Origin of the sequence: Roseateles amylovorans, from assembly GCF_025398155.2 — a bacterium.
GTDB lineage: Bacteria > Pseudomonadota > Gammaproteobacteria > Burkholderiales > Burkholderiaceae_C > Roseateles > Roseateles amylovorans.
Genome location: NZ_CP104562.2, coordinates 5,747,270 through 5,862,612, shown reverse-complemented (window position 1 = coordinate 5,862,612; position 115,343 = coordinate 5,747,270). Strand labels below are relative to the sequence as shown.

Here is a 115,343-nt window from a genome sequence, read left to right as displayed (position 1 = left end):
GCTGCCCAGGCTCAGGTTGATGACCTTGGCCGCATTGGTGTTGAGCGGGAGACCCGGTACGTACAGGCCCGCAGCCCAGCGCATGCCGGCTTCGATGTCCGACTGCCAGCCGCCGCACTTGCCCAGCACCCGAACTGGCAGGACCTTGGCGCCATAGGCCAGGCCGGCCATGCCCAGGCCGTTGTTGGTGGAGGCGGCGATCAGGCCCGCCACGCGGGTGCCGTGCCAGGAGCTGCTGGCGATGTCTGCGCTGGTGCAGGAGGTGCCCAGCGAGCCGCTGTTGATGTCGGCCTGATCGACCCAGTCGCCGGGATCGCTCGGGTCGCTGTCGGCGCCCGTGCCGTCATTGGCGGTTGCGGTGGCGGAGGAACCTGGGCTGGTGAGGCCGATCAGGTCGTACCCCGGCAAGAACTGGCCGGCCAGGTCCGGATGGTCCAGCCGGGCGCCGGTGTCCAGCACCGCGACCACGACGCCGGTGCCGGTCGAGATGTCCCAGGCCAGCGGCGCATTGACCGGGGAAATCAGGGTGCTGTCGGGCGCCTTGAGGTACCACTGACCGGCATCCACACCGCCGCCGGTCGCCGTGGTGTACAGCGGGTCATTCGGCACGGCGTAGTGACGCCACCAGCGGTCGACTTCCACCGATTCCACTTCGCTGTCCGCCGCCAGCCGTTGGGCCAGTTGCTTGGAGCTCAGACCGCGGGCGGTGAAGACGTGAGTGCGGGTGTCCAGGCTCAGTCGCGCGGTCAAGCCGGCGTTGTGCCGCAGGCCCAGCACGGTGGCGCGGGTCTGGGCGACATCGCGGGCCTCATAGATCGTGGCGCGCGCGGCCAGGGGCTTGGCCTTCACCGAGCCGGCCTCTGTCTTGAATCGAACGATCACTCGGGCGTAGTCCGCCTGGTTGTCGGGACTGGCGACGGGGGTCGCCGCCAGCGCCGAGCCGGTGAGGGCCAGGGCAGACACGGAAAGCAGCAAACGGAGAGACATCAGAGCGGCTCCAGGGAACGCGTGGGTCTGCTCAGTTTAGGTCGGTCGATTGACAAAAATTGCTACGGATTTGACACAACTGGCGAAGGCGCGAAAAAAAGCCCCGCTCTGGCGGGGCTTTGGAGATCCGTATCTGTGCAATTTGTCACATTTGACATTTCGCGAGCCTGCCGCCGTGCGATCCCGTCGACACGGCGGCGGGTCGCCACCGTGCATCGCACCGGCGGCGCGCGCCTTACTGCGCGACGACCTTGACCATCTCCAGCACCTTGTTGGAGTAGCCCCACTCGTTGTCATACCAGGACACCAGCTTGACGAAGGTGCCGTCCAGGGCGATGCCGGCGTCGGCGTCGAAGATCGAGGTGCGCGGGTCGCCGCGGAAGTCGGTGGCCACCACCTTCTCCTCGGTGTAGCCCAGCACGCCCTTCAGGGCGCCTTCGCTCTGGGCCTTCATTTCGGCGCAGATGTCCTTGTAGCTGGCTTCATTGTTCAGCTCGACCGTCAGGTCGACCACCGACACGTCGGAGGTCGGCACGCGGAAGGACATGCCGGTGAGCTTCTTGTTGAGCTCGGGGATCACCACGCCGACCGCCTTGGCTGCGCCGGTGCTGCTGGGGATGATGTTCTCCAGGATGCCGCGGCCACCGCGCCAGTCCTTGTTGGACGGGCCGTCCACCGTCTTCTGGGTGGCGGTGGTGGCATGCACCGTGGTCATCAAACCGCGCTTGATGCCCCACTTGTCGTTGAGCACCTTGGCCAGCGGGGCCAGGCAGTTGGTCGTGCAACTGGCGTTGGAGATGATGGCCTGGCCGGCGTAGGTCTTGTGGTTGACGCCGTAGACGAACATCGGGGTGTCGTCCTTGGACGGGGCCGACATGATCACCTTCTTGGCGCCCGCGGCCAGATGCTTCTCGCCGGTTTCCTTGGTCAGGAACAGGCCGGTGGCTTCCACCACGATGTCGGCGCCGACTTCGTTCCACTTCAGCTCGGCCGGGTCCTTGACCTGGGTCAGGCGGATGCGCTGGCCGTTGACGATCAGGGTGTTGCCGTCCACCGCCACTTCGCCGTCGAAGCGGCCATGCACGCTGTCATGCTTGAGCATGTAGGCCAGGTAGTCGGGTTCCAGCAGGTCGTTGATGCCGACGATCTGGATGTCCTTGAAGTTCGCGACGGCGGCGCGGAACACCATGCGGCCGATGCGACCGAAACCGTTGATGCCGATCTTGATGGTCATGAGGAAGTCTCCTGGAGTGAAGTGAAAAGAGAGTGGCCTGCGATCGCCGTCGGCGCTGGACCCGGCGCGTCAGCCCGGCGCGGACGCCGCGCTGAGCGCGGCGGGCGGCGAGGCGTCGGCGGGATCCAGCGTCATCGAGCCGCAGGGCACGGTGATCTGCAGGGTCGAACTGAACAGGTCGTTGGCCTGGCGCTCGGTGAGGTCGAGCTTGCGCTCGCGCAGCCAGCGCAGGAAGGCGATGCGATTGGGGTCGACCGGCCGGCCGGCGCTGACCTCGCTGGGCAACGCGGCACCGTAATAGCGGTAGTTGACCTTGAACGGGCAGTGCATGGTGTCGAAGTCGAAATCCGCCTTCAGCGTCTCCGGCTTTTCGGTCATGCGAAGGAATTCGACCAGCGTGAAGCTGTCCTGCTTGAGCGCATAACGGGCCTTGCCGTGAGGCCGCATGGTGAGCACCTGCTGCACCACCTGGGCCGGCTCACCCGCCTTGCGGCACGGCATCCGATAGCCCCGCACCCAGGTCAGCATCTGGTCCTGCACCAACGCATCGGCGTTGCTGTAGAGCACCTTGAGCTCGGGCGGCTGGTTGCCGTCGCCGGCGAAGGTCATGGCCAGCACGACGTGCTGCGGCTCGTTGCCGAGCCCGAACGCGCGCACCGTCAGGTCTTCGGCGGGACGTACCGGGCACAGCCGTTGGCGGGCAGCGGTGGCGGCCATCGGCTCGGGCAGCGGTTCGGCGCTCGAGTTGTTGAAGCGGAACTCCTGGACCGCTTCGACCGCACCGTCCTCCGGCGTCAGGCAGGGCAGCCGATAGCCGGCGACGTAATGCCGAACGATGTCTTGCATGTTCTCGCGCGCGGTGTTGGCCAGCACTTCCACCGTCGGTGGGGCATCGGGCTTGTCGAAGCGCAGCTTGAGTCGCATCAACCCCCCGGTGCGGTCGTAGCGACTTCGCTGGGGATAGGACGGGGCCCGCTCGGGCCGTTGCAGGCAGCTCAGCGATTGCGCGGGGGACGCGGGCGTGATGTCGGTCGGTGCGGCCGTCTGCGCCTGCGCGGTGCCGGCGGCCAGCCAGAGCGTGGCCCAGGCCGCCAGTGCTTTCAGCGCCGTCAGCGCGTACTGGGCCGACTTCGCCTTCCCCTTCGGCTTCCCTGCCGTCGTTGCCCATCGGGCGGGTAGGCTGCGTGCACTGGCTCGGTGGCCGCCACGGCGGGGCGATGTGGAGAGAGGCGCCACTCCCGGGGCATGTCGCTGGAGATCGAAGTTCATCGTGGTCTTGATGGACGTTGGGACCTGGACGGAGGGAGGTGTGGCGTTGGAGGTGTTGAGGACGGTGACGGCCTGGACGCCGTCGAAACCGCTGATTTGAACAGATCGTGGCCAGCGATTCCGGTTACGGCCTGGCACATTCATGGGGGGCGATCCAAGGCCGGCGTGCGCCATGAAAAAGGGGTGCACGAGGCACCCCTTTGGCTTGGCGTGGATCAGCCCTTCAGTCGGGCGTGGCCGATGGCCACTTTCACCGTGTCGGCGACGTTCTCCGGGGTGAAGCCGAAGTACTTGAACAGCACGTTGGCCGGCGCCGATTCGCCGTAGGTGTCCAGACCGACGACGGCCGACACGCCGTACTTCCACCAGTAGTCGGTGACGCCGGCTTCCACGGCCACGCGCGGCAGGCCTTCCGGCAGCACGCTCTTCTTGTACTTGGCGTCCTGGCGGTCGAACACGCTGGTGCTGGGCATGGAGACCACGCGGACCGCGATGCCGGCCACGGCCAGTTGCTGCTGGGCCTGGATCGCCAGCTGGACTTCGGAGCCGGTGGCGATGATCACGGCCTGGGCCTTCTTCTTCAGGCCGATGTCGGCCGGCTCGCTCAGCACATAGCCGCCCTTGGTGATGTCGTCGACGGCGGCGCCGGTCTTGACGCCGTAGGCCAGGTTCTGGCGGCTCAGGGCCAGCACGCTGGGGCGCGAGGCATTGGCGATGGCCATGGTCCAGGCGACCGCGGTCTCGGCGGTGTCGGCCGGACGCCAGACATCCAGGCCCGGGATCAGGCGCAGGCTGGAGACATGTTCCACCGACTGGTGGGTCGGGCCGTCCTCGCCCAGGCCGATCGAGTCATGGGTGAAGACATGGATCACCCGCAGCTTCATCAGCGCGGCCATGCGGATCGCATTGCGGCTGTAGTCGCTGAAGGTCAGGAAGGTGCCGCCGTAGGGAATGAAGCCGCCGTGCAGCGCCACGCCGTTCATGATCGCGGCCATGCCGAACTCACGCACACCGTAGTTGATGTGGCGACCGCCGTTGGAGCTGCCGTCGGCTTCCAGGCGGAAGGCGGCGGTGCTCTTGGTGTTGGTCAGGTTGGAGCCGGTCAGGTCGGCCGATCCACCCAGCAGCTCGGGCAGCGCGGCGGTGAAGGCTTCCAAGGCGATCTGGCTGGCCTTGCGGGTGGCCACGGTCTCGGCCTTGTCGTGCGCACCGATGACGGCCTGGGCCGCGACGTCGGCGAAGTTGGGCGGCAGCACGCCGGCGATGCGGCGCGAGAACTCGGCGGCCTGCTCGGGGAAGGCGGTGGCGTAGGCGTCGAACTGGTCGTCCCAGGCGGCTTCGACGGTGGTGCCGGCGGCCTTGGCATCCCAGTCGGCATAGACCTCGGCGGGCAGCACGAAGGGCTCGTGCGACCAGCCCAGCGCCTCGCGGGTCAGCTTGATTTCTTCGGCGCCCAGCGGTTCGCCGTGGGCCTTGGAGGTGTTGGCCCGGTTCGGGCTGCCCTTGCCGATGTGGGTCTTGGCGATGACGATGCTGGGCTTGTCCTTGCTCGTCTTGGCCAGCGCGATGGCGGCATCCACGGCGTCGACGTCATGGCCGTCCACCGGGCCGACCACGTTCCAGCCGTAGGCCTCGAAACGCTTGGCGGTGTCGTCGGCGAACCAGGGGGCGACCTGGCCGTCGATGGAGATGCCGTTGTCGTCGTAGATCGCGATCAGCTTGTTCAGCTTCCAGGCGCCGGCCAGGGAGCAGGCTTCATGGCTGATGCCTTCCATCAGGCAGCCGTCACCCATGAACACATAGGTGTGGTGATCGACGATGGTGTGGCCGTCGCGGTTGAATTCCTTGGCGAGCTGCTTTTCAGCCAGCGCCAGGCCGACGGCGTTGGTGATGCCCTGGCCCAGCGGGCCGGTGGTGGTTTCGACGCCGGGGGTGATGCCCACTTCCGGGTGGCCCGGGGTCTTGCTGTGCAGCTGGCGGAAGGCCTTGAGCTGCTCGATCGGCAGGTCATAGCCGGTCAGGTGCAGCAGCGCGTAGATCAGCATGGAGCCGTGGCCATTGGACAGCACGAAGCGGTCGCGGTCGGCCCAGTGCGGATTGGCCGGGTTGTGGCGCAGATGACGCTTCCACAGCGCCACGGCGATTTCCGCCATGCCCATCGGGGCGCCCGGATGGCCCGAATTGGCTTGCTGGACGGCGTCCATGGCCAGGGCACGGATGGCGTTGGCCATCTGGGTGGTATTTGGGGTGACGGCGGCAGCGCGGGTCTCGGCCATGTTGGTTCCGGGCAGGAGTTGTTGGGGCAAACCCCAAATTGTAGGCCCTCCCCCTGAATGCAGGTGTCGGCCCCCCAGCCGCCGCCTCGATGAGTTGGCGGGACAGGCCTCTACACTTCGCCAGAATTTTTCGGGATGACGATGCGAGCGATGATCCTCGCGGCCGGGCGCGGCGAGCGCATGCGGCCGCTGACCGACCACACCCCCAAGCCCTTGCTGAAGGTGCGCGGCAAGCCCTTGATCGAATGGCACATCGAGGCCTTCGCTGCCGCCGGCATTCACGACATCGTGATCAACACGGCCTGGCTGGCGGAGCAGTTCGAAGCCACACTGGGCGATGGCGCGCGCTTCGGTGTGCGGCTGCACTACAGCCATGAGGGCCAGCGCTACGGCCAGGCCCTGGAGACCGGCGGCGGCATCGCGACGGCGCTCGACCTGCTCTGCGCAGACGGCGACGACTGCTTCTGGGCGGTCTCCGCAGACATCTTCATCCCCGACTTCTGCTTCGACGCCTCGATCGCGGCGACCTTCGCGGCCAGTCCGCAGTTGGCGCATCTGTGGTTCGTACCGCCGCAACCTCGGCATCCGGTCGGCGACTTCGGAATCGATCCGCAAGGGTTCGCCACGCTGGACGGCGAGCTGCAGGTCTACAGCAACATCGGGCTGTACCGCCGCGCCTTCTTCGACGGTGTGCCAGCCGGACAGCATCAGCGCATCCGCCTGAGCCTGGACCGCGCGATCCGGGCGCGGGCCGTCACGGCTGAGCTGTATGAAGGGGCTTGGGCGAATGTGGGGTCGCCGGAGCAGTTGGGTTTGCTCAATCACACTTCGTGATGCCGTGCGCGCGCATATGCTTTCGCAGGCGCAGCGCGTGTCACACCCAATTACTTCATCCGCCCCTGTGATTTATACCCAACTCAATTCCGCGAAGGCGTTGATCTGGCGCATCACCCACCGAGATAACGTGGATTGGATTCTTGGCCACGGCATCCATTGCGCGAGCAGCAAGGTCCGGCATGCGGAGTGGGTGAGCATCGGCAACCAGGAGCTTCCCGCCCCAACTGGTACTTCTGATGATCTCCTATACCCAAGGCAACCTGCTGGAGTCTGGCGCTGAGGCGCTGGTCAACACGGTCAATACCGTCGGCGTGATGGGCAAGGGCATCGCCTTGATGTTCAAGGAACGGTTCGCCCGAAACTATCAGCTGTATTCAGAAGCTTGCAAATCGCAAGAGGTCGAGGTGGGTCGGATGTTCGTGACCGAACCCGCTGAGCTTGGCGGCCCCCGCTGGATCGTGAACTTTCCGACCAAGCAACATTGGCGCTCGCCATCCAAGCTGGAATGGATCGACGCCGGACTCGATGATCTCCGCGATTTCCTCGTCACTCGTCAAGTGAAGTCCATCGCAGTGCCCCCGCTGGGAGCAGGCAACGGGGGCCTGGACTGGCCGACGGTCCGAGCGCGCATCGAGGCGGCGCTCGGCGATCTGAAGGATGTGCAGGTCACCGTCTACGAGCCCACCAGCCAATATCAGAACGTAGCCAAGCGGGCGGGTGTGGAGACGTTGACCCCCGCGCGGGCCTTGGTCGCCGAGATGGTGCGACGCTACAGCGTGCTGGGCATGGATTGCAGCCTGCTGGAAGTGCAGAAACTGGCGTGGTTTCTCGAACGTCACCTCAAGCATCTGCAGCTCGACAACCCGCTGAAGTTCAACTTCAAGGCGCATCGATACGGACCGTATGCGATGAATCTGAACAAGTTGCTCGACAGTCTTGACGGCAGCTATCTGCATAGCGACAAACGTATCGCCGATGCGGATCCCGCGAACGTGATTTGGTTTGACGACGGGCGCAAGGCCGTGGTGCTGGCGTTCTTGAAGAGCGAAGTCAAACACCTCCTGCCTGCCCTGGAAGCGACGGACCAGCTTATCGATGGTTTTCAGTCGCCATTTGGCATGGAGCTACTGGCTTCTGTCGATTGGCTTCTGAGCCAAGAAAAAACGCGTCCCGAGGTGAATGTCTTGTTGGACGCGCTGTCCGATTGGCCAGCTGAAAATGCGGCTGGTGCGGGCGCGCGCAAGCGCAAGTTGTTCGACGCGGAAGCCGTCGCCTACGCACTGGACCGGCTTCAGCGCAGCAGCCTCTACACCACTTGATTGATGCAAGCCTGCACTTGCGCAGGCCGCGCTCACCTCAGCGGCTGGCTTGGCGTCCCTGAACGACATCACCCGCAGTGCAGCGTGTGACACGACATCGCCTGAAGCCGCCGAGTCGCCGCAATCACGCATTGATGTGATGGAGTCGCGCCGGAAGGCGGGCCCCCCCACCATCCCCCCATGCTTCCCCACTGCTGGGGAACGCCCGGTGAACTTGAAATTCGTCAGAGATTCCATCCTTCGCTCGTCGGACCATTGGCGCCGGTGAGTCAAGACACTCCGATCCAAAGTCCCGGCACGTCGACCGGGTCCTTCCGTTCACTGGAGTACCCCCATGGAATCCTTCGAAGCAATCTGTCGCCCCTTCATGAACGCCGACCGCATCAAGCGCCTGCGTGATCGCAAGCCTCTGACCGGATGCGATGAACGCACCGTCGTCACCTTGCAGCAGACCTGGGGCATGAGCGAGGCGCGCGTCTTCGGCCATCGCCTCGGCGCCGATGCGCTCTGCGTGAGGACCGACCTCTCCGTCGGCTCCGCCCTCGCCAACCTCCGCCGGGTGCTGATGTGCAGCGCCTCCATGCTGGCCGTGATCGACGAGAACGGCCACGAAGGCGACCCGATGCGCGACGCCGTCAGCATCGTGCGAGAACTTCAGCGCGAAGGGCTCGGCATGCTCGGACTCATCGAATGCGGTGTCGATGAGGAGGGCCGCGAGGGTGCCGCCACCATCAGCCCGCCGCATGCGCCGGCGCCGAGCGCCAATGACGGCGCGGTGGCCGTCACGGCCGCCACCGCCGCCGCGGCGTAAGTCGGGCGGATGCGCAGGTCCAAGCGCGAGTCGATGCCCGAGTCTGAATGAGGGGCCGCGGGCCGCGGGTTTCGGAAGCACGGGAGCTCGGGAGCTCGGTCGAGCGCCCGGCCCCTGCGGTCCTCGCGCGCTCAGATCGGCCGGCCGGCCCAGCGCTCGCACTGCTGGCGGACCAGCTCGTTGAGCAGTTGCTCCTTCTCGAACACCCCGCGCGCCCAGGTGGCGTCATTGCCCTGCCAGCGCATTTCCTCGCGGATGTAGCGCAGCGCCGGTTCGGCGCGCAGCGCCACCGCGTGCGGCTCCAGCGCATGCAGGGTGACGTTCAGGTCCTCGCGCAGGCTGCGGTGTTCGCCGGACTTCGGATCGACAAAGGTCCCATCCAGCCCGAATCGGCAGGCCTGGAAACGATTGAAGGTGTAGGGCAGGTAGTCGTCCTCGGCCAGCTCGAATGGCCGGTCGTGGCTGATCCAACGGGCCAGACACTGGATCAGCGCGGCCAAGGCAGAGGCCTTCTCGATCGTCAGCGGCGTGTCCAGCACCCGGACCTCGATCGTCCCGTACTCCGGCTTGGGACGGATGTCCCAATAGAAGTCCTTCATGCTGCGGACCACCCCGGTGCGCGTCATCTTCTCGAAGTAGATGAGGAAGTCGTCCCAGGTCAGCACAAAGGGCGCTCGGCCCGAGAGCGGGAAGGCGAAGACCGAGTTCAACCGCGCCGAATGAAAGCCGGTGTCGTTGCCCTGCACATACGGTGACGACGCCGACAGCGCGATCAGATGCGGGATGTAGCGCGACAGGCCGTGCAGCAGCCGCAAGGCCTGGTCCGGCCCCTCGCAGCCGATGTGCACATGCTGCCCGAACACGGTGAATTGCTTGCTCAGGTAGCCGTACAGGCCGGAGATCTCCTGGAAGCGCGGCTTGTCGAAGATGCGCTGCTTGCTCCAGTGCTGATAGGGATGCGTGCCGCCGCCCGACAGGCCGAGGTTGAGCTTGTCGGCGCTGCGGACCAGCGCATCACGGGTGATGGTGAGCTGTTCCAGCACCTGGTCGTAGCTGTCGCACACATTGGTGCAGAGCTCGATCATGCTGTCGGTGATCTCCGGAGTCACATCGCCCGGCAGGGCCACGCCCTCCATCACGCGCAGCAGGTCCTTGGAGCCCGGCATCAGGTCGTAATCGTGCCGGTTGACGATTTGCAGTTCCAGCTCGACGCCCATGGTCAAGGGGCGCGAGGTGGCGAAGGCTTCCAGGCTCATCGCTTGGCCTCCCGGTTCGGTGCCGCATGCGGCTGTTGTTCACCGGCCAGTCGCAGGCCCCATTGGACGGCGATCGGACCCGCCAACTCCATCAACGCAATGGTCGACAGGATGACCGGCGCGAGCTGCAGGGCAATGTCTGGATGTCGGGCCTGGACTTCACTGAACAGCACCAGCGTGGAGCCCGAGATCGGGCTCAGGCAGACCGCCAACGCCACGCCTTGGCGCGCATCGATGCCGCTGACCCGCGCCAGACCCACCAGCGCCAGCGCCTTGGCCAGCAGGCGCAGCAGCAGCAGCGCCAGGGCCAGGACCGCACCGGCCGCCAGCGCCTGCAGCGTCCAGGCCGACCCCACTGCAACGAACAGCAACAGCACCAGCACACCGCCGGCGGTGCCGAAGTGGCGCGGCCACACCCAGGGGCGTTCGGTGGTGTTGCGCAGCACCATGCCGGCCATCAGCGGCACCAGCAGCGTGGAGAGATTCAACACCCGGGCCACGCTCAGGGCCACCAGTACCAGGCCCAGCAGCATCAGCACCGAGTTCTCGTTGCGCAGGTCCAGCTTGCGCATCAGCCAGGCGATCAGGCGTGCCAGCAAGGTGGCCACGATCACCGAGCCGATGAAGGCATACAACGGTTGCGCGACGGCCTCCAGCCAATCGCCCTTTTGCTCCAGCTGCAGCCAGCCCATGAGCAGCTTGTGGGCCAACACGCCGTAGATCGTGTTGAGGGCCGTCATCGCCACCATGCGTTCGCTGACCTGGCCGGCCGATTGCAGTTCCGCGCCGACCCGGCCGATCACCGCGCCGGAAGCCGCCATCGTCAGCACCGCGCAGCTGATCGAAATCAGCGGGTCGACGCCCAGCAGCGTGAGACCGAAGCCCACCGCCACGAAACTCGCGGTCGCCTCGGCCGCGCTGGCCCAGAGCAGTGCCTTGTTGTTGCGCAGCCAGCGCAGATTGACGCGCGAGCCCATCTCGAAGAGCAGCAACGCGAGCGCCAGGTCCACGACCAGCCGCAGCCGCGCATCGAGCGCGCCGTTGGAATAGATGCCGTGGCCGGTGGCCGCGAGCAGCATGCCCACCACGCTGTAGCCGACCACCCGGGGCAGGCCCAGTCGGCGGTTGACCAATTCGCCGAGCAAGCCGGCGGCCACCAGGATCAGCGAGGCCCAGAACAGCCAGTCCGCCCGCGGCGGCCAGGTGGTGAACTGCAGAAAGTTCGCAAGGTCGTTCATCAAAACGGAGGTTTCCTCGGTTCGTGGACGGCCGGCCATTCTAGTGTCCTGTCCTGCGATGGCCTGCCAATGACACCGCGCCGGTCATGCCGGTGCGGCCCTGCCGTTTCCTCACGATGCGCCCCAGGCATTCCCTTCGAGACGCGTGTGCATCGACGCCAGATTCCATCGCCGGTGCCAGGACTTGCCGCCGGACTGTACGCGGTCAACCGCGTGCAAATCTCGGTCGGCGTCTCAGTGCAAATCTGATGGCGGTCTGCAGTTGGGCCCACAAGACCGATCCACAAGACCGGCCCACACAACCGGCCCACACAACCGGCCCACACGACCGATCCGTTTGACCGGCCCATGAAACCGCCCCACACCTTCGATCAGCAACCTCGGACCTGCAAGGCCGGCCTGCCAAGCCGAGCCCACAAGATCGACCGACGATGCCGACCCACCCAGCCAGCGGCAGTGCGGCGCCCTGGCGACTCCCCGCACTGCTGAAGCCAGGGCGTTGGGACCCAACCGCGATGCCTCGCACTCGGCGACGCGTCGCCGGGGCAATTCGCGTTCCAGCCCCCCGCGCTGGGAGGCCGCCGATCAGCTCGCCAGCGGCTGAGTGATGGCGTCGATGCGGGCCACGATCTCCGGCGTCAGCTTCGGCGTGACGGCCAGCGCGCCCAGGTTGTCGTGCAACTGGGAGGCTTGGCTCGCGCCCAGGATCACGGTGGAGACCCGCGGATTGCGGTTGATCCAGGCGATGGCCAGCTGGGCCAGCGAGCAACCGAGTTCATCGGCGATGCCGGCCAACTGTCCGACGGCCGCATTCTTGGCCCGGTCCTGCAGTTGTTCGCGCATCCAGCCCATGCTTTCCAGCGAAGCGCGGCTGCCGGCGGGCACGCCGTCGCGGTACTTGCCGGTGAGCAGGCCGGAGGCCAGCGGGCTCCAGGTGGTCAGGCCCAGGCCGGTGTCCTCATACAGGCGCGCATATTCCTGCTCCACGCGCTTGCGGTGGAAGAGGTTGTACTGCGGCTGCTCCATCACCGGCTTGTGCAGATGATGGCGCTCGGCGATTTCCCAGGCGGCGCGGATGTCCGCCGCGCTCCATTCGCTGGTGCCCCAGTACAGCGCCTTGCCCTGGGTGATGATGTCGCTCATGGCGCGCACCGTTTCCTCGATCGGCGTGTGCGGATCGGGGCGGTGGCAGTAGATCAGGTCGATGAAGTCCAGGCCCAGGCGCTTCAGCGAGCCGTCCACCGCCTGCATCAGGTACTTGCGATTGAGCGTGTCCTTGCGGTTGACCGTGGTGTTGCTCTCGCGGGTGAGGCCCCAGAAAAACTTGCTCGAGACGATGTAGTCCAGCCGGTTCCACTTCAAGGCCTTGAAGGCCTGGCCCATCACCACCTCGCTCTCGCCTTGCGCATAGACCTCGGCGTTGTCGAAGAAGTTCACGCCCGCATCGAAGGCGGCGGCCAGCATCTCGGTGGCGCCCTTGGTGTCGACCTGGTTGTGATAGGTCACCCAGGAGCCCAGGGACAGTTCAGACACTTGCAGGCCGCTGCGGCCCAGTCGACGGTATTGCATGACGGATTCCTCTCGCTGGATGTGGCGTTGTCCGGTGCACGGAAGTGGCGCGCCCAGGCGCCGCCGTTCCTCTTCCGCGATCCGCGCGCAAGGGTAGCGGGTTTGACGACACGAGGTGACGACCGTCGACGCAATGACCCCACGGACCCACGACGGCCATCGGGGCGCCGAAGCGGGCACGGTCCCGATCCCGATCCCGATCCCGCCCTGCGTCTCGCGTCTTGCACGGTCCGACCTCGGGCGAAGCGCGTGCGCCACGGCAACCCGCACCTGGACGGCAGCGCTATAGTCCCCACGACCGCCGCCTGACGCGGCGCTCTGCAGTACGGGTCCATCGCCATGTCCGAGCCCTTCGCCACGAATGTTCCAGGCGCCCGCAGCGCCTCAGCTCCCTCGCCGGAATCCGCCGCACCGACGCTTCGGCTGGCCGTCATCGGTGCCGGCCCCGCCGGCCTGGCGCTGGCGCTGCTGGCCGCGCGCTATCTGCCGCAGGCGCAGATCAGCCTGTTTGACGCCCGACCGCTGGAGCGCGACGTCTCCGGCGACCCCCGCACCCTGGCCTTGTCGCTAGGCAGCGTGCAACTGCTGCAGCGGCTCAATGTCTGGCCGGCCGCGCAGGCGCAGGCGATCCGCGAAGTCCATGTCAGCCAGGCGCCACCGACGCTCAACGGGCCATGGTTCGGGGCCAGTGGCGAGCCGCAGGTGCGCATCACTGCGGAAGAACAATCGGTGCCGCAACTGGGCGCGGTGCTCGCCTACGGCCAACTGGTGGCCCCGCTGCAAGCGGCCTGGCAGGACGCCAGCGCGCGTGAGCCGCGACGCCTCATCAGCCGCTTCGGTCAGCCGGTGGCCGGCATCAAGCAGACGGCGCCGGATGAGGTCGAGGTCGACGCCGGCATCGCTGAACACTTTGATCTCGCCATCGTGGCCGAAGGCGGCGTCTTCGCCGACCAGGCACGCAAGTCCCTCAGCCACAACTACCGGCAGAACGCGTGGGTGGGCACCGTCACGCTGGCGCCGGACAGCCCGGTGGGCGTGGCGGTGGAGCGCTTCACCCGCCGAGGTCCGCTGGCGCTGCTGCCGTTGCCGGACCAGCGTGGCCAGCGCCGTGCGGCGTTGGTCTGGTGTCAGCCTCAGGACGAGGATGAGGTGGCCGAACTCAGCGATGCGCAGCGCCTGGCGGTGCTGCGGCATCAACTGCCCGAGGCCGTCGGCCCCTTGCTCGATATCAGCGCGCTGAAGTGCTTCCCGCTGGGCCTGAATGCCGAACGCACGCTGGTCGAGGGGCGCCGCATCCGCATCGGCAATGCGGCACAGACGCTGCACCCGGTCGCGGGTCAGGGGCTCAACCTGGGCCTGCGCGATGCCTTCGCACTGGTCGAGGCGCTGCGCCGCGAGCACGAGATCGACCGCGCGCTGCGGCGTGTGGAATGGCAGCGTGCGCCGGACCGCTGGGCCACCATCGTCACCACCGATTTCCTCGCCCGCACCTTCGCCTGGCGCTGGCCGGGGCTGCCGGCCGTTCGCGGTCTGGGGCTGGCCGCGCTGCAGGCCGTGCCGCCGCTGAAGCGCGCGCTGGCCGGACAGATGATGTTTGGTCGTCGCTGAAGCGCTGAACCGCTGAACCGCTGGAAGCTCTGCGCCCGACAGGCCCCAGCGTCTGACCTGTCCCACCGCGTGGATGCCCCGGCCGCCCTGGCCGATCCCACGCCTGTCCGATCTCACCGCGCGCCGCTGACGCCGCCGATCCGCCCATGAGCAGTTCCCCCGCGCCGGCCGACCGGTCACACGCCGCCCCGGCCTCCGACGGGGCCCAACCCGGCACGCCGGCCTACCGCCGCATCACCCTGGCGCTGTTCCTGGCGGGCTTCACCACCTTCTCCCTGCTCTACAGCGTGCAGCCCTTGCTGCCGCTGTTTGCGCAGACCTTCCAGGTGGGGGCAGCCGCCAGTGCGCTGTCGCTCTCGCTGGCCACCGGCTTTCTGGCCTTCGCCATTCTGTGCGCCGGTGCGCTGTCGGAAAGCATGGATCGTCGGCGACTGATGTTCGGCTCGATGGCGGCTGCGGCGGTGCTGAACTTGATCGCGTCGGTCGCGCCCAGCTGGCATGCGCTACTGGTGGCGCGGGCGATCGAAGGCCTGGTGCTGGGCGGCGTACCGGCCGTGGCCATGGCCTACCTGGCGGAGGAGATCCATGCCGGCGGCCTGGGCCGCGCGATGGGCCAGTATGTGGCCGGCACCGCCTTCGGCGGCATGATGGGCCGGGTGGGCGTGAGCTTGCTGAGCGATGCCTTCGGCTGGCGGCCCGCGCTGTTCATCGTCAGCGTGGCGGGTCTGCTGGCGGCGGTGGGGTTCTGGTGGTTGCTGCCGCCCTCCAAGCACTTTGTGCGACGCACCGGGGTGAAGCTCGCCGAGCATGTGCAGGCCTGGCAGGACCACCTGACGCACCGCTCGCTGCCGCTGCTGTTCGCCATGGGCTTCCTGATGATGGGCACCTTCGTGGCGGTCTACAACTATGCGGGCTTCCGGCTGATGCGGCCTCCGTTCTCGCTCAGCCAGAGCGCGATCGGCCTGATCTTCTGCGCCTACCTTTTCGGCATCGTGGCCTCGGCGACCGCCGGCGGCATGTCCGACCGATTCGGCCGCGCCCCGGCGCTGCTGACCGGCATCGGGCTGGCGATCGCCGGTGTGCTGCTGAGCCTGTCGACCTGGCTGCCGGCGGTGATCCTGGGCATCGTGCTGCTGACGATCGGCTTCTTCGTCGCGCACTCGGTGAGCAGCGCCTGGGTCGGCGCGCTGGGCGGGCGCAGCAAGGGGCATGCGGCGTCGCTGTATCTGCTGGCCTATTACATCGGTTCCAGCCTGCTGGGCGCGGTGGGCGGCTGGTTCTGGGACCACCGTGGATGGCCGGCCCTGGCCGGCTATGCGCTGGCGCTGCTGGGCGTGGCGGCGGTCACTGCCGGCGTGCTGCGACGCCGGCAGCGCTGAGCCGTACCGCCTTTGTGCGTGCTGATGGGCATGCGAATGGGCATGCTGACGGGCGCGCCGAGCACCATGCGCATTGGGGCGCCGATTCCCGCTTGCCGAGGTCGCCCTGCATTCCTGCGTGTGCATTCCTGCGCGCATTTCGTCGCGACGCCGTGCGCGACCCCGTGCTGCACCGCCGCATCCCGGCCGCTGTCCGATGCCCTGACGCACAGTCGTGAGGCGTCCAGCGGCAGGCGGCCACTTGCTGACACCATCCTGAACACCCCGATCGGGGTTTCCGAGTACGTATTCCCAGGTGTGCAATCGGCCTGGCTTGATGCACCATGTTTCAGGAAATGCTGGCATCGGGTGCGTCGGATCTCTCCAGGTTGACGCGATAGGGCCGGCCCTCCGCCCCTCATGTTCACTAGACCATACGGAGACAAAACATGAAGTTCAGCGTGCGTTGGATGGGTGCGTCCGTGCTGGCGATGGCCAGCCTGGGCGCTCAGGCGGCCGATCCGATCAAGATCGGTGTATCGGGGCCGTTCACCGGGGGCTCCTCCTCGATGGGGGTGAGCATGCGCGATGGCGTGCGGCTGGCCGCCCAGGAAATCAATGCGGCAGGCGGCGTCCTGGGACGCCAGATCCAGCTCGTCGAGCGGGATGACGAGGCCAAGAACGAACGCGGGGTCCAGATCGCCCAGGAGCTGATCAATCGGGAGAAGGTGGCCGCCACGGTCGGCTTCATCAACACCGGGGTGGCCCTGGCCGCTCAGCGCTTCTATCAGGACGCCAAGATCCCGGTGATGAACAACGTGGCCACCGGCTCGGTCATCACCCAGCAGTTCAAGGACGCGCCGGACAACTACGTCTTCCGCAATGCCGCCCATGACAGCATCCAGGCGCCGATGATCGTCGAGGAGGCGGTGGGTCGGCGCGGCTTCAAGAAGGTGGCCATCCTGGCCGACTCCACCAACTACGGGCAGCTGGGCCGGGCCGACCTGGAGAAGGCGCTGGAACTCAAGGGCATCAAGCCGGTCGCGGTGGAGAAGTTCAACATCAAGGACGTCGACATGACGGCCCAGTTGCTCAAGGCCAAGGAGGCCGGCGCCGAGGCCATCCTCACCTACGGCATCGGCCCCGAACTGGCCCAGATCGCCAACGGCATGACCAAGCTGGGCTGGAAGGTGCCAATGATCGGCAGCTGGACGCTGTCGATGGCCAACTACATCGACAACGCCGGCCCTGGCGGCGAAGGCGCGCGCATGCCGCAGACCTTCATCCAGGAGCCGACGACGCCCAAGCGCCAGTCCTTCATCGTCTCCTACCTGAAGACGTTCAATCCGAAGAACAGCCGCATCGATTCCCCGGTGTCGGCGGCCCAGGGCTATGACTCCATCTACCTGCTGGCCGCCGCCATCAAGCAGGCCGGCAGCACCGAAGGTCCCAAGGTCAAGGCCGCGCTGGAAGATCTGAAGACGCCGGTGGAAGGCGTGGTCACCACCTACAACAAGCCCTTCTCCAAGGCCGACCATGAGGCCATCACCGCCAACATCCCGGTGTTCGGCGAGGTGAAGGGCCAGCGCGTGGTCTACGCCTATCCGGAGGACTTCAAGAAGGCCTCCGAAGTCCGGGTGAAGGACGTCAACGCCAAGGGCGCCCTGACCCAGAAGAAGTGATCCCCGCCAACGGCCGCCGCAAGCGGCCGTTTTCTCGTGCGTCGCACGGCGCGCCTGCGGGCGTGGCCGGCGGCGTCGGTCGGGCGGCGCGCCGGCAGGGGCCGGGCGTCGTCCTCGCAGTCATGGACTTCGTATGCAGATCCTGACCCAACTGGTGTTCAGCGGCATCGCGCTCGGCATGATCTATGCGGTCATTGCCTTCGGCTACCAGCTGACCTTCTCCACCTCCGACACCCTCAACTTCGGCCAGGGCGATGCGCTGATGCTGGGCGCGCTGGTCGGCCTGACGCTGGTCGGCCTTGGCGTGAACTACTGGCTGATGATTCCGCTGGTGTGCCTGTTCGGTGCCTTGCAGGGCGCCTTCGTCGAACGCATCGGCGTGCGGCCGGCGATCAAGATCAAGTCCGAGTTCGGCTGGATCATGTCGACCATCGCGCTGGGCATCATCTTCAAGAATGTGGCGGAAAACGTCTGGGGTCGCGATGACCTGAAGTTCCCGTCGCCGCTGCCCGAAGCGCCGCTCAAGTTCCTGGGCGCGAATGTGCTGCCGATGGAGATCCTGGTCGTCGTCGGCGCGCTGGCGATGATGCTGGCGGTGGAGCTGTTCAATCGGCGCTCGATCTATGGGCGCGCCGTGGTCGCGACCTTCAACGACCGCGATGCCGCCAAGCTCATGGGCATCAACACCGGGCTGGTGATCACCTTCTCCTATGCGTTGTCTTCGCTCACCGCCGCCTTCGCGGGCGTGCTGATCGCGCCGCTGACGCTCACCGGCGCCACCATGGGCGCGGTGCTCGGCCTGAAGGCCTTCGCGGTGGCGATCATCGGCGGGCTGACCTCGGGCATGGGCATCGTGGTGGGCGGAATCATCCTGGGCATTGCCGAGACCACCACCGGCTTCTACCTGTCCACCGGCTACAAGGATGTGCCCGGTCTGGTGCTGCTGCTGATCGTGCTGGCGTTGAAGCCGGCCGGCCTGTTCGGCAAGACCGCGATCAAGAAGGTCTGACCGTCCATGAATGCATCGATGAATCCCAAGAAGATCGCCGCGGGCGTGGTCGCGGCCGTCGCGCTGTTCGCCTTCCCGCTGGCGTCGGGCAATCCGTATTACATCCACTTGGTCGAGACCATCATGATCTATGCGATCGTGCTGTTCGGCCTGGACATCGTGGTCGGCTACACCGGCCAGGTGTCGCTGGGGCATGCAGGGCTGTTCGGCGTGGGCGCCTATACCGCGGGCGTGCTGGTGATGAAGCTGGGCCTGCCGGTCTATCTGACCTTGCCCGCGGCGGTGGCGGTTTCGGCGCTGTTCGGCGCGTTGCTGGCACTGCCGGCGCTGCGGGTGACCGGGCCGTATCTGGCGATGGTGACGCTGGCCTTCGGCACCATCATCCAGATCCTGATCAACGAGATGGACTTCCTCACCAACGGACCGATGGGCATCACGCTCACCAAGCCGAAGCTGGGGGAGAGCCCGATGAGCGAGGACCAGTACTACTGGCTGGTCGCGGTGCTGCTGATCGCCTCGCTGGTCTTCGTGCACCGGATCCTGCGCTCTCACCTGGGCCGGGCCTTCGAGGCGCTGCGCGGCAGCCCGGTGGCGTCGGACTGCATGGGCGTGTCCGTCTATCGCTACAAGGTCTATGCGTTCGTGATCAGCGCCGGGCTCGCCGGTCTGGCCGGCGGCCTGTATGCCTATTCGGAACAGTACATCTCGCCCAACACCTACAACTTCGAGCTGACGGTGATGTTCCTGCTGGCCATCATCATGGGCGGCCGCAAGACCCGCACTGGCGCCTTGCTGGGTGCGGCGATCATCGTGCTGCTGCCCAAGGCGCTGGATGACGTGTCGCTGTTCCGCTGGGTGTCGGTGATCTTCGCGATCCTGGTGGTCGCGGCCACCACGGTGGCGTTTCGTCGCGGCAAGGTCGGCGGGGTGCAGGCGGCCATTCCGGTGGTGGGCAGCATCGCGCTGGCGGGGCTGTCCTTCGTGCTGCAGACCATGACCGACTGGCGGCTGTCGATCTTCGGCTTGATCACGCTGTTCGTCGTCTACTACCTGCAGGACGGCATCGTCGGCTTCGTGCGCAATGCGCTGCATCTCAAGGCCAAGCCGGTGGGCGAGGGCGGCCCGGTCGGCGAGAAGCCGACCGATGCCATTGCCAATGCCGGTGGCAGTCCAGGCGGCCAGGGCGCCGGGCAGGACGAGGTGTTGCTCGATGCGCGCGGCGTGTTGATGCAGTTCGGCGGCCTGAAGGCGCTGAACAATGTCGACCTGCAGGTCCGACGCGGCACGGTGCACGGTCTGATCGGGCCCAACGGCTCGGGCAAGAGCACCATGATGAATGTGCTCACCGGCATCTACGTGCCCACCGCGGGCGCGCTGAAGTTCGGCGATCGCTCGCTGGTGGGGCGGACCTCGTCGGACATCGCCTTGTCCGGCATCGCCCGCACCTTCCAGAATGTGCAGCTGTTCGGCGAGATGAGCGCCTTGCACAACGTGATGGTGGCGCTGCACCACAGCTTCGGCAGCAACCTGGTGCAGGTGGCCTTGCATTCGCCGCGCTACAACGCCGAGGACGCCGCGGCCCGCGCCCGCGGCTTGAGTCTGCTGGAGTTTGTCGGCCTGGGCGAGCTGGCGCAGGAGGAAGCGCGCAACCTGCCCTACGGCAAGCAGCGGCTGCTGGAGATCGCCCGCGCGCTGGCGCTGGATCCGCAGCTGCTGCTGCTGGACGAGCCCGCCGCCGGCCTGACCGCGCCCGACATCAAGGAGCTGATGCGCATCATCGGCAAGATCCGCGACCACGGCATCACCGTGATCCTGATCGAGCACCACATGGACGTGGTGATGGGCATCTGCGACACGGTCTCGGTGCTGGACTTCGGCCAGAAGATTGCCGAGGGACGACCCGCGCAGGTGCAGGCGGATCCGAAGGTGATCGAGGCTTACCTCGGCGGCCAGGCGGCCTGAACCGGGAACACAGACATGTTGAAGATCGATCAACTGCATGCCGGCTACGGCAAGGTCGAGGTGCTGCACGGCATCTCGGTGGACGTGCCGCAAGGCAAGGTCGTCACCCTGATCGGCTCCAATGGCGCCGGCAAGACGACCACGATGCGCGCGGTCTCCGGAATGATCGCGCCCAGTGCCGGCGCCATCACCCTGAACGGCAAGCGCATCGACGGGCTGGAATCCTTCCACATCGCCCGACTGGGGCTGGCCCATTCGCCGGAAGGCCGGCGCGTGTTCGCCACCATGACCGTGACCGACAACCTCCGGCTCGGCGCCTTCCCGCGTTACACCGGCGCCCGGCCGCGCGGGGATGTGGAGGCCGACCTGGAACGGGCGATGGAGCTGTTCCCCCGGCTCAAGGAGCGACGCCAGCAGCTCGCGGGCACGCTGTCCGGCGGCGAGCAGCAGATGCTGGCGATGGCCCGCGCCACCATGCTCAATCCCGAGGTGGTGCTGCTGGACGAGCCGTCGATGGGCCTGGCGCCGATCCTGGTGGAAGAGGTGTTCCGCATCATCGAGCGTCTGAAGGCCCAGGGCGTGACGATGTTGCTTGTCGAGCAGTTCGCCGCTGCAGCGCTGGCCGTGGCCGACTACGGCTATGTGCTGGAGAACGGTCGGATCTCGTTGCATGGTCCGGCCGAGCAGTTGCGCACAGATCCCGCAGTCAAGGCGGCGTATCTGGGCGGAGGCCACTGAGGGGCGGGTGCCGCTGGGGCGAGGGTCTTCAGGCTGGGGCGACTTCAGCGCGGGTTCAGTGCGGCTTCACTGCGGTGGGGCGCGGTTCCAGCTGGATGGGTGCGCCGATGTGTCAGCGCTGACAAGTGCCAGCCAATCGGCGCTTACCTTGCGGCTTTTCAATGGCGGTGTGGGGCGCCCGTCGGCGCCTGCGTTCAACCGCTGCAATGCGAATCCTCCTCCTGCCTCACCGGCCGCGCCGGAACCTTGTGATCCTGCGCGCGGGCGATCAATCGCTGCATCCGCAGTGGATTGCCGATGCCGACCGCAACTTCGACCTGATGGTGTCCTACTACGGCCAGTTGCCGGACCGCCATCGCGACACCTGCGACCTCTATGAGACCCGTCGCGGCCCCAAATGGCCGTGCCTGGGCGAACTGCTGGACGAGCATCCCCATTTGGTCGACCAATACGACGCCATCTGGCTGCCCGATGACGACCTGGCGGTCGACACGGCCACGCTGGTGCGGATGTTCGATCTCTTCCATGCGCACCGTCTGCAACTGGCGCAGCCGGCGTTGACCCGCGATTCCTATTTCACCTTCGACACCCTGCTGCAGCAGCCGGGCTATGTGCTGCGGCACATGGGGTTTGTGGAGGTCATGGCGCCGCTGTTCTCGCGCGAGGCGCTGCGGCGCTGCCGGGAGAGCTTCCATTTCAGCCGCATCGGCTGGGGGCTGGACTTTGTCTGGCCAGGCCTGATCGACAACCCGGACCGCCGCGCCATAGCGGTGCTGGATGCGACGCCGGTGCATCACACCCGTCCGGTGCGCGGCGGCGACCTCTACAAGAACCACCCGGATGCCGATCCGAAGGAAGACGAGCGTCGCGTGCTGGCGCGTTATGGCCGTCAAGCCGCCCGCTACACGGCGAAGTACGAATTCTTCGGCGGCCTGTGCGAGCGACCGCCCTCGCTGCTCGCCCGCGCCTGGCTGGCGCTGCGGGCACTGAATGCGCAGCGACGCTGGCGTCGGCATCGGTGGCAAGCGGTGCGGTGAGCGGGGAGGTGCAAGCGCCGCTGCTTTCAGCCTATCGACCGATCAGACAAACATCCCGCCCGACGCCTCGATCCGCTGCGCGGTGATCCATCCGCTGTCCTGCGACAGCAGCGCGGCCACGACCCGGCCGATGTCGTCCGGCTGACCGGTGCGGCCCAGCGCCGTCTGGCTGGCGACGAATCGATTCAGATCCGGCGTGTTGCGCAAGGCGCCGCCGTTGAAATCGGTTTCGATCGCACCGGGCGCCAGCGTGTTGACGCGAATGCCGCGGCCGCCGAGTTCCTTCGCCAGGTAGCGCGACAGCACTTCCAGCCCGCCCTTCATCGAGGCATAGGCACCGTAGCCTGGGATGGAGAAACGCGTCAGGCCCGAGGAGATGTTGAGCACGCTGCCGCCGTCGCGGATCAGCGGCAGCAGCGCCTGTGTCAGGAAGAACGGGCCCTTGAGGTGCACCCGCATCATCTCGTCGAACTGCGCCTCGCTGGTCTGCGCCAGCGGCAAGTGCAGGCCGACGCCGCCGTTGTTGACCAGATGGTCCACCCGGTCCCGCGACCACTCGCGCGCCAGCACCTCGCGCAGTGCATCGACGAACGCGGGGAAGCTCGCGCTGTCACCCACATCCAGCGGCAGGGCCGCCGCACGGCCGCCCAGGGCCTGGATCTCGGCTACCACCGCGCGGGCGTCCTCGGCCTGGCTGCGGTAGGTGATGACGCTGTCGATGCCGCGGTGCGCCAGTTGCAGCGCAGCATTGCGGCCCAGGCCGCGGCTGCCGCCGGTGATCACCGCGATCTGAGGCTCCCCGCGAACGGTGGAGGCGGTCGATGTGTGGGCGGAATGAGAGGTGGCAGGGTGAGTCATGTCGATTCCTTGTGGGATGAACGCTGAGGCAATGACGTGACTCTATTGATCGACATCGGATTGATAAACTGCCTCGATCTGATTGAACTGTTCGCGCGAGGTGAACAAATGGCGAGCCCATTGCCGTCCGTCGAGACCCTGCAGATCTTTGTCCGTGTCGCCGAACTGGCCAGCTTCACCCAGGCGGCCACCAGCCTCGGCTTGCCCAAGGCCAGCGTCTCCACCGCCGTGCAGCGGTTGGAGGCCACGCTGGGTACCCGGCTGTTCCATCGGACGACGCGTCGGGTCCAGTTGACCCAGGACGGCCAGGTCTGCCTGGACCGCTGCAAGGACTTGCTGGCCGACATGGATGAGATGCAGACCCTCTTCCAGCCCGCCACCAGCGGCCTGCGCGGACGGCTGCGGGTCGATCTGCCGATGCGCTTCGCCCGCGATCTGGTGATTCCGGCGCTGCCGGGCTTCCTGTCTGCCCACCCCGAGCTGGAGATCGAACTCAGCAGCACCGATCGCCGCGTGGACGTGGTCCGCGAGGGCTTCGACTGCGTGCTGCGCGTCGGCATGCTGACGGATTCCAGTCTGGTCGCCCGGCCCCTGGGCGTGCTGGAGATGATGAACTGCGCCAGTCCGGCCTATCTCGCCGCGCATGGCGAGCCCCAGGCCCTGGCCGATCTGGCCACCCACCGGCTCGTGCACTATGTGTCGACGCTGGGCCAGCGCTCGCCCGGCTTCGAATGGCAGGACGCACAGGGCGAGGTTCATTTCGAGCCGATGGGCGGCACGCTGACCGTCAACAACTCGGAAGCCTATGCCGCCGCCTGCCTGGCGGGGCTGGGCATCATCCAGGTGCCCCGCCACGGCAATCAGATCGAAGTGAATGCCGGCCATCTGCGCGAGATCCTGCCGCACCATCGCGCCGCGCCGATGCCGGTTCATCTGCTCTATCCGCACCGGCGCCAGTTGCCTCGCCGTGTGCAGGCGTTCATGCAATGGCTCGCCGCCTTGCTGGCGCCGCGGTTGATACCGGTATCCTCCCACCCATCGACGCCGAACCGCTCTGCCTGATCGCCTGTCTTGGACCTGCACCCTCTGCCCCAACAAGCCCGAGCCGCCCTGCTGGCGGGGGACGCCGACGCCGCCCATGCCGCCGGCGAGGAATGGCTGCTGCTCGCGCTCGAGCAGGCTGACGAGGTGCAGCAGGCCCACGCCCTGTTGCACCTGGCCCGCTGCGACCGGGCGATGCATCGGCCCGGCGACGCGCGTCCGCGCAGCGAGGTTGCCGCCCGGCTGTTCCAGCAGCACGGGGATGCGCAGGGTGAGGCGGGGGCGCTGTCGGTGCTGGCGCACAGTGCCTCGCTGGCCGGCCACCATGAGGAAGCGATCGAGGCGGCGCTGCTGGGGCTTCGTCTGGCCCAACTGCGCGGCGACGGCGCGGCCTTGGCGGTGGCGTTGCGAGACCTCGGCGCCTGCTATGTCTGGGCGCGCAGTTTCGACAAGGCGGCCGAAGTTCTGCGTCAGGCGGCCGATGCCGCCAATGCCTGCAAGCCGCCTCAAAGCCCGCTCAGTGCCTGCCTGTGGCTGGCGCTGGGCGAGCTGCTGCGCATGGCGGGGGAACGGGAACAACGCGGCCAGTTGCCCACCCGTGGCGCGCTCGAAGGCCACCTGATCAACGCCCGGCACCTGCTGGCCCATGGCGATGCCGCCCAGGCCCGTGAGAGCGACCATGAGGCGGACCGCGAGCAGGTGCGCGAATGGGAATGCTGGTGGACGCTGATGCAGACACTGGCCCAGATCTGGAAGGGCGCCTCGGCGTTGGCCCAGCCCGAGCTGCAGCAGGCCCTGGCGCTGCTGCCCGCGCAGGAGCGCCACTGGCTGGCGGCGCTGGCCGGATGGGTGCAGACCGAGCTGGCCTGGTCACGCCGACTGTGGCCTCAAGCCCGGCGCGCGGCATCGCAACTGGTCGCGCTGGCCGATGAGGGTCAACATGAGCCGCTGGCGCAGCTGGGCGAATTGATCGCGAGTCAGATCGAGGAACAACAAGGTCAACCGCAGCGCGCGCTGCAGCGCATGCGCGACCTGCGCGAGCGCGAGGCACGGGTTCGCATTGCCAGCCTGGCCAGCCGGGCCGAAGCGGTGCAGTGGCAGCTGGACGCCCGCCGCAGCGAGCGGGATCGCGCCCGGCTCGCGGACGAAGCGCAGCGCCTGGCGCGACTTTCGATGGAAGATCCGCTGACGAGCCTGGACAACCGTCGCAGCTTCGAGATGCAGGCCCGCGCCCAGCTGGCACGGGCGGACGGCGCGGGCGTGCTGAGCCTGGCGCTGATCGATGTCGACCATTTCAAGCAGGTCAACGATCACCACTCGCATGTGGTGGGCGACCAGGTGCTCAACCAGATCGCCCGCCTGATGCGCCAGCATGTGCGGGAGCAGGACCTGGCCGCGCGTCTGGCCGGCGATGAATTCGTGCTGCTGCTGCGCGGCGCCACGGTGGAGATCGCCCAGCAGGCCTGCCACCGCCTGGCGGAGGCGGTGCGGCGTCACGACTGGTCGTCGGTGTCGGAAGGGCTGTCGGTCAGCATCAGCATCGGGGTGTCTCAATGCCAGGACGGCGACACCCTGGAGACCTTGCTCGCCCGCAGCGATGCCGCGATGTATGCGAGCAAGCGCGAGCGCCATGCGGCCGTCGATGCGCTGCAGGTTGCAACGATGACCGATGAGGAAGGCTCGACGCCGGACTGATCCGTCAGCCTCGCCCGGCTCAATCGCCTTGCTCGCCCGCCCGGCGCAGCAGCAGGGCCTTCTCCCGCTCGTTGCTGGCCATCGCCGCGGCGCGCTCGAATTCCAGCTTCGCCTCGGCGGGCCGACCGAGCTTGGCCAGCAGGTCCGCGCGCACGCTGGGCAGCCAGTGGTACTGCCGCAGCGCGGGCTCCTCCATCAAGTCATCGACCAAGGCCAGCCCCGCTGCCGGACCGAACGCCATCGACACCGCCACCGCGCGATTGAGCGCCACCACCGGGGAGGGTTGCCGCATCGCCAGCGCCTCATACAGCGCGGCGATCCGGGCCCAATCGGTGTCCTGCGCACGCTGCGCGCGCGCATGGCAGGCGGCGATCGAGGCCTGCAGCGCATACGGGCCCAAGCCCAGCCCGTCGTCTTCCGCCGCTGCCAGAATCCCCGCCTGTTCGAGGGCCGCCAGGCCGCGGCGAATCAGCAGGGCGTCCCAGCGGCTGCGGTCCTGCTCCAGCAGCAGCACCGGCTCGCCCTGGGCATCGACCCGCGCCGCCGCGCGTGAGGCCTGCAACTCCAGCAAGGCCTGGAGGCCGTAAACCTCCGACGCCTGCGGCGCCAGGGTGACCAGCATGCGCGCCAGCCGCAGCGCCTCGTCGCACAGGTCGGTGCGCATCCAGTGGGCGCCACTGGTGGCGGTGTAGCCCTCGTTGAAGATCAGGTAGATCACCTCCAGCACGGCGACCAGCCGCTCCGACAGGTGCTCGCGCCGAGGCAGCTCGAACGGCACACGGGCCTCGCCCAGCGTGCGCTTGGCGCGGACCAGCCGCTGCGCCACGGTGGGCTCGGACTGCAGGCAGGCCCGCGCGATTTCGGCGGTGGAGAGCCCGGCCACGAGCTTGAGCGTCAGCGCCACGCGGGCCTCCAGGCTCAGCACCGGGTGACAGGCGCAGAACATCAGGCGGAGCACGTCGTCGCCAATCTCGCGGGCGGCGCGGTCCTCGTCCAGGGCATTGACGAAGTCGGGCACGATCATGGCCTCCCGTGCGTCGAGTTCATGGCCCAGCTGCACGAGTTTCTCGCCGCTGAGCTTGGCATGCCGCAGCCGGTCCAGCGCCCGGTGCTTGGCCGTGGTCATGAGCCAGGCCGCCGGCTTGTCTGGCAGCCCCTGTCGGGGCCAGGTCTCCAGCGCCGCGACCAGTGCGTCCTGCGCCAGTTCCTCCGCCAGCGACACATCGCGGGTCATGCGCGCCACGGCCCCGATGATCTTGGCCGACTCCAGGCGCCAGACCGCGGTGATGGTGCGATGCAGGTCGTCGGTCATGAGGGCATGGGCTTTCTCGCTCGCCATCGCAGCGGGTCGGTCAGGCGCCCGGGAACTGCGAGAGGTCCATGTGCATCAGCTCCCAGATGTGGCCATCCGGATCGGCATAGGCCTGGGAGTACATGAAGCCCATGTCCTGCGGCTCGCGGGGAATGGTGCCACCGGCGGCCTTGGCCTTGGCGATCAGGTCGTCCACCTGGGCGCGGCTTTCGCAGGACAGGCAGGTCAGCACTTCGGTGGTCTGGTGTGCATCCGCGATGGCCTTGGGCGTGAAGGTCTGGAAGAAGGGCTCGACCAGCAGCATCGCGTAGATGTCGTCCGAGATGATCATCGCCACCGCCTGGTCGTTGGAGAACTGCGGATTGAACGCATAGCCCAGCGCGCTGTAGAAGCGTCGGGTGCGCTCGAGGTCCTTGATCGGGAGGTTCACGAAGATCTGTTGATGACGCATGGGGGCTCCTGGCGTTGCGTTGCGTTGGGTGGATGGATGGATGGAAGGGTCAGGACCGAAGAGTGGCCGCAGAGGGGGTGAAGGGCCAGGCCGCAGATCGATGTGGCGAGGCGCTCAATCGCAAAGGCCGACCTCATGGCCATGCAGGATCGGTCCGGTGGGGGCGAGGCTCTCGATCTCCTGGACCCGTCGCAGCTCGATCTCCGCCGCCGGGCCCGTCACCTGCGGGGTAGGGCATCGGCGAGCCCACTCCAGCGCCTCCTCGGGCGATCGCACCTGAATCAGCAGGTAGGCGGCGATCAGCGCCTGGGCCTGGGGAGCGGTGAACGGCCCCGGGACGATCTGGCGATGGCCGGCCGCGTCGATGCTGATCCGCCAGCCGTCGCGGCTGGGGCGCAGGTCCATGCGTTCCAGCAGCACACCGGCGCGCGCCATGTCGTCACGGAAGGCCGCCAGCTCGGGGTCGAGCGGGGCGGCCGGTGTGCCACCGGGTTGGGCGGACTCGGTGGGCTCGACAGGCTCGCTGGCCTTGATGATGAGCATGTAGCGCATGGGCGTCCTCCTGGGTCGACAGGAGCACGACGCGCGACCGCAGCGCATTTCGACAGCCTGCGCGTCACATCCGCGTTTTTTCAGCTGCGCGCGTGGGGGTAGGTCGATGGCCTTCGCTCGCCGCCAGGACTGCGCCGCTCAGCCGGACTTCGATTCCTCGTGGCAGGGCGCCAGGGCGCGGACCTCCACCGTGCACCACTCCGCCGCCGGGCACTCGCGGGCAATGGCCAGCGCGGCCTCCCGGGTGTCGACCTTCAGCCAGAAAAAGCCGCCGACCATTTCCTTGGCCTCGGCGAACGGACCGTCCACCGTGCTGACACGGCCCTCGCGCTTGGTGAGGCGGGTGGCCCCGTTCACCGATTGAAGCGACTGGGCACTGTGCAGCAGCCCCTGCGCCTGCAACTGCTCGGCGAAGGCCGTCATGCGGGCGTAGGACGCCTGTCCTTCCTCGGGCGTGCGCGCCTCGCGCTGGCCCACGGGTTCATTGATCAGCAGGATGTAGCTCATCGGAGTCTCCGTCGCGGAATGCCGGCATTGGACACCAAACCGCACGAGGGAGGCCATGGCCCCAACGGGGGGATCGGCATGGGGTGCGGGATCTTCTCGCCAACCCGCGCGATCTTCTCTCTCGATCACCACTGGCTGCGACCCCGGGCTTGAGTACGATGTCGCGCTCGTCATCCCGCAACAGGAAAGGACTTCCATGCCCGCGTTTCTCGCCAACGTCTCCGCCTGGTGGTTGCTGGCCGTGGCCGGCGTGCTGGAGATCGTCTGGTCGATCAGCATGAAGGCATCGGCGGGCTTCAGCAAGCCGCTGGCCACCGGTATCACCCTGGTCGCCGCCTGGGCCAGCTTCTGGCTGCTGGGCCTGTCGCTCAAGAGCCTGCCGGTGGGCACCGCCTATGCGGTGTGGACCGGCATCGGCGCGGTGGGCGCGGCCGCGCTGGGCATGCTGCTGTTCAATGAGCCCGCCACGCTGGCGCGCATCGGCTGCATCGCCCTGATCGTGGTCGGTATCCTGGGCTTGAAGCTTTTGCACTGAGCGGCGATGAGCCCCTTGGTTCCGGTTCCGGTTCCGCCTCCGGCTCGGGCTCAAACTCCGGTTCTTGTCGAGGGGCAGGTCCCTAGGCGCGTGCCGGTTTCGGCGCGCGTGGGACCGCCCGCCCTCACTTGAAGAACCAGTAACCCACCAGGATCGCGCCCACCAACCCCACCCCGTCGGCGATCAGTCCGCAGGTCAGCGCATAACGGGTCTTGCGGATGTTGACGCTGCCGAAGTAGACGGCCAGCACATAGAAGGTGGTCTCGGTCGAGCCCTGGATGATGGCGGCGAGCTTGCCCTGGAAGCTGTCGACGCCATAGGTCTTCATCACGTCCACCATCAGGCCGCGCGCGCCGCTGCCGGAGAGCGTCTTCATCAGGCCCACCGGCAGGGCGGGGACGAAGTCCGTGGGCAGCCCCATCGCACCCACGGCGGCGGCAATGCCGCGCACCACATAGTCCATGCAGCCGGTCGTGCGGAACACCGAGATCGCCACCAGGATCGCCACCAGGTAGGGAATGATCTGTACCGCCACGCCGAAGCCTTCCTTGGCCCCTTCGACGAAGCTCTCGTAGACATTGATCCGCCGCCACGCCCCCACCGCGATGAACATCACGATGATGCTCAGGATCACTAGGCTGCCCAGCAGCCCGATGGTCTGCGCCATCACCGCCGGCGGATAGCTGTGCAGCCAGGCGAAGACGCCGGCCATGAGGGCGATGAAGCCCACGAAGAAGGCCACCACCGGCGCGGTGAACAGGTTGATCCGCTGATAGACCGCCACCGCCACCAGGCCCGCGACGAACGAGATGAAGGTGCCCACCAGCGTGGGCAGGAAGATGTCGGCCGCATTGAAGCCGACCAGGCCCTGGTCCACCGCGATCGCCTGCCGGATGGCGATCACCGACGTCGGGATCAGTGTGATGCCCGCGGTGTTGAGCACCAGGAACATGATCATCGCGTTGCTGGCGGTGTCCTTGCGCGGATTCAGTTCCTGCAGCTCGGCCATGGCCTTCAGACCCAGCGGCGTGGCCGCGTTGTCCAGGCCCAGCATGTTGGCCGAGAAGTTCATCACCATCGACCCACCGGCCGGATGCCCGCGTGGCACCTCCGGAAAGATGCGCGCAAAGAACGGCGCCATCGCCCGGGCGAACAACTGGATCACGCCGGCCTGTTCGCCAATCTTCATGATGCCCAGCCACAGGCTCATCACGCCGACCAGTCCGAGCGAGATGTCGAAGCCGGTCTTGGCGGTGTCGAAGATGCCGCTGAGCACCTGGGCAAAGATGGTCAGGTCGCCCTGCAGCAGCCGCGCCAGTGCGACCAGAAAGCCGATCAGGAAGAACCCGATCCAGATGTAGTTCAGAACCATGGCGCGGATTATTCCGGTGGATGGGCGGCTTGCCGCGCTGACCACGGGAATACGTGCATGAGTGATTGATTCAAGGGCATAACCCGGCGCGGATGGTGAATTGGTGTGGTGATCGCGAGCCGTGCGCCTGTTGACAGAGGGCGGGCGTCACAGGCGCTCAGGCGTGCGGGGCGTGCCGGGGCGGTCTGGCGTCTGTCCGCAGTCTGGTTAGAAAAGGAAGGTCATGAAATGGACGCGCTCGTTCAGCCTGGGCCTGAGCCTGAGCCTGAGCACGGTGCCCGCCTGGGCGGCGCTGGGGGGCACCGCACTCTCCGGGGCGGCGGTGCCCGATTGGGCGGTGGGCAATGCGCGCTGCTCGGGCACCCTGATCACCCCTCGGGTGGTGGTGACCAGCCAGCAGTGCGTGGTGGATTCGCAATGGACGGGCACCCATCACCGCAAGACCGATTGGAGCTACGGCGGGCTGGCGGTGTGGGGCGTGCCGCACATCGGGCCGATCGGCGATGTGGGCCTGATCCTGCTCAGTGCGCCGTTCGACGAGGTCGAGCCGGTGGCCCTCGCCGCGGTGCCCAGCTACCGGGACGAGCAGGCCTTGCTGAGCGATCCCGGTCCCGCGCCCGACGGTCAGCCCGACGATCGCGCGCAGGGCACCGCGCTGGCGGTCTATGCGGCGGACGGCGTGTCCAAGGACTTCAAACATGGCGCACGCCGTCTGACGGCCTATCTCAACCGCGCCGGTGGCCGCGCGCCCTATCCGGATGCGACCCCGTTGACCTATCGATCCCTCGCCTGGCTGCGCCGGCATGAGCCCTGGTGGATGGGGCCGCAGACCGGCCTGTTCGCGCCCGGGCTCTATGCCCGGATCTACACCGCACCCGTCAGCGCCGGCGGGCTGCAGTTCAGCGACGCAGAGGCTGACGCCCAACTCATCGCGTTCAGCGGCGAGGATCCGGCGCAGGCCATCGTTTCGCCGATCAACGAGGCCGATGGCGACCGAGGCGGCGGCCTCTTCGCCATTGACGCGGCGGGCACGGAGTGGCTGGTCGGTACGGTGTCAGGCGCGCGTTTGCAAACGCGGCTCAGCGCCCATTGGCCCTGGGTCTTCCGGACCTTGTTGCAGCACGGGCTGCGTGCCGATGCGATCGATCTGGCGCGGTCCGTGCTGGGCACCGGCGCCTGGGCGGCGCAGGATCCGTACGCCACCGAGGGGGACATCTATCTCGGCGAGCACCCAGTCAGCGGGCAGATCGAATTCTTCCGCCTGATCCGTCGCGACGGCGACGGGGGCTATGGCGCCTTTCCGATCGATCAGCGCGACAACGCCTGGTGGGCGTTTCTCGGCACTCGGCTTCCTGACCGCCGTCAGGTGATCCAGGGGATGAAGGCCACGGGAGCCCCGAGTGGCACGGCAGCCATCGCGGCGACGGCGACGACGACGCCGCCAACGGGGACGCCGACGGCCGCCGAGGCGACACCGCATCGCCCCCTCGACGGTCGGCCCGCGCCTGGCGGCCCGCTCGGCCCGTTCAGCCCGCTTCCAGGAAGCGCTCCCGCACTTCCAGCACCTGGGGCAGCACGCTGATGAACAGCTCCACCAGTCGCGGCTCGAAATGCTTGCCGGCCTGTTCGCGCAGATGCTCCACCGCGCGCTCCACCGGCCAGGCAGGCTTGTAGGGCCGCACGCTGGTGAGCGCGTCGAAGACATCGGCAATGGCGACGATGCGCGCCTCCTCCGGAATCGCCTCGCCCGCCAGCCCTTCCGGATAGCCGGTGCCGTCCCACTTCTCGTGGTGGGCCAGCGCGATCCTTCGGGCAATGCCCAGCAGGCCGTGTGACTGCTCGCCCAGGATCTCCGCACCGATCTGCGGATGGCGACGCATCACCGCCCATTCCGCTTCGTCCAGCTTGCCCGGCTTCTGCAGGATGGCGTCGGGAATCCCCAGCTTGCCGATGTCATGCATCGGGGCGGCATGCAGCAGGTCGTCGGCCTCATGCTCGGCGTAGCCCGCCGCGCGCGCGAGGATCTGCGAGTAGTGGCTCATCCGCACCACATGCCAGCCGGTCTCGTTGTCCTTGTATTCGGCCGCCCGGCCCAGGCGCTGCACGATCTGCAGCCGGGTCTCGCGCAGCTCCTGTGCGCGCACCAGCGACAGATGGTTGCGCACCCGCGCCCGCACCACCGGCGGGCTCACCGGCTTGGTGATGTAGTCGACCGCGCCGGCCTCGAAGCCGGCCGTCTCGTCACCCGCATCGGCCAGGGCGGTCACGAAGATGATCGGCATGCCCTGCGTCGCCTCGAAGGACTTGAGCTGCCGGCAGACGTCCAGGCCCGACAGCGCCGGCATCATCACATCCAGCAGCACCAGATGGGGCATCTCGGCGCGTGCCAGCTCCAACGCCTTGTGGCCGTCGCGGGCAAACAGCAGCCGGTAGTCGTCCTGCAGGGCATGCCGCAACACCTGGAGGTTGGCTGGCTCATCGTCGACCAGCAGCAGTTTGGGACGGGTGTCGACGGTGCTCATCAGGACAAGGTGGAAGAGAAGGGGCGCGGCGGTTGGTGGGGCAGCGCGCCCGCCGCCAGCGCGGTGTCGAGGCCCTGCAGCGCCTGCAAGGCGGCATCGAAGTCGAAATCGTCGATGGCCTGGACCAGCGCCGCGCAGCGCGGCGCGCCCAGCTGCAGCCGCAGTTGACGCAGCGCGTCGTCGTCCAGCTCGCTGCCGCGCAAGGCGGTGGCCAGCCGCCGGATCAGGCGTGCCACATCGCGCTGCTCAGGCGCCAGCAGGTCCAGGGGAGCCGGTGCGGTGGGCGGCGGTGCATCCATCTCGGCGATCGCGTCCAGCACGTCGGACAGCGCCATCGCCAGCGTGTCGATCAGCGGCGCCAGCTGCTCGATCCGGTCCTGACGCAGCACCTCCTCCAGGGCGCCGCTGGCGTTCAGCAGCGTCGGCAGCGCCAGGCTGCCGGACACGCCGCGCCAGCGATGCACCAGCGCCCGCAGGTCCAGCCATTGACGGGACCGCACCAAGGTCTGCAGTCGGGTGACGCCGTCCTGCTGATCACTGGCAAAGCGGCGCAGACCGCGCTGCCAGGCTTGCATGCTGCCCCACAGTCTCAGGCCCTGGTGCCAGTCCAGCACCGAGGTGTCGACTGGGTCGCCGCCGCCATCCTCACCACGATCGCCATGCCCAAGGGGCCTGTCCTCGATGGGGGCGGAGCGAGGCGAGGGCGCAGCACCCGCGGGCAGCGTCAGCCCCAGCACCCGACCCATCTCCGCGAACAGGCGCGCAGGCTCTACCGGTTTGACCGCGAAGCCATCCATGCCCGCGGCCAGTGCGGCCTGTCGATCCTCCTCCAGCACGCTGGCGGTGAGCGCCACCACGGGGGTGTGGCTGCGGCCCTGCGCCAGCTCGAAGTTCCGGATGCGTCGTGTGGCGCCCAGCCCGTCCAGTTCCGGCATGTGGACATCCATCAGCACCGCATCGAAGCGGTCTTCGGTGAAGGCCTTGAGCGCCTGGAGGCCGTCGCTGACCACCCGCACCTGATGGCCTTCACGGCTCAGGATCAGTTGCAGCAGCTCGCCGTTCTGGGCGACGTCGTCGGCGACCAGCAGTTTCAGCGGCGGCAGGCTGACCGCAGTTGCGTCCTGAGGCGACACGGCCACCCTCGATGGATCGCCCGCCGGCAGCGGCAGCCAGACATGGAAGGTGCTGCCTTCTCCGAGCACGCTGTCGACGGTGATGCGACCGCCCATGCGTTCCACCAACTGGCGTGAGATCGTCGTGCCCAGCCCGGTGCCGCCGAAGCGCCGGGTGGTGGTCGCATCGGCCTGGGCGAAGGCGTCGAAGATCCGGTCGATGCGGTCTTCCGCGATGCCGATGCCGGTGTCGATCACCGCCAGATGGATGCGGCCCCGTTCATGGGACATGCGCAGGGTGACGGCACCCTGCTCGGTGAACTTGATCGCATTGCCCACCAGATTCAGCAGCACCTGCTGCACCCGCAGCGGGTCGCCCACGAAGACCTGCGGCATCGACTCGGGATAGTCCAGCGTCAGCGCCAGGCCCTTGCGCTGCGCCAGCAGTCGCAGCGAGTTCAGCGCCTGCTCGCAGACGGTACGCAGCGAGAAGTCCGCCTGCTCCAGTGCCATCGCGCCCTTGTCGAGCTTGGCGGTGTCCAGGATGTCGTTGAGCAGCGCCAGCAGCGAGCGGGCCGAGCCGCGCACCGTGCTCAGGTGGCGGCGCTGCGCTTCGGTCAGCGTCGTGTCCAGCAGCAGTTCGGTGAAGCCCAGGATGGCGTTCATCGGCGTGCGGATCTCATGGCTCATGTTGGCCAGGAAGGCGCTCTTCGCGGCGGCCGCGGCTTCGGCGCGTTCCTTCGCCTCTTCCAGCTGCAGTTGCAGGCGCTTGGGCTCGGTCATGTCCAGCATCACGCCGTCGATCCATTGCGGCATGCCGTAGATGTCGCGCACCGGGCGGCCCCGTTCGGACACCCAGCGCTCGCTGCCGTCGCGGGTGTGCATGCGGTATTCGATGGTGTAGGGCGCGTCGGCCCGCACCGCTTCGGACACTGCGTCATTCACCGCAGACCAGTCATCGCGGTGGATCAGCGCACCGCAATGCTGGCGGCCTTCGATGAAGTCCGCCACCGTCCAGCCGGTCAGGGTCTCCACCGCCTCGCTCACCAGCAGCATGCTCCAGTCGGCATCCAGCCGGCAGCGGAAGGTCACGCCGGGACTGTTGGCAATCAGGGTGCGGTACTGGGTCTCGCTTTCGCGCAGGGCGCGGTCCATGTCGAGCAGCCGCTGGCGCTCGTCCATCAATTCACGATTGAGCCGTCGGTAGACCAGCAGGCCGTTGGCGCCCGCAGTGATCGCGCTGATCGCCAGGGCGACCACGGTCACCGCCATCGCCAGCAGGCCGTTGCTTTGCAGGCCGGTGTTGCAGGGGCCGTCGGCCATGCCGACAAAGCGGGCCGCGCCCATGGCGGTGTAGTGCATGCCGGCGATGGCGCCGCCCATCGCCAGTCCGCCCAGCGCGACGGCCCAGCCCGGACGCAACCGGCCCTCCAGGCCGAAGGCGATCCACAGCGCCAGCATCGCCAGCAACACGGCCACCACGATCGAGGCGGCGAACCAGACCGGGTCGTAGCGCAGTTCGGCGCTCATTTCCATGGCGGCCATGCCGGCGTAGTGCATCGCGCCGATGCCGGCGCCCACCAGCACCCCGCCGATGTTCCAGGACCGCCGGCTCAGCGTGCCGCGCGACAACAGCGCCAGCGCCACCCAGGAGGCCGCCAGTGCGGGCACCATCGACAGCGCGGTCAGTACCGGGTCGAAGCGCACCACGGTGCACAGCTCGAAGGCCAGCATGCCGATGAAGTGCATCGCCCACACCCCGCCGCCCAGCGCGATCGCGCCGCTGCCCAGGATGAACTGACGACGCCAGCCGTAAGCGCGTCGCGCCATGCCCGCGCCCTGCAGGCCCAGGGCGGACGTCATCGCCGCCACGACGACGGACAGCAGCACCAGCGACAGCGAGTAGCGGCCGGTCAGCAGCAGCGTCGGCGCACCGTCGCGGAACAGGAAGAACTGCGGCAGGACCGCGGCGAGATCGGACACAGTGACGAACGGGGGAGGCCCGGGAAGTCCAGAAAAGCGTGCCCGCCAACCTTCCGAATGACCGGGACGGAACACGGGCCCGGGATGTTCGGGTGAAAGTCCTGCCGCTGCACGGCACAAATCCGCGCCTGCCGCGCCGCCATGAAAAACGCCCCGCGATTGCGGGGCGTCTTGTGGAGAAAAGCCGGTTCGTGCCGGCCTGCGGGGGCTCAGAAGGCCGGAACGACCGCGCCCTTGTATTGGGTCTGGATGAAGCGCTTGACCTGCTCGGTCTGCAGCGCGGCGGCCAGCTTCTTCACGGCCGGCGCATTCTGGTGGTCGGCGCGGGTGACCAGCCAGTTGGCATAGGGCGACTCGCTGCCTTCGATGGCCAGCGCATCCTTGGCCGGATTGAGCTTGGCTTCCAGCGCATAGTTGGTGTTGATCAGGGCCAGGTCGACCTGCGGCAGGATGCGCGGCAGCGTGGCGGCTTCGATCTCGCGGAACTTCAGCTTCTTCGGGTTCTCGACGATGTCCTTGGTGGTGGCCAGGATGTTGGACTTGTCCTTGAGCTTGATCACGCCGGCCTTGTCCAGCAGCAGCAGGGCGCGGCCGCCGTTGGTGGGGTCGTTGGGCAGGGCCACGGTGCCGCCTTCAGGCAAGGCGGCCAGGGTCTTGTGCTTGGTGGAATAGGCGCCGAAGGGCTCCACATGCACCGCCGCGACCGCGACCAGGTCGGTGCCCTTGCCCTTGTTGAACTCGTTCAGATAGGGCTTGTGCTGGAAGAAGTTGGCATCCAGGCGCTTCTCCGCCACCTGCACATTGGGCTGCACGTAGTCGGTGAACACCTTCACCTCCAGCTCCACCCCCTGCTTGGCCAGTTCGGGCTTGATCAGGTTGAGGATCTCCGCATGCGGCACCGCCGTGGCGGCCACGCTCAACTTCTCGGCAGAGGCCGAACCCAGGGCCAGAACCGCCAAGGCGGCAACAACGATCTTCTTCATGCACAACTCCTGAAAGGACGCCGATCGACACGGCGAGGATTTGAAAGCGGGGAGGCTGACAAATGGATGGAACGAATGGGATGAACGAGACGAACGAGACGAACGAGACGAACGAGACGACAGGCTCCCGGCGTCAACGAATCAACGGTAGGAGTCAATGGTGGAGATCAGCGGTGGGACACGCGCTTGACCAGCCAGTCGCCCAGCATCTGCAGGGCCTGCACCAGGATCAGCAGCAGCGCCACGGTGACCACCATCACCTCGGTCTGAAAACGTTGATAGCCGAAGCGGATCGCCAGATCCCCCAGCCCGCCGCCGCCGATGACACCGGACATGGCGGTGTAGGACACCAGGGTGATCGCGGTGACGGTGAGCGCGGAGACGATGCCCGGCAGCGCCTCGGGCAGCAGCGCCTGCCAGACGATCTGGCGGGTGCTCGCGCCCATGGCCTGGCCGGCCTCGACGATGCCCCGGTCCACGCCATGCAACGCGGTTTCCACCAGCCGGGCCAGGAAGGGCGTCGCGCCCACCACCAGCGGCGGAATCGCGCCGGCCACGCCCAGCGAGGTGCCGGTGATCAGCAGGGTGAACGGGATCAGCACGATCAGCAGGATCACGAACGGCAGCGAACGCAGCACATTCACCAGCAGCGACAGCAGGCCGTACAGCCGCGGCGAGGCCAGCAGCCGGCCGCGATCGAACAGGTACAGCGCCACCCCCAGCGGCAGGCCCAGCAAGCTGGTGAACAGCAGCGAGCCGCCCAGCATCAGCAGGGTGTCCGAGCCGGCCCAGGCAATCTCGGTCCAGTCGATGGCGGCCACGGTCTGCAGCAGCGAGGCGGTGGTGCTCATGCCCGCAGCTCCTCGACCTGCACGCCGCGATCGGCCAGCAGGCGCCGGGCCGCCGCGCGATCACCCGCGCTGACGGCAATGGTCAACTGACCGTAGGGCTCGCGCTTGATGCGGTCGATGCGGCCCGCCAGGATGCCGAAGTCGAGCTGTGTCTGGCGGGCGATCTCGCCCAGCAGCGGCTCGTAGGTGCGCTCGCCGTAGAAGGTCAGGCGCCAGAGCTGGCCCTTCACATGCGCATAGTCGTCGCGCTGGGTGCCCTCGTCGACATGTTCCGAGGCCAGCACGAAGCGCCGCGCTGTTTCCGATTTCGGGTGCAGGAACACCTGCGCCACCGGACCCTGTTCAACGATGCGTCCACCTTCCAGCACCGCCACCCGGTCGCACACGCGGCGCACCACGTCCATCTCATGGGTGATCAGCACGATGCTCAGGCGCAGCTCCTCGTTGAGCTCGGCGAGCAGGTCCAGGATGGCGCGGGTGGTTTCGGGGTCGAGGGCGCTGGTGGCTTCGTCGCACAGCAGCACCTGCGGATCCAGGGCCAGCGCCCGGGCGATGCCCACCCGCTGCTTTTGGCCACCGGACAGCTGTGCCGGATATTTGTCCGCATGCGCGGTCAGCCCGACGCGGGCCAGCAGGCTCTGCACCCGGGGAGCGATGCGGGCAGACTCCCAACCGGCGATGCGCAGCGGCCAGGCGACGTTCTGCGCCACGGTGCGGGCATTCAGCAGGTTGAAGTGCTGGAAGATCATGGCGATGCGCTGCCGCGCGGCGCGCAGGCCGGCGGCGTCGAGCGCCTGCAGATCCTGGCCGGCGACCACCACCCGGCCGCTGTCGGGCCGCTCCAGCAGGTTGATCACCCGCAGCAGGGTGCTCTTGCCCGCGCCCGACGCGCCGATGATGCCGAACACCTCGCCCGCTTCGACCCGCAGGTCCACGCCCTGAAGCGCGGGAATGCGACGTCCATCGACGTCGTAGGATTTATGAAGCTGTTCGAGTTCGATCACGGGAAGATCCGGGCGTCTGGCTGCAGAAGCCGGCGTGAAGCCGCTTCTGGGCGAAACCCGCGATCCTTAGGGATTACCCGTGATTTGGCAAGCATTGAATCTTCATATGCATATGCCGAGCGGGGAAATCTGCGGATTTCGTATATCCGCGACCCCGCCTTCGCCGGAGGACGGGCCGACGCGAGGCCCCACGGGATCGAGGCCCGCTGTCCAGTCAGGGCTCAGTTCGGCAGCGGCAGGGAGGCCAGTTCGCGAATCAGCTCGCCGATGTTGTTGCGCAGGGCCGACTCGGTGGCGATGCGCAATTGCTCGGTGGGATTCAGGCTGTCGTCCATGCCGGCCTTCTGGGTGGTGCGCAGCACGCGTTGGTAGAGCGGCGCATTGGTGGCGCGCTCGGTCAGGGTGTAGCGCACCGCGATCGCCACTTCCGGTCCCAAGGGCAGGTTGGGCTGCGCCATCGCCAGCAGTTCCACCTGCAGCTGATAGCGGCCGCCATCGGGCAGGTCCGGCATCAGGCCGAGACGGCGCAGCGATTCCTGGTAGGCCTGGTTCAGGCTCATGTCGCTGATCCGGGTGCCCCACCAGCGCGAGGTCTCCTGGCCACCGGTGACCGGCAGCAGGCTGACATTGCGGCGCAGCTGGGGACTGACCCAGGAGCGCAGCTGCAGGGAATCCATGTCGGTGATCGACAACTCCAGCGGCCGGGCCGGCGCGCCGCAGCCCGACAGGGTTGCCGCCCCCGCCCAGAGCGCGCAGGCGAACGCGACGCGGACGACACGGTACCGCTGCCCGGCGCGAGGAGGCCGGCGGGACGACGGGAGCGAACGGGCGGGGCAACGGTCGATCATGGCGGCATCTTGCCTGGGGCGCGGTGGGTTTGATCGCCGAAAAAGGGCGGGAATCGACCGACGTCAGCGCGATGGACCCGGGCGGTCCCAGCGGCCGGCGCGCGGCATCGTCGACTGGTCTCCGCGCTTCGCCAAGCGCTCAGCGCCAATGGGGATGCCCCGGGGCGACCGCAGCGGCGACTCACCCGAGCAGCGACCCCACCTGATCAGAGCCGCCGATGCTGCAAGGCCGGCAACTGATGCCGGACCTGGGCGAGCCGCGCGGGATCGATGTCCGCCAGCGCCAGGCCTTCGCCCTCCGGCACACAGGCCAGCACCTCGCCCCAGGGATCCACCACCATGCTGTGGCCCCAGGTCCGTCGACCGTTCTCATGGGTGCCGCCCTGAGCGGCCGCGATCACATAGGCCTGGTTCTCCACCGCGCGGGCGCGCAGCAGCAGTTCCCAGTGGGCCTGGCCCGTGGTGTAGGTGAAGGCGGCAGGCACGCTGATGAGGTCCAGCGGCGCCTGACCGTCAGCGAAGCTCATCGCGCGGTACAGCTCGGGGAAGCGCAGGTCGTAGCAGATCGACAGCCCGATCCGCAGCGACAGGCCGCCGCCCGCGCTCTGGCCATGGCCCTGACCGTCTGCGCCGATTCCCGTCAGGTCCGCGCGCAGGGTGACCGGCGCTTCGCCGGCCTCCAGCACACGGCCTTCGTCGTAATGTTCACGGCCGTTGTCGTAGCGGAACAGATGCAGCTTGTCGTAGCGCGCGGCCAGCGAGCCGTCGGGCGCGAAGACGCAGGTGGTGTTGCGCACCCGCTGGGCCGGGGTCGGCGCGCCGTCGATCGCCATCGGCAGCGTGCCGCCGAGGATCCACAGGCCATGGGTCCGGGCCGCCTGGCTGAGCAGGCCCTGGATGGGCGCCGTCAGGTCACCGGGGCGCTCGGCGAAGGCCAGCTTGTCGGTGTCGTGCTGGCCCATCAGGCAGAAGTATTCCGGCAGCGAGACCAGCCGCGCGCCCTGCGCGGCCGCCTCGGCAATCCAGTGCCGGGCTCGTTCGAGGTTGGCGTCCAGCCGGGTGCCGGACACCATCTGGATGGCGGCGATCTTCATGGGGCGCTGTCTCCTTGGCCGGTGGCGGTGTCGGGGGCCTGGCTGCCGGACGGCTGCGAACCCCGCGGCACTTGCTCGATTTTGGGATCGGTCCAGGTGCCGGTGACGCGGAATTCCTCGGTACTGGCCGCGACGATGGGCTTGCGCAACAGCCACTGGGCCAGGAAGGTGCCCAGGCCGATGGCGGGATTGACGGCGGCATAGGCCAGTGCGGCGCCGCCGGCGTTGATCTCGGGCACCACCACCACATGCAGGTCCTGGGTTTCGGCGGCGAGGTTGGCCGATCCTTCCATCAGCACCGCCGCCTGCAGGCCGCGCATGCGCAGGTTGTCGCTGCGTGCCACGCCCTTGGCGATCTGGATGTCCCCGCCGACGTTGTCGAAGGCGAAGCCCTCGGAGAACACGTCGCGGAAGTCCAGCACCAGGCGGCGCGGAATCGACTGCAGGCTCAGCACGCCCAGCAGCCGGCCGACGCCCGGCTCGGCTTTCAGGAACTGGCCGGAGTCCATCGCCACCGCCAGCTTGCCCCGCATCGACGGATAGTCGGGCGACATCGGAGACCCCTGCCAGCCGAGTTGGCCGGTCAGTTGGCCCTTGCCGCCGCGCAGCACCTGGCCTTGGCCCAGCCGTTCCAGCAACTTGCCAGCATCCACCACGTCCAGCTTCCAGTCCAGCTCGGTCCGGCGGGTGGAGCGGCCTGCTTCCGGCGCCCACTGTCCGGCGGCGCTGAGCGTGGCGTCGGGGTTCTTCAGCAGCAGCTTGTTGAGCTTCCAGTCCCGCACCTCGGCCTGTTGCTGGGCTTCGATCTCCAGCCGGCCCAGCCGCTTGCCGCGCAGCTCGAAGTCGTCGACCACGATGTCCAGCGTCGGCACCGAGTGCGGTTGCTGATCCAGCAATTGCTCGACCGTGTCGGCGTCGGTCTTGGGGACGGACAGCCGGGAGAGGCGGGCAAACACGCGGCCGGGACGATGGGGTCGCGCCGTGCGCACCTCGATGAAGCCACTGAGCTGCTCCGCGTCCACCGACACGCGCCAGCCGGCGGTGGCGCTGTCGCGGGTGACGCCGGCCACCACGCGGTTGAGGGTCCGGCCCGAGGCCTGCAAGGTCTGCACCTTCAGCGCCAACTGGCTGGGCGCATAGCCGCCCTCGATGGCGCCGTCCAGGGCGGCGTCGCTGTCCGCGGGCGCCTCCCGGGTGGCGTCCTTGTCCTTCTCCTTGTCCTTCTCCTTGTCTTTGTCCTTGCTGCCCATCAGGGCGGGCAGCGCGGTCTGCCAGGTGTCCGCATTGAGCTGCTGGAAGGTGGCCCGTGCCACCACGCCCTGCGTCGGCAGCTCGGGCAGCTTCTCTTGCAGCGCCAGCGCGCCGCGCAGCACCCGGGGCTCGCCTGTGACATCGCGTTGATAGAGGGCCTGGACCGGCCCGGCCTCGATGCGCAGCTCCTCGCGCTGGCTGCCGGTGGGCGCGGGCAGGGCCCGGGTGGTGACGCGCAGCGGCCAGCTCTCCTCGGGCGTCTTGCGAAGCGGGGCCGGCAGGTCCAGGCCCATGCCCTGCATCGTGCTGGTCAGGGTGATTTCCGGCTGGCCCTTGAGGATGCCGAGCTCGAACCGCACCGGTGTCTGCCCGGTCATCGCCTGGGCCGCCCGCGCGCCCAGTCCCAGCTCTGGCGCGTTGCGCATGGCCTCGGCGGTGACCGTGCCGTTGGCGATGAAGCGCAGGCTGCCGTCGGCTTGGGTGCCGCCGTCGAAGGTGGTGTCGCCGCCCAGCACCCGGGCCTGACCGCTGCGGATCTGCAGGCCCTTCTGGTCGAAGTCGATGCGGGCGCGGGTCTGGGTGAACATCGGCGCATCCGGGCTCAACCGCAGGTCGTTGCCGGTGAGCATGACCTGGCCCTTCACCGTGGTCCCGTCGATGTGGGCCAGCGGCAGCCGCAGCCCCAGTTTCAAGGTCATCGGGCCATTGGCCACGGTGGGATCGAGCACATGGCTGGTCAGCTCCGAAACCGGTGAGCTGCGCACATACCGCAGCGCATCGGCCAAGGCGCCGCGGCCGTCGCCGCTGATGTCGAGCACCGGTGCATGGTGATAGAGGTCCGCCATGTGGCCCTGCACATCGGTCAGTTCCACGCCCATCAGTCGGGCGCGACCGTTGCGGATGGTCATCGCAGCCCGGTCGAACACCAGCTCGGCATGGAGCTGCTCCATCGCCGGCCAGGGCGAGGTGAAGGCCGGCAGGCCGTTCTCGGCCGGATGGCTGGGGACATAGGCCAGGGTCAGGTCCCGCACCTGGCTGCTGATGTGGAACTGGCCCTTGCTGCGCGGCGCATCGAAGGGGAAGTCGATCAGATCGCCCAGGAGCCGGACCTGGATCTTCTGGACGGTGCCGTCCTGGATCGCATCGCGGATGTAGCGGCGGGCGTCGGGGCCCAGCGAGGCCGGGAGATAGCGCAGCACCCGCGGGGCACGCACCTCGTCGATGCGGCCGGTGAGGTCCAGTCGACCGCTGTCATGCGGCCGACGGGTGAGCGCGCTTTGCCAGACGCCGTCCACCTCGGCCCGCAGGTCGTCGGTGACCAGCTTGACCTGGCTGAATTGCACCGTCCACTGGCGGGTGATCGGCGCGGTGCCGGGCGCGCTGGCCGGGGCGCCGACGCTGGATGGGCCGGATTGCGTGAGGGGCGAGCGGGCGGCGGCGGTCGGGACGGCCGAGGTGGCTGTCGGCAGGCGTTGCGCACGCCAGTTCAAGGTGGCCTGCGCCTGCTGAACGGGCAGGGCGGCCTCGGTGAAGACGCCGGGCAGGGTCAACTGGCCGTTGTTGATCGCCAGCGTGGCGCTGCCGCCTTGCTCATTGGCATCGAACTGGACCTCGGCGCCGCGGACGCCGGGCCGGCCGATCGGCGGCGCGGAGGCCGGATCGTCCGGTATGACCGGCGCGGCGGCGGTGAGTTGCAGTTGCTGCAATTGACCCTTGGCGCGGTAGTGGTGGGGCGCCTCCAGCGGACCCTCCCACTGCAGCTGCAAGCCGTTGAGTGCGCCACCGGGCTTCATGTCGCCGATGAGCTCGCGTTGCGATTCGGCCAGGGGCAGGCGCGAGAGGATCTGCGCGCCCAGGGCCAGGTCCAGTTGCTGCGCCTGGAAGTCGCCGCCGGTGACCGTGCCGGTCTTCTCATTGCGTTGCAGATGGAGCGCCCAGTCCGAGCGTGGCCAGTCCAGGCCATCCCCGGCGCGAAAGCCCAGCTGTTTGGCTTCCAGCGAAAAGCGCTTGGCGGTCTGCTGCATCACCAGCCGGCCGCCGACCTGGGCCAGATCCAGTTCCGGCAGCGTGGGCGAGACCCTCAGCTTGACCGCACGCAGCCCCATGTCCAGCGTCAGGTTGCGGGGCTGGCCCTGCTCGATGTCCAGCCAGGCGCGCAGCGCGCCGTCGCCCTCGTTGAGCTCGAAGGGCAGGTCCAGGTAGCGGCGCAGTTCCCGCACATCGGTGCGGGGCAGGTCGGCGAAGAGCTGGCCGCTCCAGTGCTGCAGCGCACCGGGACGCTCCAGCAGCGATTGGGTGAACTGGCCGCGCAGGCTGAACCGCTCGCCCCAGCCGGTTGGCGGTGTGGCGTCCACCCGCAATTGATGGCGACGCAGGCCGTTGCGCAGCACCAGGTTCAGATCGAAGAGTTCCAGCGGGGGCGCGGCGCGCAGTTCGTCCACCCAGCGGATGCGGCCATGCAGGATGACGAACTCATGCTGTTGGAAAAACCAGTCGGCGGCGGCCTCGGAGGTGGGCGTGTCTTCATGCCCGTCCATGCTCAGGCCGGCCACGAACACCCGGCCCTGGGTATCGCGGCGCAGCAGCAGCTCCGGGCCGTCCAGCAAGAGTTGGGAGAAGCGCAGCTCCAGCGCCAGCAGCGAGCGGGCGGAGAGCGAGGCGCTGACCCGCGGCAGCACCAGGGCGTCGCGGCCTCGGGCGTCGGTCAGGCGGACATCGCGCAGGTCCAGCGTCGGGATCCAGCCCCCGGAACTGGCGCTGATGCTGCCGATGCGGACCGGTACCCCCAATGCCTGGGTGGCTTGCTTTTCCAGGTTGGGGCGCCAGTCATCGATGTGCGGCAGAATCGCCCAATGCAAGGCAAGCCATGCGGAAAACAGCACGGCGAGCAAGACCAGCAGCGGACCGCCCATCCATAGCGCGCAGCGGGTCCACCAGCGTCGCGATGCGACCGTGGGGCCGGAGGCAGTGCGGGAATCGGCGGGAGAGGACATGTAAGAGGGAACGGCGGTCGCCGAATCTAGCACAGCCATTCGGGCCATCAGCCAGCGAGAGTTTTCTTTACCGATGGAATCAGTTGCCCCGGTCACGACCGATGCGACCTCGGCGTCTTCGACGCCCGTCGCACCCGCCGACCACAGTCGCTTTGTCCAACGCATCCGGCGTCGTTATGCCGCTGAACTGGGCTGGTTGCCGCCCGGCTTGCCGGTCGACACGGTCATGCGCGAGCTGGTTGCCCGGCTGCAGCAATCGGGGCGCCTGCTCCCCGCCGCGCTGCGGGTGATGCGCCAACTGGTGATGGAGCGCCTGGCCGTGCTCGATGTGGAGCAGGGCGCGGCGATGACCGACGTCACCCAGGCGATGACCCATTTGGCGGAAGTCAGCCTGGACCTGGGCCTGCAGCACTGCCGGCTTGAGCTGGATGCGATCCACGGCAAGCCGCGCGACGCCGACGGCCAGGAGATCGACTTCTGGGTCGTCGGCATGGGCAAGCTGGGCGGGCGGGAGCTGAATGTCTCCTCCGACATCGACCTCATCTATGTCTATGAGGACGACGGCCAGACCGACGGCCCGCAGCGCATCAGCGCCCACGAGTATTTCGCCCATCTCTCCCGGCGGCTGTCCACCCTGATCGGCGACGTCACCGAGGACGGCCAGGTCTTCCGCGTGGACCTGGCGCTGCGGCCCAACGGCAACTCCGGGCCGCCGGCCGTCAGCATGGCGATGCTGGAAGAATATTTCCTGGTCCAGGGCCGTGAATGGGAGCGTTTCGCCTGGCTCAAGAGCCGGGTGGTCGCCCCGCGCGCCAGTGTCACCAATGGCCGGGCGATGCAGTTGCGCAGCCTGGTCACACCGTTCGTGTACCGGCGCTATCTGGATTACGGGGTCTTCGAAGGGCTGCGGCAACTGCACCGCAAGATCCGCGACGAGGCCCAGCGCCGCGCCGCCGGCCGGCCGGAGCGGGCCAATGATGTGAAGCTGTCGCGCGGCGGCATCCGTGAGATCGAATTCATCGTCCAGCTGCTGCAGGTGGTGCGCGGCGGGCAGTTCCCGGAGATCCGCACCCGCTCGACGCTCAAGGCGCTCAACCGCCTGGCCGCCCGCGGCCTGATGAAGCCCGACACCGCGATCGCGCTGGCCAAGGGCTACGACTTCCTGCGGCGGGTCGAGCACCGCATCCAGTATTTGGACGACCAGCAGACCCACTGCCTGCCCGGCGGGGATGAGGACATCGGCTGGATCGCCCGCAGCATGGGGCTCAGTTGCAAAGGCGCCGCCTGTCCGCTGATGGACCGGCTGCTGGAAGTCCGCGAGCTGGTGGCCACCGAATTCGATGCGCTGCTGCATGACGGCGTGGCGCCGTCCTCCGGCGGCTGCAAGGGCGGCATGTGCGGCGGGCCGCCGCTGCCGATCGACAGCGAGGAGTTCCTCGACAAGCTGCAGCCCGAGCTCGCCGCCAATGTGCGTCGCTGGGCGCAGCAGCCCCGGGTGCAGAACCTGCGCGAGGAATCCCGGCTGCGGCTGGCCAAGCTGGTGGGGCGCGCGGCGCTGGCGGTGCGTCAGGGTGAATGCACCCTCGATGCGGCGCAGCGCTTTGTCGACTGGGTGGAGCCGCTGCTGCGGCGCGAGAGTTATCTGGCGCTTCTGGTGGAGCGTCCGGCGGTGCAGGGGCGTCTGCTGCGGCTGCTGGGCCTGGCCCGCTGGCCGATGCGCTATCTGATGCAGCATCCCGGCGTGATCGACGAACTGGCCGATGCGCGCCTGCTGCATGAGCGCTTCGACGGTGCCGCCTTCATCCAGGATCTGCAGGCGCGCCATGACGCCTGGGCCGAGCACGGCGAAGCCAGCGAGGATGCGCTGCTGGACAGCATGCGTCGCGCCCACCATGCCGAGGTCTTCCGCACGCTGGTGCGGGATGTCGAGGGCCAGATCAGCGTCGAGCAGGTGGCCGATGAACTGTCGCTGCTGGCCGATGCCACGCTGCAATGCGTGATCGACTGGGCCTGGGACCGTCTCAAGCAAAAGCACCGGCCCACACCGCGGCTGGCGGTCATCGCCTACGGCAAGCTCGGCGGCAAGGAGCTGGGCTACGGCGGCGATCTGGACCTGGTCTTCCTGTTCGATGACGACGATGACAACGCCTCCGAGATCTACGGCGCCTTCATCCGCAAGCTGATCACCTGGCTGACCTTGCGCACGGCTGCGGGCGAGCTGTTCGACATCGACACCGCGCTGCGGCCGAACGGCAACTCCGGGCTGCTGGTGACCTCGCTGGCGTCGTTCGAGAACTACCAGACCGGCCGCGGCAGCAACACGGCCTGGACCTGGGAACACCAAGCGATCACCCGGGCCCGCTTCTGTGCTGGCGATGCGTCGCTGGCCGAGCGCTTCGAGGCCACCCGGCGCGCGGTGCTCAGCTCGCCGCGCGATCCGCAGGCACTGCGGCACGAGGTGGTGGCCATGCGCGACAAGCTGCGTGCGGCTCGACCGGTGCGCGACGGCTTCTTTGATGTCAAACACAGCCCGGGCGGCATGGTCGATGCCGAGTTCGCCCTGCAGTTCCTGGTGCTGGCGCATTCGGCGCAGCATCCGGAACTGCTGGCCAATGCCGGCAACATCGCGCTGCTGCAACTGGCCGAGTCCGCCGGTCTGCTGCCGGCGGGCGTCGGCCGTGCTGCAGCCGATGCCTATCGCGAGCTGCGCCGGGTGCAACACCGGGCGCGACTCAATGAGCAATCCACGGCGCTGGACGGCGAGTCCGCGCAGGCCATCCAGCCCCAGCGCGACGCGGTGCTGGCGCTGTGGCACGCCGTGTTCGGCGATTGACGCGGGCCCGTCCCCGCCGACAGCGAACCATGCCGGGACGCGCCTGGGTGCTGATGGCCTTGCTGCTGGCCGGGGGCGCCTTGCTCTGCTGGGTGCAACCGCCGGCGGTCCAGGCCGCGATGGAATGGCAACCGGCCCTGGCCTGGCGCGAACCCTGGCGCGCGTTCAGTGCGGCGCTGCTGCATTGGAGCCCCCAGCACCTGATCGCCAACTTGGCCGGCTGTGCGGTGCTGGGTCTGCTGGGCGTGGCCGCCCGCCTGGAGCGCCGCGACGCCATCGCCTGGCTGCTGGCTTGGCCCTTGACTCAATACGGCCTGCTGTGGGCGCCGGACCTGCTGCGTTATGGCGGCCTGTCCGGCGTGCTGCATGCGGGCGTGGCGGTGGCGGCGTTGGCGATGCTGCGGGCGCCGCATGCGCACGGGCGGGAGCGGGTCATCGGCCTGCTGGTCGGGCTGGGCTTGATCGCCAAGGTCGCTGCCGAGCGACCGCTGGCCCATCCGCCGCTGCGGCATTGGGACGGCTGGAACATCGCCATCGCCCCGCTGGCTCACCTGACCGGGCTGCTCTCCGGTGTCGCGATGGCACTGATGTGTGCGTGGGCCGCGCGCTGGTGGGCGCGTCGGCGGCATGATCGCGCGCATGCAACGCAAGCACCAACTTGATGGCGCGGCGGTGGCGATCCTGCTGGGTTGCTGCCTGCTGTGGGGGCTGAACCAGGTGGCCGTGAAGGCTGCCCTGACCGAGATCGGACCCCTCTGGCAGGCGGCGTTGCGCTCCGGCGTGGCCGGCGTGCTGGTGTGGTTGTTCGCCACCGCGCGTGGCATTCGGTTGTTCCAGCGCGATGGCAGCCTGCCGGGCGGGCTGCTGGCGGGGCTGCTGTTCGCGGCGGAATTCGCCTGCATCTTCATCGGGCTGCAGTACACGACCGCGTCGCGGATGGTGGTGTTCCTTTATCTGTCGCCATTTGTCGTGGCCCTGGGCATGCCGCTGATCTCGCCGTCGGAAAAGCTCAATCTGCGCCAGGGACTGGGCCTGCTGATCGCCTTCGGCGCGGTCGCTTTTGCCTTCGGCGAAGGACTGCATGGCAGCGCTGATCGGCCGATGCAGTGGCTGGGCGACACGCTGGGCGTGCTGGCCGCGCTGTTGTGGGGCGGCACGACGCTGGCGATCCGCGGCTCGCGGCTGTCCTCGGCGAGCGCGGAGAAGACGCTGCTCTATCAGCTGGCGGTGTCGGCCCTGGCGTTGGCGGTGGGCGCGCTGGCGACGGGCGAATCCATGCCGCTGCAGTGGTCCTGGCGCCTGCTGGGCCTGTTCGGATTCCAGGCCGTGATCGTGTCCTTCATCAGCTACCTGCTGTGGTTCTGGCTGATCCGGCACTATCCCGCGACCAAGCTGTCCAGCTTCACTCTGAGCACGCCGCTGTTCGGCCTGCTGGCCGGCGCGCTGCTGCTCAGTGAGCCGATCACGCCGCGTCTGATGCTGGCGTTGGCGGGCTTGGCGGCGGGCATCGTGATGGTGAACCGCTAGCCGCGCCAAGCGGCGAGGCGTGCCTCATCGCAGAGCGCAGGTTCGGACCTCTGACAGCGGCCTCGCCTGAATCGCTGGCCACGCCTGAAACGCTTACCGGCCGCAATGCTCGCGATGGAGAGCGGCCGTCTGTCCGTCCGGATCCGGCTGTCCATAGACGCTCAGCTTCACGCCCTTGCTGCGCGCCCATCGCGCCAGCCATGACGGCCCGAACTTGCCGCTGGCCAGCGCCGGCGTGCGGTAGGCCTCGTCCTGCAGCGCCTCGTCCAGCGAGATGAACCGGTAACCCAGCGACCGCAGCGTGGTGAGCGAGCGATCCAAGGTGTCCGCATTCAGCCGATTGGCATGGATCAGCCAGATCTGCGGAATCTGGCGCTCGAAGAGCTGCGCCGACATCGATTCGAACACCGCCACCGCCCGCCGCAGATGGGCGTCGTACTCGTCCTCCACGATCTGGCGTGTGGCCGCGGCATCGGTGCCGTCGAGGTGGTCGTAGACGCAAGCGAACAGGTAGTCGTCATGCTCCACGGTGAAGGGCGCCAGCGTGTAGCCGTGCGCCTGGAGGAAGGTCTCGAAGGCGAGGCGGTCGGCTTCGGTCCTGCCGGTCTGGGTGAAGGGCGGGCGGTAGTAGCGCAGGGGCGCGCCGCGTCGCGTGGTCAGCCAGCGGGTGAAGACCTCGCCGCGCAGGACCGCCGCCTGCACCTCCGCCACGCTGGAGGTCCACAGACCCAGATGGCCGAAGTTGTGATTGCCCAGCGCCATGCCGGCGTCCAGCCACGCGTCCAGGATGGCCACGCCGCGATCGATCTGGCCGGGCACCAGCAGCCGGTCTTCATTGACGAAGCCGATCGCCGGTGCCTGATGTCGCTGCAAGGTGCGCAGCAGCGCCTCATTGAGGCGCGCGGCTTCCGGCACCGTCATCGGGGTGGCGGAGGCGAAGGGCAGGTCGTCGATGGTGATGACGATGCGCTTGTCCGGCGCCGACCAGCTGCAGACCGGCAGCATCAGCAGCGCGAGCAGGGCGGTGCGCAGGCGCGCCATGAGCGGCATCGGCGTGGCGGCGGGCCGGCGCAGGGACTCGGGTCTGGGAACGGTCATGGTCACGGGCCTGCTCATGGTCATGGCGCGGTCAACCCGCCGAGAGGGAGGTCAGTACCACCAGCGCGGCCACGCCCACGCTGATCAACGGCAGATAGAGCGCGGACAGCACGGTGCTTCGCCAGATCCCGCCCCACCAACTGACCCCATAGACCCGGCGCAGCGCCGCAACCCCATAGACAAGGGCCCACGGCGCGATCAGGTAGGCCAGCCACGAGGCCGCCAGCGAGGCCAGGAAGGCCAGGAACCAGAACGCATGCAGATGCAGCGCGAAGACGAAGTGCTCGGCGTATTTCAGATGCCGGCGGAAAAACACCAACGCCAGCAATGCCGCGAACGCCGGCTGCATCAGCAGCAGGGCGTAGGGCGAGTAACGGTCGATGCGGGCCTGGATCTCCTCCGGCTTGGCTGTCACCAGCCGCTTGCCGACGTCCATCATCTTGCGCTCGAACCAGCCGCAGGAACGGCCGACGTCGGGACCGGTGTCGCCTTCGGTGGCGCACGGAGCGTGCTGCACCGTGACCGGCTGTTTGAAGTTGATGCGGAACTCCGCGTCGCCCACCAGGTGCAGGGTGATGAAGAACACGAAGCTCAGGCTCAGGTAGAGCCGCAACGGTTGCACATACCGCCGGCGTCGTCCCAGGAAGTATTCCCGCGTGAGTCGCCCCGGCAGGAAGGCCAGCGCGGCCAGCGAGCGCCACAGCGGTCCCTCGAGCGCCACGTAATGGCCGACAAACTCATGGATGAATTCCCGCATGGAGGCGGGATGCAGCGGGGTCTCCTGACCGCAGCCGGGGCAAAAGCGTGCGGTCGATGGGAGCGCCACATGACAGTTCGGGCAGGCCGTGGGATTGGAAGGATGCGTCATCGAGGGGCCGATGTGGGAAGCCGTGGCGGGGACGGGGGAGACATCGCCAAGAGCGAGGTGCTGGGGGCGATGATAAAAAGGCCGGGTCGCCTCCGCCCTGCGGGTTAGCGCGCAACGCGTCAGAACAACACCTGACCCGGTCCACGGCGCGCGAGCCCCATCGGACGCGCTTGTCGCTGCGCTAACGAATGCGCAGGGTGTCGGCCAGATGCGCCAACAGGCGGTCGACCTTGGGCAGCAGTTGCTTGCCCAGCGGCCAGACCAGATGCAGTGGCAGCCCGTCGCAGGTCTCTTCGGGCAGCACCGGGACGAGCCGACCGGCGCGCAGCGGCTCGTCCGCCAGCCAGGTGGCCAGTTGCGCCACGCCCAGGCCGGCCACGACTGCATCCCGCTGCGCCTCGCCATGCCCCACCACGAACCGGCTGTCGACGCTGCGGCGCATCGGTACGCCGTCGGGCGTGTTGATCCACCAGGGACTGGTGGTGCCGTCTGCCCGGCCATAGGTCACCACCTCATGATCAGCGAGATCCTCCAGCGTGCGCGGCACGCCGTGCTGGGCCAGATAGCTCGGCGCGGCACAGAAGATCAACCGTTCCGTGCCGAGGCGTCGATGCCCCATGTTGGCCGGCCAGTGGTCGGGCCCGCCGATCCGCACGGCGACGTCGATGCCTTCGTCGATCACATCGACGAACCGGTCGGTGAAGCCGACATGCGGTTGCACCGCCGGATGCCGGCGGGCGAAGTCGATCAGCGCGGGCATCACCTTCAGATGGCCGAAGGTGGCGGGCAGATCGACACGCAGCCGGCCCGACGGCTCGGCCGCATCGGCGGCCAGCACGCGCTCGGCGGATTCCAGCTCTTCCAACACCCGCACGCAGATGCGATGAAACGCGGCGCCCGCATCGGTGAGCCGCAGCCGACGGGTGGTGCGCTCCAGCAACCGGGTGCCCAGCCGGGCTTCCAGCCGTGCGACCGCCTTGCCCACTGCGGAGCTGGTGAGGTTCAAGCGCTCGCCCGCCGCGGTGAAGCTGCCGGCTGCCACGGTCGCGACAAAGACGTCGATGCCCTTGAGCCGCTCCGAGTCGTGCATGCCGTCACCTCCGCAATTAAGGATCTGAATTCTAGATTCGATGGAAAAATGATCCGAGACGAGCGCTGGGATCGCCAATAGGCTGTCGACCCTCTTTGGTCAATCGTGCCCGCCATGTCTTCCCAACCCATTCCCGCCTCGGCGGCTTTGCCGGCCGCAGGTCGCGGTCAGGCGTCCATCGTCATCCTGGCGATTGCCGCCTTCGTGATCGTCACCACTGAATTCCTGATGGTGGGCCTGCTGCCCGCGCTGGCACGCGACCTTGGCGTGACCGTGTCAGCGGCCGGACAGTTGGTGACCTTGTTCGCCGTCGTGGTGATGGTCTTCGGACCGGTGCTGACCGCCTGGCTGTCGCACCGCGAGCGCAAGGGGCTGTTCCTGTCGGTGCTGGTCCTGTTCGCCGTGGCCAATGCGGTGGCGGCGATGGCGCCCAACCTGTGGGTGCTGGGCATTGCGCGCATCGTGCCGGCGCTGGCGTTGCCGGTCTTCTGGGGCACGGCCAGTGACACGGCAGCGCAACTGGCCGGCCCCGGTCGCGCGGGGCGGGCGGTGTCGAGGGTCTACCTGGGCATCTCGGGCGCGATGCTGCTGGGCATTCCGCTGGGCACCCTGGCCGGCGAAGTCCTCGGTTGGCGCGGCGCCTTCTGGATGCTGGCGGCGCTGTCGCTGCTGGTGGCGGCCCTGTTGCACTGGCTGATGCCCACCCTGACGCCCGGGCCTCGGGTGCGGATGACCGAACAGGCCCGCATCCTGAGGGATCCGAACTTCGTGGCGAATGTCGCGATCTCGGTGCTGGTGTTCACCGCCATGTTCACCGGCTACACCTACCTCGCGGCGCTGCTGGAGCGGGTCGCCCAGATCCCGCCGGCACAAGTGGGCTGGTGGCTGATGGGATTCGGCGCCGTGGGTCTGATCGGCAACGGGCTGGGCGGGCTGTGGGTGGATCGCCGCCCGCTGCTCACCACGGCGGCGTTCTGCATGCTGCTGGCCGCTGGCATGGTGGCCACGGTGCTGCTGGCGCGCATCCCGATCGGCCTGGTGCTGGCGTTGACCGTCTGGGGCGTGGCGAACACCGCGCTTTATCCGGTCTGCCAGATCCGGGTGATGAAGGCCGCGCCGCAGGCGCAGGCGCTGGCCGGCACGCTCAATGTGTCGGCGGCGAATGGGGGCATCGCCTTGGGGGCGGTGCTGGGCGGCGCGAGCATCCCGTGGTGGGGCGTGGGCAGTGTGGGCTTTGTGGGCGCTGCGGTGGCGGTGTTGGCGGCCGGGGCGGCCTTGGCGGCGAGGGCCGTGGCGCGTAGGTAGATCGACCACAGGAGGTTCAGCGAAGCGCGGCTTGTCCGGTGTCGGGGCGTTTTTTAGAGTTGACCCCGGGCAAGTTTGTTCGCTGCGCGTGAGCGGGCAATCCCAAGGCCGGGCGCCAACGCCCCCTCGCTTCCGTCTCGCTCCACACACCGCCATGCCTTCGCTTCTTATCGTTGACGACAACGTGCAGTTGATCCCCGTGATGGCGCGAATGCTCGCGCCGCTGGGACAGGTGCGCTTCGCCACCAGCGGCGAAGACGCGCTGGCGCAGATGCGCCAGCATGCGCCGGACCTGGTCCTGCTGGATGCGGAGATGCCGGGCATGAGCGGCTATGACCTCTGCCAGGTGATGCGCTGCGATCCCGCACTGGACCTGGTGCCGGTGATCTTCGTCACCGGGCATGACGACTTGGGCGCGGAGCTGCGAGGCCTGTCCTGCGGCGCGGTGGACTTCATCTCCAAGCCGGTGAGTGAGCCGCTGCTCATTGCGCGGGTGCGGACCCAGCTGAGGCTCAAGCGGCTGACCGATGAACTGCGCCGGTCGGCCACGACCGATGCGCTGACCGGGCTCGACAACCGGGGCAGCTTCGATCAGCGACTGGATGCCGAATGGGCGCGTGCGGTCCGGACGGGGTCGGCGCTGACGTTGGTGTTGATGGATGTGGACCACTTCAAGCGCTTCAACGATCACTACGGCCATCCGGCCGGCGACAGTTGCCTGCGCGAAGTGGCGGCGGCCATCCGGGACCAGGCGCGACGTCCGGCGGACCTGGCTGCGCGCATCGGTGGCGAGGAGTTTGCGGTGTTGATGCCGGATACCGATGAGGCCGGTGCGCTGCAGGCGGCGGAGCGAATTCGCGCTGCAGTGGCCGCCCGGTCGATTCCGCATGAGGCGTCGTTGACGGCCGATCATGTGACCGTCAGCCTGGGCGTGGTGTCCTGTACGCCCGATCGCCAGGGATCGCGCATGACGGTTGAGAGCCTGATGGCCGCGGCCGACCGGGCGCTTTACGACGCCAAGGCGGCCGGGCGCAATCGCTGCGCTGCCGCGGGGCCGATGCTGCATGCCGGCCCGCAGGTCGCGACAAGAGAGCGTGTGCCGGGCTGATGCGCGTCAACCTGCCGGTGCCCAAGGGCCCTCCGCTGCGTGATGGCAGGGAGGGCCCTTGGATTTCAACGCAGGGTTCGCGTTCGTCCTGAAGTGACAGACGCTGTGAACGGTTGGTTCAAGATCCGCAACACGTCCGACGAAGCACAACTGACCGAACAGCCGGCGCGGCCCACATTCGCTGGCGAAGGCTGGGTGAGCGGGCGCAAGCTCATCGTCAAACCGCAGGCGGAGGCGGGGCGCCTACGTCCGCTCCTCGACCGAACGACGACTGCATTCAGATAACTTGCTAGCGACGCAGCTAGTGGGCGGGCAGGTTCGCGCGGGTCTGTCGGGCAGCGCTGGGGGCGTGAGAAGAAATTTCCCGCGTGTAATCAAGGGCTTAAGCGACTCATCCAGCCAGCTGGCAAGACCTGGCACAACCGTTGCAATGAAGGAGGCATACACAAGACGTTGAAAGCAAAAGAGGAGAACCCTCATGGTCAACCCCCAGCTCTTCCCCACGAACAAAGGCACCCTGCTGCCCGCCGCGACGGCATGCAATGCCGAGCAGGCGCCGGCCTATGGGTTCAGCCCGCGCCATCAACTGGCGCAACTGGTGGCCACGGGTTGCCTGAGCCGCACCTTCTACGCCAATGCCGACGATCAGCTGGATCAAGCGCTGGCGCTGACGCAGCAGCTGGAGCCGGCCTTCATTGCCAAGGCGGCGATCTATGGCCGTCAGACCGGCTACATGAAGGACATGCCCGCCCTGCTGGCCGCCACGCTGGCGGTGCGCGACGTCGGCCTGCTGAGCCAGGTGTTCTCTCGCGTGGTCGACAACGGCAAGATGCTGCGCAACTTCGTGCAGATCCTGCGCAGTGGGGCCGTCGGTCGCAAGTCGCTGGGCTCGCGTCCGAAGAAGCTGGTGCAGCACTGGTTGCTCACGGCCACCGAGAAACAGCTGCTGAATGCCGCCGTCGGCAACACGCCCTCGCTGGCCGATGTGGTGAAGATGGTTCACCCCAAGCCGGCAGAGGCCTGGCGTGCGGCGTGGTTCGCGTGGCTGATTGGTCGACCCTTCGATGAAGCGGCCCTTCCGCCCATCACCCAGGCCTTCGAGCGATTCAAGCGCGAGGCAGCGCAAGGCGAGGCGACCGAGGTGCCTGACGTCCCCTTCCAGATGCTGACGGCACTGGCGCTGAGCACCGCGCAGTGGGCCCAGATCGCTCGCCAGGGCTCGTGGCAGATGGTGCGTCAGAACCTGAATGCCTTCGCTCGCCACGGTGTGTTAGAACAGGCCAGCATGGCCGAGGCGGTGGCCGCCAAGCTCAGCGACCCGCAGGCCGTGGCGAAGGCGCGGGTGATGCCGTACCAGTTGATGGCCGCGTTCACGGCAGCCGGCGAGGCTGTGCCGGCGGCGGTGCGCGATGCGCTGCAGACGGCGATGGAACTGTCGCTGTCGAACGTGCCGACGCTGGCGGGTCGTGTTGTGGTGTGTCCCGACGTGTCGGGCTCGATGAGCTCGCCGGTGACCGGTCATCGCGGCGCGGCGTCGTCCAGCGTGCGCTGCATCGATGTGGCTGCTTTGGTGGCTGCTGCGGTGCTGCGAAAAAACCCCGACGCGCGTGTGCTGCCGTTTGAGCAGGACGTGGTGACGCTGCGGCTGAATGCGCGCGATTCGGTGATGACCAATGCGCAGGCGTTGGCGAATGTCGGGGGCGGTGGCACGAACTGCAGCGCGCCGCTGGCCTTGCTGAATCGGGAACGGGCGGCGGTGGACCTGATGATCCTGGTCTCGGACAACGAGTCCTGGGGTGGCGCGCACCGGTACGGCGCCACGCCGACGATGCGTGAGTGGGCGGTGCTGAAGCAGCGCCATCCGCAGGCGCGTCTGGTCTGCATCGACATCCAGCCGGCGGCGACCACCCAGGCCTCGGAGCGGCCCGACATCCTGAATGTGGGCGGCTTCTCGGACGCGGTGTTCAGCCTGGTGGCGAACTTCGCTGCCGGCACGATGGAGGCCGCGCACTGGGTGGGTGAAATCGACAAGGTGCCGCTGGCTGCGCAGTAGCGCCACGGCCCACTCCTTGGAAGGTATCCCGGGCGAATGCCTGCAGGCGTACAGCGCATCCAGGCCGAGCGGGCCGGCAGGCCCGCAACGGAGAACCCGTAGGCCGCGCTTGCAACTCTTGTCGCCCGGGGCACCAACCTCTCTACAACCAATGCGTCGTCGCGTGGCGAATGCAGATGGGACGCCATTGAACGTGTCTCACCGACTGTTTGTCGCCACGCGGGGAGCCTCAGGTTTTGCGCGAATGCCGGCAGGACTACATCCGGTACGCCGGGGGTTCGAATCCCCAACTGGGCAACCAGCGGCTCTGTCTTGCCAATTCTTGTCGCGCTCTTTTTTTGAGATGCACGGCGGCCACGCGTCGCCGCGTCCTTTGATTTCGCCCTCATCATGTTTCTTCCATCGATTGAACGCCCGGCCATGAAACGCGTGATCGCGGACGCCTACCAGGCCTTCCGCCGGTTCGGCCCGCCTCAGACACCTCTGGACGCCTGCACGGCGTGCTGCATGGATCCTGCGTTGGAGCTGCAGATGCGCACGCTGCCGCTGCGAGCGCTCACACGGGAACATTTCTATGAATACAACAGCGCCGCAAAGAGCGAGGTACAGCCGGCCGCGGAGATTCAGTACCTCCTGCCTCGCTTGCTGGAGCTCATTGCCCAGGGCGAAGAGGTCCATCACTCGATTGAGCTGTTTTTCGACCGCGTCGGACGTTGCTCGGAAGGCACCTTCGATGCGTCGCAGCGCGCCGTGCTCGATCGCTTTGCGCTGGAGCACTTCGCCAACCACCTGAACGCTGGGCGTGAACGACTTCTGGAAGACCCGCTCTCCATTCTTTTGATGTTTGATATCGGTGGCCTGGATATCCGCCCATTGCTGGCCTTCTGGCTCGATAGCGGGGATCTGCAATCCACGGTCCAGTATGTCGACGAACGCTATTGGCACGTTTCGGAAGACGGGTACGTGACCAACGCGTTTGCGGAAGGGCGCACGTGGTTTCAGCAGAAGGTTCGCGCCTGGATGATGGACCCGACGAATCAACGCGTCTTCTGCGACAAGCTGCTGCGGCCCGAGTTCCTGGAACTCATCGACCAACAGCCTGCGTGGGGGGGCGTGCCGTTCAGGACAGTAGTCGATGTCGTGTTCGACAAGTTGACCGATCAAATGGCGACCCGTTCGCCACAATGAAGCCACGACTTTGCGCCATGGGCCGATGCTGCCGAATCTTGACGGCGCGGGGCTCAGGCTCAACCAACCTATAAATCAAACAAGCCGCCGGCGGCCAATACACGGAGGAAAAATGCAGCAATCACATGCAGTGGAAGGCACCACGCCCCATCGCCACGACAACACGGACTACCGCGCGTTCCTGGCCCGCATTCAGACGCGATTCCAGTTGCGCACCGAGGACGGCGATCGCGCCGTGTTTCTGACCGATGCCGGCGACCTGTGGTCACTCTATCTGGACAGCTTCGCCGATCCCGTGGAGCGCCAGATCCGCAACTGCTCGACATGCCGCAAATTCATCGAGCGCTTCGGCCACCTGGCCATCGTGGCGGATGACGGCGTCGTTCATTCGGCGCTGTGGCATGCGGATGACGCGCCGGATGCCTACGCCGCGGCCGTCGCGCAACTGGACCGTGCGGTGCGCCGTGCCAAGATCGTCAGTCCGTTCCTCAGCCGGGATGCCGTGTTGGGCGTTCCGGAGGTGGGTGGATGGGCGCATCTGTCGCTCACTCAGCCGGAATCGATGCGCTACAAGGGCGTGGTGTTGAAGCCCGGACAGGCAATGGCCGAGAAGCGGGAAGACTTCAAGACGGTCATGCATGCGCTGAATGAATTCACGCAGCCCATGATCGAGACAGCGGTCAGGCTGTTGAAGTCGGATCACCTCTACAGCAGCGAGCGCGTGCTGGGGCAGGCAGAGTGGCTGTACCAGCTGCACGCGGCGCGCGCTGCCGCAACGGGGGATGGGAAGGCGGCGGTGGTGTGGTCGGCCATCGCCAAGGCACCGGCGGGTTTTTGCCATCCGCGCAGTTCGATGATCGGGACGTTGCTGGAGGACATCGCCGCGGACCTGCCGTTCAGCGACATCGCCCAGCGATTTGCCGCCAAGATGCACCCGCTGCGTTACCAGCGTCCACAGGCCCTGCCGACGGCGGGCAACGTGGCGCAAGCCGAGAAGCTGTTCGCTCAGTTGGGTCTCGCACCGGCATTGGATCGGCGCATGGCCCGCCTCGACGAGATTCCGCTGCTGTGGTCACCCAAGGCAGACGAACCCGCTGCGGCGGCAGGCGGTGGGATCTTCTCTCGGCTGAAGACGAAGGCGACCGGTGCGGCGTCGACATTGACCATTCCCGCCATCACGATGACGGCCGAGAAGTTCCTGCGCGAAGTGATGCCTGATGCAGACAGCATCGAGATGGAGTTGCCTGCGGGCAATCAAGCCTTCATTGGTCTCACCACCGCGGTGAATGCGGACGCGCCGAGGTTGTTCCAGTGGGATCACCCGGTCTCTTGGTATGTCTGGCATGGCGGCGCCCCGGCGAGCCAGTACGGATTGAAGCCAGGCCGCTTGACGCTGAGCGGCATCACTCGCCTGCCCGCTCGGTGGGGCGATGACGCGGAACGCTTCAAGCATCAAGGCGACGGGATCATCCTGCTGCTGGCCGGTGCGCGCGAGACGCGGCAAAGCGGCTCAGCGCTGTTCCCGTCGTTGCTGCGCTCTGAGCTGCACGGCGTGCGCGCGACGATCGAGGCGCACTCCAAGGACGCGCAGATGCAGGGGCTGGATGAGGGCAGCGCGGTGGGGATCGACTTGCGCAAGGGCGGGAGTTCGTATCCGGTCACGGTTCGCGTCACCTCGGCGGGGCGATCGCAGGTGTATGTGATTGATCGGTGGGATTGATCGCTCGGATTGAGGCGAGGCAGCGACGGTCAGGGGCATGCGCATGGGTGCGACTCGCGACCGCTGCCTGGCTGCTTCAAACCGCCTTCACGCCCCCTTCACGCCGCCAGTCTTGGTGGCGGCGATCGCCTTGCTCTCCTTGCGAAGCTTCGTCGACACCGGGCAGACCTGCTGGACGAAGCTGGTGAGGGTGTTGGCGAGACTGTCCTTCTGCAGGCTGTAGAACACGAAGCTGCCGCGCTTGTCCGACTTGACCAGGCCAGCAGCTTCCAGAATCTTCAGGTGCTTGGACAGGGACGGCTTGGTCATGTCAAAGCGGCTCGCGATATCGCCCGCCGACAGCTCGGTCTCGGAGAGGTACGCCAGGATCTTGCGCCGCGGCGTTGAGGCGAGCGCTTCGAAGATCTTTTCCATGGCGTGATCGTAGCAAGTGGATGTCGTCTTTTGCTAATTTTCCATTTCGCTATTTAGCTAAATCCGATGCACAATCAGGATGAAGCCACTGGGAGCCTGCGTGTCTGACACATTGCCATCCCCTGTTCCTCATCCTGCCGACAAACTGGTGTCAAGGCCCCACGTCGTCTACTACAACAGCGCCTGCCCGGTTTGCGATGCGGGCGTGTGTGCAATGCGTGACCGCATCGCCGAGGCGGACGTCGAATGGGTCGATGTGCACCGCAATCCGGAGCGCCTCGTCCCCCTGGGGCTCGATCTGGAAGACGTGCGAGAGCGCTTGCACGTGGTCGACCCGAGCGGCCACCTTCAAGTGGGTGCGCCGGCGCTGTTAACGACGTGGTCGCTTCAACCTCGCTGGGGCTGGCTGCTCAAGCCGCTCGGCTGGCCCGGCATTCGCCGATTGACCTCCTGGGCTTACGTCTTGTTTGCCCGCCAGCTCTACCGCTGGAACCGCCGCCAGGGTCACTGGTGATCCACCCACACAAGGAAGTTCATGGTCACGCACACCAACTCCGATGCCGCCGAGCTCGCTAAGTTTCAGGCGCTAGCCTCGCGCTGGTGGGATCCCGAGTCCGAGTTCTGGCCGCTCCACGCCATCAATCCGCGACGGCTCGAATGGATCGACAGCCTGGCCCCGTTGCGCGGGAAGCGGGTGCTGGACGTTGGCTGCGGCGGCGGCATCCTGGCCGAGTCGATGGCACATCGCGGCGCCGACGTGCTGGGCATCGATCTGGCGGACAAAGGGCTGAAGGTGGCGGCTCTGCACGCGGCCGAAAGCAAGGCTTCGGTGGCTTACCGGCACATCGCCGCGGAGGAGCTTGCGCGCGAGATGCCTGCCTCGTTCGACGTGGTGACCTGTATGGAGATGCTCGAGCACGTACCCGATCCGGAACAAGTCGTGGCAGCCTGCTCGGCACTGCTCAAGCCAGGCGGTTGGGCCTTTTTCTCGACGATCAACCGCTCCCCATTGAGCTGGTTGGTCGCCATCTTCGGCGCTGAACGTGTGCTCAAGGTACTTCCCCGCGGTACGCACGACTACGCGAAGTTCATCAAACCAGCGGAGCTGAAGGCAACGGCTGCCAGCTTTGGGCTCACGCTTTGCGATGAGAAAGGCTTGCGTTACAACCCCGTCACCAAGTCCTTCGGGCTTGGCCGCTGGATGGGCGTCAATTACTTGCTTGCGATGAGAAAAGTCTAGGTTCGCCGCTGCCTTCGTACACGGCGATACCGCCTTCGGTGGGCGGCCAACGTTGCAGTGCCTCTCAGTCCCGGGGGCTGAAGGTCCGGGGAAATACCACCGGCGTCCGACGGTCTGCGAGCCGGTACCCCATGGCCGGGCGGTTCGAGCTACCCTCGACATGACCGGCTTCGACGAGGAACTGCGCTGCCAACATGCGCGTTCTGAACCCGCTCTTGTCCACGGCGCGATTCAGGACGATCTCGTAGATGCGCTGCAATTGCGGCAACGTGAAAGGCTCCGGCAACAAGAATGCCGGCAGCGAGGTGTATTCCACCCGCCCACGTAGGCGCTCCACAGCGGTTTGCAGGATGGCTGCATGGTCAAACGCGAGCCTAGGGTCTGCAAGGACATCCTCCACTGCGAACCAGGCCACGTCAGCCGCGTTCGCCCCTTTTGCAAGCTCGATGTCTCGGCTGGGAATCAATGCGAAGTACACATGGGTGGCCGACCATCCGCGTGGGTCCCGCGCCGCGCCGCCCCAGCTACCCAACTGCTCCAGGTAGGGAGTGAGAACACCAGTCTTCTCGCGGAGTTTGCGTTCGGCGCATGCCAGAAGGTCCTGGTCGACGGCGACGTCCACGAATCCACCGGGCAGCGCCCACCAGCCCGGAAAGGGCTCAGATTTTTTGTCCTGAGGCCGCTGCACGAGCAGCACCTTCAAGGCGTCGTCCGCGACCGTGAAGATGACCACGTCCACTGTCGTGAATGGCAACGGGAAGTCAAACGAGGGGGCTTGGGGCCGAGTTTTCTTGGTGGTCATGGATGCACGTTGCTTGACGGAATTCTTTTCGAGTTGTATTGTGCAACTTAATTAAGGTTGTATAGACCAACTAATAACGCTCAGGGATGTCCATGAATGACACCGTCACCCTCTACCGCCCCACCGGGCCGAAGGAACTTGCGCTGGTGGAAGCCAGTGGCAATCGTGGATGGCCGCCGCGGCTGCCGGATCAGCCCATCTTCTATCCGGTGACCAACGCGGCCTACGCCGTTGAGATCGCGCGGGACTGGAACGTGCCCGCAAGCGGCGCCGGCTTCGTGACTCGCTTCGAGGTGCGTGAGGCGTTCATGCAGCGCTATACCGTCCATCAAGTGGGCGCCGCCCATCACACGGAGTGGTGGGTGCCGGCTGGGGAACTGGAAACCCTGAACGACAACATTGTCAGCACCATCGAAGTGATCCGGCGCTTCCCCGAGAACAAAAACGAGAACGGAACATGAAACTCGCAACCGCTCCCCACCTGCAGCAAGCCGCCGAATGGCCCGAAGAAGGCGAGCACATCCTTGCCCACCATGACGACACCAGCGTTGTCGTCTATCAGGCCTATCGACCGTCCATTGGTCGTTACGCGATCGAGCATGGGCACTTCGGCGGCCCGGACTACAGCTTCAGCCGCATGAGTTGGGTGAAGCCCAACTTCCTGTGGATGATGTATCGCTGCGGCTGGGGCATGAAGGAGGGGCAAGAAGTCATCCTGGGCCTGCGCATTCGACGGGCCTTCTTCGACAAGTTGCTCGACGCTGCAGTGTCGTCGTCCTTCGATCAGACGCGCTATGCCACCCAGCAGGATTGGCAGGACGCCGTCGCCACCTCCGAAGTGCGCCGGCAGTGGGATCCCGACCATGCGCCCAGCGGCGCCAAGCTACCGCGTCGTGCCATCCAGCTCGGACTGCGCGGTAGCTTATTGCGTGCGTTCGCGACGACCGAACTGATGGAGGTTATCGACATGACCGACTTTGTAGCCGACCAACGCCAGTACGCCCAGGACGACCACCCGCAACTGACGACCCCGCTTGAGCACGTATACCAACGACATCACCATGACTGACATCTTGAATCTCCGCAGCGTCGAAGACCTGCTGCGTGCCCTTGAAGCCGGCGCGACACCGAAGTACATGCTCTTCTGGGGACACCAGCCCAACGCTGACGGTTCCATCGGCAAGGGTTGCTTCAGTCAGTGGTTTGAGGCGAGTTTCGAGGTCGATGGCCAGCCCTACCTGACGGCAGAGCACTTCATGATGGCCGAGAAGGCCCGCCTCTTCGGCGACGTGGGGACACGCGCCGGCATCTTGGCAGCCAGAACGCCCGCAGAGGCAAAGAAGCTGGGGCGAGGCGTGACGGGGTTTGACGATGCGCTTTGGGAACGGGCGCGTTTTGACATCGTCGTCCGCGCCAACGAAGCGAAGTTTTCGCAGAACCGGGCATTGCGGGACTACCTGCTCACCACTGGAGACCGCGTGCTTGTTGAGGCCAGCCCCGTGGACCGCATCTGGGGAATTGGCCTGGCAGCGGACGATCGACGCGCCTTGGAGCCGCGCTCGTGGTGTGGTTTGAACCTGCTGGGCTTCGCACTGATGGAAGTGCGCGCCCGGTTGGCATCCGACTGAATCGGGCGACAACGATGGACGCTATTGATCGATACCGGGGTGCGTTGCTGGGCCTAGCCTGCGGCGACGCCGTCGGCACCACCGTGGAATTCATGCCGAGGGGCAGCTTTGCACCGGTGACCGACATGCTGGGCGGCGGTCCCTTCTCGCTGGCACCGGGCCAGTGGACCGACGACACCTCAATGGCGCTCTGCTTGGCGGAGAGTCTGATCCAGACAGGTCGCTGCGATCCGGCAGATCAGATGGGCCGCTACGCCAACTGGTACGAATGGGGCTATTGGAGTTCAACAGGCGTTTGCTTCGACATCGGGATCACGACAAAGGGCGCTATCCATCAGTTCCTGCTGACCGGCGAGGCGCTCTCGGGATCTTCGGATCCGGAAGCTGCGGGCAACGGCTCCCTCATGCGACTGGCTCCCATTGCCCTGCGCTTCGGTCACGACGAGCAACTGGTTCAGGACATGGCGGCGCTCAGTTCGCAGACAACCCACGCCGCCGCCGAATGTCTCGATGCATGCCGCGTGTTTGCTGTGGCGTTGAGTCGAGCGCTTCAAGGCATGCCGAAGGAACAGGTGCTGGACCTCGGCGATCTGCCCATCGAAAGCGCCAAGATCCGGGCCATCGCCACGGCTGATCACGCCGCCAGGCAGGTTCAACAGATCAGGGGGAGCGGCTATGTCGTGGACAGCCTGGAAGCGACGCTCTGGTGCTATGCCAGGCACGACAACTTTCGCGACGCCGTGCTTGAAGCCGTCAACCTTGGCGATGACGCCGACACGACGGGCGCCATCGTCGGCCAACTCGCCGGCGCCACCTATGGTGCAGCCGGCATTCCCGCGGCCTGGCTTGCTCGCCTACATCTTGCGCATGAGATCGCGGGCCTCGCGGACTCACTGTGGCGACAGACCCGCTGAATCCACTGGCGAAAGAGGATACGGGAAGTGGGCCCCGAGACTTGAAGGTCCTGAAGGAAACCGATGCAAGGCTGTTTTGTCGAGTTCAGTTCGCCGGATGATTCATCGCTGCTGTCCTCCGCGGGCACTTCAGTCCCTGTCACGGTCAGCTGCGTAGCGGCCTGGGCAGTAGTCGCACCGGTACTCCAGTCCGGTGACTTCGTCATTCCAACTTTCTAGCTCGCCGGCCGTCATGCGAGCTCCACAGTTTGAGCAGGCGGAGGGCAGGTCATCACCCCATTCGTTTTCACAGAAAGTGCAGCGGTAGCCCGAACCGGAGTACGCGTTTGACCACCTCAAGATGTCGGGCCGCCTCTACGATACCTCCTAGATGCTGAACATCCGTTGGCAGAACATGCGCGGCTCGCGGCCTTGGACGCGATGGCTGAAATGGCCCGCCGCTGACCTCAGCTTTGATAGAGGCGGAGCTCCACAACCTGTCCGACTGACAGCGTGTACTCTCCGGATCCAACAAAATAAACCGTAGGGAGGAAGCTTGGAGCAGATTGAGTTAAGTCTTTTTGGCGGACTACTGTCCGAGCTCGGAGACCAAGCCCTCTTCGCGACACTTTTCTCCCCTGAAGAACTCGAAAAGGTCTTCCTAGCAAAGTTCACGACGACGACTGGAAAGGGCATCGATCGGCTAAATGGTTTCCAGTTTGCCGGCCGCGCGAAGGCAGAACTTACAGTTGCCTCGGCCAAGATCCTTGATGGCACCTTCCGCTTCACACCCTACCTGGAAGTACTTCGCCCCAAGTCTCGCGACAAGAAGCCTCGCCTGATTGGCATCCCAACCGTACGTGATCGCGTGGTCATGTATCAACTCAACCAGTTCCTTGCAAGGCTGTATCCGGAGAGGGTGCCCAGGAGTGTTGCGAGCACGTACGTGCGAGCGCTTGCGCTGGATCTTGAGAAGAGGCCGCTGCACACGACCTGGGTGTGTAGCACGGACATCCGTACTTTTTACGACGACATCCAGCAGCCCCGCCTGCTGACCATCCTCCGCAAGCGCATAGCTGCGGAGGCTGCCATCAAATTGATCGGTCACGCGATTGCGACTCCGACAGTTCCGAAGAACACACGCAGGACTCGGCACAAGGATTACGCATCGAACGGGGTTCCCCAAGGCCTGGCCATATCCAACATCCTTGCGTCCATCTACATGAAGGACGTGGACGATGCTATGGCGAAAGCTGGGGTCACCTACTACCGATACGTAGATGACGTGTTGATGTATGGAGAAGAGGGGCCGGTGAAAGCGGCCTTCGCTTCCCTGCGTGGAAGGCTATCGCGACGCGGGCTGAAGCTGCATCCGGTGGGTTCTGGCAAGACTCACATCGAGGTCCTTGCAAAGCCTTTCGGCTACCTTGGCTATACGTTCTCAATGCCGAAGATCTCGGTGCGTGACTCTACGACCGAGCGCTTTTTGCAGACCATCGCTGCCAAGTTCAGTGACTACGCGCATAACAAGTCCAAACGCCTTGAGAAGTTCAAGTACCTGACCGAGGCGCGACTGAACGACATTTTTCTGCACGAGCTCAACGATCGAATCACAGGCGCCATCTCCGAAAAGCGGCGGTATGGCTGGATTGCATACTTTAGTCAGATCACCGATCTGACGTTGCTTCACAAGCTGGATGACGCGGTCGCCAAGATGTTCGCTCGGCTCCCGGAATTTGGCGGGAAGCAGCCCGTTGGCCTTAAGAAATTGACCCGCGCCTTCCACGAGATCAAGTTCAAGCCGCTGGGTGGCTATGTGCGCAACTACGACATCATCGAGACGGCGGCACAAAAGCTTCAGTTTTTGATGGAGCGAGGAAGAATCGGTGACGACGAAACGCTGAACGACACGCAGATCGCCGAGCGCTTTGACAAGTATCGAAAGAAGAATCTTGCGACTATGCACGCAGATGAGGGGACCATCTACTGATGGTCTGGGTAAGATGCGCGCGGGCGGGAGACGTCTATCGCACCTGCGATACCTCGCGAGAGCAATCTTCGCGAGCGGACGTGCTCCAAACCGTGCACGCACGTAAGTGCGCACAGGACGCAGCCAAGAGCTACGGAACCTTCTTGGGGGCCACTTCAGTGTGACTGCCTAGGAAGTGGATATGACCTGATTTCCCAGCGTCTCCCGCCCGCCTTTACCGCGCCCAATTTCGACTTATGAACCAGTTCCTCGCTGACCTGCGCACCACGGCCTGGCGAACCGCTGGCGCACGCTACAACGCCGCCCGCCGCCTCAAGCGTCGTGAGTGGTTGTCAACCTGTAGCCTTGCACTGCTGTCGGCGGTCAGCATCGCCGTCGCCTTTGCACAAAAGGTCTTCGCCTCACCCAATACCGCAGTTGACAACTATTTGACGGCGGTGGCGATGGGCGTAGGTGTGCTTCTACTCACGCTCAGTCTGCTCGAATGGGGGGCCGGCTACGGAGCGCGAGCCCAAGAACTTCACGGCAATGCAGAGCATCTGACCAACTTTCAGCAGAAGATTGCTCTAAGACTTGCTGCGTCCAGCAGTGGCGCGCCGATCACGTTTCAGGAAGCGGACGCACTGCGCGCCGAGTATGAGGATATCAAAGACAACTGCTCAGCCAACCATCAGCCAATTGACGATGCATTGTTCCGCGCACAGAAGCGTCTTGATCCTGTATTCCGCGTGAAACAGGAGGAATCTGGCGCTCCCAGAATGGGGCAGCTGAAAGCCTTCTGCATCGGAGTTCTGTGGTTCTGTGCTGAGGCTTGGTTCTTTGGACTGGTCTGGATTATCGTCGCTTGCTCCATAGCTTACGCATTCCGGCTGGCCTGAACCGCGCCGGTTGCAAGGTGATGGGCTGCGTCGGAGGCCTAGATGAAGAATTGCTGGAGCGGCTTGAGGCGCACCCTGATCTTGCCCCCGCACAACCGGACACGGGCTATTCGCAATTGAGCGCCTGAACTCCCAGGCTCTGTTGGTCTTTCAATTCACGTCTGAATTCTCGAGGCGACCTCATTCGCAGACTCGAGTGCGGGTGCATCTCGTTGAAGTGCTCAAACGCTGCGGGCAACTGCGCCATCACCGTTTGAGCGTCCGCCAAGTCCATTCGGCTCAGGTAATCCCGCCGGAAGGTGTTGACGAAGCTCTCGGCCATGCCGTTACTCTGAGGGCTACACACCGGCGTGTTGATCAGGCACGCTACGAGGCGCCGCTCGAAGGGCCCGCAGCGGTCCGGACTTGCTATCGGGACAGCACGGGTGGGACTATCACTTCGCCGTCCATCCCATTCCGCTGCTTGTCGTTGGAGAAGCTCCACGGGAGCGGCCCCGCCGGACTGATCCCGATGACCACCATGCAATGCAGTGCCTATGGCTGCACATCTGGGGGAGAAACAGGCACCCCGCTGACCCGCCTTGCGCTGTGTGGGATGGGGTAGACCTGCACAGCAAGTCGCCTACGCCCATGATCATGTGGGGAGTGAAGTCGAACAGGCGCTGGCGAGCGACGCAGCTGTAAGCTAGGTAGCTGCGCCCATTCTGCTAAGCAATGTCGTCGATGCGCGCGCTCCCAGAAGTGCGTTCAGGCGGCGCAGTCCATCGCGCCGCTGATCGGTCAGCGCGCGTGACCATGCATCGGGCAGCGTTGCGGTGACATGGTGAACTGCTTCAGTTCAAACTCGAATAAAAAAAGTTCGAAGTCGAATGAGAACCGACGTTCATGGCGCTCTGATCTTCCCGTCGACACTTCATCCCCCCATTCCTGCAGTCTGTCGCCCCCACCTGGGCCCGCCCCCGGGCGATTGATATGGTGTGCTACATCAGCAACACACCGGCGCCACAAGGCGCTTAGCGACATGCACAGCTGGAACGATCACGCGCCGATCTACCAGCAGCTCGCGGACCAACTGGCCGCGCAGTTGCTGGATGGCGATCCCCATGAAGGCGAGGCCATGCCGTCGGTCCGGGCGCTGGCCAGCCGCTATGTCATCAATCCGCTCACCGTGAGCCGTGCCCTCCAGGCGCTGGTCGACGGCGGCCTGCTGGAAAGCCGGCGCGGCATGGGGATGTATGTCCGCGGCGGCGCCCGCGAGCGCCTGCTGCGTTCCGAGCGGGACCAATTCCTGCAAGACGAATGGCCACGATTGCGAGCGAAACTCCGCCGCCTCGGCCTGAGCGCGAATGATCTGAATTGGGAGGACGCATGAATCCATTGATTGAGGCCCGCCACCTGGGCCTTCACTACGGCCGCAAGGCCGCCTTGCAGGACCTGAACTTCAGCATCGCCCCGGGACGGGTCGTCGGGCTGCTCGGCCACAACGGCGCCGGCAAGACCACCCTGATGAAAACCCTGGTCGGCCTCAAGCGCGCCCAAGGCGAATTGAAGGTGCTGGGCCTGGACCCGGTCACCCAGCGCGGCGACCTGCTCAGCTCACTCTGCTACATCCCCGACGTGGCCGTGCTGCCTCGCTGGGCGAAAGTGTCCGAACTGGTCACGCTGATGGGCGGGCTGCAGCCGAAGTTCTCGGCCGAGCGGGCCCACGCCCTGCTGCGGCGCACCTCCGTCGGGCTGAATGACAAGGTCAAGCACCTGTCCAAGGGCATGGTGACCCAGTTGCATCTGGCGCTGATCGCGGCCATCGACGCCCGGCTGATGATCCTGGACGAACCCACGCTCGGCCTGGATGTGATGTCGCGCAAGAGCTTCTACGAGATGCTCATCGACGAATGGTGTGACGGCGAACGCAGCGTGCTGATCTCCACCCATCAGGTTGAAGAAGTCGAATCCCTGCTGTCCGACGTGATGATGCTGGACGAAGGCCGGCTGGTGCTCAACATCAGCCTGGAAGAAATGGACTCCCGCTTCGTGGCGCTCTCCCACGACCCCGAAGCGGCGGAAGCCGTCGCGGCAGGGCATCCGCTGTTGCGATACCGAATGGCGGGCCGGCCGGCCGCGCTGTTCGACGGCGTTCCACCGGAGACGGTGGCCCATCTCGGCCAGCGGGTGCGACCCAGCCTGGTCGACCTGTTCATGGCCCTGACCCGCAAGCCGGAAATCCAGCCCCGCGAGGGCTGAGCCACCGACCGAAGTCCCCGCAAAGAAAGGACCTGACATGACGATCTTCAAGACACTGCTGCTGCGCGAGTGGCTCCAATACAAATGGGTGTGGTGCGGACTGGTGGGCGCCTGCCTGCTGCTGATGGGCCTGGCCGTGTCGGTTAGCACGATGAACGAGGTGGACCTGCCCACGCCCGAGCCGATCATGCTGATCGTGGCCGGCGTGACCCTGGGTGTGGTGATGACGGTGGTGATCCTCGCGGCCGCGTGGCAGTTGATGCTGGTGCCGCGCCGCGATCAGCAGGACCGATCCATCGAATACTGGGCCTCGCTCCCCGGCAGCCATGCCTCCAGCCTGCTGGCGCCGATCGTGGCGCATGGCGTGCTGATGCCGATCGGTGCGCTGGTGGCCGCCATCGTGATCGGCGCGCCGCTGGGCGTGTGGATGGCGGTGCGCGAACTCGGCGCCGAGGCGCTGCAGCAGATGCAGTGGTCGCCGCTGATCCTGGCCTGGGCCTGGATGTCGATGCGTCTGCTGCTGGGCATGGTGCTGGCCGCCCTCTGGCTGGCGCCCATCATGCTGTTCCTGATGGCCGCCGCCGCTTGGCTGCGGATCTGGGGTGCGGCGCTGGTCGTGGTGGTGCTGCAGATCTTCACCCGGCTCTACGACATCACACTCTTCAAGTCGGTGATGGCCGCTCAGTTGGACGGGGTTCGGATCGCCTTTGCCGCCAGCAGCCAGGGCACGACCATCCACGCCAGCGACGACCAACCGTTCGCGATGGAACAGTTCTACGAGGTGCTGTTCAAGATCCCGCAGTGGGCGCCGGCGGACATGGTCCATGCGCTGCAACATGCCGCGGGCGTGCAGTTCATCGGTGGGCTGATCTTTGCCGGCCTGTGCTTCTGGCTGCTGGTGCTGCAGCGCAAGCGCAGCCTGTGATCGACATCGCAGGCGGTGTGATGCCCACGCCAGCCAAGTAGCGGCAACCCGACATCGCCCGAACCCATAAACGGCGCCTCACCAAAGTGAGGCGCCGTTTTGACTTTCCGTCTGGATCGGGCCTGCTCGGCCCGGGTCGGTCTTGTTCCGTCTCGTTGAGCCGTTAGGGCGGCGAGCTCAGCCGCCCATCATCGGAAACGGGCTCACGCCGACCAGCCAGCGGTGACCGCCAAACACCAGCGCGGCCCAGACCAGCGCGCCCACGACCACAGCGCCCACCGTGCCTGCGGCGGTGGCGGGGGGGGAGGGGGGCGTCGGGCGGCGGCGTGCCGAGCGGAAGTCCAGCACCGCCCAGCCCAGGAAGCAACCGAACAGCAGAAGGTCGGCCAGCGTGTTGTTCGCCAACAGGTGAGCCAGCGCCCAGACCTTGACCGACAACACCATCGGATGGACGAGCTTGGCTTTCAGGTGGTTGCGCGGCACATAGGTCGCAGCCAGCAGCACCAGCGAGATCAGCATCAGCAGTCCCGCCAGATGACTCATGCCGCGCGGTGTCGGCCACAGCACCACTGGCGCCAGCCGGGCTTGGCCATAGCCCCAGATGATCAGCCCCAGCCCGACGGCGGAAAGCGCGCTGTAGCCGAGTTTCCAGCGCGCCTCGCCCCAGGCCGCCCATTGGCGGTCCCGCCAGGCGGGCGCGACGATCCGCAATGAATGAAGGCCCAGGAACAGGATCAGGCCGACGATGAGTACCAACATGGTTGAGCTCCCCTTGCCGGCGCACTATGCACGCACGGCGGGGCGCTTGCCAGCGGCGTTTTCGTCAAGACATCCTGGTCGCGCCGGGATCCAATGACGACCCCGCCGGCGCTTGGACCTGTCGCAGGTCGCCTTCCGCGTGGTGGAGCAGCGCCAGGGCGCCCCAGACCAGGCCCACCGCCAGCAGCACGCCCACCGCGCGCAGCAGGCGCTGTCGCCAGCGGCGATGCTGGGCGAGGCGATCCGGATCGACGGGGGCGCGCGGCAACGCGCCGTGATGGGCGTGGGCCTTCATGGCGGATCTCCCTCTCAGGGCAGCACGGCGCCCAGGCCCCAGAGCAGGGCCGGGTAAACCCCGCCCCAGGCCACGGCGACCAGCGCCATGGCCTTGAGACCGGTGATCATCGGGTGTCCGCGCTTGGCGGTGAAAGACGTCTTCAACATGGTGCGCTCCTGGAGCTGGCCGTCGTTCTGTGCAAACGCCGTGCCAGGCTGCGCCGTTGACCGCCTGTGGCATTGCGGAACGTGAGTTACGCACGTTAACAACGGCGGCGCATCCCACCGGCATGCGATGCCGTCCATCGACGAGAAGCCCGATGGACACGGGCCTCCCCGGCGTTCACCGATTGAGCCGCCACCGACGGGCGCCGCCCGCGACCATGGCCCGATCGGCCATCGACTGCCGCCCATCCCATTCATTCAAGGGGGAGTCGCCGTCCTGCCGATGCCATCAACCCCGCCCGCTGCCGGGCGGCGGCTCGTCCGCCGCATCGCGCTGCGTGTCAGGCGTTCCGATCCACCCGCAAGGCCAGCAGCACCGAGGTGTGGGTTTTGATCACGCCGTCGATCTCACCGATTTCGTCCAGCAGCGCATCCAGCCGGGCGGTGCTGTCGGCCCGTAGCGTGGCCATGTAGTCGAACGCGCCGCTCACCGACGCGAGCTGCCGCAGCTCCGGAAAGCGCGACAGCCGCTTCACCACCTCCCGCCCCGCCCGAGGTTCCACCGTGATGCCGACGAAGGCCTGAACCCCGCGCTCGACCGCCTCCCCGCCCAGACGCACCGTGTAGCCGGCGATCAGTCCGTCGGCCTCCAATCGGGCCAGCCGGGCCACCACCGTGGTGCGGGCCACGCCCAATTGCCGTGCCAGATTCGCCGTGCTGGCGCGCGCATTGGCTTGGAGCAGGGCGATCAGTTCGCGGTCGATGCGGTCGCGCAGGGTCGCCATCGACGCTTCAGCGGATGACGACGACCCGCCGGCACCCGGGCCAGCGGTGGCGCTCGCCTTCGCGCCGCGCCTGGGGCTGCCGGAGGCGCCGGACGTGCCGCTGCCTGCGGAAGCGGGCGCCGTGGTGGTCGACGGGGTCGATGCGGCCGTTGCATGGGCCGGTTTTCTGGGTGTCATGACAAACCCTAGTTTTCGACGGAATGGTGGAATGGGATGACGAATCGTCGGAATCGTAGCGAGATTCGTCGAACTCGCGCTTTCTTTCGTCAGCGACCATGGGGAGACTGCGGTCATGGCATTCCCCGGGCCGCGTGGCGGTCCTGTCAACTACAAGGAGTCGGACATGAAAGTGGCACTGCTGGGCGCCGGACACATCGGCCAGACGATCGCGCGACTGCTGCAAGGCAGCGGCGATTACCAAGTCACCGTGATGGATCGCAACGAGGCCGCCTTGAAGCCGCTGGCCGCGCAAGGCCTGGCGACCCAGGTGGTGGACACCGACAGCAAGCCGCATCTCGCCGCCGCGCTGCGTGGCCAGCAAGTTGTGGTCAATGCGCTGCCGTACCACCTGGCCATCACCGCGGCCCACATGGCGCTGGAAGCCGGATGCCACTACTTCGACCTGACCGAGGACGTGGCCGCGACCAAAGAGATCAAGCGCATCGCCGAAGGCGCCCGCACCGCCTTCATGCCGCAGTGCGGCCTGGCGCCGGGCTTCATCGGCATCGTGGCGCACCATCTGGCCAAGGGCTTTGATTCGCTGCAGGACGTGAAGATGCGCGTCGGCGCCTTGCCCGCCTTCCCGACCAATGCGCTGAAGTACAACCTGACCTGGAGCGTGGACGGCCTGATCAACGAGTACTGCCATCCCTGCGAGGCCATTCATGATGGCGCGTCCATCGCGGCGCTGCCGCTGGAAGGGCTGGAGCATTTCTCGCTGGACGGGGTGGAGTACGAGGCCTTCAACACCTCCGGCGGCCTGGGCACCCTGTGCGAGACCTGGGAGAACCAGGTCCGCAACCTGGACTACAAGACGGTCCGTTACCCCGGCCACCGCGACCTGATGATGTTCCTGCTGGACGACCTGCAGTTGAAGAACGATCAGGAAGCGCTCAAGGCCATCATGCGCAAGAGCATGCCGGCCACGATGCAGGACGTGGTGCTGGTGTTTGTCACCGTCTCCGGCATGAAGAACGGCGTGTTGCTGCAGGAAGTCTTCGCCCGCAAGATCTTTGCCCAGCGTGAGGGCGAGCATCCGCTGTCTGCGATCCAGATCACCACCGCGGCCGGGATCTGTGCCGCCGTCGACCTGTTCCGCGAAGGCAAGCTGCCGCAGCGCGGATTCATCCGCCAGGAAGAAGTGGCGCTGCCGGACTTCCTGGCCAACCGCTTCGGCATGGCGTACCAACAATCCCGGCAGGTGGAGTCGATCGGTTGAGGCCGGTTCCGCCGATCCGTTGCCCCGTCGCGTGAGGTGCAGGCCGACGCCGCGTCGGCCGCCGCGCGGTTCAGCCCGCACTCACCCTCGACCAGTCCCTTGACCTGTCCCTTGAACCGACCATTGATCGGCCGGCCGTTCCGCGGAACGCCCGGCCGATGGACATTCCGGTCCGTTCCCTGAAGGAGAATCTCCCGATGACCACCCCCACCACAGACCTGCTGGCCGCCCTGGGCGTGCCGGCCGCCGCCGTCACCGGCGGCTCGATGACCGTCCGCAGCCCGATCGACGGGGCCGTGATCGGCGCCGTCCACGAGGCCTTTGCCGACGACATGACCGCCGCCATCGGCCGCGCGCAGACCGCCTTCCTCGCCTGGCGAAATGTGCCGGCGCCCAAGCGCGGCGAACTGGTGCGGCTGTTCGGCGAAGAGCTGCGCGCCCACAAGTCGGACCTGGCTCGCCTGGTGTCGCTGGAAGCCGGCAAGGTGACCAGCGAGGGCGAGGGCGAGGTGCAGGAAATGATCGACATCTGCGACTTCGCGGTCGGTCTGTCGCGCCAACTGCATGGCCTGACGATCGCCAGCGAGCGTCCCGGCCACCGGATGATGGAGCAGTACCTGCCGCTGGGCGTGGTCGGCATCATCTCGGCCTTCAACTTCCCCGTCGCGGTGTGGGCCTGGAACTCGGCGCTGGCCCTGGTCTGCGGCGACACCTGCCTCTGGAAGCCCAGCGAGAAAACCCCGCTGACCGCCCTGGCCACCCAGGCGCTTTTCGAGAAGGCGGTCGCCCGCTATGCCGGCGCGCCGGCGCATCTGTCGCAGGTGCTGATCGGTGGCGCAGCGGTGGGCGAGGCGCTGGTGGATGACCGTCGCGTCGCGCTCGTGTCCGCCACCGGCTCCACCCGGATGGGCCGGGCCGTCGGCCCCCGCGTGGCGGCACGTTTCGGCCGTTGCCTGCTGGAACTGGGCGGCAACAACGCCATCGTCGTCACCCCGAGTGCCGACCTGGACCTGGCAGTGCGCGGGATTCTGTTCGGCGCCTACGGCACGGCCGGCCAGCGCTGCACCACCACCCGCCGCGTGATCGCGCATGAGTCGATCCATGACGAACTGGTCGCTCGCCTGGACCGTGCCCGCGCGCAACTCAAGATCGGCAGCCCGATCGAGGCCGGCAACCTGATCGGTCCGCTGATCGACCAGGCGGCCTTCGACGCGATGCAGGCGGCCCTGGTCGCCGCACGCGAGCAGGGCGGCGAGGTCAGCGGCGGTGACCGGGTCCTGGCGCAGCAGTATCCGCAGGCCTGGTATGCGGCGCCGGCGCTGGTCCGCATGCCGGCGCAGACGGCCATCGTCAAGCACGAGACCTTCGCGCCCATCCTCTACACCCTCAAGTACAAGACGCTCGACGAGGCCATCGCCTTGCAGAACGACGTGCCGCAGGGCCTGTCCTCGGCGATCTTCACCAACGACATCCGCGAAGCCGAAACCTTCGTCAGCGCCAGCGGCTCCGATTGCGGCATTGCCAATGTGAACATCGGCACGTCCGGCGCGGAGATCGGCGGCGCCTTCGGTGGCGAGAAGGAAACCGGCGGTGGCCGCGAGTCCGGCTCCGATGCCTGGAAGGCCTACATGCGCCGCACCACCAACACCGTCAACTATTCGCGCGAACTGCCGCTGGCGCAGGGCGTGAAGTTCGACGTCTGACGGCACGGCGATGACCCGTCCCACTCCCGCGATGACTTCCTCGGATGCCATGACCCAGACGAGCATTTCCCGCCCTTCGCTTCCCGCTGCGGCGGCTCTGGCTGATTCGGACACCGGCCTGTTCCGGGTGCTGGCGGCCGCGCTGGGCGAGCCCCAGGCCCGCGCCGGCTTTGCGCAACTGGTCGTCGTGCCGGGGCTGCTGAAGCCCGCGGGTGAGCGTCTGGGCCGCGCCGAACTGGCGCAGGCGCTGAACATGGCGCTGTTCCTGGACGTGACCCGTCGGGTGCCGATGGCGTCGGCCTATGTCGCCGATCTGCAGCGCGACGGCCAACGGCTGGTCTTCGACCACGGTGCCCTGCGCACCGTGGCCTGGCCCAGCGGCGCCTTGCCTCCGGGCGAAGCCGCGATCACCCGGGTGCTGCGGCCGCTCGGCTTCAGCCTCGCCGCCACCTATCCGCTGACGCGGCTGAAGATGACCGGCCGTGCCTGGCGCCATGCCGACTTCCCGGAGGACATCGCGCAGTTCTTCGTCTCCGAGCTGCATCCCGAGCGCTTTTCTCCGACCTTCCAGGATGCGGTGACGCGGGTGTTGTCCAGCTCGCGCGATCCGCTGTCGCCGGCCGACCTGGCGCTGCTGGAGCAACTGTCGCGCGATGGCGATCTGCCGATCGGCGCCGCGATTGCCCTGCTGCCCAAGCTGATCGGCTGCTTCGCCCGTCAGCATGGCCGTTTCGAGGCGGACGACTATCAGCGCCTGCTGAATGAATCCGCCGAGATGGCCTGGATCGCCACCGAAGGCAATGCCTTCAACCACGCCACCGACCGGGTGAATGATCTGGAGGCAGTGGTGGCGGCGCAGCGCGCCCTGCAGCGACCGGTGAAGGACACGATCGAGACCTCGGCCACCGGGCGGGTGCGCCAGACGGCGTTCAAGGCCGCGCGGGTGATGCGGGAGTTCCTGGACCGCGGCCAGCGGGTGATGCTGGAGGTGCCGGGCAGCTTCCACGAGTTCATTCAACGTGCCCCATTGGATGAGACTGGCGCGCTCGACCTGGCCTTCGATGCCGGCAATGCCACCGGCATCTTCAAGATGACGGCGGGCGGCGCCAGCGGCGAAGGCGCGTCGGGCATCGACGCTGGCGCGGTGACCGGCCAATCGACGTCTTGCTGAGGTCCGCGTGACTGAGTTGAACGATTCCGAGTCGGTCCACGGCACATCGAACCTGTCCGCGTCGAGCGTGTCGTCGTTGGCCCATTTCATCGACCAGGTGACGATGCTGTGCGGCCCGACGCAGGTGCAGGTCGGCGACGCCATCGAGCCGCGCTTTCTTCAACCGGCGCGCTATGGCGCGGGCCGAGCCGCCGTCATGGTGCGACCCGGCTCCTCCGCCGAGGCCGCGGCCGTGCTGGCCCTGGCCTCCCGGCATGGACGACGTGTGGTGCTGCAGGGCGCGCACACCGGCCTGGTCCGCGCTGCGACGCCGATGGACGGCCAGGACGAGGTGCTGCTCAGCACCGACCGTCTGCGCGAGGTCTTCGAACTGGACCTGCTGGACCGGAGCCTGCGGGTGTCCGCCGGGTTCCGGCTGTCGGAAGTCAATGAGCGGCTGGCGGCGCAGGGGCTGTGGTTTCCGGTCGATCTGAGCGCCGATCCCAGCATTGGCGGCATGTTGGCGCACAACACCGGGGGCACCCGCATGCTGCGCTATGGCGATGTGCGGGCCAACACGTTGGGCCTGCAGGTCGCCTTGGCGGAGTCGGCGGACCCGGCGGGCCAGGTGGTGCGCTTCGGTCAGGGGCTGCAGAAGGACAACTCGGCCTTGGCATTGGGGCAGCTCTTCATCGGCTCGTCCGGCAGCTTGGGCTTGATCACCGAGGCGACGCTCAAGCTCAGCCCGCTGCCCCGGCAACGGGCGGTGGCCCTGGTGGCGCCTTCCGCGCTGGATGCGGTGTTCCCGCTGTATCAAGCGGTGATGCAGCGCTGGGGCGTTCTGGTGTCCGCCTTCGAGGGCATCAGCCGCGCGGCCCTGGAGGCTGGGCTGCATGGACAGGACCTCTCTCGCTGGTTCTCCGGCGCGCTGCCGGACTACGCGATGCTGATCGAGCTCAGCAGCGAGCTGCCCGCCGAGCAACTGGATCTTCGGGGCCTGCTGCAGGGCTGGCTGGAAGAGGCCTTCGAGAGCGGTGCGGTCAGCGACGCCGTCTTGGACGCGGATGAGGCGATCTGGGGCCTGCGTCATCGCATCAGCGAGGGCTTGCGGGCGCAGGGCAAGGTCATCGGCCTGGACCTGTCGCTGCCGCGTCGGCATTTCATGTCGTTCCGCGAGCGCGGCCAGGCCTGGTTGGCGCACTTCCCGCAATTGCGGCTGGCGGACTTCGGCCATCTGGGCGATGGGGGCCTGCACTTCAACATGGTGTGGCCGGCGTCTGCGGGCGCGCTGGAACCGGCGCAAGAGCTGACCCTGCGGCAGGGGCTGTATGCGTTGGTGGCGGAACTCGGCGGATCCATCAGTGCGGAGCACGGGGTGGGGCCGCAGTTGCAGGCGGCGTATCGGGCGCACTGGGCTCAGGTCGCGCCGGGGGTGCTGGACTGGTCGGGGCGGGTGCAATCGGTCTTCGATCCGAATCGGCGGTTGGGAAACACCGAATGGGGCGCATAAAGTTGTTGCGCGCATTCAAAACTGTGCTAAAGTCTAATTCTTCGCTGATGACTACCCGAAACGGTAATTGACAGCGAAGAAAATCCTGAAAGCCCAGGTGGCGGAATTGGTAGACGCACTAGTTTCAGGTACTAGCGGGTAACTCCGTGGAGGTTCGAGTCCTCTCCTGGGCACCAAATACGAAAAGCCGGCCTCGTGCCGACTTTTCCCTTTCTGACGCCCAGGAAGTGATGTCCAGTGGACATCACGGGAGGACTCGAAGGGTTGGGACCGCAGGTCACAACCGGGGTCGCGTGGGTGTGACCGAGTCCTCTCCTGGGCACCAAATATGAAAAGCCGGCCTCGCGCCGGCTTTTCCCTTTCTGACGCCCAGAAGTGATGTCCAGCGGACATCTCGGGGGGACTCGAAGGGTTGGGACCGCAGGTCACAACCGGGGTCGCGCGGGTGTGACCGGTCCGCGACGCCCCCGTGTCCTCAACGCAAGCTCAAGGTCGCCCCCTTCCAGTCCGCAGCCTGCCAGCGCTGGAACGCTCCCAGCATGGACGCGTCACCCGCTTGGCGCTTGGTCTCCAGGCCATCGAGCTGAACCACCTCGAAGCTGCGGCGATAGCGTCCTTCCGCCCGCGCTTCCCGCGCCACCAGCAACTCCTGACCCCCGGGCAGCCAGCCGGCGAACTCGGCATAGCCCAGCCCCGGCTGCGCCGCCACCGGCGGGAGAACCGAGAACCGCCATCCCTGCGCCGACTTGCGCAGCACCCAGAGCTCACGCCAGCCATCCGCCGGCACCGAGGCGATCGCCACCGCATTGCCTTCGCGATTGATCCGCGCCGAGGCCCCCATCACCAGCCCCCAGGCGCAATGACGCAGCAGCGCCTCCCGACCGCCCACCGCCGTCAAGGTGAGGCAGGTCTCGCCCGGTTGCCCGGGCTGAAGCGACAAGCGCAGCGAGCCCAGGGTCTGGTCCGACAGACCGACGCCACCCATCGCCAACCAGCGCATCGCGTTGCCGCGCATGGCGGCTTCGTTGAAGGCCGCCTGGTCATCCTCCGCCAGGTCCACCGACACGATGCGGGCAAACTGCTCCAGCGCTTTCCTGGCCGCCACGGCGCCGCTGTCGCTCGCCCCGTTCCCCGAAGCAGATCCCGAGACTGTGCCCATCGCTGAATTCGCACCTGTGCCCGCCACTGTGTTGCTGGCGGCACCTGTCCCACGGGACGCACCCATCGACGCGCCCGCGCGGCGCGCCTGCTGATAGGCCAGGCTGCTCCAGACACTGGCTTGCCGCATCAGCACGCGGTTGCGCCAGTGGGTGGGCAGCGGCGGCAGGTCGACCTTGTCCAGCACATCGGCACGCCATTGATCGAACTGCTCGCGTTGAGGCGGCGTGAGGGCCGGATCCACGCAATCGGACCGGGTGAGCGCCAGCGCGGCGCGGGCCTTCTGCTCGCCCGACGCGGCCGGCATGCCCAGCAGTCGGCGGAAGGCGTCGCCCTCATAGCAGAGCTGCATCGCGCCGGCGTCACGGGCCAGGGTGCGGAAGCGAACGCCATAACGCGCGGCCACCTCCAGTTGCGCGGCCAGTTGGGCCTCGGCCGCCGTGGAACCTCCATCCGGACGCGGTTGGGTCCGTGACGCCCGATCGGCCAGACGCTCGGCCGACTGCCCCATCGCCTCCAGCGCCTCGGCGCCGCCCCCACCATTCATCTGTTCGACCGAGGCCGCCTGCACATAGGCGGCGGCCAAGCCCAGGCCGAGCGACTCCGCACCGGGCTGCTGGCGCACCAGCCGCAGCGCCGCCAGCAGCGCCGCGGGTTCCGCGGCTGCGCCGTCCAGCGGCAACAGCTGGCTCTTGCGGACGAAGCCGCCACGCTCGCGGCGGTAGTCGTAGACCTGGAAGTGGTCCAGCCGCTCGCCGCGAATCTCCAGCGCCTCGCCGCGCCAGAGCTGCGCCTGAACCGGGGCCGAGTCCTTGGCCGCCGCACGCAGGGCGACAGCATCCTGCACCACCAGGGCGGTGGCCGCCTGAGCCGGTCCGCACAGCATCAGCAGCACGGCGCTGCCAAGAGCCACCGCGGTGGTGAGCCACAGCGAGGGCAGTTCACGCAGCGACAGCGTCGTCAGAGTGCGCATGGCTTACTCCTGCTCCTGTTGCGTCGCGGTGGCGGCCGGTGTGGCGTTCCCGGCAGCCGGAGCGCCGGTACCCAGCAAGGTCTTGCCGATGAAGCCGCCATCCGACGGCGGCGGCGCGATGATCACCTGCACCTTGTCCGACAGCTTGTCCGCCATCGCCTTCTGGATCAGCAGCGGATGGCGGCTCAGCAGCGCGCCCTCGGCCGCCATCTGGTCCACGGCCACCTTGCCGATGCGGGTCTGGCGATAGGCCTCGGCATCGGCCAGCTTCTCGCGGGCCTTGGCTTCGCCGTCCGCCTCGATCGTGCGGGCCTGGGCGCTGCCTTCGGCCATGCGGATGCGGGAGACCCGATCCGCCTCCGCTTCCAGTTGGCGCTGCTCGACCTGGCGCTGCTTGAAGGGCAGCACATGCTTCATGGCTTCTTCCTGTCCACGCGCGGCGATGATCTGCTCCCGCGCGGCGGCTTCAGCAGCGGTCTCGCGGCGCACCTTGTCGGCGGCGGCGGTGAGTTCGGTCTGCTTCACCTTCTTCTCTTCCAGCTCCAGCGTGTAGCGCATCTTTTCGCTGGCCAGTCCCTCGGCCAGCAGCTGTTCCAGGCCTTGGCGATATTCCGCCGGCAGGTCCACATTGCCGATCTCCACGCTGCGCAGCACGATGCCGTCGGCCGCCAGCTTGCGGCGCAGCTCGGTTTCCAGCGTCTGCTGGATGGCGCCGCGCTGGGTGGAGAACACCTCGCGCACCGTGTGGGTCGCGATCTGGCGATAGATGAGTCCCTGCAGCGCGGGCGCGATGAGATCGTTCTCCACGTCGTCGGGCAGGTTGGTGGCCAGTTGCGTCAGTCGGCTGGTGTCCACCCCCCAGCGCACCGTCAGGTCCAGGCCCAGTGACAGGCCTTCCAGCGATTGCAGGGGCGCTTCACCATCGGCCCGGGCGAAGCGGGTCGGGTGATAGCTGCGGTCGCGCAGCGGCAGGTCCCGCACGCTGTGCAGGCCGGGAATCACCAGCAGCGAGCCGCTGCGCGCTTCGGTGACGCCGCCGGTCAGTTGATTGCTGCGCAGGCTCACATCGCCGCGCGGCACTTCATGCACCGGCGGATGCATCACCAGCAGCGCCACTGCGCCCGCCACGGCGGTCAGGCCCAGCAGCCAGGGCAGGGCGCGCACCGCGCCGCGACCGGCACCGCGCAGGGCGGCACCGGCGGCCTCGGTGGCGGCGGGTGATGGCGACAGCAGGGCCCGAATCCGGGCGGCGGCATGGCGCAGGGCGTTCAGGCGGGAGTGGGTGCGTTCATTCATGGGGTCCTCCGGGTGGTCCGGTCCTCTTGGGGTGGTCGATGGATGAATCGTCGATCCACACCCCCGGAAGCCTCAATGCGTGCGCCGGCGCTTGTGTTCACGGCCCGGAAGAAACCTTCACAGCGGCGGGCCGGACCGCTGCCGATAATCCGACGCCATGGTCACCTCTCCCAACAAGGTCGCCGTCATCGAAGATGACCGCCCCACCAGCGAGCAGCTTGCCGGCTGGATCCGCGCCGCACGGCCTGAACTGCAGGTCGATCAATGGTTCGACCGGGACGCGGCCGAAGCCGCGCTGGCCCGCGAGCACTACGAGATGGTGGTGCTGGACATCGAGCTGGGCCGCGAGCGCCATGCGGGCGTGGCCCTGATCAATGCGATCAACAAGCTCAAGGCCGGCACCCCGGTGTTGGTGGTCTCGGCGATGCCGGCGGCGGTGTACCGCGGGATCATGAAGGCGCTCGACGCCTGGGACTATCTGCAAAAGACCAGCTTCGACGAGGCCGAGTTCATCGACACCTTCCTCGACATCCTGCGCGCCGCCCGCGCCCGACAGGCGCCGGCCGCCGCCGATCCGGCGCCGGAGGCGCTGCAGCTCGATCCGCTGTGGCAGCGCAGCCCGATGTGGCGGGGCCAGCGCATCAACCTGCCGCTGACCGCGCAGCGCATCCTGGCCACGCTCTACCAACGCGCGCCTCAAGTGGTCTCGTATGAAGAGCTTTACGACGTGGTCAAGAGCGGTCGCACCCGGGACAACGTCCGCAAGCATGTCTCGACCTTGCGCGAGGCGCTCAAGGAGGTGGATCCGTCCTTCGACGCCATCGAGAACGTGCCGATGCGCGGCTTCCGCTGGGCGGGACCGCGGTGAAGCTGGGGCCGGTGGAGCTGCCCGCCCTGGCCGTGCCGCGGCTGGGCCTGGCGGCGTTCCGGCGTCGGCTGGTGGTGCATCTGGCCTTCGTCCTGCTCGCGGTGGCGACGGTGGGGCTGGTGCTCACCGTGCTGATCGACCAGAAGCAGCGTGCCTACCAGCGGTATGCGCAAGGCTTCCGCCAATCCCTGTCGGAGATCGTGCTGCAGCTGCGGCATCCCAGCGGTCAGCTCGCGCTGCTCAATCCGACGATGAACACCGGCGACCCGGACGGCCAGACGCCGGTGCTGCTGCCGTTCTCCGCCATCGACTTCGATGATCAGGGCAAGGCGCAGCGCGCCGTCGAGATGGCCGGCTGCGGTCTGCGCTGGCCGGACGGCGCCAGCCTGTGCGTGGCCGTGGGCGCGAATGCCTATGCGGGCGGCTTCATCTATGTGGTGGGCAGCCTGGACAGCGGCCCGCTGCGCGGCCGGGAGCGCGGCGGCCTGGACCTGACCCAGGTGCATCGCGCTCGGGTCACGCTCAAGCTCCGGGGCGAGACCCAGACCTGGATCGCGCCGTTCGAGGCGATGGCGACCGGCGCTGCCGCGTCGTCCTCCGAAGGCATCGGCGCTCAGCGTGGGCGGCTGACCGGCTTCATCGAGACCGGCCCGGTGCTGGATCGCCAGGCGCGGCCGATACGTGATTTCCGCGGCTGGCTCTGGCGCGAAGGCGCCTGCACCGAGCTGGCCGGCGGCGTGGGCGGCGCCGGTCCGGCGGTGGTCTCCAGCCTGCCGGTGCCCGACTGCATCCGCCGCAGTTTCTATTCCATTCGGTTGCCGGTGGAAGCGTATCGGGCGGCGCTCTTCGAGAAGCGCCTGCCCGTCTGGCCGCCGGCAGACATGGACCAGACGCGGGTCCGGGTCGAACTGCTGGGCCCGTCGGCGCCCGCAGAGGGCGAGTCGCCGCAGGCCGCCGCGCCGGTGCTGTTCGACAGCGCACGCCCGGGCGCTTCATTGGCTCAGTCGCTGGATCGTCTTGGTGCCGGCCTGCAGCCCGGTGAGACGCTGCGCATCCTGAAGCTGGCGCCGCCATCCTATGTCTCCCGCTTGCCGACGCCGCCGCAAACCCTGGCCGAGCGCCGCGGCCCGGAGCTGCAAGAGCAGGCCTTGCCGTGGTTGATTCACCTGATCCGCCGCCTGCCGGTGGAAGGAATTTCGGCGAGCGACGGCCGCTGGCTGGAAGCGAGCGACGAGGTCGCCACCCCCAGCGGGCGCTATCGGCTGGCGCTGCGGGGCGATCTGCGCAGCCTGGACCGGCAACTCGCGCTCGAGGCCCGTCCGCTGGCTTGGCTGGCGGCGGCGATGCTCGCGGCGGTCGCCGCCGCGTGGCTGCTGGTGGAACTGGGGTTGATCCGTCGCATCGCGGTGCTGACCAAGCGGGCGGCGGCGGTCTCCTACAACATGCAGGACGCTCGCGCCGACCAGCGGCTTGGCGATCTGGAGGTGGCGGATCTGCGGGGCAGCGACGAGCTGGGCATCCTTGCCGGCAGCCTGGCCGATCTGCTGCGCCGGGTGAAGGACGGGCTGCGTCGGGAGCACCTGCTGGCCGAGCGTGAGCGCGACATGTGGCATGCGGTGGGGCACGAGATCATGTCGCCGCTGCAGTCGCTGATGTGGCTGCATGCGGCGGCGGACGATCCCAGCCATCGCTATGTGCAGCGCATGCAGCAGGCGGTGAAGGTGCTGTACGGCAGTGCGCCGCCCAGCGAGGCGCTGGCTGCGGCCGATCTGCAGGCCGGCTCGCTGGACCTGTTCGACTTCTGCAGGGATGTGGCCGCCAATGCGCACTATGCCGGCATTGACGAGGTCCGCTTTCACAGCGAGCTGCCCGCCCCGCAGCGGGTCCATGCCGATGCCTATGCGCTGGAGGACGCGGTGACCCATGTGCTGCGCAATGCCGATCGGCATCGGGTGGCGGGCACGCCGATCGAGATGTCGCTGCAGGCGGGCGAGCCCGGCATGGTCCTGCTGCGCATCCGCAATCAGGGGCCGACCATCGATCCGGCGCTGCTGGACAAGATCTTCGAATATGGCGTCTCCGGGGTGACCGGGACGGGCGGCGCTTCTGGCGTTGCTGGTGGGGCGGATCACCCAGATCACACGGATGCCGCAGCGCAAGTGTCGGGCACCGATCCGTCGATGTCACCCGCGCAGGGCGAGCATCGCGGCCAGGGCCTGTTCGTGGCCAAGACATATCTAGCGAAGATGGACGGCGCCATCCGGGCACTCAATCTGCCGGATGGGGTGGTGTTCGAGATGAGCCTGCGCCGCGTCGCGGGCTGAGACAGGAGGTCATCATGCCCATGAATCCCCATTACGCCCTGACCGAACCGCTGCGTGAGGCGGTGGACACGCTCTCCCAGGAGGGCCCGGTGCTGCTGGAATTCGGCGCCCCGTGGTGTCCGCACTGCATCAGCGCGCAGACCCTGCTGGAGCAGGCCTTCGAGGGGGGCCATCCAAATCTGCGTCACATCAAGGTCGAGGACGGCAAGGGCCAGGCGCTGGGCCGATCGTTCAAGGTCAAGCTCTGGCCGACGCTGATCTTCCTGCGCGACGGCCAGGAGGTCGAGCGGCTGGTCAGGCCCACCGAAGGCGGGGATATCCGCCGCGCGCTGTCGCGGATCGACCCGGCTTGACCCACAATTCGGCCCATGACTCAAGCTGCCCATGTGCTGCTGCCCCAGGACGGTCCGGCGGACCTGATGTTCGTGCTGTTGCACGGCGCGGGGGCCAGCGGCGAACAGATGCGCCCCCTGGCGGAAGCGCTGCATCGCCAATATCCGCGCGCCGCCCTGGTGCTGCCCGATGCCTTCGAGCCCTTCGATGCCGTGCCTGGCGGCGGGGCGGGATTCCAGTGGTTCTCCGAACAGGGCGACGACGCCCAGCGTGCCGAGCGCTTGAGCGCCACCGTGCCCGCACTCGTCGCGTTGGTGCGCGCCTGGGCCGATCGGCTGGAACTGCCGTGGGAGCGCGTCGCGCTGGGCGGCTTCTCTCAGGGCGCGATCCTGGCGTTGGAAGCGCTGCAGCAGGAACCGAAATTCGCCGGCCGGGTGCTGGCCTTCGGCGGTGCCTTCGCCTACTGGCCGCAGCAGGCGCCGGAAGATGTCTGCATCCACCTGCTGCACGGCAAGGAGGATCAGGAACTGCCCTATCCGCCGCTGCTGAAGGCGGCGCAGGAACTGGTGTCGCTGGGCGCGGACATCACCGCCGATGTGCTGCCCAATGTCGGCCATGAGCTCCATCCGCAACTGATCGAACGGGCGATGGAGCAACTGCGCACCTTCATTCCCGCCAAGCTGTGGCGGGAGGCGGTCGTCGCCGCGGCCGAACAGGAAGCGTCCGAGCCGAAGCACTGAAGGCTGAAGGCAGAGGGCAGCGGGCAGCGGGCAGAGGGCACGAGGCGTCGGCACGCCGCGTCCCGCTGTGCCGTACTTTCTATGCTTTGCCGCGCGGTGTGGCCGATGCGGCGTTGTGGCGCTTCGGCGCTTCGTGTGTTCTGCTCGTTCTGCGCGTTCCGGCAGGGCGGTCGTTGGTTCCGCCCCGCCTCTCTCTCCAGCTCAATCCAGCGTGATCTCCGAGCGCACGGTGCCGGCGCGGTCGGCGGTGGCGATGAGGCTGATCCGCGTGCCCTTCGGCGCCCGCACCACCCATTCACCGACAGCGCGGTCACCGGTGATGTCACGCTCCGGCAGGAAGGCCAGTTGCGACTGCTTGGGCGCATGGCCCTCGAGCTGCGGACCTTCCATGCGCGGCTTGCCGCTCAGCAGGCTGACGGCGGGCTCCTGCGGGATCAGGATCTCGAAGATCACGCCGCGCACCTGCTTGCGGGCGAGGGCTTGCTTGGTGACATAGGCGGGCAGCCAACCGCTGTTGGCCACGGCCATGCGCACCCGCCAGGTGTCGGAGCCCAGCGCCCGGACCTCGGTGCGCAGCAGCTCGAGCTTGGGCAGGCTCAGCGCGATCTGGTTCAGCCAGGCCGGGAAGCGGGCGGCTTCGCGTTCGCGCAGATGCGGCGGCGGATTGCGCCAGAAGTTCATCTTGTCCCAGCCACCGATCTCGACCGCGCCGAGCTGCGGATGCTGGAACGGCCGCCAGTCGACATGGGCCTGGCCACCGCAGTGCTCGTCGCTCCACTTGAGCAGCTTCAGGTCGTCCTCCACCGGATGCTGGCGGAACCAGTCGATCCATTTGTAGCCGGTGATGCCGGCTTCCTTGTTGGGCGACCAGAGTTCCACCACCCAGAACAGCGCGCCCAGGTGTTCATAGACCCAGTCCTGGGTGCCGGTGATGACCTCCTTGGGGTGGTACTTGAACTCGTGCCAGATGCTGACCGCGGGATAGCCGGTGTGCTTCTCGCCCAGCGCGGAGAAGCGCTGGAAGGCCCACAAGTCTTCCGGCGCCATGTCGTCGTCGCTGCGGGTGCCGCAGGGGCGCAGGATCACGCCGCTGTGGGTGTGGAAGCTGATGGCGGCGCCGATGTTGGGATGGCCGACCATGAAGTCCACCATTGCGCGCACCTCGGGTTCGCTGGTGGGATAGGGACCGGCGCCGAGCTGTTCGAACTCCTGGCGCCATCCGGCGGGGAAGTTGCGGTTCAGGTCCAGGCCCTCGCTGTCCTTGTTGACCTTGATCGTCAGGCCGTCGTGGTTGAGCACGAAGCCTTCGGGCATCAGGCGGAAGTAGTCGCCGCCGAATTCGCCGGGCTCGCGGGCCACCATCAGGCGGGGATCGTCCGGATGCTGCTTGTAGCCGCCATGCGGATCGGGCAGGCGCATCTGCAGGATGCGGCCATCGCCGTCGATGTCTTCCACGGTGAGGCCGTCCACCGGTTCCTCATCGAACGGATAGGGGCGGGTGGAGGAGCGGATGTGGCGGGGGCGGTCCGCCAGCGCGAGCTCGGCGCCGTCCGGATTCAGGCGCGGGACCATGTAGATCACGCGGGTGTCCAGCAGATGGGTCACCTGGGCATCGGTGCCATGCTTGGACACCAGCTCGTGCAGGTAGTAGAGGCAGGTGGTGCAGGCGGTGAGCTCGGCGGCGTGGATGTTGCCGTCGACCCAGAACGCGGGCTTGTCCACATCCGCGCCGGTGGCGGTGTTGGTCAGGATCACCGCCCAGATGTCCCGGCCTTCGAAGCTCTTGCCGATGGACCGCACCGACACCAGGTTCGGGCAGGCCTCGGCGTAGGCGAAGAGCAGTTGGGTCAGGGCGTCGTAACGGGGGAACTCGTCGAAGCGCGGGGTGGGCAGCGGCTGGGTCGGCATGGTCGGCCTGGGTCGGTGACGGTGCGCCGATTGTGCCGAGGCGCCAAGCCGCACGGTCTCCGTTGAAACGCGTGGATGGTCGTGTCCGAGCCTTGTTCAGATCCGGGTCGGGAGGGGCGATGCCGGGCAGAGCCCGACGATGCGCTGGTTATCATCCGACGGCTTCTGTGGGCGTCCCGATCTCCTTCGCTGATTGCGCCTCAAGTACTCCTGAATTCCACAGGTCAACGCCATGTTCGCACTGACTCTTCAATCGTTGCACCTCTCCAATTACCGGTGCTTTGAGTCGCTCACCGTGTCCTTCCACCCCAAGCTGACGGTGCTCGCCGCCTCGAACGGTGCGGGCAAGACATCCGTCCTGGATGCGGTTGCGGTCGCCTTGGGGCCGTTTGTCGGCGCCTTTGACGAAGCGGTTGGCCGGCATTTCGAGCCGGACGATATTCGTCTGACGCGGGTGCGGGAGACCGCGAGCAACGAAATGGAGTCCGCGCCGGGCGGTGTGGTGCTCGAGGCCACGGGCATCGTGCCTGAATCGCCGTCCGACTTGCGCCCGAACGTGGCGACCTGGCTGCGGTCCCTCTCCAGCCCGGTGGGGGCCAAGACGACGATTCGGCATGCGAAGTCGCTCATTGACTACGGCAAGCGACTGCAACACGCGGTTCGATCGCCTGAGGAGGCACAGGTGGTGCTGCCCTTGATCGCCTATTACGGAACGGGCCGGCTCTGGCAGCGCAAGAAGCTTCAAGAGAATCGGCTCTCTCGGACATCGCGCACGATCGGCTACACCGACTGCCTTGATCCGGCGTCCAGCTACAAGTCCTTCGTCGAGTGGTTCAAGTACTGGAACTTCAATGCGAAGAATTCGCGCATCGAAGCGCTGGAGCGCAACCGGACGCCCACGGGAACGGAGTTCGACGCCTACATCCAGTCGGTGTCCGATGCGGTCAATGCCTGCCTGGCGCCGAGCGGTTGGCGGAACATCAGCTACTCGTTTTCCAGGGAAACCATGGTTGCGGAACATGCACACCACGGTGAATTGCCGGTGGACCTGTTGAGTGACGGCATTCGAAACATGATCGGCATGGTGGCGGACATGGCGTTCCGGGCCACCAAGCTGAATCCGCACCTGGGGAGTCTGGCCGCGCAGGAAACCCCCGGCATTGTGTTGATCGATGAGGTCGACATGCACCTGCATCCGGAATGGCAACAGGTCGTTCTGGCTTCGCTGCGCAACGCGTTCCCTCAGGTGCAGTTCATCGTGACCACACACAGTCCGCAGGTGCTCAGCACGGTGTCGCGTGAATCCGTGCGAATGTTGGGTACCGATGGGGCCGGTCGTCCCACGATCGCTGAGCCACTCGCCAATCCCTACGGTGCGCCCAGCCACACCGTCCTGCAACGCGTCATGATGGTGGATCCCCAGCCGCCCATCGATGAGCTCGCCGAACTCAAGGAACTGACCAGACTGGTCGACCAGGGCCGTTACGAGTCCGGCCGGGCCGGTGAGCTGATGACCCGCCTGGTGAGCCGATTGGGCGGCCACCATGAGCAGATCCAGCGCCTTCAGCGCAGCATCAACCGTCAACGAGCCTTGGCGGCGCAGATGCCATCCCCTCCGACCGCGGAAGGTGCACCATGAGGCATGTGACGAAGGCGCCCTGCACCCATCCTCGGCTTCTGGCAGCGCATGCGAATCCACCCTCGGATGCCGAAAGTGCGTCTCGCCGATGGCGAAATCTCGGTGAAAAGGACCGATTGCTCAATGGTTCGCTCAAGCCTGAGCAGCATCACCTGTGCTGCTACAGCGAAGCCGACGCGGAAGCGTTGCAGCTGGGCTTCCATATCGAGCATGTGGCCAACAAGAGTCAGCACCCAGAGCGCACCTTCGACTACAACAACCTCTTGGCCAGCGCGTTCAATGATGCCGAAGGACTGGCCACCGCCGCCAGTCGCGGCGTGGCGGTCTTCGGCGGGCATGCGTCGGGGAAACAGGGCAAGCCGCATCCGGTCAACATGGCGTTGTTCGTGTCGCCGTTGCAGCGCGATTGCGCGAGGTTCTTCGCTTATCTGTCGTCCGGGGAGGTGGAGCCGCACCTTGATCTTGATCCGGCGGACAAGGCGCGCGCCCGCTACACCATCGACCTCCTGAACCTGAACAGTCCCTATCTGATCGGGCTCAGGCAGCAATGGTGGGATGAGCTGGACGCAGCCTATCAAGACAATCTGTCCCGACAATGGGATCTGGATCACCTCGCGGCGGTGGACCTGACGCCGCGGGGCGATCGGCTCAGTCCGTTTTTCAGCCTGACGCGCCAGTTCTACGGCGGATTGGCCGAACGGGTGATTCGAACCCGAGCGCCTCAGCTGATCTAGGGAAGCTCGGCCTCACTGCCCCTTGAACAACCCCTGAAACTGCCTCGACACCGGCAGCTTCTCCTCCGAGCCCTTCAGGCTGAGCTGCATGGTGTTCTCATCCACCCGCGTGGCGCTGGCGACGAAGCGGCTGTTGACCACCACCGACCGGTGGACCTGCCAGAAGATCTGCGCATCCAGCTCGGTGAGCAATTCCTTGAGCGCGGTCCGGATCCAGGCCTCGCCGTCGCGGTGGACGACGCGGGTGTAGCGGCTGTCGCTCTGGAAGAAGAGGATGTCCTCCGGCGGAATCAGCTGGATCTCGCGGCCCTGGCTGGCCTGGATCGGGCGCATGGTGGGCCGATGTGCCGGCAGCAGTTGCCGCAGCAGCTCCAAGGTCGCCGTTGGCAGCGACGCGGCTGCGGATGCGGTGGGCGCTGCGTCTGTGGCGTCGGCAGCCTCCGCCACCTGGGCCTGGCGCTGACGGATCCGCTGCAGGCATTGCTGCAGCCGTGCGTCCTCGACCGGCTTGAGCACGTAGTCGACCACGCCGGCATCGAAGGCCGATAGCGCATGGTCGCCGTAGGCCGTCACGAACACCACCTGCGGGGGCTCGGCCAGTTGCGCCAGTCGGTGGGCGACCTCCAGGCCCGACAGGCCCGGCATCCGGATGTCCAGGAAGCACAGGGCCGGTTCTTGCGCCAGGCACTCGTCCCAGGCGTCCACCCCGTTGGCGCAGGCCGACACGATCTCCAGCTCCGGCGCCAGCCGTTGCAACGCCGCGCGCAGTTGCTCGCGAGGGCCTTCCTCGTCGTCGGCGATCAGGGTGCGAATCATCATGGCGTGGTGGGTTCGTGAGCGGGACGGGTCGGGGCGGCGTCGATGGAGGGGACCGGACCAGCGGCCGGGCGCGTGTGAGGCAGCGCAGCCGCAGCTTGATCACCGACCAATGCGCCGTGGGACGGCTGCAGCGGGAGTTCGATCCAGGCCAGGCAGCCCGGCGAGGCGCGCTCCAGGCCGAGCTGAGCCGCCGCACCGAACTGCGCCTGAAGGCGCTCGCGGGTGTTGCTCAGGCCCAGGCCGTCGTAGGCGTCGGGCGTCAGGCCCTGGCCGCTGTCCTCCACCTCCAGTCGCAGCAGGCCGCCTTCGCCCGCATTGGCGCTGGCCGTCATGCCCACGCGAATCGCCACATGGCCGCCTCGGAGACTGGGTTCGATGCCGTGGGTGATGGCGTTTTCCGCCAGCGTCAGCAGGGTGCCCGGCGGCAGGCTGGCGGCGGTGATCACGGGCTGCGTGCCGGCCTCAAGGTCCACCGACCAAGTCAGCCGCTGACCCAGTCGGGCCTGCATCACCTCCAGATAGCTGCGCACGATCTGCAGCTCCTGCTCCAGCGGCAGCCGCTCCTGGGCAAACATCGGCAGCGTGGCGCGCAGGTAGCGGGTGAGCGAGCGCAGCATCGGGCCGGCGCGCTCATCGCGGGTGTCCACCCAGTGTTGCAGCGAGGCCAGGGTGTTGAACAGGAAGTGCGGCTGGATCTGCGCCGTGGCCAGGCGCTGCGCCATCGCGATGCGCTCCTGTTGGGCGTCCAGCTCGCGCAGCCGGGATTCGATCTGCTGGGTGCGGTAGAGCGTCAGGAACCACCAGGAGGTCATCATCAGGCTCATCCCGCCGATGACGAACGGCATGCTCTCCATCACCTGGGTCTTCCATCCCAGCTTGCTCAGTGACACCTGGGTCGTGGCGATCGCCACCCCGGTGGCCAGCGACACCAAGTTGTAGCGGGTGCGCGTTGGATGGCGCCACAGCCAGCGCGCCACCAGCAGCCCGAGCATCGAGACAGCGATGACGCTGATCACCACGGCCAGGGCGCTGCCCGGCGGCAACTGGGTATAGAAGATGGCCACGATCAACACGACGTTGGTGTAGACGTAGCAATCGATCGCGGATGACCATCCGGTGCCGCCCGCCCTCGCCAGTTCGGCGGCGGTGAACACGCGTCGGGGACCGGGGAAGATCCACTGAGACCAATGGAAGCGTGGGTTGTCGGCCATGGCGCTGCGAAGTGTCATGAGCCCGAAGTCTAGGCGCCCACGGCGGCCGCCACGAGCGCCTGCGGCGAATGGCGGAAAGGCGCGACGAATGGCACCGCACAGCCGCCCGGCAGACCCGGGACGGACTCAGGCGCTGGGTGAAGTCGATCAGCAGAACGACTCGCCGCCGACAAACACCTTCAGTTGCCCCGGCTCGATGGCGCACCACGGCTCGCCCCGGGTGAGCGGTTCGGTCGCGACGATGGCGATGCGGTCTGTGTCGGTATTCCGGGCGGCCAGGTCGATGGTGAGGTCTTCATCCTGCAGCGTGACCGGCCCGAACGGCGGCTGGCGCAGCAGGTAGTGCAGTTTGGTGGAGCCGTGGGCCCACAGCGCCTGGCCGTTGGACAGCAGCATGTTGAAGGTGCCGTGCCGGTTGAGCTGCGGCAGCAGCTCCCGCAGGGTGTGGTTGAGTTCCTCGATGGCCGGCATGTCCGCATGGGCTTTGGCCAGTTCCTGCATCAGCCAACAGAAGGCCTGCTCGCTGTCGGTCTGGCCGACGGGACGAAAGGCCGCATGCAGCCGCGGCGCGAAGCCCTTGAGATCGCCGTTGTGTGCAAAGACCCAGTAACGGCCCCACAGCTCCCGCACGAACGGATGGGTGTTCTCCAGCGATACCACGCCCTGGGTCGCCTTGCGGATGTGGGCGATGACGACGTCGCTCTGGATCGGATAGCGCTTGACCATCTCCGCCAGCGGCGAGACCCGCGCGCTGTGGTGATCGACGAAATGCCGCAGTCCCCGGCCCTCGAAGAAGGCGATGCCGAAGCCGTCCTTGTGCTCATGGGCCCGGGTCGCCAGGCCGGTGAAGCTGAACATGACGTCGGTGGGGCGGCGGGCGTTCATGCCCATCAATTGACACATCGGTGGCTGCTCCGTCAGGTCATGCGTGGGGAGATCGCTTGATCAGGGGGCTGCGGCGGCCCCCGTCATTCCAGGAAGAGCCGGGTCAGGCCCTTCAGGCTGACCAGGTTGCCGGGATTGCTGGTCTCGTTGAGCACACCGCTCATCCGGGCCAGCAGCCGCGGGCTTTTCTGAGCGCGCCAGATCAGCAGGTCCGCCAGCCAGGGGAAGCGGTTGACGCGGTTGCCGCGTTCATAGAGGTCGTACTTCGGCTGGAGGCTGCGCAGCGCGGTTTCGTAGGTGGCACGGACACGGGCATCCTCGGCGCCGTGGGCCAACACCGCTTCGGCCGCGAGCAGGCCGGTCTCCATGGCCTTGCCGATGCCTTCGCCGGTGAAGGAATAGGTCGAGCCAGCCGCCTCGCCGGTGACCAGCAGGCCGGGGCGCGTCCAGCGCGCGCCCTTGAGGGTGCAGCGCAGTGGGGCGCCCTTGAGATCGCCGATCAGCTCGCCCTCGGCCATCAGGCGCTGGGCCGGCGGATAGTGGCGGACGAAGGCATCGAAGATCTCGCGCAGGTTGACGTCCTTCTTCTGGCCTTTGCCGGCCAGGTCGCGGTGGCTGTCGGTGACGCCCACGCCGATGTTGAAGCTGCCGTCCGGCGCCGGGAAGATCCAGCCATAACCCGGCTGGACCGGCTTGCACCAGACCACTTCCAAGGCCTTGATCTCGCCGACCATCGACGGCGCGCGCACATAGCCGCGCAGGGCCACGCCGCTGGGCGTGTGGCGCTCACACATGCCGGCAGCGGTGAGGGCCTTGGGCACGGCGCCGGTGGCCAGCAGGACCCAGTCGGCCTGGATCTCGCGGGATTCGCCGTTGACCGTGAGGCGGGCACCGCAGACGCGGCCCTGGGCGTCCTCCAGCGGGGCGTCGAAGCGGGCGGGGGCGATGAAGCGGGCGCCGGCTTCCTGCGCGCCGAGGTTCAGGATCTCATCCAGCACCTTGCGCGGCAGCACGGCGAGATGCCCCGGCACGTCGATGCGGCCGCCCCGTGGCCCGATGCAGCCGACATGCGCGGCGCGCTGGGCCCGCGCCATCACCCGGTCCAGCAGGCCCAGGCGCTCGAGCGCCTGATGGGCGTCGGGGATCAGGCCGTCGCCGCAGACCTTGTCGCGGCCCAGGGGTTGCTGGTCGACCATCACCACGTCCTTGCCGGCACGCGCCAGCCAGCGCGCGGCGGCGCTGCCGGCGGGGCCGGCGCCGATGATGAGGACTTGGCAGGAGACGGGCCAGGAATCGGCAGACATAGGACTTGGTTCTTCGGTTCGTGAGCCCGTCATTCTAGGGAGCGTCCATCGGCTCGCCACCACTGGAACGTCCAGACGAAAAAAAACGGGAGGGTCTCCCCTCCCGTTTGGTGCCGTTTCAGACGAGGCGCATGAAGCGCGGCGTCTCGGAACGCGTCTTAGAACGAGTAAGTGGCGCGCAGGTAGTAGGCACGGCCGGTGGCGTCGGCGTAGCGCGAATCCCAGCCACCGCCCTGGAACAGATCGTCCTGGTTGGTGTAAGGCGGTTCGCGATCGAACAGGTTGCGCACGCCCAGCACCAGCGACAGATCCTTGCGCGGCGACCAGGTGCCGTACAGATCCAGGGTGGTGTAGGACGGCACGCGGGCGTGGGTGCTCGGATTGAAGTCGGAATAGCCCGACTTGTAGCGCATGACGGCGCCTGCACCGAACTGGTCATAGCGCCAGTTGGTGGTCAGGTTGTGCTGCCAGCGGAACACCGGACCGGATTGGCCGTAGGTGCCCACGTTCTGGACCCAGTAGCCGTCCTTGAAGTTCTGGAACTCGTACTTGGCCACATACGTGCTGTTCAGACCGAAGTCGAACTGGCCCGCGCGGGTCGACAGACGGTAGGCACCGGTCAGGTCGAAACCGTTGGTGCGCACCTTGCCCAGGTTCAGCAGGGTCTGGTCGACATAACCGCACTGCGGGCCGGGGCACACCAGGCTGGACAGGGACAGCGTGTTGCCGGCGGCGAAGTGGAAGTACTTCTGCAGCTCGGGGTAGTCGTTGTAGTTGTTGAACAGCGCGAACTGCGGGATCGAGCCGATCGAGTCCTTGATGCCGACCCACCAGAAGTCCACGCCGATGCTGGCGTTGGCGATCGGTTCGACCACGATGCCCAGGGTCGCCGTCTTCGACTTCTCGGGACGCAGGTTGGGGTTGCCGGAGTTCATCACCTGGAACTGGGCTTCGCACTGCGTGCCGTTCTGGCCATCCGGGCACAGCACCGGGTTGGCGTAGCTGCCACCGGTGTTGGTGAACGAGCTGTTGCCGTACAGCTCATACAGCGTCGGTGCGCGGAAGCCGGTCGAGGCCGAACCGCGAATCAGCACTTCCTTGGTCGGCTGGAAACGGAAGCTGACCTTGGGGTTGGTGCTGCTGCCGAAGTCGTTGTACTTGTCATAGCGCAGCGAACCGGTGATGTCCAGGGACTTCAGGACCGGCACGTTCAGCTCGCCATACAGCGCGCTGACCTTGCGCGAGCCTTCCGAACGGAAGTCCGGATCGACGCCGGTGGAGGCCACGACTTTGGTGGCGAACTCGGAGTCGGCCGCCGATTCGAACTTCTCGTGGCGGAACTCCACACCCAGGGCGAGCTGAGCCGGACGACCGGTCTTGAGCCAGTCACCCAGGTCACGGCTGGCGTGCGCGCTCAGGTTCTTGACGGTGCCGGTGGCGTATTGCAGTCGGCCATTCAGTGCTGCGTCTTGCAGCAGCTTGCTGCCTTCTGCAGTCTGGTCGCCAAACGGGTTGATGATGCCGCGCAGCAGGCCTTCGCCGATCATGTCGCCATTCGCATAGCCGCTGATCAGGTACTGGTCCACCTTGTTGTGGTTGTACGAGGCGGCCACGGCGTAGTCCCAGCCCAGGGCGTTGCCGTCGGCGGTCAGCATCAGGCGGTTCTGCGTGTTCTTGTTCATCTGGCCGCGCGACCCGTTGGGGAAGTCGCGCCAGTAGACATACGCATAACCCGGCTGCACGTTCGTGGGGGTCGCGAAAGCGCTCGACGGGTTGTTGAACGGGCTGCCCGCCAGACCGTCGTCGAAGTTCGGGTTCAGTGCGGCATTGGTCGGGTAGTAGGCGGTACCCGGGTTGATGACGTAGCCGCCGTAAGGCACCGGCGCGATGAGGGTCGTGACCTTGTTCTGCGTGGTGAACAGTTCGGCGCCCAGCGTCAGGCTGTCATTGACCAGCAGGCTGCCCTTGAGCATGCCGGAGTAGGTCTCGGTCTTGGGCTGGAAATCGACGAACGACGCAGTGACCAGCTTGCACTCGCCACCCGAATTGATCATCTGGGTGCCCGTGCAGGCCGTGCCGGTCGGGTTGTAGAAGGTCGAGTTGTCCTGGGTGTAGTTGGCCGGCGCGGTGCTGTAGGACAGGCCGCCAGGGAGTCGGCGGTTGAAGTCGCGCTGGGTGCCGCTGATGGCGTCCTGCTTCTTGTAGCTGACGAAGCCGAAGACGTTGAAGCCCTGTTGCTGCAGGTCGCCGTAGCCGAAACCCGCGTTCAGGCTGCGGTTCTTGCCGCCGGACTTCTCGGGCGAGTCATAGCCCACCGTGATCGAGCCGCCCTGGTAGTTGGACTTGGTGATGAAGTTGATCACGCCGCCGATGGCGTCGGTGCCGTACAGCGCGGAGGCGCCGTCGCGCAGCACTTCGATCCGGTCGATGGCGGCGAACGGGATCATGTTCAGATCAGGCGCCGAACCGTCCACCGCGTTGTTCGCGATGCGTTGACCGTTCAGCAGGATCAGCGTCTTGTCGGCGCCGATGCCGCGCATGTCGGCGAACGAGGCACCGCCGCTTCCGGAACCGATGGACTGTGCCGTGTTGGACGAGGCTTGGACGGCCGTCAGGTTGGCCATGACCTGTTCGACGGAGGTGATGCCCGACTTCTTCAGGTCATCCATCTTCACCACGGTCACCGGGACGGCGGTTTCGGCATCGATGCGCTTGATGGCCGAGCCGGTCACGACCACGCGCTCCAGCTGGGTTTGTTCCGTGCTCTGGGCCAGCGCCGGGAAGGACGCGGCCGCAATGGTGGCGGCGACTGCCAGGCTCACCGCGTTCAGCTTGTACATCTACAACTCCTAGAGAGGGTTTCCGGCCCGATTCCCTGCGTCGATCCGACGGTCGGGGAGACCAAAAAAAAGGCCCCGCAGAGGTGCGAGGCGTGGCCAAAGTTTGCAGACTTTTGACACCAACGATGGGACTCGGTGCGCAATGCGTTCGGTTTGGGCTGAACATGGCTGAAAACATCAGAAAACAAGGGTTTACACCCAGGTAAATACGCGCATTCGGTCGTACGGGCGCCACATTCCTCACGCTTTACAGCTGCTTTACTCGTACGGTTAAGTCGGACATTCCGCCTGCGTGGCGGCCCATGCGGTAAGCCGCTCCACATGACTTCCGTTATCTTTTTGCAACGATTTCGGACACCCTCCGCCCCCACAGAACTTTACGTAGTTGTCTTCACAATCAAGTACTTAGCGCAGGTCGGGTCCGCTCCCCTCGGACGGCTCAGATGTCGCCTGCTCCACATGGCTGACACATGCGTCTTGACAGACCGTCCCCCTAGAGAGTTCCCGTAGAGCCTCCGAACAGGCCCCGTTTCCACAATCGCCGCACCTGTCGTTTCGATGACGCCGCCCGACCCGGGACGGCGCGGTCCAGCGAAGCGGCATCCGTGGTTTCACAGGCCTCGTCCCCGTTCGGAGAACTCATGCATCAACGTTCCAAGCTATCGATTGCCGCCCTGCTGGCGCTGGGAGGCCTTTCCGGCTTCGCCCAGGCGCAGCAGACTTCCCAAGCCCCTCAACAGATCGAACGTGTCGAGATCACCGGCTCCCGCATCCGCCAGATCGACACCGAGACCGCCCAGCCGGTCGAGAAGATCACCGCCGAGGCGATCCAGCGCAGCGGCCTGGTCTCCCTGGGCGATGTGCTCAATCAGCTCACCGCCGCCGGCTCGCCCGACTTCAGCAAGGGCTCGGTGCTGACCTCCAACCGGGAGCAGGGCGGCCAGTACATCAACCTGCGCAACCTCGGCTCCCAGCGCCTCCTGGTGCTGGTCAACGGCAAGCGCTGGACACAGTCGGTGGACGGCTATACCGACATTTCCACCATCCCCGCCGCCTTGGTGGACCACATCGACGTGCTGAAGGACGGCGCCTCCTCGATCTACGGCTCGGACGCCATCGCCGGCGTGGTCAACGTGGTGCTCAAGAAGAGCATGGACGGCGGCAAGATCAGCCTCTACTACGGCGCCAACGAGAAGGGGGACGGCCAGACCAAGGACGCCTCGGTCGCCTACGGCGTGAGCAACGAAAAGGGCTCGCTGATGTTCGCCGTCAGCGCCAACAAGACCGATCCGGTCTGGGCGAAGGACCGCGCCATCACTGCGGCCTCCTACGGCTCGGATGCCGACCGCTATCCCTATTCCTTCGGGACCAGCGCATGGGGCCGCATCCGCCAGGTCAATCCGACCACCGGCACGGCCACCGGTTTCAACCAGATGGTCAACCACACCGGGTCGTACCTGGGTGACGGCACCGGGTCGGCGTCCAACGTCTCGAGCAACTATCACGCCTACTCGTCGAGCAACTTGGACGACACCTTCAACTCCAGCAGCCAGATGATGTTCCAGGCCGCGAATGAGCAGAAGTCGATGTTCGTGAAGGGCAACCTGGAGTTGAGCCCGGTGCTGCGCTTCAACAGCACCGCGATGTTCTCGGAGCGCAAGTCCACCAGCCAGGTCGCGGGTTATCCGCTCAACAGCCTGAGCCAGCCCAACTATCCGGTCTACATCGACAAGGACAGCTACTACAACCCGTACGGCAACCAGGCTGCGGATGTGGCAGCGGGCGCCGGTCAGGACCTGTTCTTCTACCGGCGCACGATCGAAGTGCCGCGGGTGACGGTCAACAACAACCGCACCACCCATCTGGATGCCGGGCTGGAGGGGGATTTCAGCCTGCTGGGCAATCCGTGGAACTGGGACGTCGGTGTCAACTTCAGCAAGCAGGACGGCACGGTCACCAGCACCGGCAACCTGAACCTGGCGAATCTGAAGTCGGCGCTCGGCCCGTCGTTCAAGAACGCCAGTGGCGTGGTGCAGTGCGGCACGGCCGCCAATCCCATCCCGCTGACCCAGTGCGTGCCGTTCGACATCCTGGGCGGCCCGTCGGCCTCGACCCAGGCGGCGCTGGACTATGTGATGGCCAAGCTGACGTCGGAATACGGCAGCTCCACCCGCAGCGTCACGGCCAATGTCTCCGGTGAGCTGTACAAGCTGCCGGCCGGCAACATCGGCGTGGCAGCCGGCGTGGAGTACCGCACTCAAAGCGGCTTCGACCAGCCCGATGAGTTGGCCCACTCCGGGCTGTCCACCGACCTGGCGGGCAATGCCACCTACGGCAAGTACTCGGTGAAGGAGGGCTATGTCGAAGTGAATGTGCCGCTGCTCAAGAAGGTACCGCTGGCGGAACTGCTGAGCGTCAACCTGGCCTCGCGCTATTCGGACTACAGCACTTACGGCAGCACCACCAACAGCAAGGCCAGCTTCATGTGGAAGCCGGTCACCGACCTGCTGACCCGCGGCACCTTCGCGCAGGGCTTCCGTGCGCCGCCGCTGGGCAACACCTTCGGCGGCGGCCAGCAGTCCTTCGACACCTTCGTCGATCCGTGCGACACGGTCAACGGCGCGGCGAAGAACGGCGGCGACGTGCTGGCGCGATGCATCGCGTCGGGCACCAGCTCGAGCTATCGCCAACTGGTGCAATCCGGCAGCGTGGCCGCTTCCACCGGCGGGCAGAGCCTGTATCCGTTCAACGCCAGCCTGGGCAACAGCACGCTCAAGCCGGAAAACGCCAAGACCCGCACCCTGGGCCTGGTCTACAACCCGTCGTGGATGCAGGGTCTGGACCTGGGCCTGGACTGGTACCGGGTGACGGTGAAGAACGCGATCTCGTCGCTCTCGGCCAGCTATGTGCTGAACCAGTGCTATGTGCAGGGCGTGAGCGAGTTCTGCTCCGGCGTGACCCGTGATGCCAACGGCCAGGTGGCCACCCTGTCGCGCGGCTATGCCAACCTGGGCGAGCTGGAAACCTCGGGCGTGGACCTGAGCGTCAACTACCGCTTCCCGAAGACGGCCTACGGCCAGTTTGCGATCCGCACCGAAAGCAGCTTCGTCACCAAGTACCGTCAGAAGAGCACGCCGACGGCGGACTGGGTCAGCTATCTGGGTGAATACGGCTACAACCGGCTGAAGTCCAACCTGTCGTTGAACTGGGGTTATGGCCCCTGGGTGGCGACCTTCTCCAGCCGCTACTACAGCGCGGTGAAGGACAGCTGCTGGGACACCGAGGACACCTCCACCTGCACCAACCCCACCGGCAGCGCCAGCTGGGGCGAGGGTGCCGGCTACAACCGTCAGGGCGCGGTGTTCTATCACGACCTCAGCGTGGGCTACACCTTCGGCTGGAAGGGCCAGTTGCTGGTCGGCGCCAACAACGTCTTCGACAAGAAGCCGCGTGTGGTGCTGAACGCCAACTACAGCGCGGGCGGCAACTCGTCGTCGTCGTCGGTGGATCCGGATGTGCCGGTCGATCGCTACCTGTGGGTGCGGTACAACCAGCCGTTCTGAGCGTTCTGAGCGGTCAGATCGCTCCAAGCGTCCGATGACGCCGGAGCGTCCAGCCTGGATGCAGACGCCCGGATGTCGACGCTGAGGACTCTGCCGGACGGCTCATCCCCCGGACCGCCAGGTCCGACGAAAAAGGGCGCCCCGAGAGGGCGCCCTTGTCATGTCCCGGTCTGCTTCAGATCAGCGTGGCACCGGCGACCGCCACCGTGCTGACCATCGGCTCGCTGACCGACGACCGGACCGCCTCGCTCACAGGCTGTAGCGCAGGCCGATGTAATAACGCCGGCCGATCGCGTCGTAGATGGACGCGGTCTCCGCGCCGGTCACATTGCCCGGCAGACCCGAGATGATGGGCGCCGGCTTGGTGTTGAGCGCGTTGTCGATGCCCAGGTAGATCTGGGTGGACTTGCCCCACGAGTAGCTGCCTTGCAGGTCCAGGTAGTACTTCTCCTTGACCGACGCCTGGCTCTTGGTGGGGATGGTCACCCAAAGGTCTGGGTTGTTGAGGAAGGTGTCGTCCAGGTGCGACTTGCCGATGTAGGTGGTCGTCGCGCTCAGGCCGAACGGGCCGATGTTGTAGCCCAGGTTCAACAGCCAGCGGTTCTTCGGCTGGCCGATCTCGCCGTCGAAGCGGTCGATCTCGGCATCCGGCGTCGGCTTGTTGTAGGCCTTGCGCATGTAGGTGTAGGACAGGCGCGCATTCAACTGGCCGCCGGCCAACTTGGTCGCATAGGCCGCCGTCAAGTCGATGCCTTCGACGAAATCGCCACCGGTGTTGGCATTGGTCTCATTGATGAACTCGAGCGAGCCGGCGCTGTTGGCGCCCTGGTCCGTGGGGCGGCGGGTGATGTACTGGCAGTAGCTTGCATCACCGTTGTAGCACTGGGTCAGCGCGTACTGGCGTCCCGGGGTGTTGATCGCGTTCTTGACCTTGATGCGGTAGTAGTCGGTGGTGATGGACAGGTTTTTCACCAGATCGCGGGGCGTGATCACGAAGCCCAACGTCAGCGATTGGCCCTTCTCAGCCTTCAGGTTGGGGTTGCCGCTGTCGAAGCCGCTGACGCCCTGGGCATCGGCCTGGTTCAGGGTGAATTCCCCGTTGGCAGCGACGTTCGCCGCCACGCCGGGATTGGCCAGGCAGCGAGTGGCGCGCGTGCTCTGCTCGGCGGCGGTGACGCCTTGGCAGGGATCGATCAGGCCGGTCGGGAAGGTCTGGCTGGGCGCCTGAAACAGCTCGCCGATGTTGGGCGCCCGGGTGGACACCGCATAGCTGGCGCGCACGCGGAAGGTGTCGTTCACGCCCCAGTCCAGACCGCTGTTCCAGCTGGTGGTGTTGCCCACGCTGGAATAGCGTCCCTGACGGACGGCGGCGGTGGCATCCAGTGTCTTGACCGCGGGCAGGTTCTTCAGCAGCGGGAAGCGGCCTTCGAGGAACACTTCCTTCACATTGAAGCTGCCGGCGGTGTTGGGCAGGGCGTTGCCGGCATTCAGACCAGTTTGCGTCAGTGCGTCGAATTCGGTGCTGGAGGACTCACGGCGATATTCCGCACCCAGCGCCACGCCGACCGGACCGGCGGGCAGTTCGAACGGTTCGCCGCTGAGCGAAAAGCCGGCCAGCGCCTGGGTGGTCTTGGTATTGAGCGACGACGGCGCATGCAGATACGCTGCGGCACCCGGGCTGAGCGTGTTCGCGCCGAACACGTTGGCCGGCACGCAGCCCTGCGCGCGGGCGACCGGGTCGATACAGATGACCTCGGTCGTATTGCCGTTGTTGTTGGCGTCGTTGACGTCCTGCATCACGGCCAGCGCGTTGCGGAAGTTCACGACATTGACCTGACCGGTGCCGGTCTGCCCTTCCTTGGTGAAGCCGTAGCCCGCGTAGGTGTCGTAGTTCCAGTTCTTGCCGATCTCGCCCTTCACGCCGCCGATGATGCGCACCGTGTCGCGATCGGCCTTGTTGCCCCGCAGCGCGATGTCGGACATCCGGCGGGTGAAGCTGAAGTCCTTGAGGCCATCGCCGTCCCGGTCCAGGGCATTGTTGTAGATGGTGTCGGGCACCAACGGGTTGCGGACCCTGACGCCGTTGACGAAGTTCTCGGCCGGGATGAAGCCGCTGTCGAGAATGTCGGTCGATGCCAGTGCGAAAGGCTCCAGCCGGGTCTTGGTCTTGGTCGAGGCGTAGTTGCCTTCGAAGAAGACCGTGTGCTTGTCGCTCAGGTTGAACTCGCCCTTGGTCGCCAGCATCAGGCGGTCGGTCGGGATCGCAATGGTGCGGTAGGCCGAGCGGTCGTAGCCGGTGGCACCGACACCGTCGCCGTTGGGGCCGTTGGTCGAGACGGGGATCTGGTTGCCGTTCGGATCGAAAGTGAACGACCGGTTGGCGTTGAGGGTGGCGTCGCGGAAGGTGAAGGTGCCTTGCGGCGCGAAGCTCGAATAGAACGGGCGCAGCGGGGTGAAGATGTCAGCGGGTTCGCCAGTGAAGCCGGACAAGGTGTATTGGTCGACCGCAGAGAAGCTGCGATCGCGCGAATACACCGCACCCTGCTTGGACGCGGACAGGTTGAACATGAGGTTGCCGCGGTTGTCCGGGGCGTTCATGCCGAAGGTGGCGCTGAATTTCCTCTTCCTGTCGTCGCCTTCCTGGCTCTCGCCGACCTGAGCGTCCAGGATCATGCCCTGGAAGTTGCGCTTGAGGATGATGTTGACCACGCCCGCGACCGCGTCGGAGCCGTAGGTCGACGAGGCGCCGCCGGTCATCACTTCGACGCGTTCGATGAAGTCGGTGGGAATGCTGTTCAGGTCGACCGAGCTGTCACCGGGCACGCCCGACACGTACCGGCGGCCGTTCACCAGCACCAGGGTGCGGTTGGACCCGAGGTTGCGCAGGTCGATGGTGGCGACACCGGCGCTGGAGGTGGAGAAGTTGGAGTTGGTGCGGCTGATACCGGGCGTGCCAAACACCGGGTTCTTCAGCAGCAGGTCCTGCAGGTTGGCCACGCCGGAAGCGCCGATTTCCGCCGCCGTGATCACCTGGATCGGCGCCGGCGATTCGGCATTGACCGACAGGATCCGGCTGCCCGTGACCTCCACCCGTTCCAGGGTTTGCTGAGGTGCAGGGGCTTGCTGCGCCAGGACGGCGCCGGAATACACGCCGAGACACGCCAGGACGGCGGTACTGATCGAGCCACGCTTGAACATGTGAGCACTCCTCGGAAGGGATAACGATGGCACCGCCGCAGTTGCCCGTACTTGTTCTGCAATCCGTCCGAGATATGTCTGGACGGACGATTCGATCGGCTGCGACGGAAACGTTTGAGGAGTGTTTGTTAACAACTGCGACACGCGCGGGCGGGTTCCTACCAATTGAGGGTTGGTGCATCTGCCGGAATCACTGCGCAACGAGAGAAAAGGCTTGTCACGCCAGGAAAATCACGCCTCCCGGGGGCCGAAGCTAGGGTTTCCGCGACCCTGAATTGAGTGATATCCCTGGTGACTTGTCATGGTTCGAAGTGGCCCTGCGGCAACACGAGGTCACCAGGTCTGATGGCCTCCGTCAATACGTCATACATCCAGGTCAACCGGGTCGGCGGCGGCATTCATATACATGTCCGCCTCATGAATGCCTAGCTGTCAACTTTGACTGCACCAAAAGCGGACTTTTGCACCAATAGAACGCATCGAGGGGGGTTGTGAGAGAGGCGTGACAGCTGACCGGCGTTGGGCGCTAGTCGAAGCAGTTGGGAAAAATCGCACGAAAGAGGGTGCCGAATGTTGGGGAGCAACAACGTCAAGGGCGTCTACACACCACATGTGCGCGCACACACTTGTTCACCGGATGCGCAGCACGTAAACGGTGCGGAAAAAATTTCTCCCAATGAAATCAATGTGTTACCGCGTTTTTCGATGTTGGAAATGCTGCGAAACGTTTCCGTCTGCCCTCAATTTGTAGGCGCGGCTTAGATGGTTTCCCGAGGAAGTCAGGGGGGGTGCCATTCCTCACAATCGCTTCGCTCACGTCCTTTGTCGAGGTTGTGTGACGCGTCCGACCTGGATCAGTCAGCGGCCGAGCAAGCGCAGAGGTTTACCGCCCCACACGCATTTCCCCCTTCGGAGAAGTCATGCATCAACGTTCCAAGATATCCCTGGCTGCCGTTCTGGCTCTGGGCAGCCTGGCAGGCCTGGTCCACGCGCAGGAAGCCGCACAACCGCAACAGATCGAACGGGTGGAAATCACCGGTTCGCGCATCCGCCAGATCGACATCGAGACCTCGCAGCCGGTCTTCAAGATGACGCAGGAGGAAATCCAGAAGAGCGGTCTGGTGACGGTCGGCGACATTCTGAATTCGATGTCTTCGGCAGGTTCGCCTGCCTTCTCCAAGGGTTCGGTGCTGACGTCCAACCGTGAGCAGGGCGGCCAATACATCAACCTGCGCAACCTGGGCGCGCAGCGTCTGCTGGTGCTGGTCAACGGCAAGCGCTGGAGTTCCACCGTTGCCGGTTACACCGACCTGTCGACCGTGCCGTCGGCCATGATCGACCGCATTGAAGTGCTGAAGGATGGCGCTTCGTCGACCTACGGCTCCGACGCGATTGCCGGCGTGGTCAACATCATCCTGAAGAAGTCGCTGGAAGGCGGCACGTTCAGCGCTTACGTCGGCGAGAACGACAAGGGTGACGGCCGTACCGAAGACTACAGCCTGAGCTACGGCGCCGGTAACGACAAGGCGTCGCTGATGTTCGGCTTCAGCTATTCCAAGCAAGAGCCGGTGTGGGCGAAGGATCGTGAGATCACGTCCTACAGTTTTGGACCCGGTCACAAGAACTCTGGCTATGGCGCCGCTCCCTGGGGGCGCATCTGCACGGTCGCGTCGACCGGCGGTTGCGGTGGCCTGTTGGGCAGCACCAATGGCTACATGCTCAATCACACCGGTGGCCCGCTGGGTGACGGCGTGGGGCAGCCTTCGAACCTGATCGGCAGCTACCACCCCTACGCTGGGGTGGACAACGACACCTTCAATTCGTCCAGCCAGATGATGTTCCAGTCGCCGACGGAACTGAAGACGCTGTTCACCAAGGGCTCGATCGAAGTGGCGCCGGACGTGCGCCTCAACTCGACCGCGATGTACGCCAAGCGCGATTCCGAGCGCCAGATCGCCGGCTACCCGGTCACCAGCACCACGCAGCTGAAGTACCCGGTCTACATTGACGCCAACAGCTACTACAACCCGGTTCCGGGCAGCCAGCTGTACTTCGCTCGCCGCACGATCGAAGTGCCGCGTGTGACCGCCAACGCCAACCGCACGCTGCACCTGGACGCAAACCTCGAAGGTGATGTGACCATCGCCGGCATGCCCTGGACGTGGAGCACTGGCGTCAACTACAGCAACGTCAGCGGCACGACGCTGAGCACCGGCAACCTCAACCTGCTGAACCTGAAGAAGGCCCTGGGCCCTTCGTTCATGAATGCGCAGGGTGTGGTTCAGTGCGGTACCGCCGCCGTGCCGATCCCTCTGAGCGAGTGCGTGCCGTTCGACATGATGGGCGGTCCTTCGGCCTCGACGCCGCAAGCGCTGGCCTATGTGATGTCCACCGGTCAAGGTACCTACGGCTCGACGGTGAAGAGCTTCACCGCCGATGCGTCGGGTGAAATCTTCAAGCTGCCGGCAGGCAATGTCGGCGTGGCGTTCGGCGTCGAGCGTCGCGAAGTCAATGGCTTCGATCGTCCGGGTCAGTTCGAGCAATCCGGCTATTCGACCGATCTGGCGGCCAACACCACCCAAGGTCAGTACAACGTCAAGGAAGCCTACGCCGAGCTGAACATCCCCATCCTGAAGGGCATGCCTCTGGCCGAAGCGCTCTCGCTCAACTTCGCGAGCCGCTATTCGGACTACAGCAGCTTTGGTGATACCACCAACAGCAAGGCCAGCTTCGTGTGGAAGCCGATCAAGGACCTGCTGACCCGTGGTACCTATGCTCAGGGCTTCCGTGCCCCGACGCTGGGTGACACCTTCGGCGGCGGTTCGCAGTCCTACGACAGCTACCTTGACCCGTGCGATTCCTCGTTCGGTGCCGTGGCTGGCAACAATGCCACCGCCAAGGCGCAGTGCGCGGCCGCTGGCGTGTCGACCACCTTCCGTCAAAAGAACCAAGCGGGCAACAACGTGCCTTCCGGTGGCGCGCAAACGCCTTACCCGTTCAACTCGGGTGTGGGCAACGGCACGCTGACGCCTGAGGAAGCGACCACCCGGACGCTGGGCCTGGTCTACAGCCCGTCCTATCTGTCGGGTCTGACCGCGTCGCTGGACTGGTACGAAGTCAAGGTCACCAACCGCATCGCAGCGGTGAGCGCGGCCTACGTGCTGAACCAGTGCTACGTGCAAGGCGTGCAGAGCTTCTGCAACAGCATCAAGCGTGACTCCACCGGTCAGATCACGTATCTGGAGCGTGGCAACCAGAACCTGGGCGAGCTGAAGACCTCCGGTTTCGACCTGGGCCTGAACTATCGCTTCCCGGCGACGCGCTTCGGTCAGTTCTCCTTCCGCAGCGAAACCAGCTACGTCGACAGCTTCAAGATCAAGAGCTCGCCGACGGCTGCCTGGGCCAACTACACCGGTGAATGGGCCTACAACCGCATCAAGTCGAACATGGCCGTGGACTGGCGTCTGGGCGCCTGGAGCGCGACCTGGTCGGCTCGCTACCTCAGCGGCATCCGCGATCGTTGCTGGAACAACGGCCAAGCCGCTGGCGCCACGCCGGTCGAGTGCAGCAACCCCACTGGCAGCACCGCCACCGTGGGTACCGGCCTGGGCTACAACCAGCTGGGCTCGATCATGTACCACGACGTGAGCGTTGGCTTCAAGACGCCTTGGAAGGGTCAGATCCTGGTGGGCGCGAACAACGTGTTCGACAAGCAGCCGCGTGTCACCTACCTGGCCAGCAGCACCTACGGCGGTACGTCGTCCGCAGCGTCCGTCGACCCGGACATGCCGATCGACCGCTTCATGTGGGTCCGCTACAACCAAGCGTTCTGATCAACCGGCTCCGCCCGGTTGCCTGATCCCCGAGGGCCTCGGCCCTTGGCGATCGGCCAGAACCCTGAACCGCCTGTCCGGCTTGCGCCGGCAGGCGGTTTTTCTTTTGGGGCAGCGGTGACGGTCCCGGCGGGCGAGGTCAGGGCGCCCAGCCTGCTGCAGGACTGAGCCGCAGCCGCCCTCGGAGCTGATCCCTGAACGATGAGAGGGCCCATGGGAAGCAGGCCGAGCCAGACGGGCGCGCCAAGCCGCAGGCACGCGGATCTGCGTTGACCGGCCGAACGCAGGTGGCGCGCAGGTGCATCTCACCGCGAGGTGATGCCGTGTGAAATCGTGGATCAGCGATGAGGCCGCGTCATTGCAACGCGGCGAGGCCCGACCGCGAGAGACGAGAGCCCGACAGCCAAAGGCCTGCCGGATCGCTGCTGCCCGGCGAGGTGCTCGAGAGAGGATGAAGAAGCGAGGAGAGGGGCCGCAGACCGCGTGCTTCGGTCTGCGCCAACGCTACTCGTCGAACAACTGCCCGGCCTGCTTCGGCGGCGCGACCCCCAGGTGCCGATAGGCGGCCAGGGTGGCAATGCGTCCGCGCGGCGTGCGCTGCAGGAAGCCTTGCTGGATGAGATAGGGCTCGATCACGTCTTCGATCGTGCCGGGCTCTTCACCGATGGCGGCGGCCACGTTGTCCAGGCCCACCGGGCCGCCGTCGAATCGGTGCACCACGGCTTCCAGCAACTTGCGGTCCATCAGATCGAAGCCTTGGGGATCCACATCCAGCATCGCCAGCGCCTTCTCGGCGATCTGGCGGGTGATGGTGCCGTCGCCCTTGACGTCGGCATAGTCGCGCACCCGGCGCAGCAGCCGGTTGGCGATCCGTGGCGTGCCTCGGGAACGGCGGGCCACCTCGATCGCGCCCTCGGGCTCGATCGGCGCGTTCAGCAGGGCGGCCGAACGTGTGACGATGCGCTGCAACTCGGGCGCGGTATAGAACTCGAGCCGGGCGACGATGCCGAAGCGGTCGCGCAGCGGATTGGTCAGCATGCCGGCCCGGGTGGTCGCGCCGACCAGGGTGAAGGGCTGCAGATCGAGCTTGATGGAGCGGGCGGCGGGGCCCTCGCCGATCATGATGTCGATCTGATAGTCCTCCAGCGCCGGATACAGGATTTCCTCGACCACGGGCGACAGCCGATGGATCTCGTCGATGAACAGCACATCGTTGCGTTCGAGGTTGGTCAGGATGGCGGCCAAGTCCTTGGGCTTCTCCAGCACCGGGCCGCTGGTTTGACGCAGGTTCACGCCCAGTTCGGCAGCCACGATGTGGCTGAGCGTGGTCTTGCCCAGGCCGGGCGGGCCGAACAGCAGGACGTGGTCCAGCGCCTCGCCGCGCTTGCGGGCGGCGCTGATGAAGATTTCCAGCTGCTCGCGGGCCTTGACCTGACCGACGTACTCGTCGAGCAACTTCGGACGCAGCGCGCGCTCGATCGCATCCTCGTTGGGGGAGGCGGGTTGAGCGCTGATCAGTCGCGCTTGCTGGGGCGCGGGCGTGAAGTCGTCGGTCTGGATGCTCATGGCGGGGGCGAATGTGCGGGGCGTGCGGGGCGGCGCATCCCGATCATGACAGGTGCTTCATCGCGAGCTTGATGCCTTCGCTCACGCCGACGTCCGCGGGCAGCGACTTCAGGGCTGCACCGGCTTCCTTGTCGCTGTAGCCGAGCGCGACCAGCGCTTGCAGGATATCGGCATGTGCGTCGTTGGCCACCGACACGGGCAGCGACAGATCCGGGCTGAGCTTGCCCTTGAGTTCGAGCAGCAGGCGTTCGGCGGTTTTCTTGCCGATGCCGGGCACCTTCACCAGGCGGCCGGCTTCTTGTTTGGAGATGGCCTGGGCCAGATCGCCAACCGACATGCCGGACAGCAGCGACAGTGCCATCTTCGGGCCTACGCCGCTGATCTTGATCAGCAGGCGGAAGGTGTGGCGTTCCTCGGGGGTGAGGAAGCCGAACAGCACATGGGCGTCCTCGCGGATGCTCAGGTGGGTCAACAGGGTGGCGCGTTCGCCCAGGCCCGGCAGATTGAAGAAGGTGCTCATCGGCACATCGACCTCATAGCCGACGCCTTGCACATCGATGAGAACCTGCGGGGGCGATTTTTCCGCGATGACGCCGGTGAGTCTGCCGATCATGGGAACGGATTATCGGGGCGCAGGCGACTCGTGGCGCTGCCCACCGCGCGCACCACGGAACGCGCCAGCGCAACAGGTCATGTCGACGGTGTGGCGCGGGCAGAAGGCGCGCATCGATCTACGCCTGGCGACACGGCAGTCGCGGACCGATGGGCAGCCCAAAGAACTGGCCTTCCAGGAGCGCACCGCGCGACACGTCAAGCGGAGCCCATGCCCCGGCTTCGCCGAGTCATCGGGCTCGCCCCCTGAGGGGGCCGCCGCAGGCGGTAGGGGGATGGAGACTTCAGGAGCGCCGAGCGCGACATATCAAGCGGAGCCCATGCCTCGGCTTCGCCGAGTCATCGGACTCGCCCCCTGAGGGGGCCGCCGCAGGCGGTAGGGGGGGATGGAGACGTCAGGAGCGCCGAGCGCGACATATCAAGCGGAGCCCATGCCTCGGCTTCGCCGAGTCATCGGGCTCGCCCCCTGAGGGGGCCGCCGCAGGCGGGAGGGGGATGGAGACTTCAGGAGCGCCGAGCGCGACATATCAAGCGGAGCCCATGCCTCGGCTTCGCCGAGTCATCGGGCTCGCCCCCTGAGGGGGCCGCCGCAGGCGGTAGGGGGGGAGCCTAATTCCTCCCAAAGAGACCGAGCCGCTGCGCCTCGAGGGCGGCTTCGGCGCGCGAGCTCACGTTGAGCTTGCGGTAGATCTGCTTCACATAGTCCGCGATGGTGTGGCGCGACAGGCCCAGCTGCACGCCGATCTCCGGCAGCGTGAAGCCCTTGGCCACGCGCAGCAGCACTTCGGTCTCGCGGTCGGTCAGCGACACCTCATGCAGCACCGCCGCGGCCTGCGGCCGGCGCTGCGAGGTGAAATAGGCGATCACCTTGCGTGCGATCGACGGCGACAGCGGCGGTTCTCCCTGACTGATGCGCTGCAACTGCTCCACCAGCAGCTCCCGCGACTGCTCTTTCAGCAGATAACCGAAGGCACCGGCTTGCAGCGCGGGGAAGAGATGTTCGTCGTCGTCGTGGATGGTGACGATCACCGATTGCACTTCGGGCTGCTTCTCCCGCAGCGCGCTGATGACTTCCACCCCGGAGCCGTCGGGCAGGCCCAGGTCGAGCAGGGCCAGGGTGAAGCGCTGGCTGTTGACCTGCTGCAGCGCATCCTGAACCCGCGAGCACTCGGTGACCACCGCATTGGTGAACACCTGTTTGATCAGGACTTTCAGCCAGGCGCGGATTTCGGGAATGTCTTCAAGCAGCAGGATATGGTTCATACGAGGAATTCTTGCGCAAATGGAGGGCCAACGGCGGGTCTTCGCGCCCTACGCAACAGTACGGCTTAATCGCTCGACTGCCTATCCCGATCAACACAGGGAGGACCTGCAGGATGGGCATTGGGTCACGCCGCAGCGGGATTGCCTTAGCGGTGGGGTGACGGTTTTGGCGATCGGGTGTGACAGAGGGTGGGCATCGCAAGTTGGCCGCCGCCGCAGCAAGAGGCGGTCGCGGCCCTCGGTGACCGCGGCGGGAGCGATCACAAGGGGATCGTCAGCCGGATCACCGTGCCCCATCCGGGGCCGGATTCCACCAGGCATTGGCCATGCATCTGCTTGGCCCGGGACTTCATGCTGGCCATGCCGTGTCCCTTGTCCAGGCGACCTTCCAGCTCCAGCGGAATGCCCTGGCCGTTGTCCTGGATGACGACCGAGAAATAGCCGTCCTGCGCCGAGCAGGCCACCACGCAGTGCGTGGCGCCTGAGTGTTTGATGATGTTGCTCACCGCTTCCCGCAGGATGCGGGTGGTCTGGACGTAGGCGCGTGCCGGGAAGGTGTGTTCGATGTCCTCGGCGGGCGATTTCCATTCCGCCAGGATGTTGGCCTGCGCCAGGCGAGACACCACCTCGGCCCGCCAATCGCCCAGCGCGTCCAGCAGTTGCACCGGCTTGCCAGTGAGGCCCCGCACCGAGAGGCGCATTTCCTCCAGCGCCTCCCGCGCCAGGGTCGAGATGCGGTCCGATTCGCTGGTGTGGACGATGGTGAGCAGCTTGGCGCCCAGGTCGTCATGCAGGTCGGCGGCGATGCGCTTGCGCTCGCGTTCGGTCACCTGCTCCAGCTTGGCTTCGGCCACTTGATCGAAGTGGCGCTCCAGTTCGGCGATGCGCTCCTGCAGCCGCAGCTCGCCCTGCAGGACCTGCAACTCCGCATGGGTCAGCGCGCGGGCGAACGCCCGCACCCGCTGAAGGCCCAGCCCGATCAGCGTCAGCGGAGCCAGCATCTGGGCCAGCCCGCTCTGCGGCCAGACGCAGGCGGCGACCACCGCCAGCGCGCCCAGACCCATCAGGCCGCAACTGACCATGAATTCCGCGCGGGGATAGCGCTCCTCCAGCGTGGGCAGGAACATGTCCTGCCACAGGTGCCAGATATGCCAAGCCATCGCCCCCAGCAATTGCGCGCTGAGCCACCACAGCGCGGCCGTGGCCACCAGCGGTGCGGGCACCGGGAGCAGCAAGGCGAATGGCAGCACCACCGCCTGCACCAGCAGCAGCCGGTGCAGCCGGCGGTCACGGCGACGCAGTCGCCGCATCAGATAGTGGGCCGCACTCCACAACAACCAGGGCGCCAGTGTCAGGGCGAAGGCGACGGGCGCGCCGGTGGCCGGCGCCACGCCCGCCAGCAGCACCCAGCCGGGCATCAGCGCAATCAGCCAACCCAGATGCCGCTGGGCGCGCCGCTGCCAGATCAGCAGGCTCAGCGCGACCGCCAGCAGCAGCAGCATCGCGTGCAGGCCGAAGGCCACGGTGCCGATCAGCTCCGGCCAACCCGATGCGAGCAGCGCGCCGGCGGCGGTGGGCGGCAGGGCGGAGCCCGGGCCCATGGCCACGGTCTGCGCCAGCGCGGCGCTGGGCAAGCCGATCGATCCTCCGAGCAACGCCAGAGCCACGCCAATGACGTGGGGCTGGCGGTCGTGAATCGAGTCCCTCGGGCCGCGGTGCGGCTGTTGTTGTTCTGCGGTCCGGTGCATGAGGCCGATTGTGCAGGTCGGCAAGCGCCGCGACGTGTCCGCGCGCGACAATAGCGCCCTCAACCCCCCTGAATACGGAGCCTGTGCCGTCTTGAACCTGCGCCACGCTTTCACCCCCGCCGACAACCGGCGCCTGGCCCATCTGTGCGGCACGCTGGACGAGCATCTGCGCCAGATCGAGGCCGCGCTGCATGTCCGCATTGCCCATCGTGGCGAGCACTTCCAGCTGGAGGGCGACAAGCCCGCCGCGCAGCGGGCGCTGTCCCTGCTGACCCTGCTCTATGCCCGCGCCGACCGCCCCATCCCGGCCGAAAGCCTTCGGCTGGCGATCGTCGAGGCCGCCGGCGATGTCGCCGCGCCCCAGGCGGCGGCGCAGGAAGGCGGCGGCAGCGAGCTCGTGCTGCGCACCCGCCGCGCCGACCTGGCCGCGCGCACGCCCAACCAGCATCAGTACCTCCGGCAGATCCTGTCGCACGACATCAGTTTCGGACTCGGCCCGGCCGGCACCGGCAAGACCTTCCTCGCGGTGGCCTGCGCGGTGGACGCGCTGGAGCGGTCCTCGGTGCAGCGCATCATCCTGACCCGCCCCGCGGTCGAGGCGGGCGAGCGATTGGGCTTCCTGCCGGGCGACCTGGCGCAGAAGGTCGACCCTTATCTGCGGCCGCTGTATGACGCGCTCTACGACCTGATGGGTTTCGACCGCGTCACCAAGGCCTTCGACAAGGGTCAGCTCGAGATCGCGCCATTGGCCTTCATGCGAGGCCGCACGCTGAATCACGCCTTTGTCATCCTGGATGAAGCGCAGAACACCACGCCGGAACAGATGAAGATGTTCCTCACACGCATCGGCTTCGGCAGCAAGTGCGTGGTGACCGGCGACACCAGCCAGATCGACCTGCCCCGCGGGATGATGAGCGGCCTGGTGGATGCGCAGCGGGTGCTCGACGGTGTCGACGGCATTGCGATGACCCGCTTCACCCGGGCCGACGTGGTACGCCATCCGCTGGTCGCGCGGATCGTTCAGGCGTACGAGGAACGGCAGGCTCGGCAGGAGGTGGATGAGGCAAGGGCACATGCACGCGCCGCTGCGGGCGAGTCGGAGGTCGCGGCCCTTCGAGTGGTGGAGGCGGTCCCCTCGAAGGTGGGTCAGCCGACCGAAGCCGCCCCGCCTGCGCCCTCGTCGGCAGGGCGCAGCACGTCAGGGAAAGGTTCCGAGCGCGCGACCAGTCTCCAAGGATCGGGCTCGGGCCGCCAAGCTCCACGCGCCAGGTCCGTGGACGGCGCATCCGTGGCGGAGCGCCCGGTGGCGGCTGTCGCGGCCGCCAAGAAGTCTGGAGCGGCACGGACGTCGAGCAGATCGAGCGCTTCGAGCGCTTCGGGCGTGTCGGTGACTGCAGCCAAGGCGAGGAGGGTCACCGCCGCCGAACCTGCCAAGTCCGTCAGGTCCGCCAGCCGGGCAAACCGCGGCTCGGCTGCCGCGGCCAAGACGTCGACGAAGGGGACCGCAGCTTCGCGATCCTCCGCGTCGGCTCAAGCCAGCAAGGCCAGCAATACAGGCAAGGCCAGCAATACAGGCAAGGCCGGCAAGGTCGAAAAGGTCGGAAAGGTGGCCGCCGAGGTGCCGGCGACTGGCCATGCGTCAGGCCAAGCCGTGGCCAAGGCCGCCGCGAAACGATCGAGCCCATCCGTCAGCCCGGCCGCTGCGCGAAAGCGCGCCGCCGCAAGCGCCACCGCGACGCCGCCATCCGGAAACCAGAAGACAGTGGGCCAGACTACGGCGAAACAGC

Annotated in this window: 87 protein-coding genes, 1 tRNA gene and 3 pseudogenes (1 of these 91 cut by a window edge); 47 read left to right on the top strand and 44 right to left on the bottom strand. The window is 66.7% G+C overall.

The genetic code is table 11. The features are described 5' to 3' along the window. From N4261_RS24255 to tkt, 4 genes are all read right to left on the bottom strand, one after another. On the bottom strand, positions 1-987 hold the 5' portion of the coding sequence (locus tag N4261_RS24255) for a S8 family peptidase (protein WP_261757805.1). 804 nt of this gene lie to the left of the window's left edge; 987 of the gene's 1,791 nt are visible here — the first part of the coding sequence; the start codon lies at positions 985-987; the stop codon falls past the left edge of the window. A gap of 235 nt (positions 988-1,222) precedes the next feature. Further along, on the bottom strand, positions 1,223-2,221 hold the full coding sequence (gene gap / locus N4261_RS24250; protein WP_261757804.1) for a type I glyceraldehyde-3-phosphate dehydrogenase: 999 nt from the start codon (positions 2,219-2,221) through the stop codon (positions 1,223-1,225). A gap of 69 nt (positions 2,222-2,290) precedes the next feature. Next, a complete protein-coding gene (locus tag N4261_RS24245; protein ID WP_261757803.1) occupies positions 2,291-3,490 on the bottom strand; it encodes a hypothetical protein in 1,200 nt (399 codons plus the stop codon). 215 nt (positions 3,491-3,705) lie between these two features. After that, complete coding sequence (tkt, locus tag N4261_RS24240) at positions 3,706-5,766, bottom strand: transketolase (protein ID WP_261757802.1); 2,061 nt, start codon at positions 5,764-5,766, stop codon at positions 3,706-3,708. Positions 5,767-5,907: 141 nt separating this feature from the next. On the opposite strand from tkt, the gene murU reads away from it, so the two are divergent. The 3 genes from murU (at position 5,908) to N4261_RS24225 (ending at position 8,733) form a co-directional block, all read left to right on the top strand. Further along, the gene (gene murU, locus N4261_RS24235) at positions 5,908-6,600 is read left to right on the top strand and encodes an N-acetylmuramate alpha-1-phosphate uridylyltransferase MurU (RefSeq protein WP_354005384.1); all 693 of its coding nucleotides are present in this window, start codon (positions 5,908-5,910) and stop codon (positions 6,598-6,600) included. Between the two features lie 239 nt (positions 6,601-6,839). Then, positions 6,840-7,922: a type II toxin-antitoxin system antitoxin DNA ADP-ribosyl glycohydrolase DarG gene (gene darG / locus N4261_RS24230; RefSeq protein WP_261757800.1), complete on the top strand. Its 1,083-nt coding sequence runs from the start codon at positions 6,840-6,842 to the stop codon at positions 7,920-7,922. 367 nt (positions 7,923-8,289) lie between these two features. Then, positions 8,290-8,733, top strand: a complete 444-nt coding sequence (locus N4261_RS24225; RefSeq protein ID WP_261757799.1) for a hypothetical protein — start codon at positions 8,290-8,292, stop codon at positions 8,731-8,733. 131 nt (positions 8,734-8,864) lie between these two features. Here the strand turns inward: N4261_RS24225 and N4261_RS24220 are convergent, their stop codons facing one another. The 3 genes from N4261_RS24220 to N4261_RS24210 form a co-directional block, all read right to left on the bottom strand. Then, complete coding sequence (locus N4261_RS24220) at positions 8,865-9,989, bottom strand: YbdK family carboxylate-amine ligase (protein ID WP_261757798.1); 1,125 nt, start codon at positions 9,987-9,989, stop codon at positions 8,865-8,867. Next, positions 9,986-11,227, bottom strand: a complete 1,242-nt coding sequence (locus N4261_RS24215) for a cation:proton antiporter (protein WP_261757797.1) — start codon at positions 11,225-11,227, stop codon at positions 9,986-9,988. Before N4261_RS24215 ends, N4261_RS24220 begins: the two co-directional genes overlap by 4 nt. A 585-nt stretch (positions 11,228-11,812) precedes the next feature. After that, entirely contained in the window at positions 11,813-12,796 is a 984-nt protein-coding gene (locus tag N4261_RS24210; protein ID WP_261757796.1) for a potassium channel beta subunit family protein, read from the bottom strand. Between the two features lie 339 nt (positions 12,797-13,135). Between N4261_RS24210 and N4261_RS24205 the strand changes: the two genes are divergently transcribed. From N4261_RS24205 to N4261_RS24175, 7 genes are all read left to right on the top strand, one after another. Beyond that, positions 13,136-14,404, top strand: coding sequence for an FAD-dependent monooxygenase (locus N4261_RS24205; protein WP_261757795.1), 1,269 nt, complete (start codon positions 13,136-13,138; stop codon positions 14,402-14,404). Between the two features lie 146 nt (positions 14,405-14,550). Then, positions 14,551-15,783 (top strand): MFS transporter, encoded by a 1,233-nt coding sequence (locus N4261_RS24200; protein WP_261757794.1) that lies wholly within the window; start codon positions 14,551-14,553, stop codon positions 15,781-15,783. 428 nt (positions 15,784-16,211) lie between these two features. Next, on the top strand, positions 16,212-17,444 hold the full coding sequence (locus N4261_RS24195) for an ABC transporter substrate-binding protein (RefSeq protein WP_261757793.1): 1,233 nt from the start codon (positions 16,212-16,214) through the stop codon (positions 17,442-17,444). A 133-nt stretch (positions 17,445-17,577) separates the two neighbouring features. Next, complete coding sequence (locus tag N4261_RS24190; protein WP_261757792.1) at positions 17,578-18,453, top strand: branched-chain amino acid ABC transporter permease; 876 nt, start codon at positions 17,578-17,580, stop codon at positions 18,451-18,453. An 18-nt stretch (positions 18,454-18,471) separates the two neighbouring features. After that, on the top strand, positions 18,472-20,415 hold the full coding sequence (locus tag N4261_RS24185; RefSeq protein WP_261760836.1) for a branched-chain amino acid ABC transporter ATP-binding protein/permease: 1,944 nt from the start codon (positions 18,472-18,474) through the stop codon (positions 20,413-20,415). Between the two features lie 15 nt (positions 20,416-20,430). Continuing rightward, on the top strand, positions 20,431-21,153 hold the full coding sequence (locus N4261_RS24180) for an ABC transporter ATP-binding protein (RefSeq protein WP_261757791.1): 723 nt from the start codon (positions 20,431-20,433) through the stop codon (positions 21,151-21,153). A 206-nt stretch (positions 21,154-21,359) separates the two neighbouring features. Then, on the top strand, positions 21,360-22,190 hold the full coding sequence (locus N4261_RS24175) for a DUF707 domain-containing protein (RefSeq protein ID WP_261757790.1): 831 nt from the start codon (positions 21,360-21,362) through the stop codon (positions 22,188-22,190). A 42-nt stretch (positions 22,191-22,232) separates the two neighbouring features. Here N4261_RS24175 and N4261_RS24170 read toward each other — a convergent pair whose 3' ends face one another. Beyond that, positions 22,233-23,048, bottom strand: a complete 816-nt coding sequence (locus tag N4261_RS24170; protein WP_261757789.1) for an SDR family NAD(P)-dependent oxidoreductase — start codon at positions 23,046-23,048, stop codon at positions 22,233-22,235. A 108-nt stretch (positions 23,049-23,156) separates the two neighbouring features. On the opposite strand from N4261_RS24170, the gene N4261_RS24165 reads away from it, so the two are divergent. Both N4261_RS24165 and N4261_RS24160 read left to right on the top strand, forming a co-directional pair. After that, the gene (locus tag N4261_RS24165; protein WP_261757788.1) at positions 23,157-24,110 is read left to right on the top strand and encodes a LysR family transcriptional regulator; all 954 of its coding nucleotides are present in this window, start codon (positions 23,157-23,159) and stop codon (positions 24,108-24,110) included. A 9-nt stretch (positions 24,111-24,119) separates the two neighbouring features. Continuing rightward, positions 24,120-25,784 carry a GGDEF domain-containing protein gene (locus tag N4261_RS24160; protein ID WP_261757786.1) on the top strand — a complete coding sequence of 555 codons (1,665 nt, stop codon included), beginning with the start codon at positions 24,120-24,122 and terminating at the stop codon, positions 25,782-25,784. Between the two features lie 19 nt (positions 25,785-25,803). On the opposite strand, the gene N4261_RS24155 is transcribed toward N4261_RS24160, so the two are convergent. From N4261_RS24155 to N4261_RS24140, 4 genes are all read right to left on the bottom strand, one after another. After that, the gene (locus tag N4261_RS24155) at positions 25,804-27,096 is read right to left on the bottom strand and encodes an RNA polymerase sigma factor (protein WP_261757785.1); all 1,293 of its coding nucleotides are present in this window, start codon (positions 27,094-27,096) and stop codon (positions 25,804-25,806) included. A 40-nt stretch (positions 27,097-27,136) separates the two neighbouring features. Beyond that, the gene (locus N4261_RS24150; RefSeq protein WP_261757783.1) at positions 27,137-27,547 is read right to left on the bottom strand and encodes a VOC family protein; all 411 of its coding nucleotides are present in this window, start codon (positions 27,545-27,547) and stop codon (positions 27,137-27,139) included. 114 nt (positions 27,548-27,661) lie between these two features. Beyond that, complete coding sequence (locus N4261_RS24145; protein WP_261757782.1) at positions 27,662-28,099, bottom strand: YciI family protein; 438 nt, start codon at positions 28,097-28,099, stop codon at positions 27,662-27,664. Positions 28,100-28,237: 138 nt separating this feature from the next. Continuing rightward, on the bottom strand, positions 28,238-28,606 hold the full coding sequence (locus tag N4261_RS24140) for a YciI family protein (RefSeq protein WP_261757781.1): 369 nt from the start codon (positions 28,604-28,606) through the stop codon (positions 28,238-28,240). 196 nt (positions 28,607-28,802) lie between these two features. Here N4261_RS24140 and N4261_RS24135 point away from each other — a divergent pair, with 196 nt between their 5' ends. Further along, positions 28,803-29,141, top strand: coding sequence for a DMT family transporter (locus N4261_RS24135; RefSeq protein ID WP_261757779.1), 339 nt, complete (start codon positions 28,803-28,805; stop codon positions 29,139-29,141). Between the two features lie 124 nt (positions 29,142-29,265). On the opposite strand, the gene N4261_RS24130 is transcribed toward N4261_RS24135, so the two are convergent. Then, positions 29,266-30,513, bottom strand: coding sequence for a nucleoside recognition domain-containing protein (locus N4261_RS24130; protein ID WP_261757778.1), 1,248 nt, complete (start codon positions 30,511-30,513; stop codon positions 29,266-29,268). A 223-nt stretch (positions 30,514-30,736) separates the two neighbouring features. Here N4261_RS24130 and N4261_RS24125 point away from each other — a divergent pair, with 223 nt between their 5' ends. After that, on the top strand, positions 30,737-32,095 hold the full coding sequence (locus tag N4261_RS24125; protein WP_261757777.1) for a hypothetical protein: 1,359 nt from the start codon (positions 30,737-30,739) through the stop codon (positions 32,093-32,095). On the opposite strand, the gene N4261_RS24120 is transcribed toward N4261_RS24125, so the two are convergent. The 8 genes from N4261_RS24120 to N4261_RS24085 form a co-directional block, all read right to left on the bottom strand. Continuing rightward, positions 32,040-33,035, bottom strand: a complete 996-nt coding sequence (locus tag N4261_RS24120; RefSeq protein WP_261757776.1) for an HD domain-containing phosphohydrolase — start codon at positions 33,033-33,035, stop codon at positions 32,040-32,042. The genes N4261_RS24125 and N4261_RS24120 overlap by 56 nt on opposite strands. Beyond that, the gene (locus tag N4261_RS24115; protein WP_261757775.1) at positions 33,035-36,130 is read right to left on the bottom strand and encodes an MHYT domain-containing protein; all 3,096 of its coding nucleotides are present in this window, start codon (positions 36,128-36,130) and stop codon (positions 33,035-33,037) included. Before N4261_RS24115 ends, N4261_RS24120 begins: the two co-directional genes overlap by 1 nt. Positions 36,131-36,339: 209 nt before the next feature. Beyond that, positions 36,340-37,113, bottom strand: a complete 774-nt coding sequence (locus N4261_RS24110; protein WP_261757774.1) for a MetQ/NlpA family ABC transporter substrate-binding protein — start codon at positions 37,111-37,113, stop codon at positions 36,340-36,342. 167 nt (positions 37,114-37,280) lie between these two features. Then, positions 37,281-37,964: a methionine ABC transporter permease gene (locus N4261_RS24105; protein ID WP_261757773.1), complete on the bottom strand. Its 684-nt coding sequence runs from the start codon at positions 37,962-37,964 to the stop codon at positions 37,281-37,283. Beyond that, positions 37,961-38,968, bottom strand: coding sequence for a methionine ABC transporter ATP-binding protein (locus N4261_RS24100; RefSeq protein ID WP_261757772.1), 1,008 nt, complete (start codon positions 38,966-38,968; stop codon positions 37,961-37,963). Before N4261_RS24100 ends, N4261_RS24105 begins: the two co-directional genes overlap by 4 nt. Positions 38,969-39,189: 221 nt before the next feature. Next, positions 39,190-39,645: a hypothetical protein gene (locus N4261_RS24095; protein WP_261757771.1), complete on the bottom strand. Its 456-nt coding sequence runs from the start codon at positions 39,643-39,645 to the stop codon at positions 39,190-39,192. A gap of 377 nt (positions 39,646-40,022) precedes the next feature. Beyond that, positions 40,023-40,910: a carbon-nitrogen hydrolase family protein gene (locus N4261_RS24090; RefSeq protein ID WP_261757770.1), complete on the bottom strand. Its 888-nt coding sequence runs from the start codon at positions 40,908-40,910 to the stop codon at positions 40,023-40,025. After that, the gene (locus N4261_RS24085) at positions 40,907-45,154 is read right to left on the bottom strand and encodes a YhdP family protein (protein WP_261757769.1); all 4,248 of its coding nucleotides are present in this window, start codon (positions 45,152-45,154) and stop codon (positions 40,907-40,909) included. Before N4261_RS24085 ends, N4261_RS24090 begins: the two co-directional genes overlap by 4 nt. A 73-nt stretch (positions 45,155-45,227) precedes the next feature. Here N4261_RS24085 and glnE point away from each other — a divergent pair, with 73 nt between their 5' ends. The 3 genes from glnE to N4261_RS24070 are packed head-to-tail and all read left to right on the top strand — an operon-like array spanning position 45,228 to position 49,514. Next, a complete protein-coding gene (glnE, locus tag N4261_RS24080) occupies positions 45,228-47,987 on the top strand; it encodes a bifunctional [glutamate--ammonia ligase]-adenylyl-L-tyrosine phosphorylase/[glutamate--ammonia-ligase] adenylyltransferase (RefSeq protein ID WP_261757768.1) in 2,760 nt (919 codons plus the stop codon). 29 nt (positions 47,988-48,016) lie between these two features. Further along, positions 48,017-48,649, top strand: a complete 633-nt coding sequence (rrtA, locus tag N4261_RS24075; RefSeq protein WP_261757767.1) for a rhombosortase — start codon at positions 48,017-48,019, stop codon at positions 48,647-48,649. After that, positions 48,627-49,514, top strand: a complete 888-nt coding sequence (locus N4261_RS24070) for a DMT family transporter (RefSeq protein WP_261757766.1) — start codon at positions 48,627-48,629, stop codon at positions 49,512-49,514. The genes rrtA and N4261_RS24070 overlap by 23 nt, the downstream gene beginning before the upstream one ends. Before the next feature lie 93 nt (positions 49,515-49,607). On the opposite strand, the gene N4261_RS24065 is transcribed toward N4261_RS24070, so the two are convergent. The 3 genes from N4261_RS24065 to N4261_RS24055 form a co-directional block, all read right to left on the bottom strand. Next, positions 49,608-50,612, bottom strand: a complete 1,005-nt coding sequence (locus N4261_RS24065; protein WP_261757765.1) for a polysaccharide deacetylase family protein — start codon at positions 50,610-50,612, stop codon at positions 49,608-49,610. Positions 50,613-50,643: 31 nt separating this feature from the next. After that, positions 50,644-51,480, bottom strand: coding sequence for a DUF3667 domain-containing protein (locus tag N4261_RS24060; RefSeq protein WP_261757764.1), 837 nt, complete (start codon positions 51,478-51,480; stop codon positions 50,644-50,646). Between the two features lie 181 nt (positions 51,481-51,661). Continuing rightward, the gene (locus tag N4261_RS24055; RefSeq protein ID WP_261757763.1) at positions 51,662-52,570 is read right to left on the bottom strand and encodes a LysR family transcriptional regulator; all 909 of its coding nucleotides are present in this window, start codon (positions 52,568-52,570) and stop codon (positions 51,662-51,664) included. A 114-nt stretch (positions 52,571-52,684) separates the two neighbouring features. On the opposite strand from N4261_RS24055, the gene N4261_RS24050 reads away from it, so the two are divergent. The 5 genes from N4261_RS24050 to N4261_RS24030 all read left to right on the top strand — a co-directional run bounded on the left by N4261_RS24050 (position 52,685) and on the right by N4261_RS24030 (position 59,944). Beyond that, positions 52,685-53,875, top strand: coding sequence for an MFS transporter (locus tag N4261_RS24050; protein WP_261757762.1), 1,191 nt, complete (start codon positions 52,685-52,687; stop codon positions 53,873-53,875). A 154-nt stretch (positions 53,876-54,029) separates the two neighbouring features. Next, on the top strand, positions 54,030-54,983 hold the full coding sequence (locus N4261_RS24045; RefSeq protein ID WP_261757761.1) for a diguanylate cyclase domain-containing protein: 954 nt from the start codon (positions 54,030-54,032) through the stop codon (positions 54,981-54,983). 478 nt (positions 54,984-55,461) lie between these two features. Further along, positions 55,462-57,036 (top strand): vWA domain-containing protein, encoded by a 1,575-nt coding sequence (locus N4261_RS24040; RefSeq protein WP_261757760.1) that lies wholly within the window; start codon positions 55,462-55,464, stop codon positions 57,034-57,036. A gap of 420 nt (positions 57,037-57,456) precedes the next feature. Then, entirely contained in the window at positions 57,457-58,224 is a 768-nt protein-coding gene (locus tag N4261_RS24035; protein ID WP_261757759.1) for a hypothetical protein, read from the top strand. A gap of 25 nt (positions 58,225-58,249) precedes the next feature. After that, the gene (locus N4261_RS24030) at positions 58,250-59,944 is read left to right on the top strand and encodes a hypothetical protein (protein ID WP_261757758.1); all 1,695 of its coding nucleotides are present in this window, start codon (positions 58,250-58,252) and stop codon (positions 59,942-59,944) included. An 87-nt stretch (positions 59,945-60,031) separates the two neighbouring features. On the opposite strand, the gene N4261_RS24025 is transcribed toward N4261_RS24030, so the two are convergent. Beyond that, complete coding sequence (locus N4261_RS24025; protein WP_261757757.1) at positions 60,032-60,358, bottom strand: metalloregulator ArsR/SmtB family transcription factor; 327 nt, start codon at positions 60,356-60,358, stop codon at positions 60,032-60,034. A 100-nt stretch (positions 60,359-60,458) separates the two neighbouring features. On the opposite strand from N4261_RS24025, the gene N4261_RS24020 reads away from it, so the two are divergent. Beyond that, positions 60,459-60,872 carry a thiol-disulfide oxidoreductase DCC family protein gene (locus tag N4261_RS24020; protein ID WP_261757756.1) on the top strand — a complete coding sequence of 138 codons (414 nt, stop codon included), beginning with the start codon at positions 60,459-60,461 and terminating at the stop codon, positions 60,870-60,872. Positions 60,873-60,893: 21 nt separating this feature from the next. Continuing rightward, the gene (gene ubiG, locus N4261_RS24015) at positions 60,894-61,598 is read left to right on the top strand and encodes a bifunctional 2-polyprenyl-6-hydroxyphenol methylase/3-demethylubiquinol 3-O-methyltransferase UbiG (RefSeq protein ID WP_261757755.1); all 705 of its coding nucleotides are present in this window, start codon (positions 60,894-60,896) and stop codon (positions 61,596-61,598) included. 64 nt (positions 61,599-61,662) lie between these two features. Here ubiG and N4261_RS24010 read toward each other — a convergent pair whose 3' ends face one another. Beyond that, positions 61,663-62,400 carry an NUDIX hydrolase gene (locus N4261_RS24010; protein WP_261757754.1) on the bottom strand — a complete coding sequence of 246 codons (738 nt, stop codon included), beginning with the start codon at positions 62,398-62,400 and terminating at the stop codon, positions 61,663-61,665. A 92-nt stretch (positions 62,401-62,492) separates the two neighbouring features. Between N4261_RS24010 and N4261_RS24005 the strand changes: the two genes are divergently transcribed. From N4261_RS24005 to N4261_RS23980, 6 genes are all read left to right on the top strand, one after another. Continuing rightward, on the top strand, positions 62,493-62,861 hold the full coding sequence (locus N4261_RS24005) for a hypothetical protein (protein WP_261757753.1): 369 nt from the start codon (positions 62,493-62,495) through the stop codon (positions 62,859-62,861). After that, the gene (locus N4261_RS24000) at positions 62,858-63,469 is read left to right on the top strand and encodes a DUF4291 domain-containing protein (RefSeq protein ID WP_261757752.1); all 612 of its coding nucleotides are present in this window, start codon (positions 62,858-62,860) and stop codon (positions 63,467-63,469) included. The genes N4261_RS24005 and N4261_RS24000 overlap by 4 nt, the downstream gene beginning before the upstream one ends. Then, positions 63,462-64,028, top strand: a complete 567-nt coding sequence (gene ybiA, locus N4261_RS23995) for a riboflavin biosynthesis intermediates N-glycosidase (RefSeq protein ID WP_261757751.1) — start codon at positions 63,462-63,464, stop codon at positions 64,026-64,028. The genes N4261_RS24000 and ybiA overlap by 8 nt, the downstream gene beginning before the upstream one ends. Before the next feature lie 14 nt (positions 64,029-64,042). After that, the gene (locus N4261_RS23990; protein WP_261757750.1) at positions 64,043-64,942 is read left to right on the top strand and encodes an ADP-ribosylglycohydrolase family protein; all 900 of its coding nucleotides are present in this window, start codon (positions 64,043-64,045) and stop codon (positions 64,940-64,942) included. Positions 64,943-65,477: 535 nt separating this feature from the next. Beyond that, a complete protein-coding gene (locus tag N4261_RS23985) occupies positions 65,478-66,911 on the top strand; it encodes a reverse transcriptase domain-containing protein (protein ID WP_261757749.1) in 1,434 nt (477 codons plus the stop codon). A gap of 236 nt (positions 66,912-67,147) precedes the next feature. After that, the gene (locus N4261_RS23980; RefSeq protein ID WP_261757748.1) at positions 67,148-67,789 is read left to right on the top strand and encodes an SLATT domain-containing protein; all 642 of its coding nucleotides are present in this window, start codon (positions 67,148-67,150) and stop codon (positions 67,787-67,789) included. Positions 67,790-67,895: 106 nt separating this feature from the next. Here N4261_RS23980 and N4261_RS23975 read toward each other — a convergent pair. Next, positions 67,896-68,147: pseudogene (locus N4261_RS23975) on the bottom strand (integrase core domain-containing protein); the annotation flags it as partial. Between the two features lie 663 nt (positions 68,148-68,810). Between N4261_RS23975 and N4261_RS23970 the strand changes: the two are divergent. Genes N4261_RS23970 through N4261_RS23960 form a run of 3 tightly spaced genes read left to right on the top strand, consistent with a single transcriptional unit; the run spans position 68,811 to position 70,955 of the window. Continuing rightward, complete coding sequence (locus tag N4261_RS23970; RefSeq protein WP_261757747.1) at positions 68,811-69,161, top strand: GntR family transcriptional regulator; 351 nt, start codon at positions 68,811-68,813, stop codon at positions 69,159-69,161. Further along, entirely contained in the window at positions 69,158-70,030 is an 873-nt protein-coding gene (locus N4261_RS23965) for an ABC transporter ATP-binding protein (protein WP_261757746.1), read from the top strand. The genes N4261_RS23970 and N4261_RS23965 overlap by 4 nt, the downstream gene beginning before the upstream one ends. Positions 70,031-70,067: 37 nt before the next feature. Continuing rightward, on the top strand, positions 70,068-70,955 hold the full coding sequence (locus N4261_RS23960) for a hypothetical protein (RefSeq protein WP_261757745.1): 888 nt from the start codon (positions 70,068-70,070) through the stop codon (positions 70,953-70,955). Positions 70,956-71,132: 177 nt separating this feature from the next. On the opposite strand, the gene N4261_RS23955 is transcribed toward N4261_RS23960, so the two are convergent. From N4261_RS23955 to N4261_RS23940, 4 genes are all read right to left on the bottom strand, one after another. Next, positions 71,133-71,714: an NnrU family protein gene (locus N4261_RS23955; protein WP_261757744.1), complete on the bottom strand. Its 582-nt coding sequence runs from the start codon at positions 71,712-71,714 to the stop codon at positions 71,133-71,135. A 64-nt stretch (positions 71,715-71,778) separates the two neighbouring features. After that, entirely contained in the window at positions 71,779-72,009 is a 231-nt protein-coding gene (locus N4261_RS23950) for a hypothetical protein (protein WP_261757743.1), read from the bottom strand. A 14-nt stretch (positions 72,010-72,023) separates the two neighbouring features. Next, positions 72,024-72,158: a hypothetical protein gene (locus N4261_RS23945; RefSeq protein WP_261757742.1), complete on the bottom strand. Its 135-nt coding sequence runs from the start codon at positions 72,156-72,158 to the stop codon at positions 72,024-72,026. 338 nt (positions 72,159-72,496) lie between these two features. Next, positions 72,497-72,940, bottom strand: coding sequence for an Lrp/AsnC family transcriptional regulator (locus N4261_RS23940; protein WP_261760835.1), 444 nt, complete (start codon positions 72,938-72,940; stop codon positions 72,497-72,499). A gap of 343 nt (positions 72,941-73,283) precedes the next feature. On the opposite strand from N4261_RS23940, the gene N4261_RS23935 reads away from it, so the two are divergent. The 5 genes and pseudogenes from N4261_RS23935 (at position 73,284) to N4261_RS23915 (ending at position 78,917) form a co-directional block, all read left to right on the top strand. Beyond that, positions 73,284-74,378, top strand: a complete 1,095-nt coding sequence (locus N4261_RS23935) for a saccharopine dehydrogenase family protein (protein WP_261757740.1) — start codon at positions 73,284-73,286, stop codon at positions 74,376-74,378. A gap of 197 nt (positions 74,379-74,575) precedes the next feature. Beyond that, entirely contained in the window at positions 74,576-76,081 is a 1,506-nt protein-coding gene (gene amaB, locus N4261_RS23930) for an L-piperidine-6-carboxylate dehydrogenase (protein ID WP_261757739.1), read from the top strand. Between the two features lie 31 nt (positions 76,082-76,112). Next, positions 76,113-77,180 (top strand): annotated as a pseudogene (locus N4261_RS23925) (2-oxoadipate dioxygenase/decarboxylase family protein); the annotation flags it as partial. A gap of 79 nt (positions 77,181-77,259) precedes the next feature. After that, complete coding sequence (locus N4261_RS23920; RefSeq protein WP_261757737.1) at positions 77,260-78,741, top strand: FAD-binding oxidoreductase; 1,482 nt, start codon at positions 77,260-77,262, stop codon at positions 78,739-78,741. Positions 78,742-78,832: 91 nt separating this feature from the next. Beyond that, positions 78,833-78,917, top strand: a tRNA-Leu gene (locus N4261_RS23915). Positions 78,918-79,216: 299 nt separating this feature from the next. Here N4261_RS23915 and N4261_RS23910 read toward each other — a convergent pair. Continuing rightward, a complete protein-coding gene (locus tag N4261_RS23910) occupies positions 79,217-80,872 on the bottom strand; it encodes a hypothetical protein (RefSeq protein ID WP_261757736.1) in 1,656 nt (551 codons plus the stop codon). Positions 80,873-80,875: 3 nt separating this feature from the next. Next, on the bottom strand, positions 80,876-82,168 hold the full coding sequence (locus tag N4261_RS23905) for an SPFH domain-containing protein (protein ID WP_261757735.1): 1,293 nt from the start codon (positions 82,166-82,168) through the stop codon (positions 80,876-80,878). Positions 82,169-82,325: 157 nt separating this feature from the next. Between N4261_RS23905 and N4261_RS23900 the strand changes: the two genes are divergently transcribed. From N4261_RS23900 to ypfH, 4 genes are read left to right on the top strand one after another with little or no spacing between them, the layout of a single operon-like run. Next, entirely contained in the window at positions 82,326-83,036 is a 711-nt protein-coding gene (locus N4261_RS23900) for a response regulator transcription factor (RefSeq protein WP_261757734.1), read from the top strand. Continuing rightward, a complete protein-coding gene (locus N4261_RS23895; protein ID WP_261757733.1) occupies positions 83,033-85,360 on the top strand; it encodes an ATP-binding protein in 2,328 nt (775 codons plus the stop codon). Before N4261_RS23900 ends, N4261_RS23895 begins: the two co-directional genes overlap by 4 nt. Positions 85,361-85,374: 14 nt before the next feature. Beyond that, a complete protein-coding gene (locus N4261_RS23890; RefSeq protein ID WP_261757732.1) occupies positions 85,375-85,713 on the top strand; it encodes a thioredoxin family protein in 339 nt (112 codons plus the stop codon). A 15-nt stretch (positions 85,714-85,728) separates the two neighbouring features. Then, positions 85,729-86,433: an esterase gene (gene ypfH / locus N4261_RS23885; RefSeq protein ID WP_261757731.1), complete on the top strand. Its 705-nt coding sequence runs from the start codon at positions 85,729-85,731 to the stop codon at positions 86,431-86,433. 201 nt (positions 86,434-86,634) lie between these two features. Here ypfH and N4261_RS23880 read toward each other — a convergent pair whose 3' ends face one another. Beyond that, on the bottom strand, positions 86,635-88,341 hold the full coding sequence (locus N4261_RS23880; protein WP_261757730.1) for a M14 family metallopeptidase: 1,707 nt from the start codon (positions 88,339-88,341) through the stop codon (positions 86,635-86,637). A 232-nt stretch (positions 88,342-88,573) separates the two neighbouring features. On the opposite strand from N4261_RS23880, the gene N4261_RS23875 reads away from it, so the two are divergent. Together N4261_RS23875 and N4261_RS23870 are read left to right on the top strand one after the other, a co-directional pair. Next, positions 88,574-89,980: an AAA family ATPase gene (locus N4261_RS23875; RefSeq protein ID WP_261757729.1), complete on the top strand. Its 1,407-nt coding sequence runs from the start codon at positions 88,574-88,576 to the stop codon at positions 89,978-89,980. Continuing rightward, positions 89,977-90,714 (top strand): retron system putative HNH endonuclease, encoded by a 738-nt coding sequence (locus N4261_RS23870; protein ID WP_261757728.1) that lies wholly within the window; start codon positions 89,977-89,979, stop codon positions 90,712-90,714. Before N4261_RS23875 ends, N4261_RS23870 begins: the two co-directional genes overlap by 4 nt. A 12-nt stretch (positions 90,715-90,726) precedes the next feature. Here the strand turns inward: N4261_RS23870 and N4261_RS23865 are convergent, their stop codons facing one another. From N4261_RS23865 to N4261_RS23845, 5 genes are all read right to left on the bottom strand, one after another. After that, entirely contained in the window at positions 90,727-91,533 is an 807-nt protein-coding gene (locus N4261_RS23865; protein WP_261757727.1) for a LytR/AlgR family response regulator transcription factor, read from the bottom strand. Continuing rightward, entirely contained in the window at positions 91,530-92,762 is a 1,233-nt protein-coding gene (locus tag N4261_RS23860; protein ID WP_261757726.1) for a sensor histidine kinase, read from the bottom strand. Before N4261_RS23860 ends, N4261_RS23865 begins: the two co-directional genes overlap by 4 nt. Positions 92,763-92,891: 129 nt before the next feature. Further along, on the bottom strand, positions 92,892-93,647 hold the full coding sequence (locus N4261_RS23855) for a class II glutamine amidotransferase (RefSeq protein ID WP_261757725.1): 756 nt from the start codon (positions 93,645-93,647) through the stop codon (positions 92,892-92,894). 65 nt (positions 93,648-93,712) lie between these two features. After that, positions 93,713-94,933, bottom strand: coding sequence for an NAD(P)/FAD-dependent oxidoreductase (locus N4261_RS23850; RefSeq protein ID WP_261757724.1), 1,221 nt, complete (start codon positions 94,931-94,933; stop codon positions 93,713-93,715). Positions 94,934-95,091: 158 nt separating this feature from the next. Then, positions 95,092-97,773 (bottom strand): TonB-dependent receptor, encoded by a 2,682-nt coding sequence (locus N4261_RS23845; protein WP_261757723.1) that lies wholly within the window; start codon positions 97,771-97,773, stop codon positions 95,092-95,094. Positions 97,774-98,414: 641 nt separating this feature from the next. Here N4261_RS23845 and N4261_RS23840 point away from each other — a divergent pair. After that, positions 98,415-101,336: a TonB-dependent receptor plug domain-containing protein gene (locus N4261_RS23840; protein WP_261757721.1), complete on the top strand. Its 2,922-nt coding sequence runs from the start codon at positions 98,415-98,417 to the stop codon at positions 101,334-101,336. Between the two features lie 249 nt (positions 101,337-101,585). Here the strand turns inward: N4261_RS23840 and N4261_RS23835 are convergent, their stop codons facing one another. Next, a complete protein-coding gene (locus tag N4261_RS23835; protein ID WP_261757720.1) occupies positions 101,586-104,534 on the bottom strand; it encodes a TonB-dependent receptor plug domain-containing protein in 2,949 nt (982 codons plus the stop codon). Positions 104,535-105,454: 920 nt separating this feature from the next. Between N4261_RS23835 and N4261_RS23830 the strand changes: the two genes are divergently transcribed. After that, on the top strand, positions 105,455-108,367 hold the full coding sequence (locus N4261_RS23830) for a TonB-dependent receptor plug domain-containing protein (RefSeq protein WP_261757719.1): 2,913 nt from the start codon (positions 105,455-105,457) through the stop codon (positions 108,365-108,367). A gap of 504 nt (positions 108,368-108,871) precedes the next feature. Here the strand turns inward: N4261_RS23830 and ruvB are convergent. The 4 genes from ruvB to N4261_RS23810 form a co-directional block, all read right to left on the bottom strand. After that, the gene (ruvB, locus tag N4261_RS23825; RefSeq protein ID WP_261757718.1) at positions 108,872-109,933 is read right to left on the bottom strand and encodes a Holliday junction branch migration DNA helicase RuvB; all 1,062 of its coding nucleotides are present in this window, start codon (positions 109,931-109,933) and stop codon (positions 108,872-108,874) included. Positions 109,934-109,976: 43 nt separating this feature from the next. Further along, positions 109,977-110,546 carry a Holliday junction branch migration protein RuvA gene (gene ruvA / locus N4261_RS23820; protein ID WP_261757716.1) on the bottom strand — a complete coding sequence of 190 codons (570 nt, stop codon included), beginning with the start codon at positions 110,544-110,546 and terminating at the stop codon, positions 109,977-109,979. 608 nt (positions 110,547-111,154) lie between these two features. Then, complete coding sequence (locus N4261_RS23815; RefSeq protein WP_261757715.1) at positions 111,155-111,808, bottom strand: response regulator; 654 nt, start codon at positions 111,806-111,808, stop codon at positions 111,155-111,157. A 260-nt stretch (positions 111,809-112,068) separates the two neighbouring features. Then, positions 112,069-113,556, bottom strand: a complete 1,488-nt coding sequence (locus tag N4261_RS23810; protein WP_261757714.1) for a sensor histidine kinase — start codon at positions 113,554-113,556, stop codon at positions 112,069-112,071. Between the two features lie 91 nt (positions 113,557-113,647). On the opposite strand from N4261_RS23810, the pseudogene N4261_RS23805 reads away from it, so the two are divergent. Next, positions 113,648-114,610 (top strand): annotated as a pseudogene (locus tag N4261_RS23805) (PhoH family protein); the annotation flags it as partial. Positions 114,611-115,343 lie beyond the last annotated feature (733 nt).

What these genes read in the sequence shown, in the direction of transcription:
- gap (WP_261757804.1), bottom strand. Translation starts at nt 2,221, where the DNA reads ATGACCATCAAGATCGGCATCAACGGTTTCGGTCGCATCGGCCGCATG.
- N4261_RS24245 (WP_261757803.1), bottom strand. Translation starts at nt 3,490, where the DNA reads ATGAACTTCGATCTCCAGCGACATGCCCCGGGAGTGGCGCCTCTCTCC.
- tkt (WP_261757802.1), bottom strand. Translation starts at nt 5,766, where the DNA reads ATGGCCGAGACCCGCGCTGCCGCCGTCACCCCAAATACCACCCAGATG.
- murU (WP_354005384.1), top strand. Translation starts at nt 5,908, where the DNA reads ATGCGAGCGATGATCCTCGCGGCCGGGCGCGGCGAGCGCATGCGGCCG.
- darG (WP_261757800.1), top strand. Translation starts at nt 6,840, where the DNA reads ATGATCTCCTATACCCAAGGCAACCTGCTGGAGTCTGGCGCTGAGGCG.
- N4261_RS24225 (WP_261757799.1), top strand. Translation starts at nt 8,290, where the DNA reads ATGAACGCCGACCGCATCAAGCGCCTGCGTGATCGCAAGCCTCTGACC.
- N4261_RS24220 (WP_261757798.1), bottom strand. Translation starts at nt 9,989, where the DNA reads ATGAGCCTGGAAGCCTTCGCCACCTCGCGCCCCTTGACCATGGGCGTC.
- N4261_RS24215 (WP_261757797.1), bottom strand. Translation starts at nt 11,227, where the DNA reads ATGAACGACCTTGCGAACTTTCTGCAGTTCACCACCTGGCCGCCGCGG.
- N4261_RS24210 (WP_261757796.1), bottom strand. Translation starts at nt 12,796, where the DNA reads ATGCAATACCGTCGACTGGGCCGCAGCGGCCTGCAAGTGTCTGAACTG.
- N4261_RS24205 (WP_261757795.1), top strand. Translation starts at nt 13,136, where the DNA reads ATGTCCGAGCCCTTCGCCACGAATGTTCCAGGCGCCCGCAGCGCCTCA.
- N4261_RS24200 (WP_261757794.1), top strand. Translation starts at nt 14,551, where the DNA reads ATGAGCAGTTCCCCCGCGCCGGCCGACCGGTCACACGCCGCCCCGGCC.
- N4261_RS24195 (WP_261757793.1), top strand. Translation starts at nt 16,212, where the DNA reads ATGAAGTTCAGCGTGCGTTGGATGGGTGCGTCCGTGCTGGCGATGGCC.
- N4261_RS24190 (WP_261757792.1), top strand. Translation starts at nt 17,578, where the DNA reads ATGCAGATCCTGACCCAACTGGTGTTCAGCGGCATCGCGCTCGGCATG.
- N4261_RS24185 (WP_261760836.1), top strand. Translation starts at nt 18,472, where the DNA reads ATGAATCCCAAGAAGATCGCCGCGGGCGTGGTCGCGGCCGTCGCGCTG.
- N4261_RS24180 (WP_261757791.1), top strand. Translation starts at nt 20,431, where the DNA reads ATGTTGAAGATCGATCAACTGCATGCCGGCTACGGCAAGGTCGAGGTG.
- N4261_RS24175 (WP_261757790.1), top strand. Translation starts at nt 21,360, where the DNA reads ATGCGAATCCTCCTCCTGCCTCACCGGCCGCGCCGGAACCTTGTGATC.
- N4261_RS24170 (WP_261757789.1), bottom strand. Translation starts at nt 23,048, where the DNA reads ATGACTCACCCTGCCACCTCTCATTCCGCCCACACATCGACCGCCTCC.
- N4261_RS24165 (WP_261757788.1), top strand. Translation starts at nt 23,157, where the DNA reads ATGGCGAGCCCATTGCCGTCCGTCGAGACCCTGCAGATCTTTGTCCGT.
- N4261_RS24155 (WP_261757785.1), bottom strand. Translation starts at nt 27,096, where the DNA reads ATGACCGACGACCTGCATCGCACCATCACCGCGGTCTGGCGCCTGGAG.
- N4261_RS24150 (WP_261757783.1), bottom strand. Translation starts at nt 27,547, where the DNA reads ATGCGTCATCAACAGATCTTCGTGAACCTCCCGATCAAGGACCTCGAG.
- N4261_RS24145 (WP_261757782.1), bottom strand. Translation starts at nt 28,099, where the DNA reads ATGCGCTACATGCTCATCATCAAGGCCAGCGAGCCTGTCGAGCCCACC.
- N4261_RS24140 (WP_261757781.1), bottom strand. Translation starts at nt 28,606, where the DNA reads ATGAGCTACATCCTGCTGATCAATGAACCCGTGGGCCAGCGCGAGGCG.
- N4261_RS24135 (WP_261757779.1), top strand. Translation starts at nt 28,803, where the DNA reads ATGCCCGCGTTTCTCGCCAACGTCTCCGCCTGGTGGTTGCTGGCCGTG.
- N4261_RS24130 (WP_261757778.1), bottom strand. Translation starts at nt 30,513, where the DNA reads ATGGTTCTGAACTACATCTGGATCGGGTTCTTCCTGATCGGCTTTCTG.
- N4261_RS24125 (WP_261757777.1), top strand. Translation starts at nt 30,737, where the DNA reads ATGAAATGGACGCGCTCGTTCAGCCTGGGCCTGAGCCTGAGCCTGAGC.
- N4261_RS24120 (WP_261757776.1), bottom strand. Translation starts at nt 33,035, where the DNA reads ATGAGCACCGTCGACACCCGTCCCAAACTGCTGCTGGTCGACGATGAG.
- N4261_RS24110 (WP_261757774.1), bottom strand. Translation starts at nt 37,113, where the DNA reads ATGAAGAAGATCGTTGTTGCCGCCTTGGCGGTTCTGGCCCTGGGTTCG.
- N4261_RS24105 (WP_261757773.1), bottom strand. Translation starts at nt 37,964, where the DNA reads ATGAGCACCACCGCCTCGCTGCTGCAGACCGTGGCCGCCATCGACTGG.
- N4261_RS24095 (WP_261757771.1), bottom strand. Translation starts at nt 39,645, where the DNA reads ATGGATTCCCTGCAGCTGCGCTCCTGGGTCAGTCCCCAGCTGCGCCGC.
- N4261_RS24090 (WP_261757770.1), bottom strand. Translation starts at nt 40,910, where the DNA reads ATGAAGATCGCCGCCATCCAGATGGTGTCCGGCACCCGGCTGGACGCC.
- N4261_RS24085 (WP_261757769.1), bottom strand. Translation starts at nt 45,154, where the DNA reads ATGTCCTCTCCCGCCGATTCCCGCACTGCCTCCGGCCCCACGGTCGCA.
- glnE (WP_261757768.1), top strand. Translation starts at nt 45,228, where the DNA reads ATGGAATCAGTTGCCCCGGTCACGACCGATGCGACCTCGGCGTCTTCG.
- rrtA (WP_261757767.1), top strand. Translation starts at nt 48,017, where the DNA reads ATGCCGGGACGCGCCTGGGTGCTGATGGCCTTGCTGCTGGCCGGGGGC.
- N4261_RS24070 (WP_261757766.1), top strand. Translation starts at nt 48,627, where the DNA reads ATGCAACGCAAGCACCAACTTGATGGCGCGGCGGTGGCGATCCTGCTG.
- N4261_RS24065 (WP_261757765.1), bottom strand. Translation starts at nt 50,612, where the DNA reads ATGACCGTTCCCAGACCCGAGTCCCTGCGCCGGCCCGCCGCCACGCCG.
- N4261_RS24060 (WP_261757764.1), bottom strand. Translation starts at nt 51,480, where the DNA reads ATGACGCATCCTTCCAATCCCACGGCCTGCCCGAACTGTCATGTGGCG.
- N4261_RS24055 (WP_261757763.1), bottom strand. Translation starts at nt 52,570, where the DNA reads ATGCACGACTCGGAGCGGCTCAAGGGCATCGACGTCTTTGTCGCGACC.
- N4261_RS24050 (WP_261757762.1), top strand. Translation starts at nt 52,685, where the DNA reads ATGTCTTCCCAACCCATTCCCGCCTCGGCGGCTTTGCCGGCCGCAGGT.
- N4261_RS24045 (WP_261757761.1), top strand. Translation starts at nt 54,030, where the DNA reads ATGCCTTCGCTTCTTATCGTTGACGACAACGTGCAGTTGATCCCCGTG.
- N4261_RS24040 (WP_261757760.1), top strand. Translation starts at nt 55,462, where the DNA reads ATGGTCAACCCCCAGCTCTTCCCCACGAACAAAGGCACCCTGCTGCCC.
- N4261_RS24035 (WP_261757759.1), top strand. Translation starts at nt 57,457, where the DNA reads ATGAAACGCGTGATCGCGGACGCCTACCAGGCCTTCCGCCGGTTCGGC.
- N4261_RS24030 (WP_261757758.1), top strand. Translation starts at nt 58,250, where the DNA reads ATGCTGCCGAATCTTGACGGCGCGGGGCTCAGGCTCAACCAACCTATA.
- N4261_RS24025 (WP_261757757.1), bottom strand. Translation starts at nt 60,358, where the DNA reads ATGGAAAAGATCTTCGAAGCGCTCGCCTCAACGCCGCGGCGCAAGATC.
- ubiG (WP_261757755.1), top strand. Translation starts at nt 60,894, where the DNA reads ATGGTCACGCACACCAACTCCGATGCCGCCGAGCTCGCTAAGTTTCAG.
- N4261_RS24010 (WP_261757754.1), bottom strand. Translation starts at nt 62,400, where the DNA reads ATGACCACCAAGAAAACTCGGCCCCAAGCCCCCTCGTTTGACTTCCCG.
- N4261_RS24005 (WP_261757753.1), top strand. Translation starts at nt 62,493, where the DNA reads ATGAATGACACCGTCACCCTCTACCGCCCCACCGGGCCGAAGGAACTT.
- N4261_RS24000 (WP_261757752.1), top strand. Translation starts at nt 62,858, where the DNA reads ATGAAACTCGCAACCGCTCCCCACCTGCAGCAAGCCGCCGAATGGCCC.
- ybiA (WP_261757751.1), top strand. Translation starts at nt 63,462, where the DNA reads ATGACTGACATCTTGAATCTCCGCAGCGTCGAAGACCTGCTGCGTGCC.
- N4261_RS23990 (WP_261757750.1), top strand. Translation starts at nt 64,043, where the DNA reads ATGGACGCTATTGATCGATACCGGGGTGCGTTGCTGGGCCTAGCCTGC.
- N4261_RS23980 (WP_261757748.1), top strand. Translation starts at nt 67,148, where the DNA reads ATGAACCAGTTCCTCGCTGACCTGCGCACCACGGCCTGGCGAACCGCT.
- N4261_RS23970 (WP_261757747.1), top strand. Translation starts at nt 68,811, where the DNA reads ATGCACAGCTGGAACGATCACGCGCCGATCTACCAGCAGCTCGCGGAC.
- N4261_RS23965 (WP_261757746.1), top strand. Translation starts at nt 69,158, where the DNA reads ATGAATCCATTGATTGAGGCCCGCCACCTGGGCCTTCACTACGGCCGC.
- N4261_RS23960 (WP_261757745.1), top strand. Translation starts at nt 70,068, where the DNA reads ATGACGATCTTCAAGACACTGCTGCTGCGCGAGTGGCTCCAATACAAA.
- N4261_RS23955 (WP_261757744.1), bottom strand. Translation starts at nt 71,714, where the DNA reads ATGTTGGTACTCATCGTCGGCCTGATCCTGTTCCTGGGCCTTCATTCA.
- N4261_RS23950 (WP_261757743.1), bottom strand. Translation starts at nt 72,009, where the DNA reads ATGAAGGCCCACGCCCATCACGGCGCGTTGCCGCGCGCCCCCGTCGAT.
- N4261_RS23945 (WP_261757742.1), bottom strand. Translation starts at nt 72,158, where the DNA reads ATGTTGAAGACGTCTTTCACCGCCAAGCGCGGACACCCGATGATCACC.
- N4261_RS23940 (WP_261760835.1), bottom strand. Translation starts at nt 72,940, where the DNA reads ATGGCGACCCTGCGCGACCGCATCGACCGCGAACTGATCGCCCTGCTC.
- N4261_RS23935 (WP_261757740.1), top strand. Translation starts at nt 73,284, where the DNA reads ATGAAAGTGGCACTGCTGGGCGCCGGACACATCGGCCAGACGATCGCG.
- amaB (WP_261757739.1), top strand. Translation starts at nt 74,576, where the DNA reads ATGACCACCCCCACCACAGACCTGCTGGCCGCCCTGGGCGTGCCGGCC.
- N4261_RS23910 (WP_261757736.1), bottom strand. Translation starts at nt 80,872, where the DNA reads ATGCGCACTCTGACGACGCTGTCGCTGCGTGAACTGCCCTCGCTGTGG.
- N4261_RS23905 (WP_261757735.1), bottom strand. Translation starts at nt 82,168, where the DNA reads ATGAATGAACGCACCCACTCCCGCCTGAACGCCCTGCGCCATGCCGCC.
- N4261_RS23900 (WP_261757734.1), top strand. Translation starts at nt 82,326, where the DNA reads ATGGTCACCTCTCCCAACAAGGTCGCCGTCATCGAAGATGACCGCCCC.
- N4261_RS23890 (WP_261757732.1), top strand. Translation starts at nt 85,375, where the DNA reads ATGCCCATGAATCCCCATTACGCCCTGACCGAACCGCTGCGTGAGGCG.
- ypfH (WP_261757731.1), top strand. Translation starts at nt 85,729, where the DNA reads ATGACTCAAGCTGCCCATGTGCTGCTGCCCCAGGACGGTCCGGCGGAC.
- N4261_RS23880 (WP_261757730.1), bottom strand. Translation starts at nt 88,341, where the DNA reads ATGCCGACCCAGCCGCTGCCCACCCCGCGCTTCGACGAGTTCCCCCGT.
- N4261_RS23875 (WP_261757729.1), top strand. Translation starts at nt 88,574, where the DNA reads ATGTTCGCACTGACTCTTCAATCGTTGCACCTCTCCAATTACCGGTGC.
- N4261_RS23870 (WP_261757728.1), top strand. Translation starts at nt 89,977, where the DNA reads ATGAGGCATGTGACGAAGGCGCCCTGCACCCATCCTCGGCTTCTGGCA.
- N4261_RS23865 (WP_261757727.1), bottom strand. Translation starts at nt 91,533, where the DNA reads ATGATGATTCGCACCCTGATCGCCGACGACGAGGAAGGCCCTCGCGAG.
- N4261_RS23860 (WP_261757726.1), bottom strand. Translation starts at nt 92,762, where the DNA reads ATGACACTTCGCAGCGCCATGGCCGACAACCCACGCTTCCATTGGTCT.
- N4261_RS23855 (WP_261757725.1), bottom strand. Translation starts at nt 93,647, where the DNA reads ATGTGTCAATTGATGGGCATGAACGCCCGCCGCCCCACCGACGTCATG.
- N4261_RS23850 (WP_261757724.1), bottom strand. Translation starts at nt 94,933, where the DNA reads ATGTCTGCCGATTCCTGGCCCGTCTCCTGCCAAGTCCTCATCATCGGC.
- N4261_RS23845 (WP_261757723.1), bottom strand. Translation starts at nt 97,773, where the DNA reads ATGTACAAGCTGAACGCGGTGAGCCTGGCAGTCGCCGCCACCATTGCG.
- N4261_RS23840 (WP_261757721.1), top strand. Translation starts at nt 98,415, where the DNA reads ATGCATCAACGTTCCAAGCTATCGATTGCCGCCCTGCTGGCGCTGGGA.
- N4261_RS23835 (WP_261757720.1), bottom strand. Translation starts at nt 104,534, where the DNA reads ATGTTCAAGCGTGGCTCGATCAGTACCGCCGTCCTGGCGTGTCTCGGC.
- N4261_RS23830 (WP_261757719.1), top strand. Translation starts at nt 105,455, where the DNA reads ATGCATCAACGTTCCAAGATATCCCTGGCTGCCGTTCTGGCTCTGGGC.
- ruvB (WP_261757718.1), bottom strand. Translation starts at nt 109,933, where the DNA reads ATGAGCATCCAGACCGACGACTTCACGCCCGCGCCCCAGCAAGCGCGA.
- ruvA (WP_261757716.1), bottom strand. Translation starts at nt 110,546, where the DNA reads ATGATCGGCAGACTCACCGGCGTCATCGCGGAAAAATCGCCCCCGCAG.
- N4261_RS23815 (WP_261757715.1), bottom strand. Translation starts at nt 111,808, where the DNA reads ATGAACCATATCCTGCTGCTTGAAGACATTCCCGAAATCCGCGCCTGG.
- N4261_RS23810 (WP_261757714.1), bottom strand. Translation starts at nt 113,556, where the DNA reads ATGCACCGGACCGCAGAACAACAACAGCCGCACCGCGGCCCGAGGGAC.